General features: G+C 66.0%; 102 protein-coding genes and 1 pseudogene (2 of these 103 only partly in view). 63 read left to right on the top strand and 40 right to left on the bottom strand.

All coding sequences use genetic code 11. The annotated features are described in order from the left end of the window. From fabD to FOC84_RS04785, 15 genes are all read left to right on the top strand, one after another. Nucleotides 1-9: the end of an ACP S-malonyltransferase gene (fabD, locus tag FOC84_RS04855; protein ID WP_173143420.1), read on the top strand. The gene continues 927 nt to the left of window position 1, outside the view; 9 of the gene's 936 nt are visible here — the last part of the coding sequence; its start codon lies beyond the left edge, outside the window; it ends in the stop codon at nt 7-9. Nucleotides 10-13: 4 nt separating this feature from the next. Next, the gene (fabG, locus tag FOC84_RS04850; RefSeq protein ID WP_173143419.1) at nt 14-766 is read left to right on the top strand and encodes a 3-oxoacyl-ACP reductase FabG; all 753 of its coding nucleotides are present in this window, start codon (nt 14-16) and stop codon (nt 764-766) included. Between the two features lie 213 nt (nt 767-979). Then, the gene (gene acpP / locus FOC84_RS04845) at nt 980-1,219 is read left to right on the top strand and encodes an acyl carrier protein (protein WP_003813816.1); all 240 of its coding nucleotides are present in this window, start codon (nt 980-982) and stop codon (nt 1,217-1,219) included. Nucleotides 1,220-1,411: 192 nt separating this feature from the next. Next, complete coding sequence (gene fabF / locus FOC84_RS04840; protein ID WP_173143418.1) at nt 1,412-2,641, top strand: beta-ketoacyl-ACP synthase II; 1,230 nt, start codon at nt 1,412-1,414, stop codon at nt 2,639-2,641. A 1-nt stretch (nt 2,642) separates the two neighbouring features. Beyond that, the gene (locus tag FOC84_RS04835) at nt 2,643-3,137 is read left to right on the top strand and encodes a hypothetical protein (protein ID WP_254241909.1); all 495 of its coding nucleotides are present in this window, start codon (nt 2,643-2,645) and stop codon (nt 3,135-3,137) included. After that, nucleotides 3,134-3,733, top strand: coding sequence for an RNA polymerase sigma factor RpoE (rpoE, locus tag FOC84_RS04830; protein WP_173143417.1), 600 nt, complete (start codon nt 3,134-3,136; stop codon nt 3,731-3,733). Before FOC84_RS04835 ends, rpoE begins: the two co-directional genes overlap by 4 nt. 12 nt (nt 3,734-3,745) lie before the next feature. Beyond that, nucleotides 3,746-4,255: a sigma-E factor negative regulatory protein gene (locus FOC84_RS04825; protein WP_173143416.1), complete on the top strand. Its 510-nt coding sequence runs from the start codon at nt 3,746-3,748 to the stop codon at nt 4,253-4,255. Next, nucleotides 4,255-5,337, top strand: a complete 1,083-nt coding sequence (locus FOC84_RS04820; protein ID WP_173143415.1) for a MucB/RseB C-terminal domain-containing protein — start codon at nt 4,255-4,257, stop codon at nt 5,335-5,337. Before FOC84_RS04825 ends, FOC84_RS04820 begins: the two co-directional genes overlap by 1 nt. A gap of 40 nt (nt 5,338-5,377) precedes the next feature. Next, the gene (locus FOC84_RS04815) at nt 5,378-6,862 is read left to right on the top strand and encodes a DegQ family serine endoprotease (RefSeq protein ID WP_173143414.1); all 1,485 of its coding nucleotides are present in this window, start codon (nt 5,378-5,380) and stop codon (nt 6,860-6,862) included. Between the two features lie 199 nt (nt 6,863-7,061). Next, nucleotides 7,062-8,855, top strand: coding sequence for a translation elongation factor 4 (gene lepA / locus FOC84_RS04810; protein WP_173143413.1), 1,794 nt, complete (start codon nt 7,062-7,064; stop codon nt 8,853-8,855). Between the two features lie 23 nt (nt 8,856-8,878). After that, nucleotides 8,879-9,763: a signal peptidase I gene (gene lepB / locus FOC84_RS04805; protein WP_173143412.1), complete on the top strand. Its 885-nt coding sequence runs from the start codon at nt 8,879-8,881 to the stop codon at nt 9,761-9,763. A 2-nt stretch (nt 9,764-9,765) separates the two neighbouring features. Next, nucleotides 9,766-10,527, top strand: coding sequence for a ribonuclease III (gene rnc / locus FOC84_RS04800; RefSeq protein WP_042792396.1), 762 nt, complete (start codon nt 9,766-9,768; stop codon nt 10,525-10,527). Then, nucleotides 10,524-11,414, top strand: a complete 891-nt coding sequence (gene era / locus FOC84_RS04795; RefSeq protein ID WP_173143411.1) for a GTPase Era — start codon at nt 10,524-10,526, stop codon at nt 11,412-11,414. The genes rnc and era overlap by 4 nt, the downstream gene beginning before the upstream one ends. Continuing rightward, nucleotides 11,407-11,994, top strand: coding sequence for a DNA repair protein RecO (gene recO / locus FOC84_RS04790; protein WP_173143410.1), 588 nt, complete (start codon nt 11,407-11,409; stop codon nt 11,992-11,994). The genes era and recO overlap by 8 nt, the downstream gene beginning before the upstream one ends. A gap of 18 nt (nt 11,995-12,012) precedes the next feature. Further along, a complete protein-coding gene (locus FOC84_RS04785; RefSeq protein ID WP_173143409.1) occupies nt 12,013-12,921 on the top strand; it encodes a LysR family transcriptional regulator in 909 nt (302 codons plus the stop codon). 18 nt (nt 12,922-12,939) lie between these two features. Here the strand turns inward: FOC84_RS04785 and FOC84_RS04780 are convergent, their stop codons facing one another. The 9 genes from FOC84_RS04780 to FOC84_RS04740 form a co-directional block, all read right to left on the bottom strand. Then, nucleotides 12,940-14,037, bottom strand: coding sequence for a pyridoxal-phosphate dependent enzyme (locus tag FOC84_RS04780; protein ID WP_173143408.1), 1,098 nt, complete (start codon nt 14,035-14,037; stop codon nt 12,940-12,942). 3 nt (nt 14,038-14,040) lie between these two features. Next, nucleotides 14,041-15,021 carry a succinylglutamate desuccinylase/aspartoacylase domain-containing protein gene (locus FOC84_RS04775; protein ID WP_173143407.1) on the bottom strand — a complete coding sequence of 327 codons (981 nt, stop codon included), beginning with the start codon at nt 15,019-15,021 and terminating at the stop codon, nt 14,041-14,043. Between the two features lie 31 nt (nt 15,022-15,052). Further along, on the bottom strand, nt 15,053-16,015 hold the full coding sequence (locus FOC84_RS04770; RefSeq protein WP_173143406.1) for a Bug family tripartite tricarboxylate transporter substrate binding protein: 963 nt from the start codon (nt 16,013-16,015) through the stop codon (nt 15,053-15,055). 90 nt (nt 16,016-16,105) lie between these two features. Continuing rightward, entirely contained in the window at nt 16,106-17,395 is a 1,290-nt protein-coding gene (locus FOC84_RS04765) for an NTP/NDP exchange transporter (RefSeq protein ID WP_173143405.1), read from the bottom strand. Nucleotides 17,396-17,399: 4 nt separating this feature from the next. Next, nucleotides 17,400-18,317 carry an aldo/keto reductase gene (locus FOC84_RS04760; RefSeq protein WP_173143404.1) on the bottom strand — a complete coding sequence of 306 codons (918 nt, stop codon included), beginning with the start codon at nt 18,315-18,317 and terminating at the stop codon, nt 17,400-17,402. A gap of 94 nt (nt 18,318-18,411) precedes the next feature. Next, a complete protein-coding gene (locus FOC84_RS04755) occupies nt 18,412-19,122 on the bottom strand; it encodes a Bax inhibitor-1/YccA family protein (protein WP_013392245.1) in 711 nt (236 codons plus the stop codon). Between the two features lie 130 nt (nt 19,123-19,252). Then, a complete protein-coding gene (locus FOC84_RS04750; RefSeq protein WP_173143403.1) occupies nt 19,253-19,651 on the bottom strand; it encodes a hypothetical protein in 399 nt (132 codons plus the stop codon). Nucleotides 19,652-19,697: 46 nt separating this feature from the next. Then, complete coding sequence (locus FOC84_RS04745) at nt 19,698-20,162, bottom strand: DNA polymerase III subunit chi (RefSeq protein WP_173143402.1); 465 nt, start codon at nt 20,160-20,162, stop codon at nt 19,698-19,700. A 22-nt stretch (nt 20,163-20,184) separates the two neighbouring features. Beyond that, nucleotides 20,185-21,693 (bottom strand): leucyl aminopeptidase, encoded by a 1,509-nt coding sequence (locus FOC84_RS04740; RefSeq protein WP_173143401.1) that lies wholly within the window; start codon nt 21,691-21,693, stop codon nt 20,185-20,187. 57 nt (nt 21,694-21,750) lie between these two features. Between FOC84_RS04740 and lptF the strand changes: the two genes are divergently transcribed. After that, a complete protein-coding gene (lptF, locus tag FOC84_RS04735) occupies nt 21,751-22,854 on the top strand; it encodes an LPS export ABC transporter permease LptF (protein WP_173143400.1) in 1,104 nt (367 codons plus the stop codon). A gap of 51 nt (nt 22,855-22,905) precedes the next feature. Here lptF and FOC84_RS04730 read toward each other — a convergent pair whose 3' ends face one another. Then, the gene (locus FOC84_RS04730; RefSeq protein ID WP_088139061.1) at nt 22,906-23,826 is read right to left on the bottom strand and encodes a LysR family transcriptional regulator; all 921 of its coding nucleotides are present in this window, start codon (nt 23,824-23,826) and stop codon (nt 22,906-22,908) included. A 223-nt stretch (nt 23,827-24,049) separates the two neighbouring features. On the opposite strand from FOC84_RS04730, the gene FOC84_RS04725 reads away from it, so the two are divergent. The 4 genes from FOC84_RS04725 (at nt 24,050) to FOC84_RS04710 (ending at nt 28,423) form a co-directional block, all read left to right on the top strand. Further along, the gene (locus FOC84_RS04725) at nt 24,050-25,267 is read left to right on the top strand and encodes an ABC transporter substrate-binding protein (protein ID WP_088139062.1); all 1,218 of its coding nucleotides are present in this window, start codon (nt 24,050-24,052) and stop codon (nt 25,265-25,267) included. A gap of 93 nt (nt 25,268-25,360) precedes the next feature. Continuing rightward, complete coding sequence (locus tag FOC84_RS04720; RefSeq protein WP_173143399.1) at nt 25,361-26,854, top strand: CoA-acylating methylmalonate-semialdehyde dehydrogenase; 1,494 nt, start codon at nt 25,361-25,363, stop codon at nt 26,852-26,854. Nucleotides 26,855-26,948: 94 nt separating this feature from the next. Then, complete coding sequence (locus FOC84_RS04715) at nt 26,949-27,893, top strand: CysB family HTH-type transcriptional regulator (RefSeq protein ID WP_173143398.1); 945 nt, start codon at nt 26,949-26,951, stop codon at nt 27,891-27,893. 206 nt (nt 27,894-28,099) lie between these two features. Continuing rightward, nucleotides 28,100-28,423: a DUF2325 domain-containing protein gene (locus tag FOC84_RS04710; RefSeq protein ID WP_042796837.1), complete on the top strand. Its 324-nt coding sequence runs from the start codon at nt 28,100-28,102 to the stop codon at nt 28,421-28,423. A gap of 158 nt (nt 28,424-28,581) precedes the next feature. Here FOC84_RS04710 and FOC84_RS04705 read toward each other — a convergent pair whose 3' ends face one another. Beyond that, nucleotides 28,582-29,241: a C40 family peptidase gene (locus tag FOC84_RS04705; RefSeq protein WP_059374739.1), complete on the bottom strand. Its 660-nt coding sequence runs from the start codon at nt 29,239-29,241 to the stop codon at nt 28,582-28,584. 287 nt (nt 29,242-29,528) lie between these two features. Here FOC84_RS04705 and FOC84_RS04700 point away from each other — a divergent pair, with 287 nt between their 5' ends. From FOC84_RS04700 to ltaE, 6 genes are all read left to right on the top strand, one after another. Next, nucleotides 29,529-31,418 carry a propionate--CoA ligase gene (locus FOC84_RS04700; protein WP_173143397.1) on the top strand — a complete coding sequence of 630 codons (1,890 nt, stop codon included), beginning with the start codon at nt 29,529-29,531 and terminating at the stop codon, nt 31,416-31,418. Further along, nucleotides 31,415-31,822, top strand: a complete 408-nt coding sequence (locus FOC84_RS04695) for a GlcG/HbpS family heme-binding protein (RefSeq protein ID WP_173143396.1) — start codon at nt 31,415-31,417, stop codon at nt 31,820-31,822. Before FOC84_RS04700 ends, FOC84_RS04695 begins: the two co-directional genes overlap by 4 nt. Further along, complete coding sequence (locus FOC84_RS04690) at nt 31,819-33,159, top strand: MFS transporter (RefSeq protein ID WP_173143395.1); 1,341 nt, start codon at nt 31,819-31,821, stop codon at nt 33,157-33,159. Before FOC84_RS04695 ends, FOC84_RS04690 begins: the two co-directional genes overlap by 4 nt. Before the next feature lie 226 nt (nt 33,160-33,385). After that, nucleotides 33,386-35,365 (top strand): acetate--CoA ligase, encoded by a 1,980-nt coding sequence (acs, locus tag FOC84_RS04685; RefSeq protein WP_173143394.1) that lies wholly within the window; start codon nt 33,386-33,388, stop codon nt 35,363-35,365. Between the two features lie 153 nt (nt 35,366-35,518). Continuing rightward, complete coding sequence (locus tag FOC84_RS04680; RefSeq protein ID WP_173143393.1) at nt 35,519-36,406, top strand: DMT family transporter; 888 nt, start codon at nt 35,519-35,521, stop codon at nt 36,404-36,406. Nucleotides 36,407-36,444: 38 nt separating this feature from the next. Continuing rightward, on the top strand, nt 36,445-37,455 hold the full coding sequence (gene ltaE / locus FOC84_RS04675; RefSeq protein ID WP_173143392.1) for a low-specificity L-threonine aldolase: 1,011 nt from the start codon (nt 36,445-36,447) through the stop codon (nt 37,453-37,455). A 13-nt stretch (nt 37,456-37,468) separates the two neighbouring features. On the opposite strand, the gene FOC84_RS04670 is transcribed toward ltaE, so the two are convergent. Both FOC84_RS04670 and FOC84_RS04665 read right to left on the bottom strand, forming a co-directional pair. Continuing rightward, nucleotides 37,469-38,803 (bottom strand): aspartate aminotransferase family protein, encoded by a 1,335-nt coding sequence (locus FOC84_RS04670; RefSeq protein ID WP_173143391.1) that lies wholly within the window; start codon nt 38,801-38,803, stop codon nt 37,469-37,471. Nucleotides 38,804-39,080: 277 nt separating this feature from the next. After that, the gene (locus tag FOC84_RS04665) at nt 39,081-39,962 is read right to left on the bottom strand and encodes a GntR family transcriptional regulator (protein WP_173143390.1); all 882 of its coding nucleotides are present in this window, start codon (nt 39,960-39,962) and stop codon (nt 39,081-39,083) included. 158 nt (nt 39,963-40,120) lie between these two features. Here FOC84_RS04665 and FOC84_RS04660 point away from each other — a divergent pair, with 158 nt between their 5' ends. From FOC84_RS04660 to FOC84_RS04640, 5 genes are read left to right on the top strand one after another with little or no spacing between them, the layout of a single operon-like run. Next, a complete protein-coding gene (locus FOC84_RS04660) occupies nt 40,121-41,227 on the top strand; it encodes a C45 family autoproteolytic acyltransferase/hydolase (protein ID WP_173143389.1) in 1,107 nt (368 codons plus the stop codon). 50 nt (nt 41,228-41,277) lie between these two features. Next, nucleotides 41,278-42,849: an ABC transporter substrate-binding protein gene (locus tag FOC84_RS04655; protein ID WP_173143388.1), complete on the top strand. Its 1,572-nt coding sequence runs from the start codon at nt 41,278-41,280 to the stop codon at nt 42,847-42,849. Between the two features lie 6 nt (nt 42,850-42,855). After that, the gene (locus FOC84_RS04650) at nt 42,856-43,800 is read left to right on the top strand and encodes an ABC transporter permease (protein ID WP_088139075.1); all 945 of its coding nucleotides are present in this window, start codon (nt 42,856-42,858) and stop codon (nt 43,798-43,800) included. 7 nt (nt 43,801-43,807) lie between these two features. Further along, the gene (locus FOC84_RS04645) at nt 43,808-44,629 is read left to right on the top strand and encodes an ABC transporter permease (RefSeq protein ID WP_173143387.1); all 822 of its coding nucleotides are present in this window, start codon (nt 43,808-43,810) and stop codon (nt 44,627-44,629) included. Next, a complete protein-coding gene (locus FOC84_RS04640) occupies nt 44,626-46,401 on the top strand; it encodes a dipeptide ABC transporter ATP-binding protein (protein WP_173143386.1) in 1,776 nt (591 codons plus the stop codon). Before FOC84_RS04645 ends, FOC84_RS04640 begins: the two co-directional genes overlap by 4 nt. Nucleotides 46,402-46,411: 10 nt before the next feature. Here FOC84_RS04640 and FOC84_RS04635 read toward each other — a convergent pair whose 3' ends face one another. The 4 genes from FOC84_RS04635 to FOC84_RS04620 form a co-directional block, all read right to left on the bottom strand. Continuing rightward, the gene (locus tag FOC84_RS04635; RefSeq protein ID WP_173143385.1) at nt 46,412-46,756 is read right to left on the bottom strand and encodes an antibiotic biosynthesis monooxygenase family protein; all 345 of its coding nucleotides are present in this window, start codon (nt 46,754-46,756) and stop codon (nt 46,412-46,414) included. Continuing rightward, a complete protein-coding gene (locus FOC84_RS04630; RefSeq protein WP_173143384.1) occupies nt 46,753-47,856 on the bottom strand; it encodes a cytochrome in 1,104 nt (367 codons plus the stop codon). Before FOC84_RS04630 ends, FOC84_RS04635 begins: the two co-directional genes overlap by 4 nt. A gap of 72 nt (nt 47,857-47,928) precedes the next feature. Beyond that, nucleotides 47,929-48,792 carry an NAD-dependent epimerase/dehydratase family protein gene (locus FOC84_RS04625; protein WP_173143383.1) on the bottom strand — a complete coding sequence of 288 codons (864 nt, stop codon included), beginning with the start codon at nt 48,790-48,792 and terminating at the stop codon, nt 47,929-47,931. Between the two features lie 74 nt (nt 48,793-48,866). Further along, a complete protein-coding gene (locus FOC84_RS04620) occupies nt 48,867-50,513 on the bottom strand; it encodes an electron transfer flavoprotein-ubiquinone oxidoreductase (protein WP_173143382.1) in 1,647 nt (548 codons plus the stop codon). A 112-nt stretch (nt 50,514-50,625) separates the two neighbouring features. Here FOC84_RS04620 and FOC84_RS04615 point away from each other — a divergent pair, with 112 nt between their 5' ends. From FOC84_RS04615 to FOC84_RS04605, 3 genes are all read left to right on the top strand, one after another. Then, nucleotides 50,626-51,075, top strand: a complete 450-nt coding sequence (locus FOC84_RS04615) for an acyl-CoA thioesterase (RefSeq protein WP_173143381.1) — start codon at nt 50,626-50,628, stop codon at nt 51,073-51,075. Between the two features lie 186 nt (nt 51,076-51,261). After that, nucleotides 51,262-51,960, top strand: a complete 699-nt coding sequence (locus FOC84_RS04610) for a CoA transferase subunit A (protein ID WP_088139081.1) — start codon at nt 51,262-51,264, stop codon at nt 51,958-51,960. Nucleotides 51,961-51,971: 11 nt separating this feature from the next. Continuing rightward, nucleotides 51,972-52,625 (top strand): CoA transferase subunit B, encoded by a 654-nt coding sequence (locus FOC84_RS04605; RefSeq protein WP_173143380.1) that lies wholly within the window; start codon nt 51,972-51,974, stop codon nt 52,623-52,625. Nucleotides 52,626-52,669: 44 nt separating this feature from the next. On the opposite strand, the gene FOC84_RS04600 is transcribed toward FOC84_RS04605, so the two are convergent. Further along, nucleotides 52,670-53,128 (bottom strand): GNAT family N-acetyltransferase, encoded by a 459-nt coding sequence (locus FOC84_RS04600; RefSeq protein ID WP_173143379.1) that lies wholly within the window; start codon nt 53,126-53,128, stop codon nt 52,670-52,672. Nucleotides 53,129-53,353: 225 nt separating this feature from the next. On the opposite strand from FOC84_RS04600, the gene FOC84_RS04595 reads away from it, so the two are divergent. From FOC84_RS04595 to FOC84_RS04555, 9 genes are all read left to right on the top strand, one after another. Then, on the top strand, nt 53,354-54,229 hold the full coding sequence (locus FOC84_RS04595; RefSeq protein ID WP_088139083.1) for a MurR/RpiR family transcriptional regulator: 876 nt from the start codon (nt 53,354-53,356) through the stop codon (nt 54,227-54,229). Then, the gene (locus tag FOC84_RS04590; protein WP_173143378.1) at nt 54,226-55,113 is read left to right on the top strand and encodes an isoaspartyl peptidase/L-asparaginase family protein; all 888 of its coding nucleotides are present in this window, start codon (nt 54,226-54,228) and stop codon (nt 55,111-55,113) included. The genes FOC84_RS04595 and FOC84_RS04590 overlap by 4 nt, the downstream gene beginning before the upstream one ends. Before the next feature lie 43 nt (nt 55,114-55,156). Beyond that, complete coding sequence (locus FOC84_RS04585; RefSeq protein WP_173143377.1) at nt 55,157-57,037, top strand: dipeptide ABC transporter ATP-binding protein; 1,881 nt, start codon at nt 55,157-55,159, stop codon at nt 57,035-57,037. 65 nt (nt 57,038-57,102) lie between these two features. Beyond that, entirely contained in the window at nt 57,103-58,656 is a 1,554-nt protein-coding gene (gene gsiB / locus FOC84_RS04580) for a glutathione ABC transporter substrate-binding protein GsiB (RefSeq protein WP_173143376.1), read from the top strand. Nucleotides 58,657-58,745: 89 nt separating this feature from the next. After that, nucleotides 58,746-59,666: a glutathione ABC transporter permease GsiC gene (gene gsiC / locus FOC84_RS04575; RefSeq protein WP_057284822.1), complete on the top strand. Its 921-nt coding sequence runs from the start codon at nt 58,746-58,748 to the stop codon at nt 59,664-59,666. A 7-nt stretch (nt 59,667-59,673) separates the two neighbouring features. Continuing rightward, the gene (gene gsiD / locus FOC84_RS04570; protein WP_173143375.1) at nt 59,674-60,573 is read left to right on the top strand and encodes a glutathione ABC transporter permease GsiD; all 900 of its coding nucleotides are present in this window, start codon (nt 59,674-59,676) and stop codon (nt 60,571-60,573) included. Between the two features lie 108 nt (nt 60,574-60,681). Next, nucleotides 60,682-61,776, top strand: coding sequence for a DmpA family aminopeptidase (locus FOC84_RS04565; RefSeq protein WP_173143374.1), 1,095 nt, complete (start codon nt 60,682-60,684; stop codon nt 61,774-61,776). Between the two features lie 20 nt (nt 61,777-61,796). After that, nucleotides 61,797-62,621: a M55 family metallopeptidase gene (locus FOC84_RS04560; protein ID WP_173143373.1), complete on the top strand. Its 825-nt coding sequence runs from the start codon at nt 61,797-61,799 to the stop codon at nt 62,619-62,621. A gap of 14 nt (nt 62,622-62,635) precedes the next feature. Next, nucleotides 62,636-64,426, top strand: coding sequence for an aminopeptidase P family protein (locus FOC84_RS04555; RefSeq protein ID WP_173143372.1), 1,791 nt, complete (start codon nt 62,636-62,638; stop codon nt 64,424-64,426). A 70-nt stretch (nt 64,427-64,496) separates the two neighbouring features. On the opposite strand, the gene FOC84_RS04550 is transcribed toward FOC84_RS04555, so the two are convergent. After that, nucleotides 64,497-65,498 (bottom strand): hypothetical protein, encoded by a 1,002-nt coding sequence (locus tag FOC84_RS04550; protein WP_173143371.1) that lies wholly within the window; start codon nt 65,496-65,498, stop codon nt 64,497-64,499. A 220-nt stretch (nt 65,499-65,718) separates the two neighbouring features. On the opposite strand from FOC84_RS04550, the gene FOC84_RS04545 reads away from it, so the two are divergent. The 4 genes from FOC84_RS04545 (at nt 65,719) to ftsB (ending at nt 69,632) form a co-directional block, all read left to right on the top strand. Beyond that, complete coding sequence (locus tag FOC84_RS04545) at nt 65,719-67,371, top strand: CTP synthase (protein ID WP_088139092.1); 1,653 nt, start codon at nt 65,719-65,721, stop codon at nt 67,369-67,371. Between the two features lie 203 nt (nt 67,372-67,574). Further along, on the top strand, nt 67,575-67,859 hold the full coding sequence (locus FOC84_RS04540; RefSeq protein WP_013392289.1) for a DUF1330 domain-containing protein: 285 nt from the start codon (nt 67,575-67,577) through the stop codon (nt 67,857-67,859). Between the two features lie 4 nt (nt 67,860-67,863). After that, nucleotides 67,864-69,150, top strand: a complete 1,287-nt coding sequence (gene eno, locus FOC84_RS04535) for a phosphopyruvate hydratase (protein ID WP_173143370.1) — start codon at nt 67,864-67,866, stop codon at nt 69,148-69,150. Nucleotides 69,151-69,218: 68 nt separating this feature from the next. Further along, a complete protein-coding gene (gene ftsB / locus FOC84_RS04530; RefSeq protein ID WP_173149954.1) occupies nt 69,219-69,632 on the top strand; it encodes a cell division protein FtsB in 414 nt (137 codons plus the stop codon). A 663-nt stretch (nt 69,633-70,295) separates the two neighbouring features. Here the strand turns inward: ftsB and FOC84_RS33520 are convergent. The 14 genes and pseudogenes from FOC84_RS33520 to FOC84_RS04460 form a co-directional block, all read right to left on the bottom strand. After that, a pseudogene (locus FOC84_RS33520) lies at nt 70,296-70,403 on the bottom strand (TadE/TadG family type IV pilus assembly protein); the annotation flags it as partial. A 91-nt stretch (nt 70,404-70,494) separates the two neighbouring features. Continuing rightward, nucleotides 70,495-71,424, bottom strand: a complete 930-nt coding sequence (gene hslO, locus FOC84_RS04520) for an Hsp33 family molecular chaperone HslO (RefSeq protein ID WP_173143369.1) — start codon at nt 71,422-71,424, stop codon at nt 70,495-70,497. 73 nt (nt 71,425-71,497) lie between these two features. Then, the gene (locus tag FOC84_RS04515; protein WP_173143368.1) at nt 71,498-72,019 is read right to left on the bottom strand and encodes a gamma carbonic anhydrase family protein; all 522 of its coding nucleotides are present in this window, start codon (nt 72,017-72,019) and stop codon (nt 71,498-71,500) included. A gap of 2 nt (nt 72,020-72,021) precedes the next feature. Continuing rightward, on the bottom strand, nt 72,022-73,737 hold the full coding sequence (locus FOC84_RS04510; RefSeq protein WP_173143367.1) for an acyl-CoA synthetase: 1,716 nt from the start codon (nt 73,735-73,737) through the stop codon (nt 72,022-72,024). Nucleotides 73,738-73,864: 127 nt separating this feature from the next. Continuing rightward, nucleotides 73,865-74,737 (bottom strand): UDP-2,3-diacylglucosamine diphosphatase, encoded by an 873-nt coding sequence (locus FOC84_RS04505; RefSeq protein WP_173143366.1) that lies wholly within the window; start codon nt 74,735-74,737, stop codon nt 73,865-73,867. A gap of 94 nt (nt 74,738-74,831) precedes the next feature. Continuing rightward, nucleotides 74,832-75,740, bottom strand: coding sequence for a DUF2167 domain-containing protein (locus tag FOC84_RS04500; protein WP_173143365.1), 909 nt, complete (start codon nt 75,738-75,740; stop codon nt 74,832-74,834). A gap of 148 nt (nt 75,741-75,888) precedes the next feature. Then, the gene (locus tag FOC84_RS04495) at nt 75,889-76,407 is read right to left on the bottom strand and encodes an RDD family protein (RefSeq protein ID WP_173143364.1); all 519 of its coding nucleotides are present in this window, start codon (nt 76,405-76,407) and stop codon (nt 75,889-75,891) included. A gap of 132 nt (nt 76,408-76,539) precedes the next feature. After that, nucleotides 76,540-76,728, bottom strand: a complete 189-nt coding sequence (locus FOC84_RS04490; RefSeq protein WP_006389355.1) for a hypothetical protein — start codon at nt 76,726-76,728, stop codon at nt 76,540-76,542. Nucleotides 76,729-76,979: 251 nt separating this feature from the next. Further along, nucleotides 76,980-78,731, bottom strand: coding sequence for a THUMP domain-containing protein (locus tag FOC84_RS04485; RefSeq protein ID WP_173143363.1), 1,752 nt, complete (start codon nt 78,729-78,731; stop codon nt 76,980-76,982). Nucleotides 78,732-78,765: 34 nt separating this feature from the next. Continuing rightward, the gene (locus tag FOC84_RS04480) at nt 78,766-79,194 is read right to left on the bottom strand and encodes a CopD family protein (RefSeq protein WP_173143362.1); all 429 of its coding nucleotides are present in this window, start codon (nt 79,192-79,194) and stop codon (nt 78,766-78,768) included. A gap of 99 nt (nt 79,195-79,293) precedes the next feature. Next, the gene (locus FOC84_RS04475) at nt 79,294-80,745 is read right to left on the bottom strand and encodes a bifunctional 2-methylcitrate dehydratase/aconitate hydratase (RefSeq protein WP_173143361.1); all 1,452 of its coding nucleotides are present in this window, start codon (nt 80,743-80,745) and stop codon (nt 79,294-79,296) included. A 64-nt stretch (nt 80,746-80,809) separates the two neighbouring features. Next, nucleotides 80,810-82,003 (bottom strand): bifunctional 2-methylcitrate synthase/citrate synthase, encoded by a 1,194-nt coding sequence (gene prpC, locus FOC84_RS04470; RefSeq protein WP_173143360.1) that lies wholly within the window; start codon nt 82,001-82,003, stop codon nt 80,810-80,812. A 93-nt stretch (nt 82,004-82,096) separates the two neighbouring features. After that, entirely contained in the window at nt 82,097-82,987 is an 891-nt protein-coding gene (prpB, locus tag FOC84_RS04465; protein ID WP_173143359.1) for a methylisocitrate lyase, read from the bottom strand. Between the two features lie 252 nt (nt 82,988-83,239). Next, complete coding sequence (locus tag FOC84_RS04460; RefSeq protein WP_173143358.1) at nt 83,240-84,229, bottom strand: malate dehydrogenase; 990 nt, start codon at nt 84,227-84,229, stop codon at nt 83,240-83,242. Between the two features lie 379 nt (nt 84,230-84,608). Here FOC84_RS04460 and FOC84_RS04455 point away from each other — a divergent pair, with 379 nt between their 5' ends. The 8 genes from FOC84_RS04455 (at nt 84,609) to FOC84_RS04420 (ending at nt 91,657) form a co-directional block, all read left to right on the top strand. Continuing rightward, nucleotides 84,609-85,388 carry a GntR family transcriptional regulator gene (locus FOC84_RS04455; protein ID WP_088139106.1) on the top strand — a complete coding sequence of 260 codons (780 nt, stop codon included), beginning with the start codon at nt 84,609-84,611 and terminating at the stop codon, nt 85,386-85,388. 121 nt (nt 85,389-85,509) lie between these two features. Beyond that, entirely contained in the window at nt 85,510-85,923 is a 414-nt protein-coding gene (sdhC, locus tag FOC84_RS04450; protein WP_013392307.1) for a succinate dehydrogenase, cytochrome b556 subunit, read from the top strand. Beyond that, the gene (gene sdhD / locus FOC84_RS04445) at nt 85,923-86,306 is read left to right on the top strand and encodes a succinate dehydrogenase, hydrophobic membrane anchor protein (protein ID WP_013392308.1); all 384 of its coding nucleotides are present in this window, start codon (nt 85,923-85,925) and stop codon (nt 86,304-86,306) included. Before sdhC ends, sdhD begins: the two co-directional genes overlap by 1 nt. Before the next feature lie 15 nt (nt 86,307-86,321). Then, entirely contained in the window at nt 86,322-88,088 is a 1,767-nt protein-coding gene (gene sdhA / locus FOC84_RS04440; protein ID WP_438800862.1) for a succinate dehydrogenase flavoprotein subunit, read from the top strand. Between the two features lie 18 nt (nt 88,089-88,106). Next, nucleotides 88,107-88,823, top strand: a complete 717-nt coding sequence (locus FOC84_RS04435; RefSeq protein ID WP_013392310.1) for a succinate dehydrogenase iron-sulfur subunit — start codon at nt 88,107-88,109, stop codon at nt 88,821-88,823. A gap of 32 nt (nt 88,824-88,855) precedes the next feature. Beyond that, nucleotides 88,856-89,116, top strand: coding sequence for a succinate dehydrogenase assembly factor 2 (locus FOC84_RS04430; protein WP_013392311.1), 261 nt, complete (start codon nt 88,856-88,858; stop codon nt 89,114-89,116). Nucleotides 89,117-89,135: 19 nt separating this feature from the next. Next, nucleotides 89,136-90,446, top strand: a complete 1,311-nt coding sequence (locus FOC84_RS04425; RefSeq protein WP_173143356.1) for a citrate synthase — start codon at nt 89,136-89,138, stop codon at nt 90,444-90,446. A gap of 80 nt (nt 90,447-90,526) precedes the next feature. Next, a complete protein-coding gene (locus FOC84_RS04420) occupies nt 90,527-91,657 on the top strand; it encodes a hypothetical protein (protein ID WP_254241907.1) in 1,131 nt (376 codons plus the stop codon). Nucleotides 91,658-91,684: 27 nt separating this feature from the next. Here FOC84_RS04420 and FOC84_RS04415 read toward each other — a convergent pair whose 3' ends face one another. The 3 genes from FOC84_RS04415 to mdeB all read right to left on the bottom strand — a co-directional run bounded on the left by FOC84_RS04415 (nt 91,685) and on the right by mdeB (nt 97,440). Next, the gene (locus FOC84_RS04415; RefSeq protein WP_173143355.1) at nt 91,685-92,137 is read right to left on the bottom strand and encodes a DUF2214 family protein; all 453 of its coding nucleotides are present in this window, start codon (nt 92,135-92,137) and stop codon (nt 91,685-91,687) included. Between the two features lie 133 nt (nt 92,138-92,270). Next, nucleotides 92,271-94,568: an NADP-dependent malic enzyme gene (locus FOC84_RS04410; RefSeq protein WP_173143354.1), complete on the bottom strand. Its 2,298-nt coding sequence runs from the start codon at nt 94,566-94,568 to the stop codon at nt 92,271-92,273. Between the two features lie 190 nt (nt 94,569-94,758). Then, on the bottom strand, nt 94,759-97,440 hold the full coding sequence (gene mdeB, locus FOC84_RS04405; RefSeq protein WP_173149950.1) for an alpha-ketoglutarate dehydrogenase: 2,682 nt from the start codon (nt 97,438-97,440) through the stop codon (nt 94,759-94,761). A gap of 224 nt (nt 97,441-97,664) precedes the next feature. Here mdeB and FOC84_RS04400 point away from each other — a divergent pair, with 224 nt between their 5' ends. Beyond that, a complete protein-coding gene (locus FOC84_RS04400) occupies nt 97,665-99,713 on the top strand; it encodes an OPT family oligopeptide transporter (RefSeq protein WP_173143353.1) in 2,049 nt (682 codons plus the stop codon). 31 nt (nt 99,714-99,744) lie between these two features. On the opposite strand, the gene FOC84_RS04395 is transcribed toward FOC84_RS04400, so the two are convergent. The 4 genes from FOC84_RS04395 to FOC84_RS04380 form a co-directional block, all read right to left on the bottom strand. Further along, complete coding sequence (locus FOC84_RS04395) at nt 99,745-100,977, bottom strand: M20 family metallopeptidase (protein WP_173143352.1); 1,233 nt, start codon at nt 100,975-100,977, stop codon at nt 99,745-99,747. A gap of 5 nt (nt 100,978-100,982) precedes the next feature. Next, a complete protein-coding gene (gene uraD / locus FOC84_RS04390; protein WP_173143351.1) occupies nt 100,983-102,752 on the bottom strand; it encodes a 2-oxo-4-hydroxy-4-carboxy-5-ureidoimidazoline decarboxylase in 1,770 nt (589 codons plus the stop codon). 11 nt (nt 102,753-102,763) lie between these two features. Then, the gene (puuE, locus tag FOC84_RS04385; RefSeq protein WP_173143350.1) at nt 102,764-103,708 is read right to left on the bottom strand and encodes an allantoinase PuuE; all 945 of its coding nucleotides are present in this window, start codon (nt 103,706-103,708) and stop codon (nt 102,764-102,766) included. A gap of 300 nt (nt 103,709-104,008) precedes the next feature. Then, entirely contained in the window at nt 104,009-105,025 is a 1,017-nt protein-coding gene (locus tag FOC84_RS04380; RefSeq protein ID WP_173143349.1) for a 1-aminocyclopropane-1-carboxylate deaminase, read from the bottom strand. A 181-nt stretch (nt 105,026-105,206) separates the two neighbouring features. On the opposite strand from FOC84_RS04380, the gene FOC84_RS04375 reads away from it, so the two are divergent. The 7 genes from FOC84_RS04375 to FOC84_RS04345 form a co-directional block, all read left to right on the top strand. Then, complete coding sequence (locus FOC84_RS04375) at nt 105,207-105,677, top strand: Lrp/AsnC family transcriptional regulator (protein ID WP_173143348.1); 471 nt, start codon at nt 105,207-105,209, stop codon at nt 105,675-105,677. A 328-nt stretch (nt 105,678-106,005) separates the two neighbouring features. Further along, nucleotides 106,006-108,873, top strand: a complete 2,868-nt coding sequence (locus FOC84_RS04370) for a 2-oxoglutarate dehydrogenase E1 component (protein ID WP_173143347.1) — start codon at nt 106,006-106,008, stop codon at nt 108,871-108,873. Between the two features lie 101 nt (nt 108,874-108,974). Next, nucleotides 108,975-110,201, top strand: a complete 1,227-nt coding sequence (odhB, locus tag FOC84_RS04365) for a 2-oxoglutarate dehydrogenase complex dihydrolipoyllysine-residue succinyltransferase (protein ID WP_173143346.1) — start codon at nt 108,975-108,977, stop codon at nt 110,199-110,201. Between the two features lie 117 nt (nt 110,202-110,318). After that, complete coding sequence (gene lpdA / locus FOC84_RS04360) at nt 110,319-111,746, top strand: dihydrolipoyl dehydrogenase (RefSeq protein ID WP_173143345.1); 1,428 nt, start codon at nt 110,319-110,321, stop codon at nt 111,744-111,746. A gap of 76 nt (nt 111,747-111,822) precedes the next feature. Further along, a complete protein-coding gene (gene zapE, locus FOC84_RS04355; RefSeq protein WP_173143344.1) occupies nt 111,823-112,914 on the top strand; it encodes a cell division protein ZapE in 1,092 nt (363 codons plus the stop codon). A gap of 110 nt (nt 112,915-113,024) precedes the next feature. Next, nucleotides 113,025-113,558, top strand: a complete 534-nt coding sequence (locus FOC84_RS04350; RefSeq protein ID WP_173143343.1) for a sigma-70 family RNA polymerase sigma factor — start codon at nt 113,025-113,027, stop codon at nt 113,556-113,558. After that, on the top strand, nt 113,551-113,764 hold the start of the coding sequence (locus tag FOC84_RS04345) for a FecR domain-containing protein (protein WP_173143342.1). 731 nt of this gene lie beyond the right edge of the window; only the first 214 of its 945 coding nucleotides appear in the window; the start codon lies at nt 113,551-113,553; its stop codon lies off the right edge, out of view. Before FOC84_RS04350 ends, FOC84_RS04345 begins: the two co-directional genes overlap by 8 nt.

Raw genomic sequence — 113,764 nt, 5'->3', positions numbered from 1 at the left:
GGAAATTAAGAATATGGACAACACCTCGATCGAACTGCAGGGCAAGCTCGCGCTGGTGACCGGCGCCACGCGCGGCATCGGCCGCGCCATCGCCCAGGAACTGGCCGCGCGCGGCGCCACGGTCGTCGGCACCGCCACCTCCGAATCGGGCGCGGCCGCCATCACCGAAGCGCTGGCGCCCTTGGGCGGCCGCGGCGTGGTGCTGGACGTGACCGACGCCGCTGCCTGCGATGCGCTGATCGACGCGCTGGGCAAGGAAGGTGGCGGCCCCCACATCCTCGTCAATAACGCCGGTATCACCCGTGATACGCTGGCAATGCGTATGAAGGACGATGATTGGTCGGCTGTCATCGACACCAACCTGGCCTCGGTCTTCCGCTTGTCGCGCGCCGTGCTGCGCAACATGATGAAGGCTCGCTGGGGACGTATCATCAACGTCACCTCCGTGGTGGGTTCCAGCGGCAACCCCGGCCAAGCCAACTACGCGGCCGCCAAGGCTGGCGTGGCTGGCATGTCGCGCGCCCTGGCGCGTGAGCTGGGCAGCCGCAACATCACCGTGAACTGCGTCGCGCCTGGTTTCATCGATACCGACATGACGCGCGCCCTGGGCGAAAATCAGACTGCTGCCTTGCTGCAGCAGATTCCGCTCGGCCGCCTGGGTTCGCCCGCGGATATCGCCCACGCCGTGGCGTTTTTGTCCGGGCCGCAAGCGGGTTACATTACCGGCACCACCCTGCACGTCAACGGCGGGATGTACATGCAATAAATCAAGAATCGCGCGTGGGCGGCTCAGGCCGCCGCGCCGCCGCCGGACAACCGGCGGGGCCACGCGAGATTCAACCGGAAACGCCGCACACCGGTTTCCTGCGCCATTCCCGGCGACAGATCAAGTGCGCGGTGTTATTTTTGTCACGGCCAGGCGTCGCAAAACTCCGCGCTTGGCTATAATTCGCGGGATTTTTCCCAATTGGAGATCTGCATGGAAAGCATCGAACAGCGCGTCAAGAAGATCGTCGCTGAACAACTTGGCGTCAACGAAGCCGAGATCAAGAACGAATCCTCCTTCCTTGACGACCTCGGTGCCGATTCGCTCGACATGGTCGAACTGGTCATGGCGCTCGAAGACGAATTCGAGACCGAGATCCCCGACGAAGAGGCCGAAAAGATCACGACCGTGCAACAAGCGATTGACTACATCAATTCGCACGGCAAGCAGTAAGCTGGGCTTTTACCCTTCTGGTTGCCTTGCGGCGTCCGTCGCAGCCAACCGGGAAATCGGGGCGGTTTCAGGAATTTGCCGTGCGGTCCGCATGCGGGAAGGGCGTTGTAATGCCCGACCCGCTTTCGTGTGGGCCGCACGTGCAGCGCATCCCGAAAACCGCCTTTCTTTTGTCTGTTTGAGGAGTCATCCGTGAAGCGACGTGTCGTCATCACTGGCCTGGGTATCGTTTCTCCCGTCGGGAACGACGTGACCACCGCTTGGGACAATATCGTCAACGGACGTTCTGGCATCAGCCGCATCACCCGTTTCGATCCCTCGGCCATCACCACGCATATTGCCGGCGAAGTCAAAGACTTCGACATCAGCACCTATATCACGGCCAAGGAAGCCCGCCAGATGGATACCTTCATCCATTACGGCCTGGCCGCCGGGATGCAGGCATGGCGCGATTGCGGCCTGGAAGTCACCGAAGCCAATGCGGACCGCATCGGCGTGATCGTGGGTTCCGGCATCGGCGGCCTGCCGCGCATCGAAGAAACCCAGATCGAATACCTGGCCAAGGGTCCGCGCCGCATTTCGCCGTTCTTCGTGCCGGGTTCGTTGATCAACCTGATCTCCGGCCATCTGTCCATTACGTATGGCATGAAGGGTCCGAGCTACGCGGTCGTGTCGGCTTGCACGACCGGCCTGCATTGCATCGGCGATGCCGCGCGCCTGATCGAGTACGGCGATGCCGACGTCATGGTGGCCGGCGGAGCCGAGGCTACCGTGTCGCCGCTGGGCGTCGGTGGTTTTGCTGCCATGCGCGCCTTGTCGACTCGCAATGACGACCCTCAGACGGCCTCGCGCCCCTGGGACCGCGACCGCGACGGCTTCGTGCTGGGCGAGGGTGCGGGCGTACTGGTGCTGGAAGAGTACGAGCATGCCAAGAAGCGCGGCGCGCGCATCTACGGCGAGCTCGCAGGCTACGGCATGAGCTCGGACGCGCACCACATCACGGCCCCCGACAAGGACGGTCCGCGCCGCGGCGTCCTGAATGCGCTGCGCAACGGCGGCCTGAATGCCGAAGACATCCAGTACGTCAACGCGCACGGTACCTCGACGCCCCTGGGCGACAAGAACGAAACCGACGCGCTGAAGCTGGCTTTCGGCGACCACGCCAAGAAGCTGGTGGTCAATTCGACCAAGTCCATGACCGGGCACCTGCTTGGCGCGGCCGGCGGCATAGAGGCGGTGTTCACGACCTTGGCGGTCTACAACCAGGTCTCGCCGCCCACGATCAACATCTTCAATCAAGATCCGGAATGCGATCTGGATTACTGCGCCAACGAGGCGCGGCAGATGAAGATCGACGTCGGCCTGTCCAACTCGTTCGGCTTCGGCGGCACCAACGGCTCGATGGCCGTTCGCCGGGTCTGATTTGGAAGAGCCGCTCGGGGGACGCTGGGCGTTTCGCGTGCCTGTCCGGCGGCCAGGAAGCGCGACCGCGCTTGCTGGCCTGGCGCTGGCCTCGGCTGGGGCCAGCGTGCTGATGGCGGCGTCCTGGCACGGCATGGCATGGGCAGCGGGTGCGGCGATCGCGCTCCTGCTTGTGCTGGCCGGGCTGTTACACTCGGCACGGAGCAGCCTGTCCCCCGTATCCGCCTTGCGCGCGGTAGCCGGGGCAGGGAGCTGGCAGGTCCGCCTGCCGCAAGGCTGGCAGGACGCGACGCTGTTGCAAGGACAGCGCGGACCGCGCTGGCTGACGCTCACTTTGCAGCCCTTGCCCACCGGGAGTACGGCCTTTACCAACAGCAAAATCACCCTCACCGTCTGGCAGCGGACGTTGCGACCCGAGTCCTGGCGGCGCCTGTGCCTGCTGGCCGGCGCGGCGCGGCCCGTCCGTCCGGCGGACAGCCTGCGGGAGGCGTCATGAGCGAGCGCGAAGTCGACGCCGAGCTTGTCGCGCGCGTCCAGCGGGGCGACAAAAAGGCTTTCGACCTGCTGGTGCTCAAGTACCAGCGCAAGATTCTCCGTCTGCTGGCCCGGATGATCCGCGATCCCTCGGAAATCGAGGACGTGGCCCAGGAGGCCTTCATCAAGGCCTACCGCGCCTTGCCCCAATTCCGTGGGGAGAGCGCCTTTTACACCTGGTTGTACCGGATCGCCATCAACACGGCGCGCAACTGGCTGGCCTCGCAGGGCCGGCGCCCCAGTGCGCCCAATGCGATAGAAACGGAAGACGGTGAAACTTTTAACGAAACCGACAACCTAACCGATATAAGCACGCCGGAATCCATGGTCGCCAGCCGCGAAATCGCCGAGACGGTGAACGCGGCTATTGAGCAATTGCCGGAAGAATTGCGTACCGCAATTGTCCTGCGTGAAATCGAAGGTATGAGTTACGAAGACATCGCCCAAAGCATGGATTGCCCGATCGGTACGGTGCGCTCCCGCATTTTTCGTGCGCGTGAAGCCATCGCCACCAAGTTGCGTCCGTTGCTAGGCACCGATGCCGAGCGTCGCTGGTAAGGAGTGGCAGTCATGCAAACAGCAGCCAAATCCGTTGTGATCGCCGAGTCCTCCTGGGAGGAGTCGGTTTCCGCCTGGATGGACGGAGAAGAATCCGACGACATATTTCCCGGCTTGTTGTCCCGCGAGGGGCGCGAGACCTGGGACACCTATCATCTGATCGGTGATTCCCTGCGCAACGCCGATCTGGCGCTGACCCCCAGCGCGGCCTTCCAGGCCCGCCTGGCACGGGCGTTGGACGCGGAATTGCCTATTGTTGCGGCGCCTCGGCGCCGCTCGCCATTGCGGGTCGGCCTGTCCGGCCTGGCGGTGGCCGCTGCCGTGGCGACCGTCGCCTGGGTGGCGCAGCCTTACCTGACCGGCGAGCCGGCCTCCGAGGTGCGCGTGCTGGCCGATGCCAGTACCACGCCGGCCGCGGCTGCCGACGATTCGGGCCTGCGCGACTACCTGGAGGCGCATCGCCAGATGGCCGGCCCCAGCGCCGTCCGCCAGGTGTCCTTCGATACCGGAGTGGGGCGCTGATGGCGTTGTTGGTGCTCCCATCGCGCTGGCCGGTGCTGGGCCGGGCCGCCACGCTGCAGGCTCACCGCGCCGGCTGGTTTGCCGTAACGCTTCTGACCGCTTTCCTGGCCGCGCACGAACCCGCGCGCGCCGCCGATGCCGCTCCTGCCGCCACCGATGACGTGGTGCAGCTGCTGACCCGCATCCAACAAGCCGCCCGCAAGCAGGACTATGCGGGCGTCTTCATGTATCAGCAGGGCGAGACAATCCAGTCCTCGCGCCTGGTGCACGTGGTGGACGGCACTGGCGAACGCGAACGCCTGGAAATTCTCGACGGGCAACCCCGCGAGTACCTGCGCCACAACGAAGACGTGCAGTGCCTCCTCCCCGAGCGCAAGACCGTGCTGCTGGAGCGCCGCCGCGGCGACCGCTTCCCCGGCCTGCTACTGGGAGACGCCGCGAACCTGTCCGAACACTACAAGATCCGCGCCGAGTCCGCCCTGCACCGCGTGGCCGGGCGGGAGTGCCGCCTGATCACGATCGAACCGCTGGACAAGCTGCGCTACGGCTACCGGCTGTGCGCGGACGTCGAAACCAATCTGCTGCTCAAGGCCCAGACGCTGAACGCCGCCCGCGGCGTGGTCGAGCAGGTGTCGTTCACCTCGCTGCGGTTGGGCTCCGAAGTCGATCCCCAATTGCTGACCTCGCGCTGGAGCACGCGCGACTGGAAGGTGCTGGAACCCTCGATGAAGCCGGTGGACCTGGCCGCCCTGGGCTGGCGCATTCCTGCGCCCAAGGGGTTCAAGCCGGTCATGCAGGTGGCTCGGTCCATGGGGAAGGGCGTCACGGTCAACCAGATGGTATTGTCCGATGGACTGGCGGCCATTTCCGTGTTCATCGAACCCTACGACAGCCAGCGTGGCCACCGTCCTCCCCACGGCGCCGCGCAGCGCGGGGCGATCACGGTCTATGGCACGCGCATTGCTGATTTCTGGCTGACCGCCGTGGGCGAAGTGCCCGTCGCGACGCTGGAACAGCTGGCGCAGGCCACTGAATATGTGCCCGCCGCGCCTGCGGCAGCAGCGCCGGCCGAATCCAAGTGATCGGCCGGGCGCGGCAAGCAGCAATTTCGGAGTAACACTTATGAAAGCAATGACAGTGTCGAATGCATTTTTCCGGCGCTTTCTGGTGGCGGCCGCGGCCAGCGTCATGATGTCCGCCGCCTACGTGCCGGCGGCGCTGGCGCAGGCGCCGGCGGTGACGCTGCCTGATTTCACCAGCATTGTGGAAAAAGCCGACCCTGCGGTCGTCAATATCCGCACCACGGCCACCGTGCCGGTGCGCGGCATGGGCCCTGGCGGCGGCAACGATCCCTACGAACTGTTCCGTTGGTTCTTCGGACCCGAATTCCAGCCGCCCGGCGGCGGCCAGCCCGGCCCGTCGCCGCGCCAGCGTCCCCAGCCTTCCCAGCCGGAAGAGCGCACCGTGCCGCGCGGCGTGGGTTCGGGCTTCTTCATTTCGGACGACGGCTACATCCTGACCAACAACCACGTGGTGGTGGACGCGACGGACATCTACGTCACGCTGACCGACGGCCGCGAGTTCAAGGCCAAGGTCATCGGCACGGACGAGCGCACCGACGTGGCGCTGATCAAGATCGAAGCCAAGGACATGACCCCGCTGGTCATCGGCGATCCCAAGAAGCTGAAGAAGGGGCAGTGGGTGCTGGCCATCGGTTCGCCGTTCGGCCTGGATTCCACCGTGACCTCGGGCATCGTCAGCGCCATCGGCCGCGATACCGGCGAATACCTGCCTTTCATCCAGACCGATGTGGCGGTCAACCCGGGTAACTCGGGTGGCCCGCTGATCAACCTGCAAGGCGAGGTGGTGGGCATCAACTCCCAGATCATTTCTCGCAGCGGCGGATTCATGGGTATTTCGCTGGCGATCCCGATCGACGAAGCCATGCGCGTCGTGGACCAGTTGCGGGCCACCGGCAAGGTCACGCGCGGCCGCGTCGGCGTGCAGATCGGCGAAGTGGGCAAGGACGTGGCCGAAGCCATCGGCCTGCCCAAGGCCGAGGGCGCGCTGGTCAGCAGCGTGGAAGCCGAAGGTCCCGCCGAGCAGGCGGGCGTGCAGCCGGGCGATGTGATCCTCAAGTTCAACGGCGAACCCATCAAGCGCTGGTCCGATCTGCCGCGCATCGTGGGCGAAACCAAGCCGGGCACGCGTGCCGACATGGAAGTGTGGCGCAAGGGCAAGAACCTGACGCTGTCGGTCAAGGTCGGCGAGATCCCGACCGAGAAGGCCGCCGCCGCCAACAAGAAGGGCGCGGCGCCGGTGCCGGAAGTCACCAATGCGCTGGGCCTGGGCGTGATCGACGTGCCGGCCGACGTGCAGAAGAAGCTGCGCATCAAGGGCGGCGTGCAGGTCAAGGTCGCCGAAGGCGCGGCCGGCAAGGCCGGCCTGCAGGAAGGCGACATCGTGTTGGCCCTGAACGACACCGACGTCACGGGCGCCAAGCAGTTCGGCGAACTCGTGGCCAAGCTGGACAAGGGCCGCGCGGCCGGGCTGCTGGTGCGCCGCGGCGACCAGACGCAGTGGGTGGCGGTGCCGGCATCCAAGTAATGCCGGGCCCGTCCGCCGAGTTCGCAGAAAAAAGACGCAAGACCGGCTAAAATGGCTGGTTGCCGCAAGAGGGGGCGCATGGCGCCCCCTTGTTTTGCCCGGGCTCGGCCCGTTGGCGCCCCCCTCGTCAGCCGTGCGTACTCCGGCGGCGGTGTCTTCCGGCCCAGTGCCGAGTGTTCTGTCCCTTATAATTTCAAGCATGCAGCATATTCGCAACTTCTCCATCATTGCCCACATCGATCACGGCAAATCGACCCTGGCCGATCGCCTGATCCAGCGCTGCGGCGGATTGGCGGATCGCGAGATGTCTGCCCAGGTTCTCGATTCCATGGAAATCGAGCGCGAGCGCGGCATCACCATCAAGGCCCAGACCGCGGCGCTGCACTACAAGGCGCAGGACGGCAAGGTCTACAACCTGAACCTGATCGATACCCCGGGGCACGTGGACTTCTCGTATGAAGTCAGCCGCTCCCTGTCGGCCTGCGAAGGCGCGCTGCTGGTCGTGGACGCCTCGCAAGGGGTGGAAGCGCAGACCGTGGCCAACTGCTACACCGCCATCGAGCTGGGCGTGGAAGTGCTGCCCGTGCTGAACAAGATGGACCTGCCGCAGGCCGATCCCGAAGGCGCCCGCCAGGAAGTCGAGGACGTGATCGGCATCGATGCCTCGCAGGCGGTGCTGGCCAGCGCCAAGACCGGCATGGGCATCGACGAGATCCTGGAAATGGTCGTGGCCCGCGTGCCGCCGCCCAAGGGCGATCCGGATGCGCCGCTGCAGGCGCTGATCATCGACTCGTGGTTCGACAACTACGTGGGCGTGGTGATGCTGGTGCGCATCATTAACGGCGTGCTCAAGCCCAAGGACAAGATCCTGCTGATGGCCTCCGGCGCCACCCACCTGTGCGAGCAGACCGGCGTGTTCACGCCGAAGTCGCAACAGCGTCCGCACTTGTCGGCGGGCGAGGTGGGCTTCATCATCGCCGGCATCAAGCAGCTGGAAGACGCCAAGGTGGGAGATACCGTCACCCTGGCGAACAAACCCGCCGCCGGACCTCTGCCGGGCTTCAAGGAAGTGAAGCCGCAGGTGTTCGCCGGCCTGTATCCGGTTGAAAGCTCCGAATACGACCAGCTGCGCGATTCGCTCGACAAGCTCAAGCTGAACGACGCTGCCCTGATGTTCGAGCCGGAAGTGTCGCAGGCGCTGGGCTTTGGCTTCCGTTGCGGCTTCCTCGGTCTCTTGCACATGGAAATCGTGCAGGAGCGCCTGGAACGCGAATTCGACATGGACATCATCACCACCGCGCCGTCGGTGGTGTACGAGGTCGAACAGCGCGACGGTTCCGTGATCACCGTGGAAAGCCCGTCGCGCATGCCTGAAGTGGGCAAGATCGCCGACATCCGCGAACCCATCGTGAAGGTCACGCTGTTCATGCCGCAGGACTACGTGGGTCCTGTCATGACGCTGTGCAATAACAAGCGCGGCTCGCAGGTCAACATGAGCTACCACGGCCGCCAGGTGCACCTGGTGTACGAGATCCCGCTGGCCGAGATCGTGCTGGACTTCTTCGACAAGCTGAAGTCGGTGTCGCGCGGCTACGCTTCGATGGACTACGAGTTCCTGGAGTACCGCTCGGCCGACGTGGTACGCGTGGACCTGCTGATCAATAACGACCGCGTCGATGCGCTGGCCGTGATCGTCCACCGCAGCAACGCGCGCCACCGCGCCCGCGACGTGGTCACCCGCATGCGCGGCCTGATTCCGCGCCAGATGTTCGACGTGGTGATCCAGGCTGCCATCGGCGCCGAAATCATCGCGCGCGAAAACGTCAAGGCGCTGCGCAAGAACGTGCTGGCCAAGTGCTATGGCGGCGACATCTCGCGCAAGAAAAAGCTGCTGGAAAAGCAGAAGGCCGGCAAGAAGCGCATGAAGCAGGTGGGTAGTGTGGAAATTCCGCAGGAGGCGTTCCTGGCCATCCTGCAAGTGGAAGATAAATAGAACCCAAAGAAGGCGGTTAGCTGATGAGTTGGAACTTTGCCCTGATTCTTTTTGTTTTGCTGGTGTTGACCGGCATTATCTGGGTGCTTGATCTGGCAGTGCTGCGCAAGGGCCGCGAACGCCGGGCCCAGGCGGCAATGGCGCAATACGATACGGCCTTGGTGGGCGATGCCCAGGAAGCCGAGCGCCTGCGCCGCGAAGCCGGCGACGCCGCGCGCCGCATGCCGTGGTGGATCGAATACGCCGTTAGCTTCTTCCCCGTCATTCTGTTCGTGTTCATGCTGCGCTCGTTCGTGGTCGAACCGTTCCGCATCCCGTCGGGTTCCATGCTGCCGACCCTGCAGTCGGGCGACCTGATCCTGGTGAACAAGTTCAGCTATGGCCTGCGCCTGCCGGTCATCGACAAGAAGATCATCGAAGTGGGCAAGCCCCAGCGCGGCGACGTGTTCGTGTTCCGCTATCCCGTGGATCCGGACGTCGACTACATCAAGCGCGTGGTCGGCCTGCCGGGCGACGAGGTCGCCTACCTGGACAAAAAGCTCTACATCAACGGCGAATTGGTGCCGCATGTGCGCGATGGCGACTACTTTGAACCGGATCGAGTCTCGTATATTGCGCAATATAAAGAGAAGTTAGGCGAAGTTGAGCACAAAATCCTGCTGGATGAGGGTAAGCCGCAGGAGTATGGGGCGATGTGGCAATTTCCCAACCGCCAGAACTGCCAATACAGCCGTAATGGGGTACGCTGCAAAGTACCCGAGGGGCAGTTTTTCGCCATGGGCGATAATCGGGATAACAGCGCGGACAGTCGATACTGGGGCTTCGTTCCGGAATCCAATATCGTCGGGCGCGCGTTCTTCATCTGGATGAATTTCAGCGATCTCAGCCGCATCGGCCGGTTCAACTGATTATGTCGCTAGCCACGCTAGAAAACCGCCTGGATCACCACTTCAGTGATCCGGCATTGCTCGAACAGGCGCTGACGCATCGCAGCCACGGTGCGCGCCACAACGAGCGCTTGGAATTCCTCGGGGATTCCGTGCTGAACTTCGTCGTCGCGGCGATGCTGTTCGAGCGTTATTCCAAAATCGACGAAGGCGACCTGTCGCGCCTGCGCGCCAACCTGGTCAAGCAGGCCTCGCTGGCGGACATTGCCCAGCGGCTGGAACTATCGCAGTACCTGCGCCTGGGCGAAGGCGAATTGAAGAGCGGCGGTTTCCGCCGGCCCTCCATCCTGGCGGACACGGTCGAGGCCCTGTTTGGCGCCGTCTTCCTGGACGCGGGTTTCGATGCCGCCCGCCGCGTGATCGTGCGCCAGTACCAGCCGGTGCTGGCCTCGGTCGACCCCAAAACCCTGGGCAAGGACGCCAAGACCTTGCTGCAGGAATTCCTGCAGGGCCGCAAGCTGGCGCTGCCGGTGTACACGGTGGTGGCCACGCATGGCGCGGCCCACAGCCAGCAGTTCGAAGTCGAGTGCGCCATTCCGGCGCTCGAGATCAAGGTGATGGCGCCTGGCGCCAGCCGCCGCGCCGCCGAGCAATCGGCGGCCAAGCTGGCGCTGGAGGCCGCATTGGCCGTCAGCCCGGCGACCAAGGCCGCCCGCAAGTCGGGCAAGGCGCGCAAAACCGCGCAATTGTCGCTGCCGGTGGCAGTGGCTCAAGAGACTAAATGAGCGATACCCCTTTTCGTACCGGCTTCGTCGCCATCGTGGGCCGCCCCAATGTGGGCAAGTCCACCCTGACGAACGCCCTGATCGGTTCCAAGATTTCCATCGTGTCGCGCAAGGCGCAGACCACGCGCCACCGCATCCACGGTGTGCTGACGCGCGAGCACGAGCAGTTCGTGTTCGTCGATACGCCGGGTTTCCAGACGCGGCATGGCGGCGCCATGAACCGCATGATGAACCGCGTGGTCACGCAGGCCCTGGCCGACGTGGACGTGGTGGTGCATGTGGTGGAAGCCGGCAAGTGGTCCGAAGGCGACGCCAAGCTGCTGCCGCTCTTGCCCGCGCCCGAACGCACCATCCTGGTCGTGTCCAAGATCGACGCGCTGAAGAACCGCGACGACCTGTTCGCCTTCGTGTCCAAGATCATGGCGCTGCATCCCTACGGTGCGGTGGTGCCGGTCAGCGCCACCAAGAAGCAGCAGCTGGACCAGTTGCTGGAAGAAATCGCGTCGCGCCTGCCGGAAGGCGAGGCGATGTTCGAGGAAGATACGCTGACCGACCGTCCCATGCGCTTCATCGCCGCCGAACTGGTGCGCGAGAAGATCTTCCGCCTGGTGGGCGACGAGCTGCCCTACGGCTGTACCGTCGTCATCGAGCAATGGGAAGAGACCAACAAGGGCGCCAGCATCAATGCCTGCGTGGTGGTCGAACGCGATAGCCACAAGCCCATTCTGTTGGGCACGGGCGGCATGCACATGAAGCGCATCGCCACGGAGGCGCGGCAGGACATCGCCAAGCTGCTGGACAAACCGGTGCACCTGGAGGTCTACATCAAGGTGCGCAAGGGCTGGTCCGACCGCGAGGGTGCGCTCCGCGATCTGGGCTATGAGTAGAAGGGCGCCTCGCGTCCAGGATCGCCCCGGATACATGTTGCACGCCACTGCGTGGCGTGAAACCTCCCTTATCGTTCAGACTTTCTCCCGCGATCATGGCTGTGTGGCCATGGTCGCCAAGGGCGCCAAGCGCCCGTATTCCGTGCTGCGTCCGGTGCTGTCCGCGTTCCAGCCGCTGCTGCTGTCGTGGACCGGCAACGGCGAGGTCAAGACCCTGACCCGCGCCGAGATCGCCGGCATCCGCGCGCTGACCGGCACCGCGCTGATGTCGGCCTGGTACATGAACGAACTGCTGCTGCGGCTGCTGCCGCGCGAAGACGCCCACCCCTTGCTGTACGACGCCTACGATTTCGCCTTGCAGCAGCTGTCCGGCGGCACCCGCGCGGCGGGTGCGCTGCGCCGTTTCGAATGGACGCTGCTGCGCGAAACCGGCTACGGCGTGGATGAAGCGCCGCCCGATTTCGACGACCCGGTGATCGAACCGGCGTTGCGTCGCGACTTGCGCGAACGGCTGGCCGAAATTCTGGCCGGCCGGCCCTTGTCGACCCGGCGCGTGTTGCTGGACTTACAGCGCATCTGAGCGCACCGCGTTCCGACCATGACCTTCACGCTCAAGCAGGTCGAAACCTTCCGCACCGTCTATGAAACGGAAAGCGTGACCGCCGCCGCCAGGCGGCTGGACGTGTCGCCCGCCACCGTCAGCGCGACCCTGGCCGCGCTGGAAGCCAGCATCGAGCTGCGCCTGTTCGAGCGCGTGCGCCAGCGCATGCAGCGCACGCCCGAGGCAACCCTGCTGTACGAGGAAATCCGCCGCTTGAACGTCGGGCTGGAAAGCCTGGGCCGCAAGATCCGGGCGATCCGCGGCGCCGCGCAGCCGCGGCTGCGTATCGGCTGTATCCATGCCTACAGTGGCGCCATCATCAGCGACACCATCGCGCGCTTTCGCGAGCGCTATCCCGACACCGGCCTATATCTGCAGATCCGGGATTCCAACACCTTGCGTGACATGGTGGTGTCCGGCGAACTGGATCTGGCCGCGGTGGCCGACGAGTCCGAACTGGAAGGCTTGCGCGGCCACCGGCTGGCCAGCCTGCGCGCCGTGGCGGTCTTTCCCAAGGGTCATCCGCTGGCGCGGCTGGAACAGGTGGAGTTCTCGCATCTGGCCGACGCCGACGTGATCGCGCTGAACGCCGAGGATGGGTCGCGCAAGCGCCTGGACGCGCTGCTGGTGCAAGCGGGGCAGAGCCTGAAGGTGGCCATCGAGACGCCATACTCCAGCACCGTTTGCCAACTGGCGCTGGCAGGGCATGGCGTGGGCATCGCGAACCCGGCCACGGCGGTCGGCATGGCGGCGGCGGGCTTGTGTTATCGCCCGCTGGCCGCGCCGGTGCATTTCGAATGCCACATGATTCTGCACGGCAGCCGCCCCTTGTCCGAAGCGGGCAAGTTCTGGGCGACCTGCCTGCGCGGCGCGCTGGCGCCGCTGGTGGACAGCTTTGGCGTCTAGCGCGCGCAAGCCAGGGCCTTAGCCGCGGCGGCCGTCCGACGTCACGATCAGCACCACGGAAGATTCCGCGTCCAGCAGGCCCGAGCGGCGCAGCCGCGACACGGCTGCCAGCGCCGCGGCCGACGACAGCTCGGTGGCCATCCCCATGCGTTCCAGCCGCTGCTGTGCTTGCGCGGCCGCCGCGTCTGATATCTCCACGGGCGTGCCGCCCGAGCGCGACAAGGCTTCCAGCGATTGCAGCGTGCTGGTGCTGCCCGCGATCGAATACTGGTCCGTCATGCCGTCCCACTGCTTGCGCGCGTCGCCTGTCGCGCGGGCGCGCGACAGGCGGGCATACGGTTCCACCGCGTGCAGGCGGGGCAGGCGCGCGATGCGGCCGGTTTGCAGCAGATGCTGCCAGCCCAGGAAGATGCCCCACAGCAGATCGCCGCGCGCGGTGGGCACCACGATGTCGCTGGGCACGCCGCAGGTTTCCAGGATTTCCAGGGCGATGGGTTTGTAGCCTTCCACGCCATAGGGGTGGGTGCCCACGGGCGGATTCAGATAGTTGGTGCCCGCGAAGGCGCCGTGGTTGCGGCACAGGTCTTCGACGTGCGGCCAGCGGCTCAGGCTGTCCTCGAAGGCGGTCAGCCGGGCGCCGAAGCGTTGCATGGCCTCGCGCTGCAAGGGCGGGCAGTTGCTGGTGATGGCGATGTCGGCCTCCAGCCGCGCGGCAGCGCAATAGGCGGCCAGCGAGACGCCGGCATTGCCGCTGGAGGCGGCCGCCACGCGGGTGGCGCCGGCCAGGCGCGCGCGCGACACCAGTTGGGCCGCCATGCGGTCCTTGTGGCTGCCGGTGGGATTGGCGTTTTCGCATTTCAGCCAGAGCTGGCCCACCCCCTCGGTCTGCGCCAGCGCGGGCGCGGCGAGGCAGGGGGTGGCGCCTTCGCCCAGCGTGACGGCGTCCAGCACCGGCAGGGGCATGGCGCTGTCGGCCGAGGGCTGGTACAGGCATTCCAGGCTGGCGGGGTGGCCGGCTTCCAGGCAGCTGGGGCAGCCTTCAGGGTAATCGGCCGGCGGCCACAGGCTGGCGCAACGGATGCAGCGCAGGCCGGACAAGCTAGGGTTCATCTGCATGTGTCAGTACATCGAAGCAAGGGAATCGAGGGGAAGGGCGGGCGCGATCTGGATCAGACAATCGCCATCGTCGCTGCGGGCGATGGAGCGCAGGCAGACGACGGTGCCGGCCTGCGGGCTGGTCAGGGCGCGCGGCGCGGTGTCGGGGCGGGCGGGCTCCATCAGTTGGCCGATGCGCTGGCGCGCGTTGATCACTTGTCCCAGCTCGACCGCGGGCACGAACACGCCGGCCTCGCTGGCGCGCACGGTGGCGGCAGGAGCGTCCAGGTCGTAGAGGCGGACTTCGGGGCGGCGCGCGGGCGGTCGGTCGGGCAGGAGGTCGAGTTCGCCCAGGCAGCCCAGTAGGCCGTCGCGGCAGCGGTCGACCAGCGTCTGGCTGGTTTCGCGTCCCCCGCCGATCTCGGCGCTCAGGCGCAGCACGCCGTGGCGGCTGGCGGCCGCCGGCATGGAGCCGGATTCCGTGCCGCGGAAGAACATGCAATCGGGCAGCCCGAAGGCGCGCGCCAGGGCGGGCAGGCGTTCGTCATAGGCATCATCGCCGTAGCGCGTGATGACCGACGAGGGCAGGTAGCGCAGCGACGCGCCGCCGCTGTGCACGTCCACCAGCGCCTGTATGCGCGGTAGCAGCCGGGCTTCCAGCGCGGCCGCCACGCTTTCCGTGTAGCCGCGCGCCGGGGCGCCCAGGAAGGCGCGGTTGAGGTTGCCGTCGTCGGACGGCGACAGGCGCGTGCCCGCCAGCGAGGCCTCGGCGTTGGCCGCGGGCAGCAGGTAGACCGTGCCGCGCCGCAGGATGCCGGGCAGCAGGCGCCACAGCTCCAGAATGGCGGCCTGGCCTTCCCATTCGTCGCCATGCACGCCCGCCATCAAGGCGACGGCGGGGCCAGGCCCCGCCTCGATCCGCAGCATCGGTATGGTGACGCGGCGGTAGGCCGACGCGTTGGTCGCGGCGGCGCAGGAAAAGTCCTCGCGGCTTACCGTGGCCATGCGGCGGCTCCTGCGGACTTGGATATCCGGCTCAATCCAGCGTGGTGCCGGCGGCCTTGATGATGCCTTCCCATTTGGGCAGCTCCTTGCGTATCTGGTTCTGTACGTCCTGCGGCGTGCCGCCCAGCGGTTCCTGGGAGCGGCTGCGCAGTTCCTTGCTGACGCTGTCCGAGCGCAGCGCCGCGTTCATCGCCGCGTTCAGCCGCGCGATGACCTCGGGCGGGGTGCCGGCGGGCGCGACCAGCGCGCTCCAGGCCGACTGCTCGTAGTCGGGATAGCCTTGTTCCGCCACCGTCGGCACGTCCGGATTGGACACGGCGCGGGTCTTGGTGGTGACCGCCAGCGCGCGCAGGCGGCCATCCTTCAGGTTGCCGATCAGCGGCGGCAGGTTCTCCATCATGGAATCGACGTGGCCGCCCAGCAGGTCGGACAGTTGCGCGGCCGTGGCCTTGTAGGGAATCTGGCGCACGGCGGCGCCGGTCTGGGCGATGAAGAGCTTGACGCCGACCTCGCTGGTGGTGCCCGGGTCGGCCGAGGTCATCGTCAGGCGCTCGGGTTGGGCGCGGCTGGCTTCGATGAAACCCTTCAGGTCGCGATAGGGCGAAGACGCGTTCACCACGATGACGTTGGGCGTTTCGGCAACCAGCCCGATGGCGGCGATGTCGCGGTCCAGGTCATAGAGCTGCTGCTTGAACAGGAAGCGGTGCAGCACCAGCGTGCCGACGTGCGCATAGCCGATGGTGTAGCCATCGGCTGCCGCGCGCGCCACCGCCTGGGTGCCGATGCGCCCGCCCGCTCCGACGCGGTTTTCCACCACCACCGGCTGACCCAGCTGGCGGCTCATTTCCTGGCCCACCAGGCGCGCGGTGATGTCGGCGTTGCCGCCGGCCGCGGCCGGTACGATCAGGGTGATGGCGCGTTCCGGGTAGGCGGCCAGCGCGGCGGGCGCGGTCAGGCTGAGCAACAGGGCGGCAAGACAGGCAGTGCGTTTCATGACGTTTCCCCAGGCATTGAGAGCTGCGCCATTGTGCGGTCGCGGCCCAGGGAATATGTTTGTCTTAATGAGATGGATGTTCAATAAAACCTAAGGCTCATCGACATTGCGTCGGTCCGCCGTCCGGCCCAGGCCGTTGCCCACTGCGGCGGCGGCCAGCGCGCATACCGCGCCCAGCACGGCGATCAGGGCCGCGCCGTAGCCCAGCATGTCCACGCCCGCCTTGACCCAGCCGCTGGCCGCGTCGCCCGCGCGGTAGACCACGGTGTCGATGACGTTCTTGGTCTTGTACTTGTCCTCGGGCGAGACCGCCGTGAACAGCATTTCGCGCCCCGGCCGGATCAGGGCGTATTCGCCGACCCGGCGCACGATCATGGCCGCGGCCAGCACGCCGAACACGGGAAAGGCCGCCAGCGCCAGGAAGGCGGCCGTCATCGTCAGTGGCACGGCGGTCAGCAGGAAGCGCAGTCCCAGGCGGGTGGCCACGCGGCCGGTGATGAAGATCTGCGACAGCAGCGACAGCGCCTGCACCGTGAAGTCCAGCGTGCTGAAGACCCGGATGCGCTGGGCCGTGTCGGCAAAGGCATGCGCCACCAGCCGCGCCTGCTCCATGTAGAGAAAGGTATTCAGCGTGGCCAGCAGGACCACCAGCAGCGAAATCCCCAGCAAATAGGGGGACTGGAAGATGCGGGAGAGCCCCGCCAGGATCGAACCTTCCAGCGGCCTGCGCATGTCGTCCGCGGCCGCGTCTTCGCGGTGGGCCGCGCGCCAGCGCAGCAGCCAGCGCTTGAGGGGCAGGGTGGCGGTCAACAGCAGCGCCGACAGCAGCAGCAGGCCGGCGGGCCCCAGCGCGCTGGCCAGCAAGCCGCCCGCGAGCGGGCCGGCCAGTCCGCCGGCGCTTGCGCCCGCGGCAATCAGGGCGAACAGGCGCTTGGCGGACTCCATGCGGAACACGTCGGCCATCAGGCTCCAGGCGATGGAGACCACGAACAGGTTGAAGACCGACAGCCAGACGTAGAAGCTGCGCGCCGCCCAGACGCTGTCGGGCCGCAGATGGAGCAGGGCGGCGAAGCCCGCCATGCTGAGGGCGAAGACGGCGTAGACCCAGGTCACCAGCATGGCGCGCGGCACGCGCGCCGACAGCCAGCCGAACAACGGCACCACGGCCAGCATGGCGACGAAGGTCGCGGTGAAGAGCCATTGCAGCTGGTCGACGCCCGCCTGGATACCCATGGTCTCGCGTATCGGCCGCAGCATGAAATAGCCGCAGAACAGAAAGAAGAAGAACGCGAAGCCGCAGGCCGCCGGCGCCAGTTCCTCCCGCGGGATGCCCAGCGCCTGCGCGGCGCGGCCTGGCAAGCTGCCGGAGGCGGACGCCATGGCGTCAGGCCAGCAGCGCGGCGATGCGTTCCCGCATGGCGGCATCCGGCTGCGGCCCGAAGCCGGCCTGCGCGTTGTCCGCCATGTTGGCCGGCTTGGAGGTGGCGGGGATGACGGCGGTGACCGCCGGATGGCCGATGATGAACTTCAGGAAGATCTGCGCCCAGGATCCGCAATCGATCTCGGCGGCCAGCTCGGGCAGCGCCTTGCCCTTGACCCGGCGGAACAGCGCGCCGTCCTGGAACGGGCGGTTGATCAGCACCGCGACGCCGTGGGCCTGGCAGGCGGGCAGCAGGCGCTTTTCCGCGTTGCGGTCGCCCACGGACAGGTTGACCTGCAGGAAATCCGGCTTTTCACGTTCGACCAGCTCGGTCAGTTCGTCGTGGGCGTGGTCGGTGTAGTGCGTGATGCCCAGGTAGCGGATCACGCCTTGCTGCTTCAGCTCGCGCAGCAGCGCCAGCTGGTTGGCGGTGTCGATCAGGTTGTGCACCTGGACCAGGTCGAGCTTGTCGCTGCCCAGCGCCTTTTGCGATTGGCGCACTTGGCGCATGGCGGATTCGTGGCCTTGCGTGCTGATCTTGGTCGCCAGGAAAGTCCTGGCGCGCAGGCCGCTGTCGCGGGCCAGCAGCGCGCCGGTCACCGCTTCCGCCTGTCCATAGCTGGGCGCCGTGTCGATCAGCTTGCCGCCCTTCTGCAGCAGCGTGTCCAGCACCTGAGCCAGCGGCGCCATCGCGGCCTTGTCCGTGGGGGACACGTTGAAGGTGTCGGCGGTGCCCAGGCCGATGACAGGCAGCGCCACGCCGGATGCGGGTATGCGGCGGGCCAGCATGGGCGTCACCACGCTAAGGGCGCGAGCCGACCAGGCGGGACTGGCCATGGCGGCGGCGGCAGCGGTCTGGAGGAAGCGGCGGCGGTCGGGCATGGCGAGGCTCCTGCGGGAAAGGCGGCCCCGGGCGGGACAAAGAAAAAGGGCCTACACGTGAATGTAGGCCCTTTGCATCGGTTTGGCTGCGCGATTATTCGCGGTTGCCGCCGAAGATGCCCAGCAGCATCAGCAGGTTCGAGAAGACGTTGTAGACGTCCAGGTAGATGGCCAGCGTGGCGGACACGTAGTTGGTTTCGCCGCCGTTGACCACGCGCTGCAGGTCGACCAGCATGAAGGCCGAGAAGATGACGATGGCCAGGACCGAGATCGTCAGCATCAGCGCCGGCAGCTGCAGGAAGATGTTGGCCAGGGCCGCCACCAGGATCACCACCGCGCCGATGAACAGGAATTTCTGCAATCCCGACAGGTCGCGCTTGATGGTGGTGGCCAACGTGGCCATCGTGCCAAACACGATCGCGGTGCCGCCGAAGGCCGTCATGACCAGCTGCGAGCCGTTGCTCATGCCCATGACGAAGCCCAGCAGGCGCGACAGCATCACGCCCATGAAGAACGTGAAGGCCAGCAGCAGGACCACGCCCAGCGAGCTGTTCTTGTTCTTTTCGATCGCGAACATCAGGCCGAACGCGCCCACCAGGAACACGATGGCGGACAGGCCGGGGCTTGCGCCCATGACGCGGTTGATGCCGGTGTACATGCCCACGGCCGCGCCCAGCACGGTCGGGATCAGCGAGAGCGCCAGGAGCCAATAGGTGTTGCGCAGAACCTGGTTGCGCGCGACCTCGCCCGGCGCGCCGGCCACGGCGCCGGAACGGTTAAAAGGGGACGGACGATATTCGTTCATGGAGAACTCCTGTGTGCGGCAGAGTAATGGTTGCCTAGAAGGCTTAGACGGGAAGGATACCTTACAGTTCCCTGAAGAATCCACTTCTGACTAGGATTAGACCAGAGGCGGGGAATAGGTTCCAGGCGGGTCAACCCGGCCTGACGTCCAGCAGCACCCGGGCCACGATGCGCGGCAATTCCGCGTCCATGCGGGCCTGGATCTGCTCGATGGCTTCGGCCAGGGCCTCGCGCATCAGTTGCTCGACCTCGGCTTGCAGGCGCGCGCTCAGGACCGTCGCGTCCGGCGTTGCGGGGGGAGCCGCCGGGATGGCCGCTACGGGCTGAATGATATCAGGGGACGCATCGACGCCGTCCGCCACTTCCGTCAGGAGCGGAAAGGCGTCGGTGTCTTGGGCTTGCGCGCCGTCGTCGGCCAGTTCGGTCAACACGGGCGCGTCAGCGTCGTGCGGGGCCGATGGCTGGTAGAGCGAGGGTTCGGCCCGCTGGGTCAGGGTAGGAATGCCGGGGTCGGCGTGGCGAGAGGGCATGGTGGCTCCCGGATGTCGAGATGGCGCGCCGGTACGGTCGGCGCGGTCAGCCGTCAGGCTGCTGGCGGCTGAGGTCGTGGCTTTGCGGCGTGTGGCCCGCGGCCAGGTAGGTCCGCCAGCGCTGGCGGGCGGCCTGCTTGTCCTCGGGGTCGTCGGAGACGATTTCAAGCAGGCGCTCGAACGCTTCGAAACCAGGAGGGCAGTCGACATCCAGGTTCAGCAGCCAGGACGGCTGGGGCTGTCCGCCCTGGCCCGCCGCGGCGGCCGCCTGTTGCGGATCGCCGGTGGTCAGGATCACCGGGGTGTCGGCCGCCAGCGGATCGTTGGCCAGCACGTGCGGCACGAAAGACGTGTCGTCGAATGCCCAGAGCATGCGGTCGAACGCAGCCAGGCGGGAGCCATCCCTACAGTACACCACCAGCCGCTGCCCTGCCAGGTAGCGCTTGCGCACCACCTGGCAGGCGGTGCGCAAGCGGTCGGGCGCGCCGAAGGCGAAGTCGATGCGCGTCATGCGGGGTTCCGTTGCTGCCGTTTCAAGCCTGGTCCAGCAGGTACTGCATCAGCAGCGGCACGGGGCGGCCAGTGGCGCCCTTGTCCTTGCCGCCGCGCCAGGCGGTGCCGGCGATGTCCAGGTGGGCCCAGCGGTACGAGGTGGCGAAGCGCGACAGGAAGCAGGCCGCCGTGACCGCGCCCGCCGGAGGACCGCCGATGTTGGCCAGGTCGGCGAAGTTGGACTTGAGCTGTTCCTGGTAGGCGTCGTCCATCGGCATGCGCCATGCCGTGTCCAGCGACTGGCGGCCGGCCGCGGCCAGCGCGTCGGCCAGGGCGTCGTCCTTGGAGAACAGGCCGCTGTTGACGTTGCCCAGGGCCACCACGCAGGCGCCGGTCAGGGTGGCGATGTCGATGACGGCGGACGGCTTGAAGCGTTCCGCGTAGGTCAGCGCGTCGCACAGCACCAGGCGGCCTTCGGCGTCGGTGTTCAGGATTTCGATGGTCAGGCCGGCCATGCTGGTGACCACGTCGCCGGGCTTGTTGGCCTTGCCGCTGGGCAGGTTTTCGCAAGCGGGGATCAGACCCACCACGTCCAGCGGCAGCTCCAGTTCGGCCAGGGCGCGGAACGAACCCAGCACGCTGGCGGCGCCGCACATGTCGTATTTCATTTCGTCCATGGTGGCGGCGGGCTTGAGCGAAATGCCGCCAGCATCGAAGGTGATGCCCTTGCCGACCAGCACGATGGGGCCTTGCGCGCCCTTGGCGGCTTTCTTGGCCGCCTTGTTGCCGGCGTGGCGCAGGACGATGAAGCGCAGCGCTTCCTCGGAGCCGCGCGCGACCGACAGGAACGAACCCATGCCCAGCGCTTCGACCTGCTTGCGGTCCAGCACTTCGACCTTCAGCGACTTGAACTCGCGGGCCAGGCGCTTGGCCGTTTCGCCCAGGTAGGTGGGCGTGCAGATATTGCCGGGCAGGTTGCCCAGCGTGCGGGTCAGGTCCATGCCGTTGGCAATGGCGCCGCCTTCGCGCAGGCCCTTCTGGGCCTGGGCCGCGTCGGCGCGCTCGACGACCTGCACGATCTTCTTGAGCTTGGGACGGGCGTCGCGGTCGGGCTTGCCGAAGCTGGCGTCGTAATGATAGGTGGCGTTGCCGGCCGCGATGGCGGCGCTGCGGGCGCGCGCGAGGACGGCCACGTCCGTGATCGGGTTGGCGACCAGCGTGGACACGCCTTCGGCCAGCTGGGCCGCCACGCAGGCCGCGGCGAAGGCCTGCTCGGCCGAGGCGTGGGCGCGGGCCGAATATTCTTCCTGCTTGCCCAGGCCGACCAGCACCACGCGCTGCGCGGACACGCCGGGCAGATTGCGCAGGGTCAGCGTGGAACCGGCGCGGCCGCGGAACTCGGCCTTGACCACCGAACGCACCGCGCCATTGGAAGCGCGGTCGATGAGATCGGCGGCGGGGCTCAACACGCCTTCCGCGTAGACCCCGACGGCCAGGGCCGCGGTCTTGACTTGGTGCAGGGAAGCAGTGGTCTGTGTGCTAAATTCCATGAGGGTTTCCCGTGTACGTCTGTGTAGAATGCGGTCGATTATCCCGCATATTCTCCCATGTCTCTATTCAAACGCTCTGTCGTCAGCGAGATCACCAGTCACGCTGGCGTTGTCTTTTCCACGTTGCTCATCGTATGGCTCAGCGTGTTGCTCGTGCGCCTGCTCGGTGAAGCCGCAGGCGGCAACATCGGGGCGGACGTCGTGGTGGTGCTGGCCGCGCTGTCGACCATCACTGCATTGCCGACCATCCTCGCGGTCTCCGTCTTCATCGCGGTCCTCACCACTGTCACGCGCAACTACCGCGAATCCGAAATGGTGGTGTGGTTCGCCAGCGGCCTGTCGCTGGCCGATTGGCTCAGGCCGGTGCTGCGCGTCGCCGTCCCCGTGGCGCTGGCGGTGGCGGGGTTGACGCTGGTGGCGGCGCCCTGGGCGTACCGTCAGATCGGCGAATACCACGAACGCTTCGAGCAGCGGTCCGACCTGTCCAAGGTCACGGCCGGCCAGTTCGCGGAATCGTCCGGCGGCAATCGCGTGTTCTTCGCCGAGGATCCCCTGGAACCCAGCGACGAACTGGGCAACGTGTTCGCACGCGAAATCGGCCCCGAATGGCTCAGCGTGCTGACCGCCAGCAAGGCGCACAGCGAAACCTTGCCCAACGGCGACCGCTTCCTGGTGCTGGGCGAAGGCCATCGCTATGACCTGAAGCCCGGCACGCCGGAGATCCGCCTGGTGCATTTCGACAAGTACGGCCTGCGCCTGGAAAGCAAGTCGGGCAGCGATCCCGTGGCCGAAGCGCGCGCCAACGCCGAGCGTTCCTCCAAGGCGCGCACCACGTCGCAGCTGATCGCCGACAACACCAACAACAGCTGGTCGCAAGTGATGTGGCGCATCTCGCTGCCGCTGGCCGCGCTGAACCTGGCGCTGCTGGCCATTCCCCTGGGCGCGGTCAACCCGCGTCTGGGCCGTTCGGGCGACTTGCTCATCGCCGGCCTGGTGGGCCTGCTGTACATGAACCTGATCAACCTGTCGCGCGCCTGGATCTCCAACGGCAAGCTCAGCTTCGGCTTGGGCGTATGGGCGATCCACGCCGCGGTGGCGGCGCTGACGGTCTTCCTGCTGATGCGGCGTTTGCGCGTGAAGGCGCCCAAGAACAGCGCCTGACGCCAGCAGACCGAACACCACGCGGCCCGCCCAGAGCGGGCCGCGGCGTTTTCAGGGCAGATACTTCATCGTGCCGCCCTTGCCGGCCAGCAGGTCGGCGTTCCGCAGCACCGACTTGCGGATGAATTCCCACAAGACCGTTACGCGCTTGAGCTTGCGCAGGTCTTCGTGGCAGTACATCCAGAACGAGCGCGTGATCTCGACCTCATCCGCCAGCACCGGCGTGAGCCGCGGATCCTGCGCGGCGATGAAGCAGGGCAGGATCGCCAGCGACTGGCCCTGCAGCGCGGCGTGGTACTGCGCCACCACGCTGGTGCTGCGCAACACCACCTTGCTGGCAGGCAGCAGGTCTTCCAGATAGCGCAGCCGCTCGCTGAACAGCAGCTCGTCGACGTAGCCGATGAAGGTGTGGTCGGCCAGGTCCGCGCGCTCCCGGATCGGCGGATGGCTGGCCAGATAGCCGGGGGTGCCGTACAGGCGCAACGTGTAGTCGCACAGCTTGCTGCACACATACGGGCCGCGCTGGGGGCGCTCGATGGTGATGGCCAGGTCGGCTTCGCGCTTGGACAGGCTGACAAAGCGGGGCACCGGCAGGATGTCCAGCGTGATGTGCGGATAGCGCCGCTGGAAGTCCGCCGCCAACGGCGTCAGCACATAGCTGCCGAAGCCCTCGGTGGCGCCGATGCGCAAATGGCCCGATAGCGCCTGGCCGATGCCCGACAGGTTTTCGCGGGCGGAGTGCACGGTGCTCTCCATCTGTTCGGCATGGACGAACAGGCGTTGGCCGTCTTCGGTCAGCACGAAGCCCGCGCCGCGCGACTTCTCGAACAGCAGGGTGTCAAGCTCGGCTTCCAGCGCGCGGATGCGCCGCGACACCGTCGTGTGCTCGACCCCGAGCTTGCGCGCCGCGGCGCTCACCCGCTGGGTGCGGGCCACTTCCAGGAAATATCTCAGGCTGTCCCAATCAAGCACTTTCCGGTTCTCCAGGCCCGGCTGCGCGCCGCGCCGCCGGCCAAATTCTGCTTGTGCATGAATGCACAAGGAATGTGCATTTCTAGTGTTGCTTGTTGATTTTCACACATCTACACTGGATCGGCGGACTTGGGGCCTGTAGCCAGGCTCTTCGGGGCCTAAGCCCTGGGACCGCAGGCCGCGTAGACGGCGCCATAACGCATAAAACTCAGGAGACAAATCCATGAAATTGCACGCACGCGGGCTGGCCGTAGGCTTGTGTCTGGGCGCCGCTCTGGTTGGCCAGGCGCAGGCGGCGGATAAGCCGCCAGTGAAGATCGGCATTCTGACGGACATGTCTGGCACCTATGCCGGCATGGGGGGACCGGGTTCGGTGGCGGCGGCGCAATTGGCGATCGACGACTGCCTGGCCGCGGAATGCAAGGGCATGAAGATCGAGCTGGTGTCCGCGGACAACCAGAACAAGGCCGACGTGGGCGCGGCCAAGGCGCGCGAATGGTTCGACCGCGACGGCGTCACCGCCATCGCCGACCTGACCAACTCCGCGGTGGCGCTGGCGGTGCAAGGCATTGCGCGCGAAAAGAACAAGGTGGTGATGTTTTCGGGTCCCGCCACCACGGCGCTGACCAACAAAGAATGCTCGCCGGTGGGTTTCCACTGGATGTTCGACACCTATTCGCAGTCCGCGGGCGGCGCCAAGGCCACCGTGCGGGCGGGCGGCAAGTCCTGGTATTTCATCACCGTGGACTACGCCTTCGGCCACTCGCTGGAAGCCGACACGGCCAAGGCCGTGCAGGCGCTGGGCGGCACCGTGGCCGGCAGCGTGCGCCACCCCCTGAACGCGCCGGACTTCGCGTCCTATCTGCTGCAGGCGCAGGCCTCCAAGGCCCAGGTCGTGGCCCTGGCCAACGGCGGCCAGGACACGGTCAACGCGGTCAAGCAGGCGCGCGAATTCGGCATCGTGGCCGGCGGCCAGCGCCTGGTGTCGCTGCTGATCTTCCTGTCGGACCTGCGTGCGCTCGGCCTGGAAAGCGCCCAGGGCCTGTCCTACGTGGACGGCTTCTACTGGGACTACGACGACGCCACGCGCCAATGGTCCGGGCGCTTCGAGAAGGCCTTCCGCGGCCTGAAGCCCACCATGACGCAGGCCGGCGTGTACTCCAGCGTGCGGCACTACCTGCGTTCGGTCGCGGCTTCCGGCAGCACCGACGGCAAGGTGGTGGCCGACAAGATGCGCGCGCTGCCCATCGAGGATCCGATCATGCGCAACGCTTCCATCCGTCCCGATGGCCGCGTGATCCACGACATGTACCTGTATGAAGTGAAAAAGCCGGCCGAGTCCAAGGGCGGCTGGGACTATTCCAAGCTGGTGGCCACCATCCCGGCCGCCGAGGCCTTCCAGCCCCTGGCGGATTCGAGCTGCCCGTTGGTCAAGAAGTAAACCCGGGGCGCCGGCAGGCCATTGCCGCCGGCGCCTCACGATCCATGTACGCGGATTCCATCCGCATCGACCATGCAGTGTGAGGAGCATCAAATGAGTGAAGTCCCCCGCGTTCCGCTATTGATCGGCGGCAAGCTCGTGCAGTCCAAAACCACCGAATGGCGGGACGTGATCAATCCCGCTACCCAGGAGGTCGTCGCCAAGGTGCCCTTCGCCACGCGCGAGGAACTGGACCTGGCCGTCTCCAACGCCAAGGAGGCTTTCAAGACCTGGCGCAACAGCGGGCAGGGCGCTCGCATGCGCGTCATGCTGAAGTTCCAGGAACTGCTGCGCGCCAATTCCGGCAAGCTGGCCGAAATGATCACCCGCGAGCACGGCAAGACCCTGCCGGACGCCGAGGGCGAAGTCGGCCGCGGCCTGGAAGTGGTGGAGCACGCCTGCTCCATCGCCAACCTGCAATTGGGCGAATACGCCGAGAACGCCGCTTCCGGCATCGACGTCTACACCCTGATCCAGCCGCTGGGCGTGTGCGCGGGCATCACCGCGTTCAATTTCCCGGTCATGTTGCCCTGCTTCATGTTCCCGATCGCCGTGGCCTGCGGCAACACCTTCATCCTCAAGCCTTCCGAGCAGGATCCGACGTCCTCGCTGTTCCTGGCGGAGCTGGCGCTGGAAGCCGGCCTGCCGCCGGGCGTGCTGAACGTGGTGCACGGCGGCCCGGAAACCGCCAACGGCCTGTGCGAACACCCCGACATCAAGGCGGTCTCGTTCATCGGCTCGACCCGCGTCGGCACCGAAATCTACAACCGTGCCTCCGCCGCCGGCAAGCGTTGCCAGTCCATGATGGGCGCCAAGAACCACTGCGTGATCCTGCCGGACGCCGATCCCGAGGTCGCGCTGAACCAGCTGGTGGGCGCCGCCTTCGGCGCGGCCGGCCAACGCTGCATGGCCTCGTCCGTCGCCGTGCTGGTGGGCGAAGCCCGCAACTGGCTGCCTGACTTCGTCGAGCGCTCGAAGAAGCTCAAGGTCAATTCCGGCATGGACCGCGAAGCGGATCTCGGCCCCCTGGTTTCGCCCAACGCCAAGAAGCGTGTCGAAAGCCTGATCCAGAAGGGCGTGGACGAAGGCGCCAAGCTGCTGCTGGACGGCCGCAGCCTGAAGGTCGCCGGCTTCGAGCAGGGCAACTTCGTGGGCCCGACGATTTTCGACGGCGTCACCGAAAACATGACCATCTACACCGAGGAAATCTTCGGGCCGGTCCTGTGCGTGGTGGGCGTGGAAACGCTGGAGGACGCGGTCGCGTTCATCAACCGCAATCCCAACGGCAACGGCGTGGCGTTGTTCACCCAGGACGGCGGCGCGGCGCGCTACTTCCAGAACAACATCGACGTCGGCCAGGTCGGCATCAACGTGCCGATCCCCGTGCCGGTGGCTTGGTTCAGCTTCACGGGTTCGCGCGGCTCCAAGCTGGGCGACCTGGGTCCCAACGGCAAGCAGGCGGTGCAGTTCTGGACGCAGACCAAGACCGTCACCGCGCGCTGGTCGGCCCATGCCAAGAGCGTGAACACCACGATCTCGATGCGCTGAACTGGGGACGCCTTACGTGTAAGCTTATATAAATAAGTTATATAATAAGGCGTCCTTATTACTTATAATTGGCCCGTCTATCAGGGGCCAATTCATGAACCTGCAGCAATTTCGTTTTGTGCGTGAAACCATCCGGCGCGACTTCAATCTGACCGAAGCCGCCCGGATGCTCTATACCTCCCAACCAGGGGTTTCCAAGGCGATCATCGAGTTCGAAGACGAGCTTGGCATCAAGATCTTCGAACGGCATGGCAAGCGCATCAAAGGGCTGACCAAGCCCGGCCTGGCGGTGTCGCAGGTCATCGACCGCATCATGCGCGAAGTGGACAACCTGAAGAAGGTCAGCGACGAGTTCGCGCGCCGCGACGAAGGTGGCCTCGTCATCGCTTGCACCCACACTCAAGCGCGCTACTTGCTGCCGCGCGTCATTCCCGCGTTCCGCAAGCAATTCCCCAAGGTGCACCTGTCGCTGGCCGAAGGCAGCCCCGCGCAACTGGCCGAAATGGTGCTGCACGAGCAGGCCGACCTGGCGCTGGCGACGGAATCCCTGGCGCTGACGCCGGGCCTGGCGACCTTGCCGGTTTATGCCTGGGAACACACCGTGGTGGTGCGCCCGGACCATCCCCTGGCCGAGCTGACCTCCAGCGCCGCCAAGCGCCTGTCGCTGGCGCAACTGGCGGAATACCCCATCGTGACCTATGACCGCGCCTTCACCGGCCGCAGCACGATAGACGAAATTTTTGCCAACCAGGGCATACACCCGGACATCGTGCTGGAAGCCATCGACGCCGACGTCATCAAGACCTACGTCGACGTGGGCCTGGGCATCGGCATCATCGCCGGCGTGGCCTACGATCCGCGCCGCGACGGCAATCTGGTGGGTATGCCCGTGGGCCATCTGTTCGGCACGCATACGACTCGCGTGGGCGTGAAGGCCGGGGTGTTTCTGCGCGACTACGTCTACACCTTCCTGGAAATGCTGGCGCCTTCGCTGACTCGTGCGGTGGTGACCGAGGCGGTGCAGGGCGCGCCCAAGTAGCGGACCGGGACGGCCGGTTCCACGAGGGCAGGAGAGGCGCGGCGCCATAGGGCGGCGCGCCTTTTTTCTGGGTGCATCGCGGTCCGCGCTATCCCCTTTCATATGCTCATAAAAATAATTAAATAAGAACTGATCTCATTTGAGTTGACTAAAAAATAGGAATCATTATCATTACATCCAGTCTCAACGACCCAGTGAGGTTCATCATGACGGCAGGATTAAGTGCAGTGGTAGTGGGCGCCGACCGCCTTGGCAACATCCCGGATCTGCTCAAAGGACACAATATTTCGATCACGCATCACATCAGCGGACGTGATCCCTCGCATCAAAAGAAGACGTTGCAACTGCCCTCGGGCACTCAGCTGGTCATCCTGCTGACCGACTTCCTGGGCCACAACGTCATGAAAACCTTCCGCAACGCCGCGCAACGTGGCGGCATCCGCGTCGTTGCTTGTCGGCGTTCGGTATGCAGCATGCAGCAGGCCCTGCAGCAATGCGGCCTGTGCCCGCGGGCTGGATCGGTGCACTGAAGGCGCAGTCTGCCGCCGCCAAACAAAAAACTGGGGAGGCCGAAATGGCCTGCGGCCCCAAGGGCCGCGAAGAGATATGAAAAACGCCGCCGGACTGGAAAGTCTGGCGGCGTTTTGCTTGTTGGGAGCAGGGCCTCGCGGCTATCCTGGCAGGGTGCTTAGTTGGAGGCGCGGGCGGACGCCATCAGGCTGTTGTCCAGCCGGCGCGCGCCGTTGTAGCGCTTGGACCAGTAGGCCATGGTCATGTTTTCGACGCGGACCACGCCGCCAGCGCTGGGCGAGTGCACGAAGCGGTCGTCGCCCAGGTAGATGCCCACGTGCGAGTAGCGGCGGCCCAGCGTATTGAAGAAGACCAGGTCGCCGGCCTTCAGCTCGTTCTTGGCGATCGAGACGCCTTGCTGCGCCATTTCGGCGGCGTTGCGGGGCAGCTTCAGGCCCAGCGAACGTTCGGCCGTGTACGTGACCAGGCCGCTGCAGTCGAATCCGGTGTCGGGGGAATTGCCGCCGAAGCGGTAGCGGATGCCTAGGTGGTTCAGGGCTTCGCTGACCAGGGCGTTGTCGCTGTTGACGCCCGAATGGGTCTTCTGGCGTTCGCGCTTGAATTTTTGGCTTACCAGCACGCCGATGGGATCATCGGAGGTGGCGACCCATTCCGTCTCGTAGGGATCAATCTCGGACGTATGGGCGGTTGACTTTTGATTTGTAGCGGCACAACCTGCCAGACCCACCACGCATGCAACCAACGCCAGCAAGCGCAGACCGCGAGTTGCTTGGCCGGAGGAAGGATTCAGTCTCGCGTGGTTGGAATGTCGATGCATGCGCCTGGGGGTGATTCGCAGATAACGGCAAAAAACACGGAATTCGCCGTGAATGTGGCCGAGATGTCAGCAAAATCAACATTGTTCTACAACTTCGAGGGGATTCTACCAAACTTTTAAGTCCAGTTCGTTACGAAACCGGCGTTAATGTCCATGCAGCGTGGACATTTGGCAGAACATTTTGACTTGCGGCAAGCCTCGTGCAAGGTTTGCCTACCAGAATGACCAAAAGATTCGAGAAGAAATCAATCAGCCTTAAGGCCCAGGAAAGATAACAGGAGACATAAATGCAAAAAACCCGGGATTTCCATTACCGCTCGACACATGACCGCGACGCGTTCTGGCGGGAAGAGGCTGGCCGCATCCACTGGGAGACGCCTTTCGAGTCCGTGCTGGACTATTCCCGGCCGCCGTTCGCCAAATGGTTCACGGGCGGGCGCACCAATCTCTGCTACAACGCCGTCGACCGCTGGCTGCCGACCCAGGCAGACGCGCCGGCCCTGATCTGGGTGTCCACCGAGGTGGAGCGCGAGCGTACCTACACCCGCCAGGAAGTCTACGAAGAGGTCAACGCCGCCGCCGCCATGCTCAAGGAGCTTGGGGTGGGGCGCGGCGACCGGGTGCTGCTCTACATGCCCATGGTGCCGGAAGCCGTGTTCACCATGCTGGCGTGCGCGCGGATCGGCGCGGTGCACTCAGTGGTGTTCGGCGGCTTCGCCTCGGTCAACCTGGCCCAGCGCATCGACGACGCGGCGCCCAAAGTGGTGGTCTGCACCGACGGCGGTTCGCGCGGCGGCAAGGTCGTGCCCTACAAACCCCTGCTGGACCGCGCATTGGCGCTGGCCAAGACGCCGCCAGCCTCGGTGGTGGTGTTCGACCGCGGCCTGGCGCCGTTCGAGCCCGTGGCAGGACGTGACCTGGATTACGCGGCCTTGCGCCAGCGCCATCGCGGCGCGCGGGTGCCGGTGGAGTGGCTGGAGTCCTCGGAGCCCAGCTACATCCTCTATACCTCCGGCACCACCGGCAAGCCCAAGGGCGTGCAGCGAGATACCGGCGGCTACGCCGTGGCGCTGGCCTCGTCCATGGAATACCTGTTCGACGGGCGCGCCGGCGACACCTTCTTCTGCACCAGCGACATCGGCTGGGTGGTGGGCCATTCCTACATCATCTACGGCCCGCTGATCGGCGGGCAGGCGACGGTGCTGTACGAAGGCACGCCAGTGCGCCCGGACGGCGCCATCCTGTGGAAGCTGGTGGAGCAGTTCGGCGTGAATACCCTGTTCTCGGCGCCGACCGCCGTGCGCGTGCTCAAGCGCCAGGACCCGGAGCTGCTCAAGCGCCACGACCTGTCTACGCTGCGCGCGGTCTACCTGGCGGGCGAACCGCTGGACGAACCCACGGCGCAATGGATCTCCAGCGGCCTGGGCAAGCCCATCATCGACAACTACTGGCAGACGGAGTCGGGCTGGCCGATCCTGTCGGCCCAGCCCGGCGTGGAAAAAGTCCCGACGCGCTTCGGCAGTCCGTCGTTCCCGGTGTATGGTTTTGATGCGCGCATCGTCAGCGAGTCCACCGGCGAGGACCTGGGCCCCGACCAGAAGGGCGTGGTGGCCATCGTGCCGCCGCTGCCGCCTGGCGCCATGTCCACCATCTGGGGCGACGACGAGCGTTTCGTGCAGACCTACTTCACTTCCATTCCCGGTCGCCAGGTGTATTCGACCTTCGATTGGGGGTTGGTGGACGCCGACGGCTACTGGTTCATCCTGGGCCGCACGGACGATGTGATCAATGTGGCGGGCCACCGGCTGGGTACGCGTGAGATCGAGGAATCCGTGAACAGCCACAACGCGATTGCCGAGTGCGCGGTGGTGGGCGTGGCGGACTCGCTCAAGGGCCAGGTCGCGATGGCGTTCGCCGTACTCAAGAATCCCGCCGGGGCCGAGACCGAAGAAGGGGCAAAGCGCCTGGAAGGCGATATCATGCGGCTGGTGGAAGAGCAGTTGGGAGCTGTGGCGAGGCCCGCCAGGATCCGGTTCGTGGGCGCATTGCCCAAGACCCGTTCCGGCAAGGTCCTGCGCCGCGCGATCGTCGCGGTATGCGAAGGACGCGATCCCGGCGATCTGACCACCATAGAAGATCCCACCGCCCTGGAACAGATAAAGGAGTCGCTGCAATGAATACCAAACCCGTGCTGACCGCCGAAGACGTCAAGAAGATCTTGGCCGCGGCCGAAGCACACGCCCTGCAGAACAAATGGGCGGTCGCCATCGCCGTTGTCGACGACGGCGGGCATCTGATGGGCATGCTGCGCCTGGATGGCGTGGCGCCGATTTCTTCCCATATCGCGCCGGCCAAGGCCAAGACCGCCGCCCTGGGCTGCCGCGAATCGCGGATCTACGAAGAGATCATCAATAACGGGCGTTATTCGTTCCTGTCGGCGCCGCTCCTCGAAGGCATGCTGGAAGGCGGCGTGCCCATCGTGGCGAATGGCCATGTCGTCGGCGCCGTCGGCGTGTCGGGCGTGAAGTCGACCGAAGACGCGCTGATCGCGCAGGCTGGCATCGCCGCCCTGGGCCTATGAGCCACGGCGAGCCGTCGGAAGCGCCTGCCGGCGTTTCCGCGCAGAACGCTGGAGCGGGGGGCGACGGCCCCCTGAATCCCGGCGTGGCCAAACGCGAAGTCTGGGCCTGGGCCATGTATGACTTCGCCAATTCCGGCTACACCACCGTGATCCTCACGGCGGTGTTCAGCACTTATTTCGTCGGCGTGGTTGGCGGGCGCGCCCCGTGGGCCACGCTGGCCTGGACCGCGGCGCTGTCGCTGTCCTACCTGCTCATCATGCTGACCATGCCCACGCTGGGCGCGCGCGCGGACGCACACGCCAGCAAGCGCCGCCTGCTCTTTACGAGCACGGTGGGCTGCGTGGCCGCCACGCTGGTGCTGACGCAGGCAGGGCCCGGCGACGTGTGGCTGGCCTTGGCCGCCATCGTCATTTCCAACTACTGCTATTGCGTCGGCGAGTCCGTGGTCGCGGCCTTCCTGCCGGAACTCGCGCGGCCCTCCGCGCTGGGGCGCGTGTCGGGCTGGGGCTGGAGCTTTGGCTATTGCGGCGGCATGCTCACGCTGGGCCTGTCGCTGGTCGTGGTGACGCTGGCCGAGGCGCGCGGCGAAACCGCCGAGCATTTCGTGCCCTGGGTCATCGTCGTGACGTGCGTGGTGTTCGCGCTGGCGGCGCTGCCGTCCTTTTTCCTGCTGCGTGAACGCGCCAGGCCGCAGGCCGGCAAGCAACAGGCGCTGCACATGCTCAAGCGCCTGGCCTATGCCTGGCGCGAAACCGGTCAGCACTTTCCGGAATTTCGCCGGCTGCTGATGTGCATCGCCTGCTACCAGGCGGGGATCTCGGTGGTGATCACGCTGGCCGCGGTCTATGCCTCGGAGGTCATGGGCTTCACCACGCCGCAGATCATGCTGCTGGTGTTCACCGTGAACATCGGCGCGGCGGCCGGCGCGTTCTCCTTCGGCTACGTGCAGGACCGCATCGGCCACAAGCCGGCGCTGGCCCTGACGCTGTGCGGCTGGATCGTGATGGTGCTGGTGGCCTACGCCGCCGTGACCGCGCCCGTGTTCTGGGTCGCCGCCACGCTGGCCGGACTGTGCATGGGCACCACGCAGAGCGCGGGGCGCGCCATGACCGGCGCGCTGGCTCCCGCCGGCCGGCTGGCCGAGTTCTACTCGCTGTGGACCTTCGCGGTGCAGCTGGCCGCGGTGATCGGTCCGCTCACCTACGGCCTGGTGACCTGGGTCACGCACGGCAACCACCGGCTGGCGATCCTGGTGACAGGCCTGTTCTTCGTGGGCGGCCTCATCCTTTTGTCGCGCGTGGACGTGAAGCGCGGGCTGGCGCGGCGCGCCGCTTGAGGCGCGCGATTCGCGCAGGCCGCGCCGGCTGCTATCCTTATGGACTGTCCGGTGACGCCGTTTTGCGACAAGCGGCGGCACGCCTTGATTGCCCGGCGCCGGCCTTGCGCCGCGGGCTCCGGCCCGCATTTTGCGTAAGGTGCCCGTAAGAGCGTGGCGATACGGTTGCGGTTGGGTAATGAACAAGCGGCACTAACAACAGAATTACCGATTGGAGACAAAAATCATGTCGAACGCTATTGAGTCCGTACTGGTGGAAACCCGGGTGTTCCCGCCGCCCGAGCGCGCAGCAGAAGGCGCCGCGATTCCCAGCATGGAGGCCTACAACGCGCTGTGCGCGCAGGTCGAGAACGATTTCGACGGATTCTGGGCCGGGCAGGCGCGCGACAATCTGCAGTGGACCAAGCCGTTCACGCAGGTCCTGGACGAATCGGACGCGCCGTTCTACCGCTGGTTCGGCGACGGCGAACTCAACGTGTCGGCCAACTGTCTGGACGTGCACCTGACCAACGGCAACGCCGACAAGACCGCCATCATCTTTGAAACCGACGACGGCAAGGTCAACAAGGTCAGCTACCGTGAACTGCTGGCGCGCGTCTGCCGCTTCGCCAACGGCCTGACCGCATTGGGCTACAAGAAGGGCGACCGCGCCATCATCTACATGCCCATGTCGATCGAAGCCGTGGTGGCCATGCAGGCCTGCGCGCGCCTGGGCGTGACGCACTCGGTGGTGTTCGGCGGCTTCTCGGCCAAGAGCCTGCAGGAGCGCATCATGGACGTGGGCGCGTCCCTGGTCATCACGGCCGACGAGCAAGTGCGCGGCGGCAAGACCATTCCGCTCAAGCCCGCCGTGGAAGAAGCCTTCACCATGGGCGGCTGCGAGGCCGTGACCAAGGTCATCGTGTACCGCCGCACCGGTGGCAAGGTGCAATGGAACGAAGGCCGCGACCTCTGGATGCACGACGTCGAAGCCGGCCAGCCCGACACCTGCGAGCCCGTGCCGGTCAACGCCGAACATCCGCTCTTCATCCTCTACACCTCCGGTTCCACCGGCAAGCCCAAGGGCGTGCAGCATTCCTCGGCGGGCTATCTGCTGTGGGCGCTGCTGACGGTGAAGTGGACCTTCGACGCGCGCAAGGACGACGTGTACTGGTGCACGGCCGACGTGGGCTGGGTCACCGGCCACACCTACATCACCTATGGCCCGCTGGCCGCCGGCCTGACGCAGATCGTGTTCGAAGGCGTGCCGACCTATCCTAACGCCGGCCGCTTCTGGGACATGATCGCGCGCCACAAGGTCACCACCTTCTACACCGCGCCCACCGCAATCCGTTCGCTGATCAAGGCCGCCGAAGCCGCGCCCGAAGCGCATCCGAAGAACTACGACCTGGATAGCCTGCGCATCATCGGCACGGTGGGCGAGCCCATCAATCCCGAAGCCTGGATGTGGTACCACAAGAATATCGGCCGCGAGCGCTGCCCCATCGTGGACACCTGGTGGCAGACCGAGACCGGCGGCCACATGATCACGCCGCTGCCGGGCGCCACGCCGACCAAGCCGGGCTCTTGCACCTTGCCGCTGCCGGGCATCGCCGCCGCCATCGTCGATGAGACCGGTGGCGATGTGGAGCAGGGCAATGGCGGCTTCCTGGTCATCAAGCGTCCGTGGCCCGCCATGATCCGCAACATCTGGGGCGACCCGGAGCGTTTCAAGAAGAGCTACTTCCCGCCCGAACTGCGCGGCTACTACCTGGCCGGCGACGGCGCGCAGCGCGATGCGGACGGCTATTTCTGGATCATGGGCCGCATCGACGACGTGCTGAACGTGTCGGGCCACCGCCTGGGCACGATGGAGGTCGAGTCGGCCCTGGTGGCGCACGAGCTGGTGGCGGAAGCCGCCGTGGTGGGCCGTCCGGACGACACCACCGGCGAAGCCGTGGTCGCTTTCGTGGTGCTCAAGCGCTCGCGTCCCGAAGGCGACGAGGCGCAAGCCATCGCCAAGGTGCTGCGTGACTGGGTGGCCAAGGAAATCGGCCCCATCGCCAAGCCCAAGGACATCCGCTTCGGCGACAACCTGCCCAAGACGCGCTCGGGCAAGATCATGCGCCGCCTGTTGCGCGTGGTCGCCAAGGGCGACGAAATCACGCAGGACGTTTCCACGCTGGAGAACCCGGCCATCCTGGAGCAGCTGGCCAAGCCGCTGTAATCGGTCTTGTCCATTTGATGGACGGGAACGGCCTGCCTGTGACCGCCAGCGGCGGCCAGGCAGGCGCATAATGTCATACGCCCGTATCGGAACCGCCGGTACGGGCGTATTTGCTTTTTCGCGTCCAGAATTCTTTCCTACGGAGCCGTGCCAGTGAGCCGCAGCAGTTTCGATCGTGCAGGGCTAGTCCTGATGCTCAGCACCATCCTGGTCTGGGCGGGCAGCTGGATCGCGATGAAACTGATCGTCCCCTACATCGGCCCGTTCGACTTCGTGGCGCTGCGCTACGTTTCCGGCGGCCTGGTGCTGTTCGCGCTGGCCATCGCGATGCGGCGTCCGCTGGCGATGCCGCCCTGGAAGCTGACCTTGCTGATCGGCCTGACGCAGACGGCCGGATTCCAGGGTTTCGTGCAGACGGCGCTGGTGTCGGGCGGCGTGGGCAAGGTCTCGCTCATGGCCTACACGATGCCGTTCTGGGTAATCCTGTTCGCGTGGGGGCTGCTGGGCGAGCGCCCCACCGCGCGCCATGGGTTGGGCATCGGGCTGGCCGCCATCGGCCTGGTCTGCTTCGTCGAACCCTGGAACGGCCTGGGCGATATCCGTCCCGTGCTGCTGGGGTTGGGCAGCGGCCTGTGCTGGGGCGTGGGTACCGTGCTGTCCAAGCGCATGTTTGAGCGCCACGCGCCCGATGTGATGACTTTCACGGCCTGGCAGATGCTGCTGGGCGGGCTGGTCATGACGCCGGTCGCCTTTCTGGTGCCGCAGATGCCTGCAATTTGGGGCTGGCAGCTCTGGGCCGGCATGACCTACATCGTGCTGATCGCGACGGCCGCGGGCTGGCTGCTGTGGTTGCTGGTGGTGCGCCTGGTGCCGGCGTCGATCGCGGGCCTGTCCAGCCTGGGCGTGCCGGTCGTGGCGATGCTGTTCGCCTGGGCGCTGTTGTCCGAGCAGCCTACCGCGGCCGAGCTGGGCGGCATGGTGCTGATCCTGGCCGGCATCTGGGTGGTGAGCCGCGCGGCGCCGGCGGCGCGCGCGGAATAAGCGCTTTCCGAATTCCTTTTCCTATCCTGGGACTTTCCATGATCGATCTGCGTAGCGACACAGTCACCCGGCCATCCGCAGCCATGCTGCAGGCCATGGTATCCGCGCCCCTGGGCGATGACGTGATGGGCGACGACCCGACCGTGATCCGTCTGCAGGAGGCGGTTGCCGAGCGCGCGGGCAAGGCGGCCGGCCTGTTCTTTCCGTCCGGTACGCAAAGCAACCTGGGCGCGCTGATGGCCCACTGCGATCGCGGCGATGAATATCTGGTGGGCCAGCTCGCGCATACCTACAAGTACGAAGGGGGCGGCGCGGCCGTGCTGGGCAGCATCCAGCCGCAGCCCGTCGAGCACGCGGCGGACGGCTCGCTGCCGCTGGAAAAGCTGGCTGCGGCGCTCAAGCCCGAAGGCGATCCCCACTTTGCCCGCACCCGCCTGCTGGCGCTGGAGAACACCTTCCACGGCAAGCTGATTCCCGCCGCTTACATGCAGGCCGCCACCGCCTGGGCGCGCCAGCACGGGCTGGCCACGCATCTGGACGGCGCCCGCGTGTTCAATGCGGCCGTGGCCAGCGGCAAGCCCGTGGCGGACCTGTGCCAGCCCTTCGATTCGGTGTCCATCTGCTTTTCGAAAGGCCTGGGCGCGCCGGTGGGTTCGGTGCTGGTGGGCAGCGCCGAGCTGATCGCCCGCGCCCGCCGCTGGCGCAAGATGCTGGGCGGCGGCCTGCGCCAGGCCGGCGTGCTGGCCGCGGCCTGCCTGTATGCGCTGGAGCACAACGTGGAGCGCCTGGCCGAAGACCACGAAAACGCCCGGCTGCTGGCCGAGGGGCTGCACGGCATTGTGGGCGTAAAGGTGTTGAGCCAGGACACCAACATGGTGTTCGCCGAGTTCGAGCCCGCGTGTTGCGAGGATCTCACCGCCCGGCTGGCCGGCGACGGCATCCAGATGCGGGCCGTCTATGGCGGCCCGACGCGCCTGGTCACGCACCTGGACGTGTCCGCCGCGGACGTGCGGCAGGTGGTCCAGGCGGTGGCGCGGCACCTGGCATAAGCAGGGCTGGCGCTCAGGCGTCGGCGCGCAGCACGTCCGACAATACCGAGAACAATTCGTCGATCTGCGCGCGCTCGATGATGAGCGGGGGCGACAACAGCATGGTGTCGCCCGCTGAACGTATCAGGCAGCCGCGTTCCAGGCAGGCCTGATGGACGGCATAGGCCCGCTGGCCGGGCTTGCCGTCCAGGGGCTCCAGCTCGATGGCGGCCAGCAGGCCGATGTTGCGGATGTCCACCACGTGCGGCAGTCCTTTCAGGCTGTGCGCCGCGTCCTCCCAATAGCGCCACAGCTCGCGGCTGCGCTGGAACAGGCCCTCGCGGCGGCAGATGTCCAAGGTCGCCAGGCCGGCGGCGCAGGCCACCGGATGGCCGGAATAGGTGTAGCCGTGGGACAGTTCGATGGCGCTGTCCGGTCCCTGCATGAAGGCGTCGTAGACGTGCTGCTGCACCAGCGTGGCGCCCATGGGGATGGCGCCGTTGGTCAGTCCCTTGGCGCTGGTGATGATGTCAGGCGTGACGCCGAAGTGCGATGACGCGAAGGCGCCGTCGATGCGGCCGAAGGCGCAGATCACTTCGTCGAAGATCAGCAGGATGCCATGCGCGTCGCAGATCTGGCGCAGCTTCTGCAGGTAGCCCTTGGGCGGCACCAGCACGCCGGTGGAGCCCGCCACGGGTTCGACGATGACGGCCGCGATGGTGGAGGCGTCATGCAGCGCGATGATGCGCTCCAGCGTGTCGGCCAGGTGGGCGCCCCAATCCGGCTGGCCCCGCGTGTAGGCCATCTGGCTGCGGTCATAGGTGTGCGGCAGGTGGTCCACGTAGGGCAGCAGATTGCCGAAAGGCTTGCGGTGGCCGGCGATGCCCGACACCGACAGGCCACCGAACCCCACTCCGTGGTACGAGCGCTCGCGTCCGATCAGGCGCACCCGCTGGCCCTGTCCACGCGCGCGGTGATAGCCCAGCGCGATCTTCAGCGCGGTATCCACCGCTTCGGATCCGGAGTTCGAGAAAAACACATTGGAGAACCCGGCGGGCGCTTCCTGGCGCAAGGACTCGGCCAGCTCGAAGGCCAGGGGGTGGCTCATCTGGAACGACGGCGCGTAGTCCAGTTCGTGGGCGGTGCGGGCGATGGCATCGACGATTTCAGGGCGGCGGTGCCCGGCGTTCACGCACCACAAGCCTGCAATGCCGTCCAGCACGCGGCGCCCGTCCGGCCGGATGTAGTGCATGCCCTCGGCCGCGCTGAACAGCACGGGCGCGCGCTTGTAGCGGCGGTTCGCGGTGAAGGGCATCCAATAGGCTTCGGCGTTGATGGCGGGGGTGGGGGGAGGCGCTGAGGAGGGCATGGGATATCCGGCTGTGTAGGGATTCGGGCCCTCTATTTTGTATTAATCAAATAATAAATACAATATAGCCGAGCCGGCTACTTCCGGAGCAGCCGATCGCTGGAACGTAGTCTGTTCGGCCCGGAACGCTCCGGCATGCTGGCCGGCCAATGAAAGAGCGGCGGAGTATCAGGCGCCGGTCGCGGCACCTGCTGCGACGAAGAGAGGCGTCGTTCACACAAACAGGTCGCCCCCTTGAGGGGGGGGGGGGCGCAGCGGGTAGGGAGTGGGTCTTTCCCTAGGACACCTGCAGCGACGTCTTCAAGTGGCGCCGCATGAGCTGCGAAGCCCATTCCTGGTCGCCGGCCTCGAGGGCGTCGATGATCTGCAGGTGTTCGCTGCTGGAGTTGATGAAGCGCGCGTCGCGGTAGAACGCGGCATGCTCTTCCAGCCGGCGCAGCTGGTTCTGCTGCTGCACCGCCTGCAGGATGTAGCGGTTGCCGGAGAAGCGGGCCAGCATCTCGTGGAACGAGGCATTGAGGTTGAAGAACTCGGTGGCCGAAATGTCGGCGTCGCTGCGCGCGGCCAGCGCTTCATGCGCGGCGCGCATGTGGGCCAGTGCCTCGCGGTCCAGGTGGAACGTGGGTTCCAGCAGGCCGGCGCACTCGATGGTCATGCGGAACCGGTAGCTCTCGTTGAGCGCGTCGCGGTTCTCCAGCGACGGCGCAAATTGCCAGCCATGTCCCTTGCGCTTCTCGATCAGGCCGTCCGCGGACAGCTGCAACAAGGTCTTGGCCAGCACGCTGCGCGGCGCCGGATAGCGCTGCTGCAGGTCGCGTTCGGTGAAGGTTTCCGGCAGCTCGCGCGCGGCGCGGTCATCGATCAGGCGCCGGTACAGCTCGTCCTGCGTGGGGCCGGCGCCCTCGATGGCGGGAGGCGCCGCGGCGGCGTGGGCCGCCACCGTGTAGCCGCTGTTGGGGCGGTGCGTGATGAGGCCCTGCGCGGCCAGCAGCCTGAGCGCGCCGCGCACGGGCGTGCGCGATACCTCGTAGCTCGCCGCCAGCGCTTCCTCCGACAGGTGGTCGCCGGGCGCATGGCGCCGGGCCACGATGTCTTCCGCGATGTGGCGCGCCAGGTCGACTTGCAGCGGAGTGGGGCGGACGGGGGCGGCGTTGGACATGAGGGATGGGCGCGAAGGGCGACGGAGTCGGAATGGTACCGGAGAGCCTCGGGCACGGACGCCTCAGGCATGGCTCCGGGGAAACCCTTGTATTGAACTTTTTTATATATTAGTACAAAATTTGCTCGTCCATGAATCTCGCTCTGGAGTCTTGAGCCGTGACTTTGCCTACCCCTTTCCCCCTGGTCGACGTACAGGGCAGCCCTTATGAACGCGGCCGCCAGCATGGCGCCGCCGTCCCCGAGCGCGTGGCGCGCAGCGTGGCCCTCTACCGCGGGCAGCTGGAGCGGCGCGGCGTCGCCGCGGACCGCCTGAGGGCGCTGGCTGCCGCCATGGTGCCGGTGGTGGGCGACTATGACGCGGCCTACCTGGAAGAGCTGCGCGGCATCGCCGATGGATCGGGCCAGGCGCTGGAGGACGTGGTGGTCATCAACTGCCGCACCGAAATGATGTTCGGCCATGCCGAGCTGGGCCGTGCCCGCAAGGGCCTGGACGATGGTTGCACCGGCCTGGTCGTGCTGCCCGAGGCCGCGGCCGGCGGCAAGCTCATGCATGCTCACAACTGGGATTGGCGCGAGGAGTGCGCCGACACCGGCATCGTGCTGCGCATGCGCCGCGAAGACGGCCCCGACCTGCTGGTGTTCACGGAGGCGGGCAGCCTGGCGCGCCACGGCTTCAACAGCGCGGGCGTGTCGCTGTCCGGCAATTTCCTGTCCTGCGAGCACGACTACCAGCGTCCCGCCGAAGTGCCGCTGGTGCTGGTGCGCCGCAAGATGCTGGAAGCCTCCAACATCTGCAACGCCATGAAAGTGCTGTGGGCGTCACGGCGCTTCTGCTCCAACAACCTGATGCTGGCGCAGGCGCAGGGCGAGGCGGTCGACCTGGAATGCTCGCCCGACGAGATCTTCTGGATCACGCCCGAGGACGGCCTGCTGGTCCATGCCAATCACTGGATCAGCCCGCCCGCGCGCGCCAAGCTGTTCGATAAAGGCCTGGCAGCCAATCCGGATTCGATCTACCGCCAGCGCCGCGTGCAGGACATGCTGGCGCGCGCGGCCGGCGGCATCGATTGGGATGCGGTCAAGCGCATCCTGGCCGACGACTTCGCCGCGCCGGACGGCGTGCTGCGTTCACCCAAGCCGGCCAGCTTCGACAGCATCTCCGCCACGGTGGCCACCACCTTGATGGAGCCTGCCAGCGGCGTGATGTGGATCGCACGCAAGCCCTACGAAGGACGCAACTTCGCGGAGTACCGGCTCTTCTGAGCTGGCCCTCAGACCCCTATGCGGCAAGCGCCGCACCTGGAGTGATCCCTATGAATTCGCATGGTTCGCGCGTCAAGAGCGCGCTGCTGTTGTCCGCCGCGCTGGCCGGTGCCCTGGCCGGCCTGCCCGGCACGGCCTGGGCGCAGGCCGCCATTCCGGAAATCCGCTACGCCGAAGGGTCGGGCACGCCGACCACGCTGCCCGGCGGACGGTCGCGCAATACCTCCACCGACAATGTGCTGGCGCACGTGGTGGAGTCCCTGGTGGCGCTGCGCGCCGACATGAGCGTGGCCCCCATGCTGGCGGACAGTTGGACGCTGTCCGACGACAAGCGCGCCTACACCTTCAAGCTGCGCCAGGGCGTGACCTTCCACGACGGCACGCCCATGAGTTCGGCCGACGTCAAATGGACCTACGACTATCTCAATGGCGCCCAGTCGGAGTATTCCTGCAAGAACCTCTACGACGGCAGCAAGGGCGCCAAGGTCGTGGCGGTGGAGACGCCAGATCCGGCCACCGTGGTGTTCAGGCTGGAGCAGCCCTATGCGCTGTTCCTGGACCAGATGGCCAGCGTCCAGTGCCCGATGCCGGTCCTGAGCGCCAAGAGCGTCGACGCCGAAGGCAAGTGGGCCAAGCCCATAGGCACCGGTCCCTACACCCTTGCGGAATGGAAGAAGGAACAGTACCTGCTGCTGACGCCGTACGCTGGCTATAAGCCGCGCGAGGAAGCGCCCAGCGGCATGGCCGGCAGGAAGGTTGCGCAGGCCAATGTGCGCTTTGTCGTGATTCCGGACGCGGCCGCGCAGAAGGCGGCGCTCATGGCGGGACAGGTCGATGCCTACAACGCCGACGAAGACAATCTGCCGGCCAAGGACCCGCGCTGGAACATCGTCACCGAGCAGGGCCTGGACACCGTCAACCTGCTGATGCAGACGCGCGCGCCCTTGCTGTCGGACGTGAACATGCGCCGCGCCATCGCGCTGGCGCTGGATTTTCCTGGCATCGCCCGGGCCCTGAACAACGGCCAGGCGGGCTATAACCCGTCCCTGGTGCCGGCGGCCAGCGTCTATTACTCCGAAGCCGACCGCGCCGGTTACGAGAAGAACCTGAAAGAGGTCAAGCGCCTGCTCGATGCCGCCGGCTACCGCGGCGAGCCCCTGAAGCTGCAGGCCAACAAGCGCTACCCCTACCTGTACCGCGTCGCGGTGGTGACGCAGCAGCTGCTGGGCAAGGCCGGCATCAAGGCCGAGCTGGACATGCTGGAATGGGGCACCCAGGTGACCAACTTCCGCGAAGGCAAGTTCCAGCTGATGGCATTTGCCTATTCCGCGCGCACCGAGCCGGCGCTGATGTTCCGCGACGTGATCGGCGACAAGTCCAGGACCCCCATGGCCCAGTGGGAAAGCCCCGAGGCCGCGGCCATCCTGGAAGGCATAGAAGCCGAGTCCGATCCTGCCGTGCGCAAGCAGGCATTCGACAAGCTGCACGCCCTGATGCTGCGCGACACGCCGCTGCTGATGTACTACAACAAGCCCGGCTATGTGGTCGTCTCCAGCAAGCTGCAAGGCTTTACCGGCTGGCCGCTGCGCAAGCCGCGTTTCTTCAACGTGACCAAGAACTGAGGCGCCGTGCTGGGCTATCTACTCAAGCGCATCGCGGCGTCGGTGCCCACCGTGATCGTAGTCACGGTGCTCGTGTTCGCGCTGATACGCGCGATCCCAGGGGATCCGGCTTCGCTGATGCTGGGCGACATCGACAACCCGGCGCTGCTGGCGGAAATGCGCCATGCGCTGGGACTGGACCGCCCGGTCGGCGAACAGTTCCTGATCTGGGTGGGGAATGCGCTGCAGGGCGACCTCGGTATGTCCATCGCGCGGCGCGAGCCCGTGATGCACCTGGTGCTGACGCATTTCGCGGTAACGGCCCAGGTGGTGCTGACCGCCACGCTGCTGGCCTGCCTGGTGGCGGTGCCTGCCGGCATGGTGGCCGCCTGGCGCCAGAACCGCCGCGCCGACACCGCCATCGTATCGACGGCTATCCTGTTCGTGTCCATGCCCAGCTTCTGGGTCGGCATTCTCCTGATCTGGTTGTTCGGCGTGAAGCTGAACTGGCTGCCCGTGTATGGCTTTGAATCCATCGCCCAGGGCGGATTGGGCGCGGCGCGCTACCTGGTGCTGCCGGTATGCGCCATCGTGCTGACGGAGATCGCCGCGATCACGCGCATGATGCGGGCCAGCACCATCGAGACGCTGCGGCTGGAATACGTGGCGCATGCGCGCGCCAAGGGCCTGCCGGAAAAACGCGTCATGCTGCGCCACGTGCTGCCCAACTCGTTCGGTCCCACCCTGACGGTGATCGGCCTGATGCTGGGCCATCTGCTGTCGGGCGCCGCGGTGATCGAGACCGTGTTCACGCTGCCGGGCATCGGCCGCCTGCTGGTGGAAAGCATCTATGCGCGGGACTACCCGGTGGTGCAGGGCTGCCTGCTGTTCATTGCGCTCCTGTACGTGGCGGTCAACCTGGTGGTGGACCTGCTGTATCCGCTGTTCGACCCGCGCGTGAAGCTTCAATAGGATCATCATGGGCTTGAAACATACCAATGCCGTCCTGGGCGGCGCACTGGTCGGGGGCGTCGTGCTGCTGGCCCTGGTCGGGCTGGTGTACACGCCGCACGACCCGCTGGAAGGCGACCTGCTGGCGCGCTTTGCGCCGCCGTCCGCGGAGTATTGGCTGGGCACCGACGAGTTCGGCCGCGACGTGCTGTCGCGGCTGATGGCGGGGGCGGGAGTCAGCGTGGCGGTGAGCGTTTTCTCCGTGCTGTTGGCGTTGCTCCTGGGCACCACGATAGGCGTCACGGCGGGCTATGCGGGCGGCTGGGTCGACCGCGGCATCATGGTGCTGGTGGAATCGCTGATGGCGTTTCCCGGCCTCTTGCTCGCGCTGGGCATCATGACCGTGCTGGGCCCGTCCAAATGGGGCGTGGTGTTGGCGCTGGGCCTGGCGTATTCGCCGTCGGTGTCGCGCATCGCGCGCGGCGCCGCGCTGTCCCTGCGCCAGCGCGATTTCGTCATCGCCTCGCGCGCCACCGGGCATGGCGGCCTGTGGACGGTATGCCGCCATGTGCTGCCCAATTGCCTGCCGCCGTTGCTCATCTTCGCGACCTCGATCTTCGGTTCCGCCCTGCTGGCGGAAAGCGCGCTGAGCTTTCTTGGCCTGGGCGTGCCGCCGCCGCTGGCCACCTGGGGCGGCATGCTGTCCGAGAGCCGCAACGCCATGGACCAGGCCATCTGGTTGGCGGTATTCCCGGGCGCCATGATTTCGTTGAGCCTGCTGGGCATCAATCTGCTGGGCGATGCGGTGCGCGATCTGCTGGATCCGCGCATGCGGGGGGTGATGGCATGAGCGCAGCGCAACCCTTGCTGTCCGTACGCGATCTGGAAATCCGCTTTCCCGGCAAGCGCGACGCCGCGCCGGTGGTGAACCGGGTGTCGTTCGATCTGCACGCCGGCGAATCCCTGTCCATCGTTGGGGAGTCCGGCAGCGGCAAGACGCTGATCGGCAAGACTCTGCTGGGCCTGTTGCCCGATTCGGCCCGCATCAGCGGTGGACAGGCGCTGTTCGAAGGCCAGGACCTGCTGCGGCAGGCGCCGCGCGAGTGGCTGGCGATGCGCGGCACCGGCCTCGGCATGGTGTTCCAGGAGCCGATGGTGTCGTTGAACCCGGCGTTCCGCGTGGGCGAGCAACTGATCGAGGCGCTGGTGCTGCGCCGTGGCATGGCGCGCCGCGATGCCTGGGACGAGGCCGTCCGGATGCTGGAGCGGGTGCGCGTGCGCGACGCGCAGGATTGCATGAAGCGCTACCCGCATGAATTCTCCGGCGGCATGCGGCAACGCATCCTGCTGGCGGGGGTGATGCTGCTCAAGCCGCGCCTCCTGATCGCGGACGAACCCACCACCGCGCTGGACTGCGTGGTGCAGAAGGAAGTGCTGGACCTGATGTGCGAGCTGACGCGCGAGCAGGGCACGGCGCTGATCTTCATCAGCCACAACCTGGCCCTGGTGGCCGCGTACACGCAGCGCGTGCTGGTCATGTGCCGCGGCCGGGCGGTCGAGACCGGCCCGGTGGCCGAGGTCCTGTCGCGGCCGGCGGATCCGTACACGCTCAGCCTGCTGGACGCGCTGCCCAAGCGCGGCCCGGCCCGCCCGGCCGCGGAAGGGCCGCCCATCCTGCGGGTGGATGGGCTGGCGATCGATTATTCGGTCCGAGACGGCTGGTTCCGCAAGCGCGCGGTGCGCGCCGTGCACCGCGCGACGTTCGCGCTGGCACCGGGGGAAACGCTGGCCATCGTGGGCGAATCGGGCAGCGGCAAGACCACGGTCATGATGTCTATTCTGGGGCTGGTACCGCAGGCTCGGGGGCGCATCGAACTGGACGGCCAGGCCTTGCCCGCGGGCGGCTCGGGACTGTCCTGGCAGGCGGCGCGCCGGCGGGTGCAGATGGTGTTCCAGGATCCCTATTCATCGCTGGATCCGCGCATGACCATCGGCGACCTGGTGGGTGAGGGCCTGCGGCTGGAAGCCGGCATGACGGCGGAACTCCGCCGCCAGCGCGTGGCCGAGGCCTTGCGGGACGTGGGCCTGGGCGAGGGCTACGCGGAGCGCTATGCGCACGAGCTGTCCGGCGGCCAGCGCCAGCGCGTCGCCATCGCGCGGGCGCTGGTGCTGCGGCCCGAGGTCATCATCGCGGACGAGCCGGTGTCGGCGCTGGATGTCACCGTGCAGAAGCAGGTGCTGGAGACCTTGATGTCGCTGCAGCGCTCGCATGGCTTTGCCTGCCTGCTGATTTCGCATGACCTGGGCGTGGTCGAACAGATCGCCGACCGCGTGGTGGTGATGCTGCGCGGCCATATCGTCGAAGAGGGCACGCGCGACGAAGTGTTCGACCGGCCCACGCATCCCTACACGCGCCGCCTGTTGCAGGCGGTGCCGGAGCTGCGCGGCAACCGGGCCGAGGGCTTTCGCGTGGAAGTGCGGGACCTGCCGGCGGGCCAGTGGCGCGACGAGGCCGACTACTTCGATCCCTCGTCCGCGCCGGGCCTGCCCGCGATGGCGGCGGTGCGGGAGTCCGGCGCCACCCACCGGGTGGCGCTGGCGGCAGCCGCGGCCGGGGCTTGAGGCGCGGGCCTCAGCCGTGCCGCGCGCGGCTGTCGGCCGGCGCCGCGTCGCGTTGGTCCATGCCGTAGTCGCGCAGCACCTGCGCCACGCGCAGGCGGTAGTTGGCGAAGACGCCGCCGCGCCCGGCGTCCTGGGCCCGGCGGTGCGACTCCAGTGTGCGCCAGCGCTGGACCGCCTCTTCGTCGCGCCAGAACGACAGCGACAGCAGCTTGCCCGGATCGGTCAGGCTCTGGAAGCGCTCGACCGAGATGAAGCCGTCGATGGCTTTCAGTTCATCGATCAGGCCGGCGGCGATGTGCAGATAGGGATTGGGGTCGCCGTGGGCGGGTTCGACTTCGAATATCACTGCGATCATGGTGCTTGTTCCTCGGAAAAATCAAACTGCGGCACGCGCGCGTTGGGCAGCGGCCGGTAGCGGAATCGGGTCGCCAGCGCGGCGGCGTCCAGGCCCGCGCGCAGCAGCCGGACGAGCGCGCCCGCCGCGTGCTGGCGGGCGGGCAGGCGGCCGGGGCAGGCGTGCCCGAATGCGCCGAAAGTCCAATGCGCCTCGGGCTGCGCCGTGGCGGCCGCGGCCAGCACCAGCAGCACGGTCTGGCCGGCTTCGATGCGTTGGCCGCCGACGTCGATGCCAGCGGCGAGAAAGCGGCGCGTGTTGTGCAGCGGCGGGTCGCTGCGTTCGACTTCATCCACCAGTGCCAGCGCCGCATCGTCGCTGAGGTCCGCGCGCAGGCCGCGCCGTCCGGCCAGGATGATTGCGTTGCCCAGCAGGCCCGCGCCCGCCTCGCAGGACTGGAACAGCAAGCCGGCCAGATTGGCGGCCAGCAGCGCGGGCGCGATGCCCGCCCGCGCGCCGTCTTCGCGCAGCCTGCGCAAGGCCGGCGCGGCGTCGGCGGTTTGCAGATGGGACTCCAGGCGTGCCTGCAGGCGCATCGCGGCGGTGTGTCCCGCTTTGACGCGCTCCGCCGTGGCCGTGGCGGGCAGCGCCGACAGAAACGCCGCGATGTCGGCGGCGCAATCCGCGTACAGGTCCGGCGGCAGTCCCAGGAAGGCGGCTTGCGCATGCACCGGCGCGGCGCTCAGGTAGCGGTCGACGGCCGCGGCGTCCAGCGGCCCGGGATCCGGCCACACGGCCGTACAGGACTGTGCCGCTTGTTCGTGGATGTAGGCGCCCAGCAGGGTCTTCATCTGCGTGTGCGTTGCGCTGTCGTTCATGCGCACGAAGCGGCCGAACAACTCGCCCGCCGGACCTGGGCACAGGCCGTTGGGCACGGGCTCCGCCACGGGGCGCACGCGCGCGGCGGGGTGCTGCATGATGGCCGCTATCGTGTCCGGATGGCTGGCGACCCACAGGTCCAGCGTCGGCTCGCGATAGAGCGGCCGCTCGCGCGCCAGCGCGGCGTAATACGGGTAGGGGTCGGGGTGAGTGACCGCCTGCAGGGGATGGGCAGGATGCATGGCGATGGCCGGTAGTGGATCCGGCCGCCAGTATCCGCCAGTCCTGGCGGCCACGATTCGATGCGCGCCGAACTATGCCTGCGGCGTATTCGGGCCGTTGCCGGACGCCGCCAGCAGCGCGGCATAGCCCTGCCGCGAGTCCGGCCATTGCAGCCTGAGACCGCTGGCGCGCAGGCGGGCGTTGCTGAGCTTCTTGCTGCCGACGTTGGCCGGCGCCGGCGCCTCGCGCGGCGCAGGCGCGCCGATCAGCCTGGCCAGGTCGGCATACAGCTCATGCAGGGGCAGGGGCGTGTCGTCGCAGCCTATGTAGACGGGCGCGGCATCGGGCAGCAGCGCCAAGTGAACCACGGCCGCCGCGGCGTCGTCGATATGGATACGGTTGGCCCAGTGTTCGGGAGAGCTCGGCGCGCCTGCCGCGCCTTGGCGCAGGCGTTCGATCAACTGCAGGCGTCCGGGGCCGTACAGCCCCGCCAGCCGCAAGGCGGTCGAAGGCAAGCCGCGCGCCGCCAGCGCGGCTTCGGCCTCGAGCAGGATGCGGCCATTGACGCCCAGCGGCGCGGGCGGCGTGTCTTCGTCGACCCAGCCACCCTCGTGTTCGCCGTAAACCGCGCTGGACGAGATGAACACGATGCGCTTGAGCTGTGTAGTGTCCAGCGCGTCCAGCACGTGCTTCAGGCCGTCGACGAAAACCGCGCGGTAGGCGGCGGCTTCGCGCGCGCCGGGCGCGGGCAGGTGGATGAGCCGCGTGACGCCATCGGGCAGGGGAGGCAACCCGTCAATGTGGGAGATATCGCCCTGCAGCCAGCGGATGCCATCCGCGTTTGCGGCCGGCGGATTGCGGCGCAGCGCGAAGACTTCATCGCCGCGCGCCAGGAAGTGCCGGGCCGCGCGCTGGCCCAGGTCGCCGCAGCCGATGAAGAGTACGCGTTCGGTCATGGGATAGTCCTGCTGTCGAAAAAAAAGCGCCCCGCGGGGCGCCTTTGGTGGCCGGGCGCTGGCGTCCGGTTGTTTTACATGCCGCTGTAGACTGGCCCTTCGCCGCCTTGCGGGGCCACCCAGACGATGTTCTGGGTCGGGTCCTTGATGTCGCAGGTCTTGCAGTGCACGCAGTTCTGGGCATTGATCTGCAGGCGGTCTTCGCCATGGTCGTCCTTGACGAATTCGTACACGCCTGCCGGGCAGTAGCGCGATTCCGGGCCGCCATATTTGGCCAGGTTGACCTGCACCGGTATCGACGGATCCTTCAGCGTCAGGTGGATGGGCTCGTTCTCGTCATGGTTGGTGTTCGAGATGAACACCGAGCTGAGCTTGTCGAAAGTGAGCTTGCCGTCGGGCTTGGGATAGTCGATGCGCGCGCACTGCGATGCGGGTTGCAGACAGGCGTGGTCGGGCTTGTTGTGGCGCAGGCTCCAGGGCATCTTGCCCTTGAGCAGCAGCTGTTCGACGCCGGTCATCACGGTGGCGATGGTGCGGCCCTTCTTGAACCACTGCTTGAAGTTGCGCGCCTTGTTCAGTTCCGCATGCAGCCAGGACGCTTCGAAGGCCGCGGGATAGGCGGCCAGTTCGTCCTGGCGGCGGTCGGCGACCAGCGCGTCGAACGCGGCTTCGGCAGCCAGCTTGCCGGATTTGATGGCGGCGTGGCTGCCCTTGATACGCGAGGCGTTGAGGAAGCCGGCCTCGCAGCCGACCAGTACGCCGCCCGGGAAGGTCAGCTTGGGCAGGGCCAGCAGGCCGCCCGCGGTGATGGCGCGAGCGCCGTAGGCGATGCGCTTGCCGCCTTCGAAAGTGCCGCGGATGGCGGGGTGCGTCTTGTAGCGCTGGAATTCATCGAACGGCGACAGCCAGGGGTTGGCATAGTCCAGGCCCACGACCATGCCCACCGCCACCAGGTTGTTGTCCAGGTGGTAGAGGAACGAGCCGCCGTAGGTATCGGAGTCCAGCGGCCAGCCGCCGGTATGGATGACCAGGCCGGGCTTGGACTGGGCCGGATCGACTTCCCACATTTCCTTGATGCCGATGCCGTAGGACTGCGGATTGCGGCCGTCGTCCAGCTTGTAGCGTTCGATCAGCTGGCGGCCCAGCTGGCCGCGCGCGCCTTCGGCGAACACCGTGTAGCGGGCGTGCAGCTCCATGCCGGGCTGGTAGTGGTCGGTGTGCGAGCCGTCGCGGGCCACGCCCATGTCGCCGGTGGCCACGCCGCGAACGGCGCCGTTTTCGTCGTACAGCAGTTCCACGGCCGCGAAGCCGGGGAAGATGTCCACGCCCAGCGCCTCGGCCTGTTCGCCCATCCATTTGACGACGTCGCCCAGGCGGACGATGTAGTTGCCTTCGTTGTGGAAACAGGGCGGCAGCAGCCAGTTGGGCGTGGTGCGCGAGCCGGTCTCGGACAGGAACATGAACTTGTCATGCGTGACCGGCACGTTCAGCGGGGCGCCTTTTTCCTTCCAGTCGGGGATGAGCTCGGTCAGCGCCAGCGGGTCCATGACGGCGCCGGACAGGATGTGCGCACCCAGTTCCGCGCCCTTTTCAAGTACGCAGACGCCGATTTCCTGATTCTTTTCAGCGGCCAGCTGCTTAAGACGGATAGCAGTGGCCAGGCCAGCGGGTCCACCGCCAACCACGACCACGTCATATTCCATCGACTCGCGTTCAGACATTGCAAAGCTCCCCGTATGTATTCCATATTTGGCTGGAAGTATTATCGGCGATTGTATTGCAGGCGGAGGTCATGTATGCCTTCGTATTTCTTTTAGCCATCTGGAGTAATTGGTGAACGCGGACAAAACCTCAGCGCGGACCTTGGCCGTGGGAGATATCCATCAGGTCGAACTGCCCTTGCGGTGGGGCGATTCGGACCCTCTGAACCATCTGAACAACGCGATGTACTTCCGCCTCATGGAAGAGGCGCGGATACAGATACTCTATGGCGCGGGTTTTGCGCTGCCCGCCGATCAGGGGCTTATCCTGGCGCATGCGTCCTGCGATTTCCTGCGGCCCCTGACCTATCCCGCCAATGTGCTCGTGACGCACAAGCTCATGCGCATCGGCCGCAGCAGCGCGGAATTCGAATTGCTGCTGGAGAAGGCGGGCGACGAGGACGGTCCTTATGCCCGCGCGCGCAACGTGCTAGTCTGGATGGACTATGTGGCCAATGCGTCCGCCCCGTGGCCGCATGAGGTGCTGTCCAAACTGGGCGCCATGTTCAAGCCCGCGGCTTGAATCGGCGCCGGCCAAAATAGCGCGTGCTTTGGCCGGCCATGCCGGTAAAATCTAGCGCAAAATCAAAAAAAGCAATAAGGGCGCGCCACCCTCGGCGCCAGCCGCACAGGGCGCCGGACGGTGTTGCTGGAAGCGGCGCCGGCAGCCGCGCCCTCTTCGGTTAGACCTTAACTAGGAGTTGGAGCGATGGACAAGGTTTTTGCAAGCGCCCAGGAGGCGCTGGCAGGCATCGTCAAGGACGGCCAGATGATCGCCGTGGGCGGTTTCGGCCTTTGCGGCATTCCCGAGGCCCTGATCGCCGCGCTGCGCGATTCGGGCGTCAAGGACCTCACTTGCATCAGCAATAACGCGGGCGTGGACGGCTTCGGCCTGGGCCAGCTGCTCAATACGCGCCAGGTCCGCAAGATGATCGCGTCCTACGTGGGCGAGAACAAGGAATTCGAACGCCAGTTCCTGTCCGGCGAACTCGAGCTCGAGTTCACGCCGCAGGGTACGCTGGCCGAAAAGCTGCGCGCCGGCGGCGCCGGCATTCCGGCCTTCTTCACCCGCACCGGCGTGGGCACCATCGTGGCCGACGGCAAGGAGATCCGCGAGTTCGACGGCCATCAGTACGTGATGGAGCGTTCGCTGGTGCCCGACGTGTCGCTGGTCAAGGCGCACATCGCCGACCGCAGCGGCAACCTGGTATTCCGCAAGACCGCCCGCAACTTCAATCCGAACGTCGCCATGGCGGGCAAGTTCACGGTGGTCGAAGTCGAGGAAATCGTTGATACCGGCAGCCTGGATCCCGATCAGATCCACTTGCCCGGCATCTATGTGCAACGGATCGTGCTGAACGCCACGCCCGAAAAGCGCATCGAACAACGCACCACTCGCCCGGCCTAAGGAGAACAGACATGGCATGGTCCCGCGATGAAATGGCGGCGCGCGCCGCGCGCGAGCTGCAAGACGGCTTTTATGTGAACCTGGGCATCGGCTTGCCGACCCTGGTGGCCAACCACGTGCCCAAGGGCATGGAAGTGTGGCTGCAATCCGAGAACGGCCTGCTGGGCATCGGCCCGTTCCCCACCGATGATGAAGTCGACGCCGACCTCATCAACGCAGGCAAGCAGACGGTCACGACCTTGCCCGGCTCCTCGATCTTCTCGTCGGCGGATTCGTTCGCGATGATCCGCGGCGGCAAGATCAACCTGGCGATTCTTGGCGCCATGCAGGTCTCCGAAAAGGGCGACCTGGCCAACTGGATGATTCCGGGCAAGATGGTCAAGGGCATGGGCGGCGCCATGGACCTGGTGGCGGGCGTGGGCCGCGTCGTGGTCCTGATGGAGCACGTGGCCAAGAAGAAGGACGGCACCGAGGACGTCAAGCTGCTGTCCGAATGCAACCTGCCGCTGACGGGCGTGGGCGTGGTCGACCTGATCATCACCGATCTGGGCGTGATGGAAGTCACCGAAAATGGCCTCAAGCTGCTGGAAACGGCGCCGGGCGTGACGGTCGACGAGATCAAGTCCAAGACGCAAGCCAAGCTGGACGTGTCGGCAGTCAAGTAATCCTTGCGCCGCACTCATGAAAAACGCCCCTCCGGGGCGTTTTTTTATGCCACTTCGTCCAGCCGCATCCCCACGTGCGGGATGCCGTCCTCGATGTATTCCTCGGTGACCTGCACGAAGCCGTGTCCGCCGTAGTAGTTGCGCAGGCGGGCCTGCGCGCCCAGATACATGGCGCGGCCGGGCCAGCGCAGGCGCACTTCCTGCATCGCGTGGCGGATCAGCTCGTGGCCCAGGCCCTGGCCGCGCGTCCATGGCGCCGTGACGACGCGTCCGATCTCGATCTGGCCGTCCTTCAGCGACGGATCCAGGATGCGGCAATAGGCGGCGAGCTTGCCGTCCTGCCAGGCCATCAGGTGCGAGGTCTGGCCGATCAGATCCTTGCCGTCCATGTCCTGGAAGATGCAATTCTGTTCAATGACAAAGACTTCCGTGCGCAGCCGCAGGATCGCGTAGAACTCGGTCACGGTCAGTTCCTGGTGCGGCTTGCAGATCCAATCGGGCATAGCGTCAATCCGGTGTGGCGTGGGAGCAGGGCGTCCCGTCGTCGGCGCCCGGTGTGAGGACGTCCATGCGGGCGGGCCTTAGCGTAACGCAAACCGGCCCCGTTTTATTTGATGCACTGTTACATATATTCACGGGTATACCCTTAGTATGAAAATCTATTTTCTTATCTAAAATTTGCCTGTAAACAGATTTACATAAACCTCCGCTACACCGCCCCCAAATCGATGACCAAGGCCGCACTCACGATTGCTGACCGGATCGCCCGGGCCCAGCCCGCGCTGAGCCGTACCCAGCACAAGATGGCCGAGTACGTGCTGGCGCACCAGTTCCGCGTCGCCACCATGACCATCGACGAGTTCGCCGCGGCGGTGGGGGTGTCGGTGGCGACTGCCAACCGTTTCGCGCGCGCCCTGGACCTGCCGGGCTATCCGCAGTTCCGCGCCGAGTTGGCGCGCGGTTTCGAGGCCGCGCTGGAACCGGTGGAAAAGCTGCGTACCGAGTTGGCGCATTCCGCCAGCGCCGTGCAGATCTTCGCCGCCACGCTGGAAGAAGACATCCGCAACGCCCAGCGCAATCTGCAGTCCTTGGACGCTGGCGCCTGCGAGCGGGCGGTGGAGGCCATTCTGGCCGCCGAGCGCGTTTTCATCATCGGCTTCGGCGCCAGCGGCTTCCTGGCCGGCCTCTTGCAGCGCGGCCTGTGCATGCACCTGCATTCCGTTGAATCGCTGGCCGGTCCCGGCGGGGTGTCGAATGCGGCGCGCCAGATGGCGCGCATGACCGCCAAGGACCTGGTGATCGCCATCGCTTTTCCGCGCTACCTGGCCGACACGGTGACGCTGGCCGGCGCGGCCAAGCAGGCCGGCGTGCCGGTGCTGGTGCTGACCGACAAGCCCACGTCCCCGCTGGCGCCCACGGCTTCCGTGGTGCTGTACGCGTATTCCGCGCGCCAGCTGATTCCCAATTCCGAAACCGCCGCGCTGGGGCTGATAGAAGCCCTGTCGTCGGCGGTGGCCTATCGGGCCAAGAATTCCGTCGCGGCGGCCGCTGGGGTGACCCAGTCCGTCATGCCGTGGCTCATCCATGGAGTAGGTAAACGATGATTCAACCCGTGATCGCGATTCACGGTGGCGCCGGCGCGATGTCCCGCGCGGCCATGTCGCCCGAAAAAGAACTGGAGTACCTGAGCGCGCTGGAATCCATCCTGACCGCCGGCCAGGCCGTGTTCACCAGCGCCGCCACCCATGAGCTGGACGCCGCCATCATGGACGGCGCCACGCTGCGCTCGGGCGCGATCGCCGGCGTGCACCGCGTGCGCAATCCGGTGTTCGCCGCGCGCAAGGTCATGGAAAACAGCAAGCACGTGTTCTTCGTGGGCGAGGGCGCCGAAGCCTATGCCAAGGAGCAGGGCGTGGAGCTGGTCGATCCTTCCTACTTCTCCACCGAAGCCCGCCGCGAACAGCTGCTGCGCGTGCAGCGTGAAACGCCGGAAGCGGCGGTGCTGGACCACGACGGCCAGGCGCTGGTCGCGCGCGGCCAGCCGGCGCCGGCCGATCCGCTGGACGCCGACAAGAAATTCGGCACGGTGGGCGCGGTGGCGGTGGACGCCCAGGGCAACCTGGCCGCGGCCACCTCGACCGGCGGCATTACCAACAAGCAGGTCGGCCGCGTGGGCGACGCGCCGCTGATCGGCGCCGGCACCTATGCCAGCAACAAGACCTGCGCGGTGTCCACCACGGGCACCGGCGAAATGTTCATCCGCATGGTCGCCGCCTATGACGTGGCGGCCCAGATGGAATATTGCGGCGCGTCGCTGGAAGCGGCCGCCGACCGTGTCGTGCATGAAAAGCTGCCCACCATCGACGGCAAGGGCGGCCTGGTGGCCGTCGACGCCCAGGGCAATGTGGCCTTGCCGTTCAACACGGAAGGCATGTATCGGGGTTACGCCCGAGTCGGCGAGAAGCCTGTCACCGCTATCTACCGATAAGCGTCGGCGGGTTCGTTTTTTCAGTATTTGGGGAATCAAAGAGATGGTTGATCGCGCAAACAGCCTGGCGCTGCCGGAAAACCGCGTGGTCCAGGTCGACGACCTGACGGTGCGCTTCGTGGGATCGGAGCGCACGGTCGAAGCCGTGCGCAATCTGTCGTTCCATGTGGACCGGGGCGAGACCCTGGCCATCGTGGGCGAATCGGGTTCGGGCAAATCGGTGACGTCCCTGGCGCTCATGCGTCTGGTGGAGCATGGCGGCGGGCGCATCGCCCAGGGCAGCATGGCCCTGCGGCGGCGCAACGGCTCCGTGATCGACCTGGCGGGATCCAGCCAACGCGTCATGCGCAATGTGCGCGGCGCCGACATGGCCATGATCTTCCAGGAGCCGATGACCTCCTTGAACCCGGTCTTCACGGCCGGCGACCAGATCGCCGAATCGATCCGCCAGCACCAGGGCAAGGACGCCGCGGCCGCTCGCGCCGAGGCGCTGCGCATGCTGGAGCAGGTGCGCATTCCGGAAGCCAAGTCGGTGCTGGACCGCTATCCGCACCAATTGTCGGGCGGCATGCGCCAGCGCGTGATGATCGCCATGGCGCTGGCCTGCAAGCCGGCGCTGCTGATCGCCGACGAACCCACCACCGCGCTGGACGTCACCATCCAGGCGCAGATCCTGCAACTGATCCGTCAGCTGCAGGAAGAAATGCACATGGGCGTGGTGTTCATCACCCACGACATGGGCGTGGTCGCGGAAGTGGCCGACCGCGTGCTGGTCATGTACCGCGGCGACAAGGTCGAGGAAGGCCCGTCCGAGCAGGTATTCGCTACGCCGCAGCACCGCTATACCAAGGCGCTTCTGTCCGCTGTGCCGAAGCTGGGCGCCATGCAGGGCACCGACCTGCCCGCGCGCTTTCCGCTGCTGCAGGCCGAAGGCCAGGCCCAGCCCGCGGCCGCCGTCGTCAGCGCGCAGCCCGCGCCGGACGCCAAGCGCGAACCCATCCTGAGCGTGCGCAAGCTGGTCACCCGCTTCGACCTGCGCGGCGGCATCATGAGCCGCGTGCAGCGCCGCGTGCACGCGGTGGAGCAGGTCAGCTTCGACCTGTTCCCCGGCGAAACGCTGTCGCTGGTGGGCGAATCCGGTTGCGGCAAGTCCACCACCGGCCGTTCGCTGCTGCGCCTGGTCGATAGCCAGGGCGGCGAGATCCGCTTCGGCGGCCGCGACATCGTGCGTCTGAAGAACACCGAACTGCAGTCCCTGCGCCGCGACATCCAGTTCGTGTTCCAGGACCCGTTCGCTTCGCTGGATCCGCGCGTGACGGTCGGCTTCTCCATCATGGAGCCGCTGCTGGTGCACGGCGTGGCCCGTGGCCGCGACGCCGAGCGCCGCGTGGCCGAACTGCTGGAGCGCGTGGGCCTGCCGGCGGAAATGGCGCAGCGCTACCCACACGAATTCTCGGGCGGCCAACGCCAGCGCATCTGCATTGCGCGCGCCCTGGCCCTGAACCCCAAGGTCGTGATCGCGGACGAATCGGTGTCGGCGCTGGACGTGTCGATCCAGGCGCAGATCGTGAACCTGCTGATCGACCTGCAGCGCGACATGGGCATTTCCTTCCTGTTCATTTCGCACGACATGGCCGTGGTCGAACGCGTCAGCCACCGCGTGGCCGTCATGTACCTGGGCCAGATCGTCGAGATCGGCCCGCGCCGCGCCATTTTCGAGAATCCGCAGCACCCTTACACCAAGAAGCTGATGTCCGCCGTGCCGATCGCCGATCCGGCCCGCCGTCACATGAAGCGCACGCTGTTGTCCGACGAAATCCCCAGCCCCATCCGCAAGCTCGGCGACGAGCCGGTGGTGCAGCCGCTGGTGCAGGTCGGAACGGATCACTTCGTCGCCCGCCATCCGGTCGGCGGAGCGTATTGAGTCAGTTGTCGTATTTGTTTTTTTTCCACCAAACCCCCTAATTCCTTACGGAACCAGGAGTTGCAATGATGAAAGTTCTGCGCCCCACCAAACTGATGGCCGCCGCCGCGCTGGCCTTTGGCGTGCTTGCTTCGCCGTTGGCGCATGCCGCCAAGGACGTGACGTTCGCCGTCTCCATCGCGCTGGAAACGCTCGATCCGTACAACACCAACAGCACGCTGAACCAGGCGGCCGGCAAGGCCTACTACGAAGGCCTGTTCGAATTCGACAAGGACCTGAAGGTCCAGAAGGTGCTGGCCACCGACTACACCGTCAGCGAAGACGGCCTGGTCTACACGTTCACGCTGCGTCCCGGCGTCAAGTTCCATGACGGCACCGATTTCAACGCCGAAGCCGTCAAGATCAACTTCGACCGTCCGGCCAATCCGGAAAACCGCCTGTCGCGCTACATCCAGTTCAGCGTCATCGACAAGACCGAAGTGGTCGACCCGATGACCATCAAGATCACGCTGAAGAAGCCGTTCTCGGCCTTCATCAACGCGCTGGCCCACCCGGCCGCCATGATGATCTCGCCCGCCGCGCTGGCCAAGTACGGCAAGGAAATCGGCTTCCACCCCGTGGGCACCGGTCCCTTTGAATTCGTCGAATGGAAGCCGGCTGAATACCTGAAGGTCAAGAAGTTCGACGGCTACTGGAAGAAGGGCTACCCCAAGGTCGACACCCTGACCTTCCGCACCGTGACGGACAACAACACCCGCGCCGCCGTGGTGCAGACGGGCGAGGCGCAGTTCGCCTTCCCGGTGCCGTTCGAGCAAGCCGCCGTGCTGAAGAAGAACGACAAGCTGGACGTGGTCGATCACCAGAACTCGATCATGGCCCGCTACCTGTCGATGAACACGCAGCAAAAGCCGTTCGACAACGTCAAGGTGCGTGAAGCCATCAACTACGCCATCAACAAGGAAGCCCTGGCCAAGGTCGCTTTCTCGGGCTACGCCACCATCGTCGACGGCGTCGTGCCGCAAGGCGTGGACTTCGCGTACAAGACGGGTCCGTGGCCCTACGACATCAAGAAGGCCAAGGCCCTGCTGGCTGAAGCCGGCTACCCCAACGGTTTCGAAAGCCAGCTGTGGTCCGCCTATAACGACGGCACCTCGGTGAAGGTGGTCCAGTTCCTGCAGCAGCAACTGGCGCAAGTCGGCATCAAGGTGTCGGTCGAAGTGCTGGAATCGGGCCAGCGCGTGCAGCGCGTCCAACAGGTGCAAAAGCCTGAAGACGCCAAGGTCCGCATGTACTACGCCGGCTGGTCGTCCTCGACCGGCGAAGCCGACTGGGGCCTGCGTCCGCTGCTGACCACCGCCGCGTTCCCGCCGGTACTGAACAACGTGTCGTACTACTCGAACAAGTCGGTGGACGACGGCATCCAGCTGGCCCTGGCCACGACCGACCGCGCCAAGAAGACGGAAATCTACAAGAACGTTCAGGAAACCATCTGGAAGGACGCCCCGTGGGCCTTCCTGGTGACCCAGAACAACCTGTACGTGAAGTCGAAGAACCTGTCGGGCGTGTACGTTGAACCGGACACCTCGTTCTGGTTCGGCGACATCGATCTGAAGCAGTAAATCTGGCGGTAACTCTCGGGGCCTGCGTGCCCCTGTAAGGCCACATACGGCGGGGGCGCGGTGCCCCCGCCGATGTTGCAGGAATTTCAATGCTGACCTACATCGTCAAACGTCTTCTGGGCATGATCCCCACGCTGCTGCTGGTAGCCGTGGTCGTGTTCCTGTTTGTGCACATGCTTCCGGGCGACCCGGCGCGACTGGCCGCGGGCCAGGAGGCCGACCAGCAAACCGTCGAGCTCGTGCGCAAGGAACTTGGGCTGGATCTGCCTCTGCCGCAGCAGTTCGTGCGCTACTTCAGCCACATGCTGCAAGGCGACCTGGGTACCTCCTTGCGTACCAAGCGCCCCGTCTCGACCGAAATCGCCGACCGTTTCATGCCTACCCTGTGGCTCACGCTCGCCAGCATGGTGTGGTCAGTGAGCTTCGGCATGATCATCGGCATCGTGTCGGCGGTATGGCGCAATCGCTGGCCCGACCGTCTCGGCATGACGCTGGCGGTGTCCGGCATCTCGTTCCCCGCGTTCGCGCTGGGCATGATGCTGATGCAGGTTTTCTCCGTGAATCTGGGTTGGCTGCCTACCGTGGGCGCCTCGACCTGGCAACACTACATACTTCCGTCCATCACGCTGGGCGCCGCCGTGGCCGCCGTGATGGCGCGCTTCACCCGGGCTTCCTTCGTGGAAGTCATCCAGGAAGACTTCGTGCGGACTGCCCGCGCCAAGGGCCTGACCGAGCGCCGCGTCGTGATCAAGCACGCGCTGCGCAACGCGCTGATCCCCGTCGTCACGATGATGGGCCTGCAGTTCGGCTTCCTGCTGGGCGGCTCGATCGTGGTCGAGACCGTGTTCAACTGGCCCGGCCTCGGCCGCCTGCTGGTGGACGCCGTGACCCAGCGCGACTATCCGGTGATCCAGGGCCTGGTGCTGCTGTTCTCGCTGGAATTCATCCTGATCAACCTGATTGTCGACGTGCTCTATGGCGTCATCAATCCCAGCATCCGTTACAAGTGAGGCGGCCATGAGCAATACGACACCCGCCACGACCATCGCCGCCGCTCCCAAGAGCGACGTGCGCACGCCCGCCACCGAGTTCTGGCGCAAATTCAAGAAGCAGAAGCTCGCCGTCGGCGCGGGCCTCTTCGTCCTGCTGCTCGTCGTGGTCGCGATCTTCGCGCCGTGGATCGTGCCGTTCGACGCGGAGAACTTCTTCGACTACGACGCCCTGAACGCCGGGCCTTCCACCACCCACTGGCTGGGCGTGGACTCGTTGGGCCGCGACATCTTCAGCCGCATCATCATGGGCGCGCGCATCTCGCTGGCGGCAGGCTTCCTGTCGGTCGCCATGGGCGCCATCGTCGGCACCTTCATGGGTCTGATGGCGGGCTACTACGAAGGCTGGTGGGAACGCATCACGATGCGCATCTCCGACGTGCTGCTGGCGTTCCCCGGCATGTTGCTGGCCATTGGCGTGGTCGCGATCCTGGGTTCCAGCATGATCAATGTGATCGTGGCCGTGGCCGTGTTCAGCGTGCCGGCGTTTGCCCGCCTGGTGCGCGGCAACACCCTGTCGATCAAGCAGATGACCTACGTCGAGGCGGTCAAGAGCGTGGGCGCGTCCGACTGGACCATCATCATGCGCCACATCCTGCCCGGCACGATCTCGCCCATCGTGGTGTATGGCACGATGCGTATCGGCACCTCGATCATCACCGCGGCCAGCCTGTCCTTCCTGGGCATGGGCGCATCGCCTCCCACGCCGGAGTGGGGCGCGATGCTGAACGAGGCGCGCGCCGACATGGTGATCGCTCCGCACGTGGCCATCTTCCCGGCGCTGGCGATCTTCCTGACGGTGTTGGCCTTCAACCTGTTGGGCGACGGTCTGCGCGACGCGCTCGATCCCAAGATCGACCGCAAGTAATCCTGCCGCCGGACCTCCAGAGAGGGCCGGCGTGGAGGGCGAATTTTTCCGCCGTCGCCCCAGGGCGGCGGCGTTTTGCATTCAGGAGCGTGGCGACACGTAGCGAACATGGACAAACAAGCGCTGGATATCCCCCGCATCGGCGTACTGCCCTCGGGACCGCTGGATTCGATCTGTGACGTGGGCGAGATCGCCGTCGGCCACCGCACGCTGGCCGAAGGCCCGTTGCAGACCGGCGTGACCGTCGTGCGTCCGCATGGCGGCGATCCCTATCTGGACAAGGTGCCGGCTGCCGCCACCGTGCTGAACGGCTTCGGCAAGAGCACCGGCCTGGTCCAGGTGCAGGAGCTGGGCGTCCTGGAAACGCCTATCGCGCTGACCAACACCTTTGGCGTGGGCACGGTGGCCAATGCCCAGATCCGCGCCGCGGTCGCGGCCAACCCCGGCATCGGCCGCGGCATGGCAACCGTCAATCCGCTGGTCTTCGAGTGCAACGATGGCTATCTGAACGACATCCAGGCGCTGGCGGTCCAGGAATCGCACTACGCCGACGCGCTGGCCGCCGCGGACAAGCGGTTCGAGCAGGGCGCCGTCGGCGCCGGCCGGGGCATGTCGTGTTTTTCGTTCAAGGGCGGCATCGGCTCGGCCTCGCGCGTGGCGTCGATCCAGGCAGGACCGCAATACATGGTCGGAGCGCTGGTGCTGGCGAACTTCGGCCGCCTGCCCAACCTGACCGTGGCGGGCAGGCCTTTCGGCCGCCGGCTGGCGGAACAGTTGGATAGCGGCTTGGCGCAGGCGGGCGAGAACGCCTCCATCGTGCCCGAGAAGGGCTCCATCATTCTGCTGCTGGCCACCGACGCGCCGCTGGACTCGCGCCAGTTGCGCCGCCTGTCGCTGCGCGCGGGGGCGGGACTGGCCCGCACCGGCTCGGTGTTCGGCCACGGCAGCGGCGACATCGCGCTGGCGTTTTCCACGGCTTACACGGTCCCGCAACTGCCCGAGCAGCCCATGCCGGCCATGGCGATGCTGCATGAGGCCCGCATCGATTCCTTGTTCGAAGCCGCCGCCGAGGCCTGCGAACAGGCCATCATTTCCGCGCTGTGGCATGCCGATGGCGTGACGGGGCGCGATGGCAACCAGCGCGCCGCGATCCGCGACGCGGCGCCGCAGTGGCGCCAGTGGCTGTCCGATACCGAATTCTGAATTTCTCGAAGGCTGATTCCATGAAGATCCTGATTTCCACCGATATCGAAGGCGTCGCCGGCGTCTTCCATGCTGAACAAGTCCGCGCCGGCAACGGTGAATACGAGCGCGCCCGCGCCTGGATGACCGCCGAGGCCAATGCGGCCGTGCAGGGCGCGATCGCCGGCGGCGCCGAAGAGATCCTGGTCAATGATTCGCACGGCGGCTTTCGCAACCTGCTGCCCGACGGCCTGGACGAGCGCGCCCGCCTGGTGCTGGGCAAGCCGCGCTACCTGGGCATGATGGGCGGCCTGGAAGAGGGCTGCGACGCCGTCTTCATGATCGGCTACCACTCGCGCTCGCAAGGCCGCGGCATCCTGGCCCACACCATCAACAGCTTCGCGTTTGCCCGCGTGCTCATCAACGGCATGGAATTGGGCGAGGCTGGCCTGTACGGCGCGTTGGCGGGCGAGATGGGCGTGCCGGTCATCCTGGGCACCGGTGACGATGCCTTCATCGAGGAAACCCGCGGCACCTTCCCTGGCGCCGAGTGGGTGCAGACCAAGGTGGCCCATGGACAGGGCAGCGGTGTGACCCTGTCGCCGGCCGCTTCGCGCCGCGCGATCGCCGCCGCCGCCGAAACCGCCGTGCGCAATCTGAAGAAGGGCGCAGCAGTTCCTTTCCGCATTCCCGCCCCTATAGAATGCCGGTTGCAGACGCAGAGCTCGGCCCTGGCCGACCTGTTCTGCATGTGGCCCACGCTGGAACGCGTGGACGGCGTGACCTTGCGATTCACCACGGATAGCATGCAGTCCGCCGTCCGCACGCTGAACAGCCTGGCCGCCATGTCTTTCATGTTGCGCTAAGGATCCCATCCCCCATGTCTAGCACCGACGCCCGTATCGCCCAATTGCGGCAGGCCATGAGCCGCCGCGGCCTGTCCGCCTATGTTGTTCCGTCCTCGGACCCGCACCTGTCCGAATACCTGCCCGCGCGCTGGCAGGGGCGGCGCTGGCTGTCCGGCTTCACGGGTTCGGTCGGCACGCTGGTGGTCACGGCCGATTTCGCCGGCCTGTGGGTGGACAGCCGCTACTGGGTGCAGGCCGAAGCGCAATTGGCCGGCACCGGCGTGCAGCTGATGAAGATCGCGCTGGCCACGACGCCGGGCCACGTGGACTGGCTGGCGGCCAATACCAAGGCTGGCGAGGTCATCGGGGTGGACGGGCAGGTGCTGGGCCTGGGCGCCTTCCGCGCCCTGTCGGCGGCCGCGGCCTCGGCCGGCGCCATCCTGGAAATTCGCGAGGATCTGCTGGACGATGTCTGGGCGGACCGCGCCGGACTGCCTGGCGCCGCCATTTATGAACACGTGGCGCCCGAGGCCTGCGTGACCCGCGCCGACAAGCTGGCGCAGGTGCGCCAGGCCATGCGCGCGCAGGGCGCCGACGTGCATTTCATCAGCACGCTGGACGACATCGCCTGGCTCTTCAACCTGCGCGGCGCGGACGTGGACTACAACCCGGTGTTCGTCGGCCATGCGCTGATCGGCCCGGACCACGCCACGCTGTTCGTGGCCGACGGCAAGATCGACGACGCGCTGCGCGCCGTGCTGTCCGCCGACGGCGTGGAAGTGGCCGCCTATGCTCAGGCCGCCGATGCGCTGGCCTCGCTGGAGCTGGACCAGAAGCTGCTGATCGATCCGGCCCGCGTGACCTGCGGCGTGTTCCATGCCATGGATCCGGCCGTGCCGCGCATCGAAGCCATCAACCCGTCCACGCTGCTGAAGTCCCGCAAGACCGATACCGAACTGGCCAATGTGCGACTGGCCATGGCGCAGGACGGCGCCGCGCTCTGTGAATTCTTCGCCTGGTTCGAGGGCGCGCTGGGCAAGGAAACCATCACCGAACTGACCATCGACGAGCAGATCACCGCCGCCCGCGCGCGCCGGCCCGCCTACGTCTGCCCCAGCTTCGCCACTATCGCCGGCTTCAACGCCAATGGCGCGATGCCGCACTACCGCGCCACCCAGGAATCGCACGCCACCATCGAAGGTGACGGGCTGTTGCTGATCGACTCGGGCGGCCAGTATCTGGGCGGCACCACCGATATCACCCGCGTGGTCGCGGTGGGCGCGCCCAGCGCCGACCAGAAGGTGGATTTCACGCTGGTGCTCAAGGGCATGATCGCGCTGTCGCGCGCCTCGTTCCCGCGCGGCACGCCTTCGCCCATGCTGGACGCCATCGCGCGCGCTCCGATCTGGGAGGGCGGCGCGGAATACGGCCATGGCACGGGCCATGGCGTGGGCTACTTCCTGAACGTGCACGAAGGCCCGCAGGTCATTTCCTACCGCGCCGCGCCCGGCCCGCACACCGCGATGGAACCGGGCATGATCACCTCCAACGAACCGGGCATCTACCGGCCGGGCCGCTGGGGCGTGCGTATCGAGAACCTGGTCGCCAACCGCAGCTGGCTGACGTCCGAACTCGGCGAATTCCTGTGCTTTGAAACGCTGACGCTGTGCCCGATCGACACGCGTTGCATCGAACCGTCGCTGATGCGCGCCGACGAGATCGCCTGGCTCAACGACTATCACAAGACGGTGTTCGAACGCCTGTCGCCGCTGGTCGAAGGCGAGGCGTTGGCCTGGCTGGAGCGCCGCACGACGGCGATCTGATTCGCTGCGTGAACGTATGAAAAAAGGCCGCAGGCATTTGCCTGCGGCCTTTTGCTTGGGCGGGGCTTGCTCAGCTTTCCGGCGTGGCGGCCTTGGCGCCGCGATACAGGGCAAGCCTGCCGATCACGCAGCCCAGGGCCAGCAGCGCGCCGTAGGCCAGCAGCGTCATGACGGCGGCCGCGTGGGATTCCGCGGCGCGGATCAACTGGCTCCAGGTCATCGCCCGGACGATCAGGAATCCTATGCCTATGCCCAGCGCCTGCGCCAGCCAGAATGCGAGGGTGCCGTGGGCCACGGCCCGTCCAGACCGCGCGGTGCCGATCGGATGCGGCAGTGTTTTCAGGCAGACCAGGAAGCACAGCGCCAGCAGGGCCGCGGGCAGGACCAGATAGCCCAGCGCAAACTCCGTCCAACCCGCGCCCGGGGCCTGCATCTGCAGGAAGCTGCCTAGCGAGATGGAAACGGTCAGTTGCCAGACCAGCACGGTCAACCCGGTAACCCAGGCCGCATGGCGCCGTTCATAAGCAGGGCCGCCAGCCGGGCCTGCGGGCTGCACGGTCCAGGCGGCAATGCGCACAATGACGCAGATGCCGATGATCTCCAGCACAATGGAGATGAGCTTGGTGATGATGTTCAGGGTCAGGAACTGCCCGATCATGCCGAAGCCGAGCCGCTCCTGCAGCATGTCGCGGTTGTCCATGGCGAAGCGCATCAGCGTGTTCTGCAGGAAGGAAATACCCGCCGCCACGGCCAGGGTGTAGAGCAGAAACAGGGCAATGAAGGTGCCGAACAGCTTGCGGGGTTCGTCCACGGCCCTGGTGTCATGGCGCGCCAGCCAGCCGCGCATGGCTCCCCAGGTGGTCAATCCGGCGATCGCCGCGCCCGCGACGATATGGGCGAGGAGCGGGGCCAGGAACTGGGGCTGGCTATACATCTCCCGCAATTGCTCGAGCTGCGGCAGGGCCAGCAGGCTGTAGGACTGGACCAGCACCGAGTAAGCCAGCCGCAGGAAAACGGCGGTCAGCGCGAGGCGCCAGGCGAGCGAGTAGGGGGATCGGGCGGGATCGGTCATCGGCGGAGGGGGAAGTGTTGAGAAAAAACAGCAAGCAAAAAAATAGGGATCGAACATAGCACGGCGCTACGCCCCGCCACGCAATGCGATCGCCCTTGCGGCAATTCGAGTGCTGCCAAATGTTACGCCCCGGAGCTAGGGGAAAACCCAAATAAGCTCCGCCTCCCGGCTATAATCCAAATTTCCCGCACGCGCCCGCTCGTCCCGGGTGCTCATTACGATGACCAAATACGTATTTGTCACCGGCGGCGTGGTGTCTTCCCTGGGCAAAGGCATCGCCGCTGCGTCGCTCGCCGCCATCCTCGAGTCGCGTGGCCTGCAAGTCACCATGCTGAAGCTCGACCCATACATCAACGTCGATCCGGGCACCATGAGCCCGTTCCAGCATGGCGAGGTGTTCGTCACGGAAGACGGCGCCGAAACCGATCTGGACCTTGGCCACTACGAGCGTTTCATTTCGGCTCGCATGCACAAGGTGAACAACTTCACCACCGGCCAGATCTATGAATCCGTGCTCCGCAAGGAGCGCCGCGGCGACTACCTGGGCAAGACCGTCCAGGTCATTCCGCACATCACCAACGAAATCCAGGACTTCATCGCCCGCGGCGCCGAAGCCGGCTGGAACGGCAACACCGACGTCGCGATCGTCGAGATCGGCGGCACCGTGGGTGACATCGAGTCCCTGCCGTTCCTGGAAGCCGCGCGCCAGATGAGCCTGCGCATGGGCCGCAACAATGCCGCCTTCGTGCACCTGACGCTGGTTCCCTTCATCGCCTCCGCCGGCGAACTGAAGACCAAGCCGACCCAGCACTCGGTGCAGAAGCTGCGCGAAATCGGCATCTACCCGAACGCGCTGCTGTGCCGCGCCGACCGCCGCATCCCGGACGACGAGCGCGCCAAGATCTCGATGTTCTCCAACGTGCCCCTGGACGCGGTCATCTCCGTCTGGGACGCCGACTCGATCTACAAGATCCCGGCCATGCTGCATGCGCAGGGCGTGGACAACATTGTCTGCGAAGCGCTGGGCCTGACCCCGCCGCCGGCCGACCTGTCCATGTGGGACAACCTGGTCGAGGCGCTGGAGCACCCGCAGCACCAGCTCACCATCGGCATGGTCGGCAAGTACGTCGACCTGACCGAGTCGTACAAGTCGCTGACGGAAGCCCTGGTCCACGCCGGCATCCACACGCGCTCGAAGATCAACATCGAGTACATCGACTCCGAAGACATCGAAACCCGCGGCACCGATCAGCTCAAGCACCTGGACGCCATCCTGGTTCCGGGCGGCTTCGGCAAGCGCGGCACCGAAGGCAAGATCGCCGCGATCCGCTACGCCCGTGAAAACGGCGTGCCTTACCTGGGCATCTGCCTGGGCATGCAGCTGGCCGTCATCGAGTTCGCGCGCCATGTCGCCGGCCTGGGCGGCGCCAACAGCACGGAATTCGATCCCTCGGCGCCGCACCCCGTGGTGGCCCTGATCACCGAATGGATGGACCGCGAAGGCAAGGTCGAAAAGCGCGACAACTCGTCCGACCTGGGCGGCACGATGCGCAAGGGCGCACAGCGCGTGCCGATCAAGGCCGGCACCCGCGCGCAGGCCATCTACGGCGACGAAGTGAACGAGCGTCACCGCCATCGCTACGAGGTCAACAACGTCTACGTGCCGCGCCTGGAAGAAGCCGGCATGGTGATCAGCGCCCGCACGCCGACCGAGAACCTGCCGGAAATGATGGAATTGCCCGACCACCCGTGGTTCGTGGGCGTGCAGTTCCACCCCGAGTTCACGTCCACCCCGCGTGACGGCCACCCGTTGTTCAGCAGTTATATCCGCGCCGCCATCGAGCAGAAGGCTCGCCGCGGTCAGGAGGCGTAATGCGCGTCTGCGGTCTGGAGTTCCGTAAGCGGATCTTCGGGACCGCGGGCCGCCGCCCCAGCGCCGCCCTGTACGGCGGCGCTTCTTTCGGATACAACCAATTAGCATCGGATATGCGTCGCCAGGGCGCCTTGCGCGACACTGGCGGCGTCGCCGTATCCGGCGTCAGCCCGAAACCAACGCAACTGCTCTGAAGGAACCCCATGAGTGCCTACCTCATCGCCGACGTCTCAGTGACCAAGCCCGCGCAGTACGAGGATTACAAGCGTCTGTCCACGCTCGCGATGCGCGCGTACGATGCCAAGATCCTGGTGCGCGGCGGCGATTCCAGGCACCTCGAGGGCCGTGAACCTGGCCGCACCGTCGTCATGGAGTTTCCCTCCATGACCGCGGCCCAGGCTTTCTACGACTCCTGGCAGTACCGCCGCGCCCGCAATGCCCGCGAAGGCGCGGCTGTCATGAATATGTTTATCGTTCAGGGAATGTAAAGTCATGAGTGCTATCGTCGATATCATCGGCCGCGAGATTCTGGATTCGCGCGGCAACCCCACCGTCGAATGCGATGTGCTGCTGGAGTCCGGCGCCATGGGCCGCGCGGCCGTGCCGTCGGGCGCGTCCACCGGCGCGCGCGAAGCCATCGAGCTGCGCGACGGCGACAAGAACCGTTATCTGGGCAAGGGCGTGCTGCGCGCCGTCGAGAACCTGAATACGGAAATCTCGGAAGCCCTGATGGGCCTGGACGCCCAGGAACAGACCTTCGTCGATCGCACCCTGATCGAACTGGACGGCACCGAATCCAAGGAACGCCTGGGTGCCAACGCCATTCTGGCCGCCTCCATGGCCGTGGCCCGCGCCGCCGCCGACGAATCGGGCCTGTCCCTGTACCGCTATTTTGGTGGCAGCGGCCCCATGAGCATGCCCGTGCCGATGATGAACGTCATCAACGGCGGCGCGCACGCCAACAACACGCTGGATCTGCAGGAACTGATGATTCTGCCGGTGGGCGCAGGCAGCTTCCGCGAAGCCCTGCGCTGGGGCGCCGAAGTCTTCCACATGCTCAAGAAGCTGATCCACGGCCAGGGCATGTCCACGGCAGTGGGCGACGAGGGCGGTTTCGCGCCCAACGTGCCCAGCCACGAAGCCGCCATCCAACTGATCCTGAAGGCCATCACCGAAGCCGGCTACGAGCCGGGCACGCAGATCGCCCTGGGTCTGGATTGCGCCAGCTCCGAGTTCTACCGCGACGGCAAGTACACCTTGGCCGGCGAAGGCGGCATCTCGCTGTCCTCGCAGGAATTCACCAACCTGCTGGCCACCTGGTGCGACAAGTATCCGATCATCTCGATCGAAGACGGCATGGCCGAAAACGACTGGGAAGGCTGGAAGCTGCTGACCGACCAGTTGGGCAAGAAGGTGCAGTTGGTGGGCGACGACCTGTTCGTCACCAACACCAAGATCCTGCGCGAAGGCATCCAGAAGGGCGTCGCCAACTCGATCCTCATCAAGATCAACCAGATCGGCACCCTGACCGAGACCTTCGCCGCCATCGAAATGGCCAAGCGCGCCGGCTACACCGCCGTCGTGTCGCACCGTTCGGGCGAAACCGAGGACTCCACCATCGCCGACATCGCCGTGGCGACCAACGCCATGCAGATCAAGACGGGTTCGCTGTCCCGTTCGGACCGCATGGCCAAGTACAACCAGCTTCTGCGCATCGAGGAAGAGCTGGCTGAAGTCGCGTCGTATCCGGGCCTGGAAGCTTTTTACAACCTGCGTTGATGAGAAGCGCGGCTCCAGGCGCAAGCCCGGGGCCGCATCCACGCCACGATTGCTGAGGGTTTCCGCGTATGCGCCTGTTGTTCCTGGTGCTGTTCGTGCTGCTAGGCCTGATCCAATACCCGCTGTGGCTGGGTAAGGGCGGGTGGTTCAAGGTCTGGGATCTGCAACGCCAGGTGGCGGAGCAGCGCGAGACCAACGAAGGCCTGCGCGCTCGCAATGCCGCACTGGAAGCGGAAGTGCGCGATCTCGAAGGGGGCTCCGGCGCCATCGAGGAACGCGCCCGCGGCGAACTGGGCATGATGCGCGACGGCGAGGTGTTCGTGCATATCCTGCCGCAGAACACCCCGGCTCCGGCGGGCGGCGCCTCTTTGGCTGCCGATGCCGCGGCCAAGCCGGCCACGCCTGCGCGCGCCAGCGCGCCGGCCTCCCGTCCGCCGGCTACGCCTGCCAAGCCCGCCAATCAGGCCAACACCCGGCACTGAGCGCCGGCCGCCGTTCCTGTTCATTCCCTGTTTCGTTCTGCCGCAGCGCACGCTGCGGCATTCGCCGTAGACGATGCCGGCGGGTTGCGGCGTCCTGCGCGCCCAATCCACCGGGTGCGAGTGCATCTCGGTTTCCAGTTCCATGCGCAAGGGCAACAGGCCCCGGGCCTGTGCGTTGCCGGCATAGCTGCTGCTGTCGGCAGCCAGCGCGGCCAGCAGCGCCCGCAAGGGCGGCAGCAGCGGCTTGTGCAGATAGGTCAGGCGCAACTTCAAGGTGTTGGCCTGGAAAATGCTCTGTTCGCCCGGACGCGGTGGCCGGCGCGCATGCTGCAGGTCCTGGTAGCCGTTGTCGATGGCGCGCAGGCCCGCCGCCGCGGCCACTTTGAGGTCCGCGCGGGCGTGTTCGCGGAACGACTGCTCGTCGGGCAGCAGGACTTCGATTCGCCACGGATGGGTGCCTGAAATGGCCGCCAGCTCGGCCAGCTCGTCATCCTGGCGGCGGCGCGCGCCGGCCTGGCCTCGCGCATCGGCGTGGCGCGGCAGCAGGGCCTGCAGAAAGGCGCTGCGCATGCGCGCCGGATCGCCGTGCGCGGTGGCGCCGGCCCGCGCCGCCTCCATCAGCGCCAGGTGAGCCAGCTGGCGCACGCCTTGCCAGCGGGCCGCTTCGATCGCCAGCAGGCCCAGCAGCAGTATCAGCGCCGCCGCCACCGCGAATTCGATGGCGGCAGCGCCGCGTTGCCGGCAGGAGGGCGCATGAAAAAAGGCGGTCATGGCTGCGCAGTCTGGCGCAGGCATGGCCGCCTGTCGATGAGGATAAGCCGGTGTGATGGAAACGTCCCGGCGGCCAGGCCGCCGGCACGGATCAGTGCACCGTGGGAGGCTCGTCCGCGGTGGACGTCGTACCCGACGAGAACAAGGTCGCGCAGTCGACGGAATCGAACTTGTACGGCTTGCCGCAGAAATCGCAGGACACGTCGACCTGGCCGCGTTCGGCCAGGACGCTGTTGATCTCTTCCTGGCCCAGCGTGCGCAGCATGCTGGCCACCCGTTCGCGGGTGCAGGGGCAGTGCCAGCGCACGGACAGCGGCTCGAACGCCACCAGGGTTTCTTCCCAGAACAGGCGGTGGATCAGGGTGTCGATGTCGGTGGCCAGCAGTTCGTCGTGCTTGATGGTGCCAGCCAGGGCGCAGGCGCGATCCCAGGTTTCGGCGGCGTTCTGCTCGGTGAGCACCGGCGCATCCGAGCCGCCGTGGTACGGCAGGCGCTGGATCAGCATGCCGGCGGCGTGGTCGGCGTCTGCCGCCAGCCACAGGCGGGTGTCCAGCTGTTCGGAGGCCTTCATGTAGTGCTGCAGCGCCTCGGCCACGGTGTCGCCCTGCAGGGGCACGATGCCCTGATAGGCCTGCTGGCCCGGCAGCTTGCGCTGCGGATCCAGCACCACGATGAAACGGCCGTTGCCGCCCGGATTCAGCAGGCTTTGCATATTGCCGTCGCTGGGCACTTCATGTCCTTCGCGCATCTTGACGGTGGCGCGCAGGCTCAGGTCGTTGCGGCATTCCACCACCAGCAGGGCGATGGGGCCGTCGCCCTGGATCTGCAGCACCAGCGAGCCGTCGAACTTGATATTGGCGGCCAGCAAGGTGGACGCTGCCACCAGTTCGCCCAGCAGGTGGGTGATGGCGGGGGGGTAGTCGTGATTGGCCTGAACGGCCTTCCAGGTCGCGTCCAGGCGTACGGCCTGGATGCGGACGCTGCGGTCTTCGGTAAGGTATTTCTTGAGCTGATCGGTCATGGGGGAATGTTAGCCGATCAAGCCCGGCTATTCCCCCTGCCGGCAGCAGGGTCGTAGCGTCACCCCAGGGCGCTTAGCCGACCCGTTTCAGGGCGGTCTTGTAGTGTTGGCCGCGCGCCACGTAATGGGCGGTGTTCTTGTGCAGATTGGCGATTTCCTCGTCCGAGAGCTCACGAACGATCTTGCCGATGCCGATGACCAGGGAGTTGTCGGGAATGACGCGGTCTTCGGGAATGATGGCGCCCGCGCCGATCAGGCAGTTGCGGCCGATGACCGCGTTGTTCAGCACGATGGCCTGCATGCCCACGAGGGCGCCTTCGTGGATGGTACAGCCGTGCAGCATGGCTTGATGGCCCACGGTCACGTTGGGGCCGATGGTCATGGGACAGCCGTCATCCACGTGCAGCACGCTGCCTTCCTGGATATTGGTGCCGCGCTGGATCAGGATGGCGTCGTTGTCGCCGCGGATCGACACGTTGGACCAGATGCTGACGCCTGCTTCCAATGTTACGTTGCCGATGATGTCGGCGCTGTCGGCCACGTAGGCGGCCGGGTCGATGCGGGGAATCAGGTCGTCGAGCTGGTAAATGGGCATGCCTATTTCTCCGGTTGCGGCGTCAGGCCTTGGGGGGGCTGCGGCGCGTCTGTCATGGCTGCGGTCGCCCGCGAGCGTTCTTCTTCGCGCAGGCGCAGGATGCGGCGCTGGATTTTACCGGTGGTGGTCATGGGCAGCTCGTCGACGAATTCGATCTCCTTGGGGTACTCATACGGGGCCAGGCGCTCGCGCACGTGCTCCTGCAGGTTCTCGATGATGTCGTTGCGGTCGCGCTGCGCGAACTCCGGCGTCAGCACCACATAGGCCTTGACCAGGGCGCCGCGCTCGGCGTCCGGCTTGGGCACGACGGCGGCGTTGGCCACGGCCGGATGTCCGATCAGGCAGCTTTCGATTTCGCCGGGGCCGATCCGGTAGCCGGCGGACTTGAACACGTCGTCCGCGCGGCCCGCGTACCAGAGGTAGCCGTCGGCGTCGAGCGTCGCCAGGTCGCCGGTCAGGCACCAGTCGCCCTTGAATTTGGCCTGGGTGGCGGCTTCATTGCGCCAGTAGCCCAGGAACATCACAGGATCCGGAAAGCCATGGATGTCGAGCCGGTTGACGGCGATCTCGCCGGTGGCGCCGGGCGCTACCGGCTTGCCGTCCTCGTCCAGCACCGCGACGTTGTGGCCCGGGTAGGGGCGGCCCATGCTGCCCGGCTTGGCGGGCCAGCGCTTCTGGCTGTTGCCCACCACGTAGTTCATTTCCGTCTGGCCGAACATTTCGTTGGGCGTCACGCCCAACGCCGACTGGCACCATTCGAAGACGGTTTCGCCCACGCTTTCGCCCGCGCTCATGATGGAACGCAGGGCCAGCTGGTAGCGGCCGCGCGGTTCCGGCACCGCTTTCATCATCATCTTGAGTGCGGTGGGGAAGAGGAAGGTGTTGGTGACCTGGTAGCGTTCCAGGAGTTCGAACGCCCGTTCGACCGAGAAGCGGCCACGGGTGCCGACGATGGGATGTCCGAAGTACAGGGTGGGCAGCAGGGCGTCCATCATGCCGCCAGTCCAGGCCCAGTCGGCGGGCGACCAGAACACGTCGGCGGGCTTGGGGAACCAGTCCTGGGAGGCCACGAAGCCCGGCAGGTTGCCGATCAGCACGCTATGCGGCAGCAGCGCGCCCTTGGGGGCGCCGGTGGTGCCGGAGGTATAGAGCAGGATGGCCGGATCCGAAGAACGGGTCTGGACCATCTTGAATTCGCTGGGCTGGCGCGCCAGCAGGCTGCGCCAGGGCAATACGCGCTCGTCGGCGAAGCCGATGCCGATGATCTGTTGCAGGTTGGGGCAGTTGTCGCTCACGGCCAGCAGGTTGGCGCTGGAAGCGTGGTCCACGATGGCGACTCGGGTTTCGGAGTCGCGCAGGCGGCTTTCCAGGGCTTCCGGCCCGAACAGGGCGGACAGCGGCAGCACCACCGCGCCGACGCTGTAGATGGCCATATGGGCCACCACGGTCTCGGGGCGTTGTCCCAGCACCACACCGACGCGGTCGCCGCGTCCCACGCCCATTTTCACCAGGCCGTTGGCTAGCTGATTGGCCGCTTCCGCCAGCCGGGCATAGGTCCAGACCTCGCGGTTGCCAGATTCATCTTCGTAATAGATGGCAATGCGCCGCGCATCCGGACTGCTGGATGCCCAGCGGTGGCAGCACGCTTCCGCGATGTTGAACTGGGTGGGTACCAGCCAGCGGAAGGTTTGGTAGAGCGCCTGATATTGGTCGTTCATGGCCCTATGTTGTCAGCATGTTGCAGCGTGAACGGGTCAAGTTGGCCCGTTGCCCCAGATGCAAGCATGACCTAGAGGGCCGTGAACTGCAACATCCCCGTTGCGTAACGGGGACGCATACGGGTTATCACGGGTGTTTGCCTTGGCGGCGCAGCGCGGAGGGCAGGGCCGGCAGCGTGAGCGAGCGGGGCGGACGGGTGGCGGGGTCGGCCTCGCGTTCCGCCGTGACAGCGGCCCAGTCCAGCAGCTGGAGCTGGCCGTCGTGCGTTTCCGCCAGGGCCGAGAGGCTTTCCACCCAGTCGCCGTCGTTGCAATAGAGGATCTCGCCCACGTAGCGCAGTTCGGCCTTGTGGATATGGCCGCAGACCACCCCGTCCAGGCCCCGGCGCCGGGCTTCGCCCGCCAGCGCCTCCTCGAAGTCCGTGATGAAGGAGACGGCGTTCTTGACCTTGTGCTTCAGGTACTGCGATAGGGACCAGTAATGCAGTCCCAGGCGGTGGCGCAGCCGGTTGAAGTGATGGTTGATCCACAGCGCCAGCTGGTAGAGCCCGTCGCCCAGGTGCGCCAGCCAGCGGCTGTGCTGGATCACGCCGTCGAACTGGTCGCCATGCAGCACCAGCAGGCGCTGCCCCTTGGCGGTGACGTGCACGTCCTCGTCCAGGATTTCGATGTCGCCGAAGGCGTAGCCGGCGAATTCACGCGCGAATTCGTCGTGGTTGCCGGGGATGAACACGACCCGGGTGCCGTTGCGCGCCTTGCGCAGGATGCGCTGGATGACGTCGTTGTGCGCCCGCGGCCAGTGCCAGTGCTTGCGCAACTGCCAGCCGTCGACGATGTCCCCCACCAGGTAAAGGGTGTCGGAATCGTTGTGGTCCAGGAAGTCGAGGAGGAATTCCGCCTTGCACCCGGCGGTGCCCAGGTGAATATCGGAAATCCAGAGGGCGCGCCAGTGCGCGGGGCGGATTTCGTTCACGGTAGTTTTCCCAGGGACTGTGCTCATGCCTGGGAATGAAACCACCCGGCGATGACCGGAACGTGAACGCCGCGTGACGCTGTTGTGACGGCGGGGTAGCAGCCGCTCCCCCGCCGCGTGGTCAGGGCTGCTGCTGGTTGGCCTTCTTGGCCCGCAGGCGCTTCCAGATGCCGCCGCCCAGCGCGGCCGCGGCCAGCAGGCCGACCTTGGCGAACTTGGCCAGGAAAGCGGCGATCACGGCGAACAGGCCCAGCTTCTTGGCTGCCACGCCAGCCACCAGGGCGGCCAGGCCGTACTCGGCGACCTTGTCGGTCGACGAGTCGAAGTCGGCGTAGCGCTTGCCTTCGACGTAGTTGAGGTTGTCCAGCAGCGTCAGCACGGCGGTCTTGTCCTTGGGCACCATGCTCTTCTGCGTGATCAGGTCCAACGTGATGTAGCCGTCGCGGCCCAGCGCGTAGGTGTTGTAGTTGACGGTGGGGTTTTCGGCGGCGCTTTCGCCCTTGTGCTTGACGGCGACCGACCAGACCAGGCGCTGCGAGTGGCTGTCGTACTTCGGCGCCTCGACCCAGCCGTCCATGATCAGCTCAGGGAAGCCGCGCTTCTTGCGTTCTTCGTTGGACTGCTCCGTGCCTTCGCGCAGGCTGTCCAGCAGTTCGTTGACGTTCCAGTTTTTGGCGTCGTCGTCCTTGATGTAGCCGGCCTTGTCGAAATTGACGGTGATGACCCAGTCGTCATCGTCGCTTTTGGGCATCACCACGCCCAGCAGGGAAGGATCCTTGCCGTTGCCGTAGGCTGCCATCAGCCGGTCCGCCTGCAGGCGGGGCACGAAGAACATGGATTCGGGCAGATGCACGACCGCCTGCTCGCCCAGTTTGACGTCGGCCGGCCCTTCCTGGGCGGCGGCAAAGGCGGCTTTCGTGGCCGCTTCGATCTCCTGTTGGGCGGCCGCGTTCTGCGCAAGCGCGCCGGCGGGCATCAGGAACAGGGCGCTGGCGGCGGCCAGCGCGACTCGGGAAAGAAAAGCGCGCATGAAGGTTCTGGGGCGTCTGAAAAAAGGGGCCCCATTGTCTTTGCGGTCGACTTTCAACTTTCTGAAAGCAAACAGGTAATTCGGCGCACGATGTTGCGATTTGTCGCAGGATGTATGCGGCGTCCCGGCCGACGGCGTCTTCCGGGGTCTAGCGGGCCTTCTTGTGCCGCGGCGCGTTGCGCAGGCGCGTGCCCAGGATGCGGTCGTGCAGGAACTGACTGTCGGGATCGAACCAGGACCAGATGAAGATGGTGAAGGGCGCAGCGACGATGAACATGTCCATCGAGGCCCAGCCGGTGGCGCTGGCGGCGCCCCAGACGACGGCCGCGCCGGCCAGCACCAGGGGCCAGACCAGGATGTAACGCAGCATCAGCCGGCCGGTGGACGGGGTATTGCCGTCGCGGTCGACCAGGCGGATGTTCCAGGTCTTCATGGGCAGGGTCTGGCCGCGGCGGCGCCAGCACAGCACGAAGTACGCCCCGATGGCGACGAACAGCCAGGCCTGCCGGGCGCCGCGCAGTTCCAGCGCGTTCTTGCTCTGGGTCAGCGTATCCAGCAGGTAGCCCGCCAGGAACACCACGCCAAACAGCAGCACGGCTTCGTACATCATGCAGGCGAACCGGCGCAGCCGGTTGGGGGTCTGGTCGAGCAGGGCTTCGGTCGTCATGGGTCGCTATTATCCGACAAAGCCGGACTTTGGCGCCCTGGTTAAAAAAAAACCCACCGGTAAGGGTGGGTCTTAAAAGGGGCTGTGCAGCCCCCAAGGGGAAAACTGTTCAGGCCGTGGCCTGGGCCATGCTTAGGCGGCGGAGTGCGCGTTCTTGGCGCTCGTCTTGCCAGCCAGGGCACGGATGCCGTGGGCCAGCTTACGCAGGCCGGCGGCCAACGCCCGCATCGGGTGCGGACGGAATTGTTCTTCAATAGCCTGGAGCATCAGTTGGCGCTCGAGTTCGTCGGTCAGGCGGATAGTGTTGTTCGGGTTGATCACAATAGCCTCCACGGGCTTGCACTGTTTGTTTAGCTACTAGGGATAACCCGAATTATAGGGGTTAACCCTGAACTTGTGCAAGTGGCCAGTGCATATTGGCAACACCTTGGTGCGATGATGCTCCCAAACGATGCGGGGGAACACCATAAGCAAAGATACGCGCACCATGTTGCTGCGCTTTTACAACGCGCAGCTTCCAGGGGGGATTGGGGTGCGCCCGGGGGCCGAAGCCGCCCGGGGCAAGGGGGGGCTCAGGCGTCGCGGTAGCCGGCGGCGACCAGCTCGAAACCGAACAGGCGGCAGTCCAGCGAACCGTTGTGCAGCGGTACGCGGCGCTTGGGTTTCAGGCGCAGCTGGTTGGGCAGCGTCAGGTCGCTGGTGATGACGTGCAACTGCCAGCCGGCGAAATTGCGCTTCAGGCAGGTGGCCCAGTCGCGCCACAGATCCGCGTCCTGTTCCGTTCCCATGCGCTCGCCGTAGGGCGGGTTGGTGACGATCCAGCCATGGTCGGCGGGCGCCGTGACATGGCGGGCGTCGCCGACCTCGAAGCGGATGGAGTCCTCCGTCAGCCAGGCGCGCTCGGCGTTATTGCGGGCGAATTCGATGGCTTGCGGATCCAGGTCGTAGCCGACCAGCGGCGCATCCAGCTGTGGCAGGATGCGCGAGCGGGCATCGTCCTTCAGGTCGCGCCAGCGGTAGGCGTCGTGCCCGCGCAGGCGCTCGAAGCCGAACGGGCGCGAGATGCCGGGCGGCACGCCCAGCGCGATCCAGGCGGCCTCGATCAGGATGGTGCCCGACCCGCAGAACGGATCCAGCAGCGGGGCGGCCGGATCCCAGCCCGCCAGGGCCAGCATGCCGGCGGCCAGGTTCTCGCGCAGGGGCGCTTCGCCCTTGTCCAGGCGCCAGCCGCGCTTGAACAGCGATTCGCCCGAGGTGTCCAGGTACAGCGTGGCGGTGTGCCCGGTCAGGAACAGGTGCACGCGCGCGTCCGGCCGCACCGTGTCGATGCTGGGGCGCTCGCCTTCCAGCTCGCGCAGGCGGTCGCAGATGCCGTCCTTGGCGCGCAGATTGCAGTACTGCAGGCTTTGCACCGGGCTCTTGATGGCCGAGGTGTCCACGCGCAGGGTCTGCTCCGCGCCGAACCAGCGTTCCCAGGGGGTGTCGCGGGCCAGGTCCAGGATGTCGTCTTCGTGCGAAATCTCGGCATGGGCGACTTGCACCAGGATGCGAGTCGCCAGTCGTGAATACAGGTTGGCGCGCTGCACGCCCGCCCAGTCGGCGGTAAAGGAGCAGCCGGCGCGGCCGGCTTGGGCGTCCTCGAAGCCTAGGGCCTGCATTTCCGCCGTCAGCGCCTCTTCCAGCCCTTGGGGGCAGGGGGCGAAGATGGGAAACACTTCCGCCTGGCGGGTTTCGCGGGGGCGGCGGTTGCGGACTTCCGCGGCAGGCTCGCGCCTGCCGCGGCCTTCGTCGCGTCCGTGATCGTGATCATGGTCTCGAGCCTCGGCGGAATCCGCTTCCTGCGCATGGTCGGGCTCAGCCAGGTACTCAGGCGCGGGGCCGTCGTCCTCGAACGGGTCGTAGAAGCGACCCGCCGGGGTGGCCGGCGCGATGTACTGGTCGTCGCGCAGGCGCGGCGCGCGCTGCGGGGCGCGGCCGGAGCGGCCGCCGGACTCGGCCTCGCGGCGCGGGCTATCGGCGCGCTTGCGGTCCGGCGCGGGCCGGTCCGAGGCGCCGCGGGCTGGCGCGGCCCGATCCGACGAGGCGCGCGCGGACTGGCCGCGCCCGGCGCCGCGCGGACCGCGGGCTTCCTCGTCCTTGCGCCGCTGGTAGGCGACGGGATCTTTCTGGCGTTCGATGCCTTCCTTGGTGCGCTCCTGTTGCGCCACCAGGCGGGCGCGGGCGCCCGTGCGGGTGCGCTTGGGGGCGTCTTCGGCGTAGGCGTCGCGCGCCGTTTTCTTGATCGTCAGCGTCTTGCGCGGACGGTCCTGTTCATCAGAGGACATACGAATCCTGGCGAATGTGCAGAGGTAGGGGGTATCAGAAGGGTTTGACGACGACCAGCGCCACCACCACCAAGAGCAGCAAGACGGGAACTTCGTTGAACCAGCGATAGAACTTGTGCGAACGGGTGTTTTTGCCCAGTTCGAATTTGCGCAGCATCAGGCCACAGGCGTGATGGTAGCCGATGACGAGCAGGACGAAAAAGAGCTTGGCGTGCATCCAGCCGTTGCCGGGGCCCACGCCGATGCCATAGCCCAGGTACAGCCACATGCCGAACACGACCGCGACGATGGCCAGAATGGTGGTGAAGCGGTACAGACGGCGCGCCATGCCCAGCAGGGTGGTCTGGACGGCGGGGTCCGATTGCTGCGCCAGGTTCACGAAGATGCGCGGCAGGTAGAACAGGCCGGCGAACCAGGAAGCGATAAAGACAATATGAAAGGTCTTGACCCAAAGCATGGCCATGGCGCGATCCAGTCGAGGAAAGCCGCATTGTAAGCTGCGCCACCCCGCGTTCAGGCCACGAGGCAAAGCCCCGCGGACGGGGCTTTGCGGGGCGGCGGCTCAGATCACGTACAGGTCGACGTACTCGTGGACCGGCATGGCTTCGAGCCGTTTCTGGTCCAGCGAGGCCTGCAGGATGCGGTCCTGCTGGCGAGCGGGAAACATGCGCCCCAGGTTGGTGCGAAACTTGGTTTCCAGCAGCGGTATGCCTTCGGCGCGGCGGCGCTTGTGGCCGATGGGGTACTCGCAGACGATTTCGTCCAGCCGCGTGCCGTCCTTGAACTCCACCGTCAGCGCATTGGCGATCGAACGCTTGTCGGGGTCGTGATAGTCGCGGGTGTAGGCCGGATCCTCGACGCAGACGATCTTGTCGCGCAGCGCGTCGATGCGCGGATCCCGCGCCACTGCGTCCTCGTAGTCGGCCGCGGTCAGGCGGCCGAACAGCGCCGGCACGGCCACCATGTACTGGATGCAATGGTCCCGGTCGGCCGGGTTGGCCAGCGGCCCCTTCTTGTCGATGATGCGGATGCAGGCTTCGTGCGTCCGTATGGTGATTTTCGCGATGTCTTCGGCGCTCTTGCCGGCGGCCTGCAACCGGCCGTGGAGTTCCATCGCGCATTCGACAGCGGTCTGCGCATGGAATTCGGCCGGAAACGAAATCTTGAACAGCACGTTTTCCATCACGTAGCTGCCGTAGGGGCGCTGGAACCTGAACGGCTGGCCCTTGAACAGTACGTCGTAAAAGCCCCAGGTCTTGGCCGTCAGCACGGACGGATAGCCCATTTCGCCGGTCCGGGCGATCAGCGCCAGGCGCACGGCGCGGCTGGTGGCATCACCGGCGGCCCAGCTCTTCCTGCTGCCGGTGTTGGGGGTGTGGCGGTAGGTGCGCAGGCTCTGGCCGTCGACCCAGGCCAGCGACACCGCGTTGATCACTTCCTCGCGGCTCAGCCCCAGCATTTGCGCCACCACGGCGGTGGACGCCACCTTGACCAGCACGACGTGGTCCAGGCCGACCTTGTTGAAGGAGTTTTCCAGTGCGATGCAGCCCTGGATCTCGTGCGCCTTGATCATGCCGGTCAGCACGTCGCGCATCAGCAGGGGCGGTTTGCCGGCCGCGACCGCGGTGCGGGACAGCCAGTCGGCGGTGGCCAGGATGCCGCCCAGATTGTCGGACGGGTGGCCCCATTCGGCGGCCAGCCAGGTGTCGTTGAAGTCCAGCCAGCGGATCATCGTGCCGATGTTGAACGCGGCCTGGACTGGATCGAGCTGGAATTGCGTGCCCGGCACCTTGGCGCCGTGGGGCACTGTCGTGCCGGGCACGATGGGCCCCAGCAGTTTCCTGCACGCCGGATATTCCAGCGCTTCCAGGCCGCAGCCCAGCGTGTCGATCAGGCAGTTGCGTGCCGTTTCGTACGCCAGGCCGCTCTGGATTTCATACTTCAGGACGTAGTCGGCGATGTCGACCAGGACCAGGTCGGGATCGGGACGGACGTTGGAGATCGGGGCAGACATAGCGGTACCTCTCCATGGAATGAATACAGGTGGCCATGCCGTGCCCTCGTCCGTGTCCCGGGTCTTACTTGCGCTTGTCCAGCGGCACGAACTTCTGGTCTTCCGGGCCCACGTAGTTGGCGGTGGGGCGGATGATCTTGTTGTCGATGCGCTGTTCGATGACGTGGGCCGACCAGCCCGCCGTGCGCGCGATGACGAACAGCGGCGTGAACATGGCGGTGGGGACTCCCATCATGTGATAGCTGACGGCCGAGAACCAGTCCAGGTTGGGGAACATCTTCTTGATGTCCCACATGACCGTTTCCAAGCGTTCGGCGATGTCGAACATCTTGGTGCTGCCGGCCTTCTTGGACAGCTTCTTGGCCACTTCCTTGATGACCTTGTTGCGCGGGTCGGACACGGTGTAGACGGGGTGGCCAAAGCCGATGATAACTTCCTTGGCTTCGACGCGGCGGCGGATGTCGGCTTCGGCCTCTTCCGGCGTTTCATAGCGCTTCTGCACGTCGAAGGCCACTTCGTTGGCGCCGCCATGCTTGGGGCCGCGCAGCGCGCCGATGGCGCCCGAGATGGCGGAGAACATGTCCGAGCCGGTGCCGGCGATGACGCGGGCCGTGAACGTGGACGCGTTGAACTCGTGTTCGGCGTACAGGTTCAGCGAGATGTGCATGGCCTTGACCCACTCGTCGCTGGGCTTTTCGCCGTGCAGCAGGTGCAGGAAGTGGCCGCCGATGCTGTCGTCGTCGGTCTGCACGTCGATGATGCGGCCGTTGTGGCTGTAGTGGTACCAGTACAGCAGCGCCGAGCCCAGATTGGCCATCAGGCGGTCGGCGATGTCGCGCGCGCCCGGGGTGTTGTGGTCGTCCTTTTCAGGCAGCACGCAGCCCAGCACCGACACGGCGGTGCGCATCACGTCCATGGGATGGCTGGCGGCGGGCAGGGCTTCCAGCGCGGCTTGCAGCTGGGCGGGCAGGCCGCGCAGGCTGCGCAGCTTTTCCTTGTAGGCCTTCAGTTCGGCCTTGTTCGGCAGCTTGCCGTGGACGAGCAAGTGGGCGATTTCCTCGAATTCGCTGGTGTGAGCGATGTCCAGGATGTCGTAGCCGCGGTAGTGCAGGTCGTTGCCGCTGCGGCCGACCGTGCACAGCGCGGTGTTGCCGGCGACGACGCCGGACAGCGCTACCGACTTCTTGGGCTTGAAGCCGGCTTTTTCTTCCGGCTTGGCATCCGTTTTGGCCTCTTGCTTCTTGGGAGCCGTACTCATGTCTCTACTCCTTCCTTTCGGGATGGTGTTGCTATGGGGGTGGGCATGCAAGGCGCCGGGCGGCTGCCGCGGCGCCGGAAACCGAGGACTTGCTTACGCTTTGCCCTTCTGGAAAAGCGCGTCCAGCTTGGATTCGAACTCGTGGTAGCCGATGCGGTCGTACAGCTCCTCGCGCGTCTGCATCAGGTCCACCACGTTCTTCTGGTGGCCGTCGCGGCGGATGGCGGTGTAGACCGCTTCGGCGGCCTTGTTCATGGCGCGGAAGGCCGACAGCGGGTAGAGCACCATGCCCACGCCCACGCTCTTCAGTTCTTCCACCGAGAACAGCGGCGTCTTGCCGAATTCGGTGATGTTGGCCAGCACCGGCACCTTGACCGCCTTGACGAAGCGGTCATAGGTGGGCAGGTCGTAGGCGGCTTCGGCGAAGATCGCGTCGGCGCCCGCTTCCACGCAGGCCAGCGCGCGCTCGATGGCGGCGTCCACGCCGTGCGAGGCGATCGCGTCGGTGCGGGCGATCAGGTAGAAATCGCTGTCGGTGCGGGCATCGGCCGCGGCCTTGACGCGGTCGGCCATTTCCTCGGTCGAGACGATTTCCTTGCCCGGGCGGTGGCCGCAGCGCTTGGCCCCGACCTGGTCTTCAATGTGGCAGGCGGCGGCGCCGAACTTGATCAGGCTCTTGACGCTGCGGGCGATGTTGAACGCCGACGGGCCGAAGCCGGTGTCGATGTCCACGACCAGCGGCACGTCGCAGACGTCGGTGATGCGGCGCACGTCGGTCAGGACGTCGTCCATGGTGTTGATGCCGAGGTCGGGCAAACCCAGCGAACCGGCCGCGACGCCGCCGCCGGACAGGTAGATGGCGCGGTAGCCGGCGCGCTTGGCCAGCAGCGCGTGGTTGGCGTTGATGGCGCCGATGATCTGCAGGGGGCTTTCTTCGGCAAGCGCGCGGCGGAAGAGGGCGCCGGCGGATTCGGGTCTGGACATGGGTGGTCTCCGTATTTGGACCGGGTGTTTTCAGAATGCCCCGGATGGAACGACTGGACTGCGGGCTTGTGGCCTGCAGGCCAGGGCGGGAGATGCCCCGTCCTGGTGCATGACCTTACTGCGGGCCCGAAACATAAATCTGTCCCCTTCGCGACAATCCCTTGTGCAGGGGCAAAGAGACAGGTTTATGTTGCGGTCTTGCCTAGGAATTGGGCCCGCGCAAACGGGCCCAATTCTTTACACATGCGCTGCTTACTTCAGCAGGTCCTTGACGCCGTCGCGCTCTTCGAGGAGCTCTTTCAGCGTGAAGTCCAGGCGCTCGCGCGAGAAGGCGTCGATTTCCAGGCCTTCGATGCGCTTGTATTCGCCGTTTTCGGTCGTGACCGGCACGCCGTAGATGATGCCTTCGGGGATGCCGTAGGAGCCGTCCGACGGGATGCCCATCGTGACCCACTTGCCGTTGCTGCCCAGGACCCAGTCACGGACGTGGTCGATGGCGGCGTTGGCGGCCGAAGCGGCCGAGGACAGGCCGCGGGCTTCGATAATGGCGGCGCCGCGCTTGCCCACGGTGGGGATGAACGTGTCGCGGTTCCAGGCGTCGTCGTTGATCAGCTTGGACAGCGATTCGCCGCCGACGGTGGCGAAGCGGAAGTCGGGGTACATCGTGGGCGAGTGGTTGCCCCACACGACCAGCTTTTCAATCGCCGCGACCGGCTTGCCCGACTTGGCGGACAGTTGCGACAGGGCACGGTTGTGGTCCAGGCGCAGCATGGCGGTGAAGTTCTTGGCGGGCAGGTCCGGCGCCGACTTCATGGCGATGTAGGCGTTGGTGTTGGCCGGGTTGCCCACGACCAGAACCTTGACGTTGCGGCTGGCGACGTCGTTCAGGGCCTTGCCCTGAGCCGTGAAGATCTGGGCGTTGACCGACAGCAGGTCCTTGCGTTCCATGCCGGGGCCGCGCGGGCGGGCGCCAACCAGCAGGGCCACGTCGGCGTCCTTGAAGGCGGTGCGCGGGTCGCTGTGGGCGGTGACTTCTTGCAGCAGCGGGAAGGCGCAGTCATCCAATTCCATGATGACGCCCTTCAGGGCCTTTTGCGCTTTCTCGTCGGGAATTTCCAGCAGTTGCAGGATGACGGGTTGATCTTTACCCAGCATTTCGCCCGAGGCGATGCGGAATAGCAGTGCGTAACCGATTTGGCCGGCGGCGCCGGTGACGGCGACACGCAAGGCAGGCTTGGACATGGACGTTCTCCGTAATGGTTTGGCGAGAAAAAATCTCACCAATCAGTGTAATCGTTGGGCGTGAAAATCAACGCGTGCGCGGCGGCGTGCGTAGCGGCGCACATAGTGGCAGGCGCAGGGGCCGGGCAGCGTTGAATCCTAGATCGAATTTACGTGTCCGTCAATTGCTCTTCTATCTTATATAAGACATAAGACGTTGGACAGTGCCCCGGCCGGTATGCCACAATAGAGCGTTTATTCGAATGCGCCGCAACCCGGTTTTGGTTGCGCGCCTGTATCAAGCCAGAACATTGGCGGCAGCAGCGCATTGCGGATGGGTTCGCTGCCTTGCGCCGCCCTCCCATTTCCCCGGATAAACATGACTCAATCAAAAAGATCCATGGCAGAGCCCCGGCCCGAAACCTCCTTACGCATTCGCGCCGCCCGCACGGCGGGCGAGGGGGCCGCTTTCAGTCCGCTCTACCGGCAAATCAAGGATCTGCTTGTCCAGAGCCTGGAACGCGGCGAATGGAAGCCCGGCGAGCTCATCCCCAGCGAAATCGATCTGGCCGCCCGTTTCCAGGTGAGCCAGGGCACGGTGCGCAAGGCGGTCGACGAGCTGGCCGCCGAGCACATGCTGCTGCGCCGCCAGGGCAAGGGCACGTTTGTCGCCACCCATCACGAAGCGCGCGTGCGCTACCGCTTCCTGCGCCTGGCCGCCGATGAAGAAGGCGAGGCCGGCCGGGCCGAAAGCCGCATTCTGGAATGCCGTCGCCTGCGGGCGCCCGCCGAGATCGCGCGCGCCCTGGACCTGCGGGCCGGCGAAACCGTCGTCATGATCCGCCGCCTGCTGTCCATGGGGCAGACGCCCACCGTCGTGGACGACATCTGGCTGCCTGGTTCCATCTTCCGTGGACTGACCCTGGAATTGCTGAGCGCCAACAAGGCGCCGCTCTATGGTCTGTTCGAATCCGAATTCGGCGTGAGCATGGTGCGCGCGGACGAAAAGCTGCGCGCGGTGATCGCGCCGGCCGAGGTCTGTCCGCTGCTTAATGTTCCCGCCGGGACGCCGTTGTTGCAGGTGGATAGGGTGTCTTATACGTATGGTGACCGCCCCATGGAAATTCGCCGGGGGTTGTACTTGACCGATCGATACCACTACCGCAATAGTCTGAATTGATGAGCTTTTTACCTACGATTTGATACCAACCCTATCTCTGGGCGAAAATACCGTGTTTGCCCGCAAGGGCGACGGCATTCCCGCCGTAACGATTCCCTAGTTCCGAAACACCGAGGCCGTCATGTCCGACACCGCTGCCAAGCCACGTCCGCAGTTTCGCAATATTGGTATTGCGCAACTCGCCAGCTACCGCCTGCCCCTGGCCGGCAAGCTGTCCATTCTGCACCGCGTCAGCGGCGCGCTGCTGTTCCTCTGTCTTCCCTTGGTCATTCTGCCGCTGTTCGCGGCCAGCGTGGCCGCGCCGCAGACGTTCGCCGCCGTGGCTGCGTACGCCGGCAACCCGATCGTCAAACTTGTGTTCCTGGTCCTGATCTGGGGCTATCTGCACCACTTCTGTGCCGGCATCCGCTACCTGCTGCTGGATCTGCACATCGGCATCGACAAGCTGTCGGCCAAGAAGAGCGCTGGCGTGGTTTTCGGGGTGAGCCTGGCCCTGACCCTGGTGTTCGCCCTCAAACTGTTCGGAGTGCTGTAATGGCCGACGTCAAGAACTACGGACCCAAGCGTCTGGTCGTGGGCGCCCATTACGGCGTCATGGATTTCATCATCCAGCGCATCACCGCCGTCATCATGGCCGTGTACACGCTGGTGCTGCTCATCGGCATCCTGATGATGCCGGCCTTCACGTACGAACACTGGACCGCGCTGTTCAACTTCTACGTGGGCGTTCTTCCGGTTGGCCAGATCCTGGCCACCCTTGCATTCATTGCGCTGGCCTGGCATGCCTGGATTGGTGTGCGCGACATCTGGATGGACTACGTCAAGTCGGTGGGCGTGCGCCTGCTGCTGCAAGTGCTGACGATCCTCTGGCTGGTCGGTTCGGTCGTTTACTTCGCGCAAATCCTCTGGAGCATTTAAGCCGTGGTCTCTGTCATGAAATCCCTGCCGCGCCGCCAGTTTGATGTGGTGGTCGTTGGCGCCGGCGGAGCCGGCATGCGTTGTTCGCTGCAACTGGCCCAAGCGGGCCTGTCCGTTGCAGTGCTGTCCAAGGTGTTCCCCACGCGTTCGCACACCGTTGCCGCACAGGGCGGCGTGAGCGCCTCGCTGGGCAACATGAGCGAAGACAACTGGTACTGGCACATGTACGACACCGTCAAGGGTTCGGACTGGCTGGGCGACCAGGACGCCATCGAATTCATGTGCCGCGAAGCGCCGAACGCCGTGTACGAGCTCGAGCACTTCGGCATGCCGTTCGACCGCAACCCCGACGGCACCATCTACCAGCGTCCGTTCGGCGGCCACACCGCCAACTTCGGTGAAAAGCCGGTCCAGCGCGCCTGTGCCGCTGCCGACCGCACCGGCCACGCGCTGCTGCACACCCTCTACCAGCGCAACGTCGCCGCGCGCACCCAGTTCTTCGTCGAATGGATGGCGCTGGACCTGCTGCGCAACGAAGCGGGCGACGTCGTGGGCGTGACCGCCCTGGAAATGGAAACGGGCGAAATCTACATCCTGGAAGCCAAGACCACGGTGCTGGCCACCGGCGGCGCCGGCCGCATCTGGGCCGCTTCCACCAACGCCTTCATCAACACCGGTGACGGCCTGGGCATGGCCGCCCGCGCGGGCATCCCGCTGCAGGACATGGAATTCTGGCAATTCCACCCGACCGGCGTGGCCGGCGCCGGCGTGCTGATCACCGAAGGCGTGCGCGGCGAAGGCGGCATCCTGCTGAACAAGGATGGCGAACGCTTCATGGAGCGCTATGCGCCCACGCTGAAGGACCTGGCCCCGCGCGACTTCGTGTCCCGCTCGATGGACCAGGAAATCAAGGAAGGCCGCGGCTGCGGTCCGGACGGCAGCTACGTGGTTCTCAAGCTGGACCACCTGGGCGCCGACGTCATCAACAAGCGCCTGCCCTCGATCCGCGAAATCGCCATCAAGTTCGGCAACGTCGATCCGATCAAGGAACCGATCCCCGTCGTTCCGACCATCCACTACCAGATGGGCGGCATTCCGGCCAACTACCACGGCCAGGTGCTGTCGCGCGTAAACGGCGAAAACAAGGTCATCAACGGCCTGTACGCCATCGGCGAATGCGCCGCGGTGTCGGTGCACGGCGCCAACCGCCTGGGCACCAACTCGCTGCTGGACCTGATCGTGTTCGGCCGCGCCACCGGCAACCACATCGTCAATTCGCATCCGGAACGCCAGCACGCGCACCAGCCCGTGCCGCAGCAAGCCGTCGAATTCTCGTTGGACCGCGTCAACAAGCTGGAATCGCGCACCTCGGGCGAGAAGACCCAGGACATCGGCAACGCCATCCGCTTCTCGATGCAGCGCCACTGCGGCGTGTTCCGCACGCTGGAGCTGCTGAACGAAGGCGTGACCCAGATCGAAGATCTGGCCAAGCAGGCCGACCACATCTACTTCAAGGACAAGTCCAAGGTGTTCAACACCGCGCGCGTCGAGGCGCTGGAAATGGCGAACATGACGGAAGTGGCCCGCGCCACCATCAAGTCGGCCGCCGCCCGCAACGAAAGCCGCGGCGCCCACGCGCTGGACGACCACCCGACGCGCGACGACGAAAACTGGCTGAAGCACACGCTGTGGTACTCCGAAGGCAGCCGCCTGGATTACAAGCCCGTGCAGATGAAGCCGCTGACGGTCGAGTCCTTCCCGCCCAAGGCGCGTACCTTCTAAGTCCGGATTGAGCCCACTATGAGCAACAAGAGAATCGTCAAGTTCGAAATCTACCGCTACGATCCGGACAAGGACGAGCGCCCGTACATGCAGAAGCTGGAAGTCGAACTCCAGCCGACCGACAAGATGCTGCTCGATGCGCTGGTGCGCATCAAGAACGACGTCGATGACAGCCTGGCCCTGCGCCGCTCGTGCCGTGAAGGCGTGTGCGGTTCGGACGCCATGAACATCAACGGCAAGAACGGCCTGGCGTGCACGACCAACCTGCGCGAACTGAAGGAACCCATCGTTCTGCGTCCGCTGCCGGGCTTGCCCGTCATCCGCGACCTGATCGTGGACATGACGCACTTCTTCAACCAGTACCACTCGATTCGCCCGTACCTCATCAACGACACGCCGCCGCCCGAAAAGGAACGCCTGCAGTCGCCCGAGGCGCGCGAAGAACTGGATGGCCTGTACGAGTGCATTCTGTGCGCGTGCTGTTCCACTTCCTGCCCGTCCTTCTGGTGGAATCCGGACAAGTTCGTCGGCCCGGCCGGCCTGCTGCAAGCCTACCGCTTCATCGCCGACAGCCGTGACGAAGCCACGGGCAGCCGTCTGGACAACCTGGAAGATCCGTACCGCCTGTTCCGTTGCCACACCATCATGAATTGCGTCGACGTCTGTCCCAAGGGACTGAACCCGACCAAGGCGATCGGCAAGATCAAGGAACTGATGGTTCGCCGTACGGTCTAGTTTTAAACCAGCATTTTTAGGTGTAAAGAAGGATGAGCAAGCTAACTGAATTGGAGCGGGCGCGTTTGCGTTGGCGGGCGCGCCGCGGCTTGCTCGAAAACGACTTGATCATCACCCGGTATCTGGATGCCCACGAGGCTGAGCTTACCGATGATGACGTGGCCGCATTGACGCAGCTCTTCGAGATGGGAGACAACGACCTTCTCGATCTGCTGCTGGCCCGCAAAGAGCTTGAGGGCGCGCTGGACACGCCCAGGCTTCGGAGCATCATTGGCCAGATGCGCGCGCTCTGATTAATTGAGAGGAATGAACATGAACCTGTCTGACAAAAAAGCCACTCTATCCTTCTCGGATGGCAGCGCCCCCATTGAGTTCCCTGTTTACAAGGGTACGGTTGGTCCGGATGTGATCGACATCCGCAAGCTGTACGGCCAGACGGGCATGTTCACGTTTGACCCCGGCTTCATGTCCACCGCGGCCTGCGAATCGGCCATCACGTACATCGACGGCGACAAGGGCGAACTGCTGTACCGCGGCTTCCCCATCGAGCAATTGGCCGTCAATTGCGACTTCATGGACATCTGCTACCTGATCCTGAACGGCGAACTGCCCAACAAGGACCAGAAGGCCGACTTCGATTCGCAAGTGACCCATCACACGATGGTGAACGAGCAGCTGCACTTCTTCCTGCGCGGTTTCCGCCGCGACGCGCACCCGATGGCCGTGCTGACCGGCCTGGTCGGCGCGTTGTCGGCGTTCTACCACGACTCCACCGACATCACGAACCCGCAGCATCGCCACATCTCGGCCATCCGCCTGATCGCCAAGATGCCGACGCTGGTCGCGATGGCCTATAAGTACTCGCAAGGCCAGCCCTTCATCTACCCGCAGAACGACCTGTCCTACACGGGCAACTTCCTGCGCATGATGTTCGCCACGCCGTGCGAAGACTACAAGGTCAACGAAGTCGTCGAGCGCGCGCTGGACCGCATCTTCATCCTGCACGCCGACCACGAGCAGAACGCGTCGACCTCGACCGTCCGCCTGTGCGGCTCGTCGGGCACCAACCCGTTCGCCGCCATCTCGGCTGGCGTGGCCTGCCTGTGGGGCCCGGCTCACGGCGGCGCCAACGAAGCTTGCCTGCAGATGCTGGAAGAACTGCAAGCCAACGGCGGCATCGCCAAGGTCGGCGAGTTCATGGAGAAGGTCAAGGACAAGAACTCGGGCGTGCGCCTGATGGGCTTTGGCCACCGCGTCTACAAGAACTACGACCCGCGCGCCAAGCTGATGCAGGAAACCTGCAAGGAAGTGCTCTCGGCCCTGGGCCTGGAAAACGACCCGCTGTTCAAGCTGGCCATGGAACTGGAACGCATCGCCCTGTCGGATCCGTACTTCGTCCAGCGCAAGCTGTACCCGAACGTGGACTTCTACTCGGGTATCGTCCAACGCGCCATCGGCATCCCGACCTCGCTGTTCACGGCCATCTTCGCGCTGGCCCGCACGGTGGGCTGGATCGCCCAGTGGAACGAAATGCTGTCGGATCCCGATTACAAGATCGGCCGTCCGCGCCAGCTGTTCACCGGTTCGGTCACGCGCGACGTGCCGCCGATGGACAAGCGTTGATACGCAGCCTGGCTTGAACAAGAAACCGCCTTCCGGCGGTTTTTTGTTGCCCGCGCGGGGAGCCGCGGCGGCGGGGCGTTTTGGCGTTTATCATCCTGGCCATGATTCCAATAGCGCTGCCTTCCGCCGGCTTCTACCTCTTCGTTTCCCTTGGCTTTCTTGCGGGCCTGGTGCTGCTCGGCTGGGCCGTGGTCATGGTCGCCAGCGCGGGTGCGCGCCGCACCGTGCGCAAGTACTGGAAGACCTCATCATTGTTGCTGGTGGTGCTGGCCGTTCCGTTTGCTTTCTATGCCTGGGTTCAGGCGGTGGTCTGGCAAGTGGAGCGGGAAAGCGATCGCGCCGAGGCTGCCCGCAATGTCACGTTGCAGGCAGCCACGACGGTGGGAGGCGTCGCCATGCCCGCCGGGACGCGCCTGAAGCTGCAGGACGAAGGGCTGCTGGAAACCTATCTTGAAGCGGAGTTTCCGCAGCCGGTGGCCATGTACGGCGTACTGGCGTCGAGCGCGCGGCGTTATCTCAACACCGACTACGACAGCGAAACCTATGCCTTGCGAGGCCGCTACCCGCGCAACGTCATCGTGCGCGGCGCGGGTAGCCAGACGGTGCTGGGCTGGCAGTGCGACGCCACGCAGGACATCGAATTCGAGGTGGCGCGCGACGGCGCCATGACGGCGCTCGACAAGTGCGTGCTGGGCCCGGGTAACCGGGCCGAGACGCTGGACCTCGCGCCCGGCTCCATCGTCTACGGGTCCGGCGGCACGGTCTACACCGATGGTTCGCGCGATCCGGACCGCTGGCGCATCGAGGTGAAGAATCCGGTGGCGGTCCGCATATTCGGGTTGCCCTTGAGCGAACCCAGGCTATACCTGGACGAGGCGCGGCGCCTGTTGCGGGTCAGCGATGCGGAACTGGCCTGCGCAACGCAGTTCGGCGGCGTGAGCTATGCCGCAGGCACCCAGGTCAAGTCGGCGCGGCGCGGCCGCGGCGATGAGCGCGAGCCGTATCCCGGCGTGCTGGTGCTGAGTCCCTGGGACGGCCAGGTCGCCCGGCGCGATGGCCAGGCCGACGTGCCCGAGGGCATGTCGGTGATGCAGACGCTGGCCGGCGAGGTCGTCGGCGTGGTCAAGAACGATACGGTGGGCGTTTTTCACTTCGCCACCATCACCGTTGGCGACGAGCAGCCCCAGGCGAGCCGCGCGTCCTGCCCGTGAGCCGCGCGCGGACCTGTGCCGCGAGCCTTATGCGCCGATGCCGCGCGCCATCAGCACGGCGAACAGCGGCAGGAAGATGAACAGGTGCGATTCGATCATGACCCAGCGGCGGGCCCGCTTGATGTCGGCCGCGGCGGGCAAGAAGCCCGGCTGCTGGCGCGACTGTTTGGCCCAGCGCAGGAAGGTCATCGTGGGCGGGATCGAACAGAGGCCGATGACGACGAAGAGCGTGATCTTCGCGTGGAACCAGGGATTGCTCATGTAGAACGCGGCGCCCTTGACGCCCAACGTCAGGCGCAGCACGCCAGTGATGAGCACCACCACGGCGCTCAGCGCATAGAGGCGGTCATAGATGACCAGGCGCTTGAGGCCGGCGGCCGTGAGGTCGGGCCGCAGCAGCACGGCTTCGGCGGTCAGGACCACCACGAGCAGGAAAATGGCCAGGTAGTGAAACCAGGCATACAAAGCGTCGGCAAGCATGTTGACTCCAGAAACAAGGTCAAACCTGGTTTTTACCATCAGGGCAGGTAGCCGGGCTATCGCCGCGGCTTGATAAGCTGCAACGAAAAAGGGCGCCCCGCGGGGCGCCCTCGTCTTACCGTCCGTCAGAGCATCAACGGCGCTTCTTGGCGGCCTCGGCGGCTTCCTGCTGCGCGTCCACCACGGCCAGCGCCGTCATGTTGACGATGCGGCGCACGGTGGCGCTGGTGGTCAGGATGTGCACGGGGCGAGCCGCGCCCAGCAGGATCGGACCCATCGCGACGCCATTGCTGCCGGTCATCTTCAGCATGTTGTACGTGATGTTGCCGGTGTCCAGCGTGGGCATGACGAGCAGGTTGGCGCGGCCCTTGAGCGTGCTGTCCGGGTAGGCCAGGACGCGGATCTTTTCCGACAGGGCGGCGTCGGCATGCATTTCGCCGTCGACTTCCAGGTCGGGAGCGCGGTCCTGCACCATCTGGCGCGCGGCGGCCATCTTGCGCGACGATTCCGTCACGCGGCTGCCGAAGTTGGAGTGCGACAGCAGGGCGATCTTCGGCACCACGCCAAAGCGCAGCATTTCGTCCGCGGCCTGGATGGTGATGCTGGCGACTTCCTCGGCCGTCGGGTTCTCGTTGACGTGGGTGTCGGTGACGAACAGCGTCTGGTCGGGCAGCATCAGCACGTTCAGGGCGGCGTAGGTCTGGCCTTCCTTCTTGCCGATGATTTCGTCGATGTACTTGAGCTGGTTGTCGTACTTGCTGGCCACGCCGCAGAGCAGGGCGTCGGCGTCGCCGCGACGCAGCAGCATCGCGCCGATCAGCGTGTTGTGCTTGCGGATCATCGCCTTGGCGATGGCCGGCGTCACGCCTTCGCGGCCCTTCAACTGGTAGTACGCGTTCCAGGTTTCGTTGAAGCGGCTGTCGTCTTCCGGATCCACGATCTCGAAGTCCCGGCCGGCGACCAGGCGCAGGCCGAACTTGTTGATGCGCATTTCGATGACCGCCGGGCGGCCGATCAGGATCGGGAATGCCAGCTTTTCATCGGCCACGGTCTGCACCGCGCGCAGCACGCGCTCGTCTTCGCCGTCGGCGTAGATGACGCGCTTGGGCGCCTTCTTGGCCTGGGCGAACAGCGGACGCATCAGCTGGCCAGAGTGGTACACGAAGCCCATCAGCTTCTGGCGGTAGGCTTCGATGTCCTCGATGGGGCGGGCGGCCACGCCGGAGTCGGCGGCGGCCTGGGCCACGGCCGGCGCGATCTGGACGATCAGGCGCGGGTCGAAGGGCTTGGGAATGATGTAGTCCGGACCGAACGACAGTTCCTGGCCAGCGTAGGCGCGGGCCACTTCGTCGTTCTGTTCGGCCTGCGCCAGTTCGGCGATGGCCTTGACGCAAGCCAGCTTCATCTCTTCCGTGATGCGCGAGGCGCCGGCGTCCATGGCGCCGCGGAAGATGAACGGGAAGCACAGCACGTTGTTGACCTGGTTCGGGTAGTCCGAACGGCCGGTGGCGATGATGCAGTCCGGGCGGGCAGCCTTGGCCACTTCAGGACGGATTTCCGGTTCCGGATTGGCCAGCGCCAGGATCAGCGGGCTGGCGGCCATGGTCTTGACCATGTCGGCGGTCAGCACGCCGGCGGTCGAGCAGCCCAGGAACACGTCGGCGCCGTTGACCACGTCGGCCAGCGTGCGCGCGTCGGTCTTCTGCGCGTAGCGCTTCTTGTTGGCTTCCATGTTTTCATCGCGGCCGTCCCAGATCACGCCGCGCGAGTCCACCACGTAGATGTGCTCGCGCTTGACGCCCAGGTGGACCAGCAGGTCCAGGCAGGCGATGGCGGCGGCGCCGGCGCCGGAGCAGGCCAGCTTGACCTTGCCGATGTCCTTGCCCACGACCTTCAGGCCGTTCAGGATGGCGGCCGACGAAATGATGGCGGTGCCGTGCTGGTCGTCGTGGAAGACGGGGATCTTCATGCGCTCGCGCAGCTTCTTCTCGATGTAGAAGCACTCGGGCGCCTTGATGTCTTCAAGGTTGACGCCGCCCAGCGTGGGCTCCAGCGCCGCGATGATGTCGACCAGCTTGTCCGGGTCGTTCTCGGCCAGTTCGATGTCGAACACGTCGATGCCGGCGAACTTCTTGAACAGGCAGCCCTTGCCTTCCATCACGGGCTTGGCGGCCAGCGGGCCGATGTTGCCCAGGCCCAGCACGGCGGTGCCGTTGGTGATCACGCCCACCAGGTTGCCGCGCGAGGTGTACTTCGAGGCGGCGTCATCGCCCTGCTCGAAGATGGCCATGCAGGCGGCCGCCACGCCGGGGGAGTAGGCCAGGGACAGGTCGTCCTGGTTGGCCAGCGTCTTGGTCGGGGTGACCGAGATTTTGCCGGGCGTGGGGTAGGCGTGGTAGTCCAACGCCATTTTGGTGAGAGTTTCGTCCATGGGATACCGGCCTTGAGGGCGCTAAATGGAAAGGAAATCGGATTGCAAAAAGCGGGCTCGCGGCCCGCCGTATTTTCTTGGAAATGCTTGGGAACACCCGTATTTCAACAGAAAGCGCGGGTGCTTGGTTGTTGCGGTGCAGCGAATGGACGATTTAGCTCAAACCCGCGCCGCATGGCGGATTGCAATCCTACAAATCCCAAGGCGGTGTCTGGCGGGCGCCAGCGTTCAAGCGGGCGCGCAGCGCCTTGGCGTCTTCCTGGCGGTCCAGGCTGTCCAGCGCGTGCAGCACGATCCAGTCCGCGCTGACTTCGAAGAAGTCGCGCAACTGGGCGCGGGTGTCGCTGCGGCCGAAGCCGTCGGTGCCCAGCGTGCGGTAGGGGGCGGGCACCCAGGCGCGGATCTGCTCGGGCACGGCGCGCACGTAGTCGCTGGCGGCGACTACCGGAGCGCCGCTTGCGCCCAGGCAGGTCCGGACCCAGTCGACGCCGGCATCCAGCCCCAGCACGCGCGCGCGTTCGGCCTCGCGGCCGGCGCGGGCCAGCTCGGAGTAGCTGGTGACGCTCCAGACTTCGGCGTCCACGCCGTAGTCGGCCTGCAGCCGTTCTGCCGCCAGCTCGGACTCGCGCAGCATCGGGCCGGCGCCCAGCAGGCGCACCTGGGCCTGCCCGCGGGCGGGCCGCAGGCGGTACATGCCGCGCAGGATGCCCTCGCGCACGTCCGCGCCGGCCGGCATGTCCGGCTGCGCCAGGTTCTCGTTGGTGACGGTCAGGTAATAGAACTCGTCGCGCTGTTCGTCCAGCATGCGGCGCATGCCGTGCTCGACGATGACGGCGACCTCGAACGCGTAGGCCGGGTCATAGGCGCGGCAGTTCGGCACGGCCGCGGCCATGATGTGGCTGGAGCCGTCCTGGTGCTGCAGCCCTTCGCCGCCCAGGGTGGTGCGGCCGGAGGTCGCGCCGACGAGAAAGCCGCGCGTGCGCTGGTCGGCGGCGGCCCAGATCAGGTCGCCGATGCGCTGGAAGCCGAACATCGAGTAATAGATATAGAAGGGCAGCATCGGCAGGCCATTGACCGAGTAGCTGGTGCCGGCGGCCGTCCACGAGGAAATCGCGCCGGCCTCGGTGATGCCTTCTTCCAGGATCTGGCCGTCGCGGGCCTCGCGGTAGTACAGCACCGAACCGATGTCCTCGGGCTCGTAGAGCTGGCCTTGCGCGGAATAGATGCCGATCTGGCGGAACAGGTTGGCCATGCCGAAGGTGCGCGCCTCGTCCGCCACGATGGGCACGATGCGCGGACCCACCGTGGCGTCCTTGAGCAGTGCGGTCAGCATGCGCACGATGGCCATGGTGGAGGACATCTCCTTGCCATCGGCGGCCAGCGCGAAGCGCGCCCAGTGTTCCGCGTCCGGCGGCGCCAGGCGCGGCGCTTCGGTGTTGCGGCGGGGAATATGGCCGCCCAGCGCAGCGCGGCGCGCCTGCAGGTGGCGCAGCTCGGCGCTGTCCTCGGCCGGACGGTAGAACTTCAGCGCCAGGCAGTCGGCGTCCGAGATGGGCAGCGCGAAGCGGTCGCGGAAGGCCAGCAGCGCTTCGTCGTCGAGCTTCTTCTGCTGGTGCGTGGTCATCTTGCCCTGGCCGGCCGAGCCCATGCCGAAACCCTTCTTGGTCTGCGCCAGGATCACGGTGGGTTGGCCGCGATGGTTGGCCGCGCGGTGGTAGGCGGCATGGATCTTCACCATGTCATGGCCGCCGCGGTGCAGCCGGTCGATGGCCTCGTCGCTCCAGTCGGCCACCAGGGCGGCCAGCTCGGGATTCTGGTTGAAGAAGTGGGCGCGGTTGAAGGCGCCGTCATTGGCCGCGAAGGTCTGGAACTGTCCGTCCACGGTATTGGCGAACGCGCGCGCCAGCGCGCCATTGGTGTCGCGCCGCAGGAGCGCATCCCAGTCGCTGCCCCAGACCAGCTTGATGACATTCCAGCCGGCGCCCGCGTACAGCGTTTCGAGTTCGTCGATGATGCGGCCGTTGCCGCGCACCGGGCCGTCCAGCCGCTGCAGGTTGCAGTTGACCACGAACACCAGGTTGTCGAGTTTTTCGCGCGCGGCCAAGGTCAGCGCGGCGATCGATTCGGGTTCGTCCATTTCGCCGTCGCCGAAGATGCCCCAGACCTTGCGGTCGCCGCCGGGCATGAGCGAACGGTGCTCGAGGTAGCGCATGAAGCGCGCCTGGTAGATGGCGTTGATGGGGCCGATGCCCATCGAGCCCGTGGGGAACTGCCAGAAGTCCGGCATCAGCCACGGATGCGGGTACGACGACAAGCCGCGCAGGCCGCGCGCGCTGGCCGTGATCTCCTGGCGGAAATGCGCCAGGTCCTCTTCGCCGAGGAAACCTTCCAGGTAGGCGCGGGCATAGACGCCGGGCGCCGAGTGCGGCTGCATGTAGACCAGGTCGCCTGGCCCGTCCTGGCTCTGCGCACGGAAGAAGTGGTTGAAGCCCACCTCGAACAGGTCGGCGGCCGAGGCGTAGCTGGCGATGTGGCCGCCCAGTTCGCCGTGTGCCTGGTTGGCGCGCACCACCATGGCCAGCGCGTTCCAGCGGTTGATGCGGGCGATGCGTTCCTCGACCGCCAGGTTGCCGGGGAAGGGCGGCTCCTGGTCGGCGGGGATGGTGTTGAGGTAGGCGGTGCGGGTCTGGCTGTTGGCGCGCAGGCCCAGCGACGCGGCATGGCCCAGCAGGTTGTCCAGCACATAGCCCGCCCGCTCAGAACCTTCCGCCTCTACCAGCGATTCCAGCGCGTCGCGCCATTCGGCGGTTTCGGCGGGGTCGGCGTCGTGCTGGATATCGTGCCCGGGGCGGGCGGAACTGGCGTCGCGCATGGTCTGGTCGTCTCCTGTTGTGACGTCCATGCTAGACCCTAGCCCCTGGCATGGGTAATCAAAATTTTGGGGGAATTCCCGAAAATTCAGCATAATCTGTTGCAGGTTTTGCGACCGGCGGCAGCTTCTGCCGAGGATGCGCCCAGCGACCGCCCCAGGGGTGTGGCCGCTGGGTGGACGCGAAGGCGCTAGAATTCGCGGCTGGCATGATAGGAAATACTGCAATGACCCAACCCATCAGCGTCCCGGCAGAGGTCACCTTGCCCGAACTTACGTTCCGCGGCATCCTCCTGGGCGCAATCATCACCGTCATCTTCACGGCCTCCAACGTCTTTCTCGGACTGAAGGTAGGCCTGACGTTCTCATCCGCCATTCCGGCGGCGGTGATCTCGATGTCCGTCCTGCGCCTGTTCAAGGACGCGAACATCCTCGAAAACAATATGGTGCAGACCCAGGCTTCCGCGGCCGGGACGCTGTCGTCCATCATCTTCATCCTGCCGGCCCTGGTCATGATGGGGCACTGGCAGGGCTTCCCGTTCTGGCAGACGCTGGGCATCTGCGCGGCGGGCGGCATGCTCGGCGTGATGTTCACCATTCCGCTGCGCCACGTGATGGTGGTGCAGAGCGACCTGCCGTATCCGGAAGGCGTGGCCGCCGCTGAAATCCTGCGGGTGGGCAGCGCCGAGCGCGCCCAGGACGAGGCTGCTGAGGACGGACGCGCGCCGGCCAAGGCCGAGACCGGCATGGGCGACATCGTGGCGGGCGGCCTGGTCGCCGCCGCGGTCAGCTTCGCGGCCAGCGGACTGCGCGTGCTGGGCGACAGTTTCAGCCGCTGGTTCGAACTGGGCGGGGCGGTGTTCCGGCTGCCCATGGGCTTCTCGCTGGCGCTGCTGGGCGCGGGCTACCTGATCGGCATCGTCGCCGGCCTGGCCATGCTGACCGGACTGATCATTTCCTGGGGCATCGCCGTGCCCATCCTGACCGCCATGGGGGACATGCCTGCGGGCATGTCGCTGGCAAAGTACGCCACCGGCCTGTGGGCGTCGCAGGTGCGCTTCATCGGCGCCGGCGTGATCGGCGTGGGCGCCATCTGGACGCTGGCCACGCTGTTCATGCCGATGGCGCGCGGCGTCAAGGCCTCGTTCTCGGCCCTGACCAAGGCGGGCGCGGCCCGCGCCGGACGCGCGCCGCGCACCGAGCGCGACTTGTCGGCCGGCTGGATCTCGGCCGTGACGCTGGTGCTGGTGGCGGTGCTGGTGGTGACCTTCCAGGTGTTCCTGTCGGGTGCGCCGCTGTCGCCCGCCGCGATCTGGAAGCTGGTGGCCTACGCCGTGCTGTTCGCCTTCGTGTTCGGCTTCCTGGTGGCCGCGGCCTGCGGCTACATGGCCGGCCTGGTGGGGTCGTCGACCAGCCCGATCTCGGGCGTGGGCATCGTGGCCATCGTGCTGGTGTCGCTGCTGATGCTGGCGCTGGGCGGTGAATTGCTGGGCGCGCAGAACGGCGTGCAGATGGCGATCGCGCTGTCCATCTTCAGCACCTCGGCGGTGGTGGCGGTGGCCTCCATTTCCAACGACAACCTGCAGGACCTGAAGACTGGCTGGCTGGTGGGCGCAACCCCCTGGCGTCAGCAGGTGGCGCTGCTGATCGGCTGCGTGGCCGGCGCGGCGGTGATTTCGCCGGTGCTGGAGCTGCTCTACAACGCCTACGGTTTTGCCGACGCCATGCCGCGCGAGGGCATGGACCCGGCGCAGGCGCTGTCGGCGCCGCAGGCGACGCTGATGCTGGCGATCGCGCGCGGCATCTTCACGCACCAGCTCAACTGGACCATGATCCTGATCGGCATGGCGGTCGGCGTGGGCCTGATCGTGGTGGACGAGATCATGAAGCGCACCTGCCGCGTGGCCCGCATCCCGGTGCTGGCGGTGGGCATAGGCATTTATCTGCCGCCCACGGTCGCCTCGCCCATCGTGGTCGGCGCCGTCCTGGCATGGCTGCTGGAACGTGCCTTGCGCCGCCGCGCGGCCGCCGCCGGCAAGCCCTACGAACAGTTTGCCGAGGCGGCCAACCGCCGCGGCGTGCTGATCGCTTCCGGCCTGATCGTGGGCGAAAGCCTGGTCGGCGTGCTGATGGCCGGCATCATCGGCGCGGCCGGCACCGAAGCGCCACTGGCGATCGCCGGCGCAGGCTTCGAGCACACGGCCTCGTTCCTGGGGCTGGCCGTCTTCGTGGCGGTGGCGATCCTGTTCTGGCGCCGGGTGATGAAACTGGCGTGAGGCGCCCGGCCGGTCCTGCCGGGCGGCCGCTTCAGGCGGCGTCCAGCAGGTCGGCCAGCGTGCGGGCGATGACCTTGGTGGCGCGCCGCAGGTCTTCCAGCACCACCCGTTCATCGTTGCGCTTGGCGTGCGATTCCAGCACGGTGCGCGGTCCGGCGCCGTAGATCACGCCAGGGATGCCCGCTTCGGCGTACAGGCGCACGTCGGTATAGAGCGGCGTGCCCATGGCGGGGATGGGCTCGCCGAACAATTCCTCTCCATGTTTCTGTATGGCCTGCACCAGCGGCTGGCTGCCCGGCAGCGGGCGCATGGAATTGGCCAGCAGCAGGCGCTTGATGTCCACGCTGATGCCGGGCACGGAGTCGGCGGTTTCCTGGATGATGCAGCGGATGTCGGCTTCGACCTCGGCCGCGTTTTCTTCGGGAATCATGCGCCTGTCCAGCTTGAACGCCACCTTGCCCGGCACCACGTTGGTATTGGTGCCGCCTTCGATGCGGCCGACGTTCAGGTAGGGGTGGCTGATGCCCGGCACCTCGGAGCGGATCTCCCGATACCGCGCGTTCTGCGCGTACAGTGTGTTCAGGATCGCGACGGCGCCTTGCAGCGCGTCCACGCCGCTGCTGGGGATGGCGGCATGGGCCATCTTGCCGTGTACGGTCACTTCCATCTGCAGGCAGCCGTTGTGCGCGGTGACGACCTCGTAGCTGAAACCGGCGGCGATCAGCAGGTCGGGCTTGGTCAGCCCTTGCGACAGCAGCCAGCCGGGGCCGAGCAGGCCGCCGAATTCCTCGTCGTAGGTGAAGTGCAATTCGACCGCGCCGCGGCGGGGGCGGGCGACGGCTTCCAGCGCGCGCAAGGCGAACGTGAAGCTGGCGAAATCGCTCTTGCTGACGGCGGCGGCGCGGCCGTAGAGGCTGCCGTTGTCGATTTCGCCGCCATACGGGTCATGTGCCCAGCCTTCGCCCGGCGGCACCACGTCGCCGTGGGCATTGAGCGCCACGCGCAGGCCGCCGGCGCCGTACTCGCGGCGCACGATCAGGTTGGTGATCGATTGCAGGCCGTAGTCCCGCACGTCCTGCGCCGGCACCGGATGAGCCTCGGCGTCCAGGCCGAAGCCTTGCAGCAATTCGGCCGTGCGTTCGGCGTGCGGCGCATTGTTGCCGGGGGGCGTGTCGGTCGGCACGCGCACCAGCTCCTGCAGGAAGCGGACTTCTTCGTCAAAGTGGGCGTCAACCCAGGCGTCGAGTCGGGCGTAGTCGGTCATGGTCTCTATTGGGTGTCGTGGGCAAGGTCGTCGAGCAGGCTCAGCAGCGCCAGCACGGCAAGCTGGATGTCGTCGCTGGAGGTGGATTCGCGCGGGTTGTGGCTGATGCCGGAGTTCTGGCCGCGCACGAACAGCATGGCCTGGGGCATGACCTCGTGCAGCTTCATGGCATCGTGGCCTGCGCCGCTGGGCATGCGGTGGACAGGCAGTCCCAGCGCGTCCACGGCGCGTTCCCAGCGCTGCTGCCAGGCGGGGGCGCTGGGGGCGGCGGCGGCGCGCATGGTTTCTTCCAGCATGTAGCGCAGGCCGCGGCGCTGGCAGATGGCTTCCAGTTCGGCCAGCACGTCGCGCGCCAGCGCATCGCGCTGCGCGTCGCTGGGCGCGCGCAGGTCCAGGCTGAAGCGGCATTCTCCCGGCACCACGTTGATCGAGCCGCCGGGGACTTCCAGCATGCCCATGGTGCCTACCGAGTCGCCGTCGCGGGCGGCGCGCTGTTCCACGTACAGGGCCAGCTCGGCGGTGGCGGTGGCGGCGTCGCGGCGGCGGTTCATGGGCGTGGTGCCGGCATGGCAGGCCAGGCCGTTGATCCGCACCTGGTAGCGCACGCAGCCGTTGATGGACGTGACCACGGCCAGCGGCAGCCCCATTTCGTACAGCACCGGACCTTGTTCGATATGGACTTCGACAAAGCCCAGATAGCGGGCGGGGTCGCGCTTGAGCTTGGGGATGTCCTCGCTGCGCAGGCCCGCATGCGCCATCGCATCGCGCATGCTGACGCCGTCGGCGTCCTGCTGGTCCAGCCACTGCGGCTTGAAGTCGCCGATCAACGCGCCCGAGCCCAGGAAGGTGGCGCGGTAGCGTTGGCCTTCCTCTTCCGCGAAGCCGATGACTTCCAGGTGGTAGGGCAGGCGCCTGCCCTGGCGGTGGAGTTCGCGCACGCAGGCCATCGGTACGAAGATGCCCAGCCGGCCGTCGTACTTGCCGGCGTTGCGCACCGTGTCGTAATGGCTGCCAGTCATGAGGGTGGGGGCGTCGGGGTTGGCGGCCAGGTACCGGCCGACCACGTTGCCCACGGCGTCGATCCCGACCTCGTCGAAGCCGCAATCGCGCATCCACTGCGTCAGCAGTCCGGCGCAGGCGCGGTGGGCGTCGGTCAGGTAGGTGACGGTCAACTGGCCTTTTTCGGCATAGCCCGGGTCGCTATGGACGGCCAGTTGCTCACCCCAGTCCCAGATGTCGTTGCCGATGGCGGGCTCGGAGTCGAAACGTTCGCTCAAGCGGATTTCGGCGATGCGGTGCTGCTGCTGCTGGGCCTCTTCGAATTCCAGGTCCGGCGGGTTGTCCAGGCGACGGGTGAATTCGTCGATCACTTGCGGGCGCGTCATGCCGGCGCCGCGAGCGCCACGCACGGCAAGGACGAAGGGAAAACCGAACCGGGTCTTGTAGGCGGCATTCAACTCCTGCAGACGCGCCAGTTCGCCGGGCGTGCAGCCGGCCAGGCCAGCCAGCTCTTGCTCGCGAGCCGAATCCGCATTCAGACGCGTGCCCTGCGCGGCCCCCAGTTCGGGATGGGCGCGCAGCAGCGCCGTCCGGGCTTCGGCATCCGCGTCGTTCACGGCGCGGCGCAGGCGCTGCGCCAGATCGGCCAGCGAACGGAACGGCCGGTGGCCAAGCGCGCGCTCGGCGATCCAGGGCGCTTGCCCGTACAGGCCGTCGAGCATGGCGGCGGCGTCCGCGGGCGCCGCCGCATTGAGTTGGGCTAGGGTGTGGGCCATGGCCGTCCTGTTCAGGCGTTGGGGGTATGGGGATGCGCCGCCTTCCAGTGGCGCGCGATGTCCAGGCGCCGGCAGACCCAGACGCGGTCATGGCGGGCGATGTGGTCCAGGAAGCGCTGCAGCGCGGCGATGCGGCCGGGCCGACCCAGCAGGCGGCAGTGCATGCCGATGCTCATCATCTTGGGCGCTTCATCGCCCTCGGCGTAGAGCGCGTCGAAGCTGTCCTTCAGGTACTGGAAGAAGGGATCGGCGTGCGAATAGCCTTGCGGCAGCGCGAAGCGCATGTCGTTGCAGTCCAGCGTATAAGGCACGATCAGTTGCGGCACCACGCTGCCGTCCGTTTTCTGCACGCGCATCCAGAAGGGCAGGTCGTCGCCGTAGTAGTCGCTGTCGTACTCGAAGCCGCCGTAGTCGGCCACCAGGCGTCGGGTGCGCGGACTGTCGCGGCCGGTGTACCAGCCCAGCGGACGGCTGCCGGTCATTTGCGTGATCGCGTCCATGGCCAGGCGCATGTGCTCGCGTTCGGTGGCTTCGTCGATGTGCTGGTAGTGGATCCAGCGCCAGCCGTGGCAGGCGATCTCGTGTCCCAGCTCGGTGAGGGCGGCGGTCAGTTCAGGGTGGCGTTGCAAGGCCATGCCGACGCCGAACACGGTCAGCGGCAGTCCGCGCTTTTCGAACTCCCGCAGGATGCGCCATACGCCGGCTCGCGAGCCGTACTCGTAGACGCTCTCCATGCTCAGATGGCGTTCGGGATAGCTGGCGGGGTTGAACATTTCCGACAGGAACTGTTCGGATCCGGCGTCGCCATGCAGCACGCTGTTCTCGCCGCCTTCCTCGTAATTCAGCACGAACTGCACCGCGATGCGCGCCTGGCCCGGCCATCGGGCATGCGGCGGATTGCGGCCGTAGCCGGCCAGGTCGCGGGGGTAGGGGAGCGTGGAATCGTAGGCGGTCATGAACAGGCGGGCAGAGTGCAACGGCGCGCGATGGCCGGGCGTGGGTGGGCGGACGACTTCCTGATGCTCAGCACCTTAGCTGGAAATCGTAGTTTTGTATACAAACTATGTACATAATTTTGCGGGAGGACGCGTGGGAAAGCTCAGCCCACGCGAAAAGCCCAGCCGGCGGATACGCCGGCTGGGCTGCGCTTCCTGCGCTCATCATGGGCGCTGGCGGCCAGGACTGGCAAGCCCTGGGCCTGGCCGGCCTTTCAGCGCAGGTCGCCGCAAGGCCAGCCAAAGGCGCCGTAGGCGCCCTTATCCGTTGCGGTAGAGAAAGCTGTAGGCGTTGATCGCCGGCACCCCTCCCAGGTGCGCATACAGAACCCGCGAACCTGCCGGAATCTCGCCGCGGCGGATGATGTCCATCATGCCCTGCATGGATTTCCCTTCGTAGACCGGGTCGGTCATCATGCCTTCGAGGCGGGCGCAAACACGGATGGCCTCGTTGGTTTCGGCCGACGGCAGGCCGTAGGCCGGGTACGCATAGCGGGTGTCCAGCACCACGTCGCGCTCCTCGATGGCGGTCTCGAGTCCGACCATGTCGGCCGTGCGCCGCGCGATGCGCAGGATCTGCGCCCGGGTCTGCTCGGGCGTGCCCGAGGCGTCGATGCCGATGACGCGGTCGGCGCGGCCGTCGGCTGCAAAGCCCACCACCATGCCGGCCTGCGTGCTGCCCGTGACCGCACACACCACGATGTAGTCGAACTTGAAGCCCAGCTCGGCTTCCTGGCGCCGCACTTCCTCGGCGAAGCCGACGTAGCCCAGGCCGCCAAGCTCGTGGTCGGACGCGCCGGCCGGAATCGCGTAGGGCTTGCCGCCGCGCTTGCGGACGTCTTCCAGCGCCTCTTCCCAGCTACGTCGGAATCCGATGTCGAACCCCTGGTCCACCAGGCGCACGTCGGCGCCCATCAGGCGGCTCATCATGATGTTGCCGACCCGGTCGTAGACCGCGTCCGAATAGTCCACCCAGTTTTCCTGCACCAGCACGCAGGCCAGTCCCAGCTTCGCGGCGACCGCGGCCACCATGCGGGTGTGGTTGGACTGGATGCCGCCGATGGTGACCAGCGTGTCGCAACCCTGTTCCAGCGCCTGCGGGATCAGGTATTCCAGCTTGCGCAGCTTGTTGCCGCCGAACGCAAGGCCGCTGTTGCAGTCTTCGCGCTTGGCGTAGATCTCGACCTTGCCGCCCAGATGCGCGGACAGGCGCTCGAGCTTTTCGATGGGGGTGTCGCCGAAGGTCAGGCGGTGGCGCGGAAATCGTTGCAGATCCATATGGGTTCTCCTGTGCCGGCCGGGTGGCGCGGATGGAAAAATCATAGGAATTTCAATGATTTATCGTCAATTGCGTATTTTTATTGTTTAAATGGAAAATAATTAAATAAATATCGGAATTTCTATTTAATATTTCTAGATTAGTTCTTTTGTCGCAATTTAATTTTTGGGGACGTATTAAATGCCAGCCATTTCCAGCCTGGACCGCATCGATCGGCAGATCCTGCGCGTGCTGCAGCAGGATGCCCAGATCACCAACCTGGAATTGAGCGCGCGCGTCCACCTGAGTCCGGCCGCCTGCCTGCGCCGGGTGGAAAAGCTCAAGAGCGAGGGCATCATCCGCAAGACCGTCGCCCTGCTCGAACCGGCGGCAGTGGACATGGGCACCCTCGTCATCGTGGGCGTGGTGCTGGACCGCTCCACGCCGGAGTCCTTCACGGATTTCGAAGCCGCGGCGCGCGGCATCAGCGGCTGCCTGGAATGCCACCTGGTGGCGGGCGAGTTCGACTATTTCCTGATGCTGCGCATCCGCGACCTGGAACGCTTCAACAAGCTGCATGCCGGGGAGATCATCAAGCTGCCCGGCGTACGCCAGATCCGCACCTTTTTCGTCCTGAAAGAGATCCTGTCGACCACCGAATTGCCCGTATGAACGAGGCTAATGCGCAACACTGGCATTTCCGTTAGTGAAAATGATGCGACGCGGCATTTTGGGTTGCCAGAAATTGATGGCGCGTAGACGGCGCAATGGACGGGGTTCGCTGGACATTCCAATGCTGCATGACGGCATTCCGAATGCGCTTTTGCGTCACGCAAACGCAAGAAGACGTCCTTAAACTCAAAGGGCTATACTCTTATCCCATACGGCTTTTAAGGCTTGTACGCGCCTTCTGCCCCTGCTATCCGCTTAACGGGAAGCCCGTGTCGCGGAAGGTTTTCCTGCATCGTGTCGAGTGAAGCACTCGTAAAGGTGAAGCGATATGTCTTCGGAAATAGAATCTCTATCCACGTCTTATCTCTTTGGGGGTAACGCCCCTTATGTTGAGGAGCTTTACGAAGCCTACCTCGACAATCCCGGTTCGGTACCTGACAACTGGCGCGAATACTTCGACCAGCTGCAACACGCTCCCGCCACCGACGGCCAGGAATCCACCCGCGACCAGGCCCACGCTCCCATCGTCGAATCGTTCGCCCAGCGCGCCAAGGCCAATGCCTTCGTGCAACGCGCCGCCGAACCCGACCTGACCGTGGCCAGCAAGCAGGTTTCGGTGCAGTCGCTGATCGCGGCCTACCGCTCCCTGGGTTCGCGCTGGGCCGATCTGGATCCGCTCAAGCGCCAGGAACGTCCGCCGATCCCCGAACTCGATCCGGCCTTCTACGGCCTGACCGAAGCCGATCTGGACCAGACCTACTCGGCCACCAACACCTACTTCACGACCGCCAGCACCATGACGCTGCGCGACATCCTGAAGGCGCTGCGCGACACTTACTGCCGCAGCATCGGTGCCGAATTCACGCATATCTCCGACCCCGCCGCCAAGCGCTGGATCCAGGAACGCCTGGAAACCACCCTGGGCGCGCCCGCCTATTCGGTCGAAGAAAAGCGCCACATCCTGCAGCAGCTGACCGAGTCCGAAGGCCTCGAGCGCTTCCTGCACACCAAGTACGTCGGCCAGAAGCGCTTCTCGCTGGAAGGCGGCGAAAGCTTCATCGCCTCGATGGACGAAGTGGTGAACCACGCCGGTGAAAACGGCGTCCAGGAAATCGTGGTCGGCATGGCCCACCGCGGCCGCCTGAACCTGCTCGTGAACATCATGGGCAAGATGCCCGGCGACCTGTTCGCCGAGTTCGAAGGCAAGCACGCCGAAGGCCTGACCGACGGCGACGTGAAGTACCACAACGGCTTCTCCAGCGACCTGTCCACCCGTGGCGGCCCGGTCCACCTGTCGCTCGCGTTCAACCCGTCCCACCTGGAAATCGTCAACCCCGTGGTCGAAGGCAGCGTGCGCGCTCGCCAGGAACGCCGCGGCGACGCCGAAGGCAAGCAAGTGCTGCCCGTGCTGGTGCACGGCGACGCGGCCTTCGCCGGCCAGGGCGTGGTCATGGAAACGCTGAACTTGGCGCAAACCCGCGGCTACGGCACGGGCGGCACGCTGCACATCGTCATCAACAACCAAATCGGTTTCACCACGTCCGACCCGCGTGACTCGCGCTCGACGCTGTATTGCACCGACGTGGTCAAGATGATCGAAGCGCCGGTGTTCCACGTCAACGGCGACGATCCCGAAGCCGTGGTGTTCGTCACCAAGCTGGCGCTGGACTACCGCTTGCAGTTCCGCCACGACATCGTCGTGGACATCGTCTGCTTCCGCAAGCTGGGCCACAACGAGCAAGACACCCCGTCGCTGACGCAGCCCCTGATGTACAAGCGCATCGGCCATCACCCTGGCACGCGCAAGCTGTACGCCGACAAGCTGACCACGCAAGGCGTGCTGGCCGACGGCGAAGCCGATCAGCTCGTGAAGGACTACCGCCAGCTGATGGAAGACGGCCAGCGCACCATCGAACCGGTGCTGACCGACTACAAGAGCAAGTACGCCATCGATTGGTCGCCGTTCCTGGGCGCCAAGTGGACCGACCAGGCCGACACCGCCGTGCCGCTGGCCGAGCTCAAGCGCATCGGCGAACGCATCACCACCGTGCCGGAAGGCTTCACGGTGCACCCGCTGGTCGCCAAGCTGCTGAACGACCGCCGCACCATGGCCAAGGGCGAACTGAACCTGGACTGGGGCATGGGCGAACACCTCGCCTTCGCCACCCTGGTGTCCTCGGGCTACGCCATCCGCATCACCGGCCAGGACTCGGGCCGCGGCACGTTCACGCACCGCCACGCCGTGCTGCACGACCAGAACCGCGAACGCTGGAACGACGGCACCTACATTCCGCTGCAGAACGTCTCGGAAGGCCAGGCTCCGTTCACCGTGATCGACTCCGTGCTGTCCGAAGAGGCGGTGCTGGCGTTTGAATACGGCTACTCCAGCGCCGAACCCAACACGCTGACCATCTGGGAAGGCCAGTTCGGCGACTTCGTCAACGGCGCCCAGGTCGTGATCGACCAGTTCATCAGCTCCGGCGAAGCCAAGTGGGGCCGCCAGTCGGGCCTGACCCTGATGCTGCCGCACGGCTACGAAGGTCAAGGCCCCGAGCACTCCTCGGGCCGCATCGAGCGCTTCCTGCAACTGTGCGCCGACAACAACATGCAAGTGGTCCAGCCGACCTCCGCGTCGCAGATCTTCCATGTGTTGCGCCGCCAGATGATCCGCCCGTTCCGCAAGCCGCTGGTGCTGTTCACGCCGAAGTCGCTGCTGCGCAACAAGGACGCCGGCTCCCCCCTGACCGATCTGGCAGGCGGCAGCTTCCGCCCCGTCATCGGCGAAGTCGACGAGGCCATCGACGCCAGCAAGGTCAAGCGCGTGCTGGCTTGCTCGGGCAAGGTCTACTACGATCTGGTCAATGCCCGCCGCGAGCGTGGCGCCGACAACGTGGCGATCGTTCGCGTCGAACAGCTGTATCCGTTCGCGCACAAGTCGTTCGAAACGGAACTGCGCAAGTACCCGAAGGCAACCGAAGTGATCTGGGTTCAGGACGAACCGCAGAACCAGGGCGCCTGGTTCTACGTTCAGCATCATGTGTACGAAAACATGGTCGAAGGCCAGAAGCTGGGCTATGCCGGCCGCGCCGCGTCGGCATCGCCGGCCGTGGGCTACCTGGCCAAGCACCAGGAGCAGCAGAAGGCCCTGATCGAAACGGCCTTCGCGCCCAAGTTCAAGGTCATGTTGACGAAGTAACACTCGCTTGATGCACGCGCCGCGCGCGCAGGTTTCTGGAATTCCGATTCGAAGCTTGCCGCGCAGCGCGACCAGAACACAAACTTTACGGAACAAACAAAATGGCTATTACCGACGTCGTCGTCCCCCAACTCTCCGAATCCGTCTCCGAAGCGACGCTGCTGACCTGGAAGAAGCAGCCGGGCGCTGCCGTTGAAGCGGACGAAATCCTGATCGAAGTCGAAACCGACAAGGTCGTGCTGGAAGTGCCGGCCCCCGCCTCGGGCGTGCTGGCTGAAATCGTCAAGGGCGATGGCAGCACCGTTACCTCCGGCGAAGTGCTGGCCCGCATCGACACCGCAGGCAAGGCCGCCGTCGCCGCCACCGCGCCCGCCGCCGAGGCCCCCAAGGCCGCCGAGCAAGCCGCCGCCGCACCCGCCGCTGCCGCTTCGTCGGCTGCCGCCGGCGTGGCTTCGCCCGCCGCCTCCAAGATCCTGGCCGAGAAGGGCGTCGACGCCGCTTCCGTGGCCGGCACCGGCCGTGACGGCCGCGTGACCAAGGGCGACGCCCTGGCCGCCAGCGCTCCCGCCAAGGCCGCTCCGGCCAAGGCCGCCGCGCCGGTCGCTCCCCCGACGATGTCGCTGGACGGCCGTCCGGAACAGCGCGTGCCGATGAGCCGCCTGCGCGCCCGCATCGCCGAGCGCCTGCTGCAATCGCAGCAGGAAAACGCGATCCTGACCACGTTCAACGAAGTCAACATGCAGGCCGTCATCGACCTGCGCAGCAAGTACAAGGACAAGTTCGAGAAAGAGCACGGCATCAAGCTGGGCTTCATGTCGTTCTTCGTCAAGGCTGCCGTGGCCGCGCTGAAGAAGTACCCGCTGATCAACGCCTCGATCGACGGCAAGGACATCATCTACCACGGCTACTTCGACATCGGCATCGCTGTCGGCAGCCCGCGCGGCCTGGTTGTGCCGATCCTGCGCAACGCTGACCAGCTGTCGATCGCCGACATCGAAAAGACCATCGCCGACTTCGGCCGCCGCGCCGCTGACGGCAAGCTGGGCATTGAAGAAATGACCGGCGGTACCTTCTCGATCTCCAACGGCGGCGTGTTCGGCTCGATGCTGTCGACCCCGATCATCAACCCGCCGCAATCGGCCATCCTGGGCGTGCACGCCACCAAGGATCGCGCCGTGGTGGAAAACGGCCAGATCGTCATCCGCCCGATGAACTACCTGGCGCTGTCCTACGACCACCGCATCATCGACGGCCGCGAAGCCGTGCTGGGCCTGGTCGCCATGAAGGACGCCCTGGAAGATCCGCAGCGCCTGTTGCTGGACCTGTAATCTCGACGCCCCGGCCCGGCGCCCAAGCGACCCCAGGGTCTTGCGGCGCCCTGGCCGGCTTCTTGCCGGCCCGCAGGGCGGGGCGTGCTCCACTCAATACCTCATCGCGAGAACACTATGTCCAAACAATTTGACGTCGTCGTCATCGGCGCGGGCCCCGGCGGCTACATCGCCGCCATCCGCGCCGCGCAGCTCGGCATGTCGGTGGCTTGCATCGACGCCTGGCAAAACGGCCAAGGCGGCCCGGCTCCCGGCGGCACCTGCACCAACGTCGGCTGCATTCCGTCCAAGGCGCTGCTGCAATCGTCCGAACACTTTGAGCAGGTCAATCACCACTTCGCCGACCACGGCATCGAAGTCAAGGGCGTCAGCCTGAAGCTCGACACGCTGATCGGCCGCAAGAACACGGTGGTCAAGCAGAACAACGACGGCATCCTGTACCTGTTCAAGAAGAACAAGGTCACCTTCTTCCACGGCAAGGGCGCGTTCGTCGGCCAGGTGGAAGGCGGCTGGGCCATCAAGGTCACCGGCACCGCCGAGGAAGACCTGGTTGCCAAGCACGTGGTGGTCGCCACCGGTTCGTCGGCGCGCGAGCTGCCCGGCCTGCCGTTCGACGAAAAGGTCGTGCTGTCCAACGACGGCGCGTTGAACATCGGCGCCGTGCCGAAGACGCTGGGCGTGATCGGCGCCGGCGTGATCGGCCTGGAAATGGGCAGCGTGTGGCGCCGCCTGGGTTCCGAAGTGACCATCCTGGAAGCCATGCCGGAATTCCTGGCCGCGGCTGACGGCCAAGTGGCCAAGGAAGCCCTGAAGGCCTTCACCAAGCAAGGCCTGAACATCCAGATGGGCGTCAAGATCGGCGAGATCAAGGCGACCGCCAAGTCCGTCACCGTGCCCTATGTCGACGCCAAGGGCGCCGAGCAGAAGCTGGTGGTCGACAAGCTGATCGTCTCGATCGGCCGCGTGCCCTACACCGGCGGCCTGAACGCCGACGCCGTGGGCCTGAAGCTCGACGAGCGCGGTTTCATCGCCGTGGACGGCGACTGCAAGACCAACCTGCCGAACGTCTGGGCGGTGGGCGACGTGGTGCGCGGCCCGATGCTGGCGCACAAGGCCGAGGAAGAAGGCGTGGCGGTTGCCGAACGCATCTCCGGCCAGCACGGCCACGTCAACTTCGACACCGTGCCGTGGGTGATCTACACCTCGCCGGAAATCGCCTGGGTCGGCAAGACCGAGCAACAGCTCAAGGCCGAAGGCCGCGAGTACAAGGCCGGCAGCTTCCCGTTCCTGGCCAACGGCCGCGCCCGCGCGCTGGGCGACACCACCGGCTTTGCCAAGGTGATCGCCGATGCCAAGACCGACGAGGTCCTGGGCGTGCACATCGTGGGTCCGATGGCCTCGGAACTGATCTCGGAAGCCGTGACCATCATGGAATTCCGCGGTGCGGCCGAAGACATCGCCCGCATCTGCCACGCGCACCCGACGCTGTCGGAAGCCGTGAAGGAAGCCGCATTGGCCGTGGACAAGCGCGCGTTGAATTTCTGATACGCGCATAGCCGATGCAAGACGGGGGCGGGTTCACGGATCCGCCCTTTTTTCATTCTGCTTTACCTGCTCCCACATGAACGTCAGCGAATACTACGAACACGCCCTGGCCGAGCGCGGCTACAAGCCCGATGAAGCCCAGAAGGTGGCGATCGACCGGCTGCAGCGCTACTACGACGAATGGGTCAAGTTCAAGTCGATGCGCTCGAACGCGCTGAAGAAGCTGCTGAACCGCCCCGACGTGCCCCGCGGCGTGTACCTGTGGGGCGGAGTGGGGCGTGGCAAGAGCTTCCTGATGGACGCCTTCTACGCCACCGTGCCCGTGGTGCGCAAGACGCGCCTGCACTTTCACGAATTCATGCGCGGCGTGCACCGCGAACTCGAAGAAGTGAAGGGCATGCAGGACCCGCTGGACGAAGTGGCCAGGCGCGTGGCCAAGCGCTACCGCCTGATCTGCTTCGATGAGTTCCACGTGTCCGACGTGGCCGACGCGATGATCCTGCACCGGCTGCTGTTCAAGCTGTTCGAGTACGGCACGTCCTTCGTGATGACGTCCAACTACGAACCTTCGACCCTGTATCCGGACGGCCTGCACCGCGACCGCATCCTGCCCGCCATCCAGCTGATCCAGGCGCGCATGGACATCATGAACGTGGATGCCGGCGTGGACTACCGCCGCCGTTCGCTGGAACAGGTGCAGTGTTATCACACGCCGCTGGACGAGCATGCCCAGCAGGCGTTGCAAAAAGCGTTCGACAGCCTGGCCGATACGCCGCCCCAGGACCCGGTGTTGCATATCGAGCACCGCGAGATCCGCGCGCTGGCGCTGGGCGGGTCGGTGGTGTGGTTCGACTTCGCCACGCTTTGCGGCGGGCCGCGTTCGCAGAACGACTATCTGGAATTGGCCAACCGCTTCCACGCGGTGATCCTGTCGGGCGTGCCTCGCATGGGACCGCGTCAGGCCTCCGAGGCGCGCCGCTTTACCTGGCTGATCGACGTGTTCTACGACCACCGCGTCAAGCTCATCATGTCCGCCGAGTGCGAGCCCGAGGAAATCTACACCGAGGGCGCACTGGCCAATGAATTCCACCGCACCGTCTCGCGCATCCTGGAAATGCAGTCGCGCGAATACCTGGAATCGGAACGCCGCCACACCGTGTCGTTGTAGTCGCGCCGCATCTGTCCGGATTTTCCGGGCAGATCGCGGTTGAAATTGGTAATACAAGTCATTATCAATTAAGATTTGGAGACTTCTGGTCCAGCACCGCAGTTTCCAACGTGTCTTCCACCCTCCTGTCTGCATCGGCCGCGCGCAGCGACGCTCCTGCCGCGCCCGTCGATGGCCTGTACCGCGATCACCGCCCCTGGCTATTCGGTTGGCTGCGCCGCAGGCTGGGTTGCGAACATCGCGCCGAAGACCTGGCGCAGGACGTTTTCCTGCGGCTGATCCAGGGCCGCAAGGCGGTGCGGGCCGGCGAAGCCCGCGCGCTGCTGACCACCATTGCCCGCGGGCTGGTGGTGGACCATCAGCGGCATGCGGCGCTAGAGCGCGCGTATCTTGCCTATCTGGCCGCCATCCCCGAGGTCTACGCGCCGTCTCCCGAACAACAGGCCGAGCAGTTGCAATCGCTGGCACGGCTCGACCATTTGCTGGACGGATTGCCACCGAAGGCGCGTTCCGCCTTCCTGCTGTCGCAGCTCGATGGGCTGACCTATCCCGAGATCGCGCAGCGGCTTGAAGTCTCCTTGAGCTCCGTGCAGCAATACATGGTGCGCGCCATGACCGCGTGCTATGCGGCGTTCGATGACTAGCGCCGCGGATCCGGTGGCGGACCAGGCGATCGCTTGGTGGGTGCGGCTGCAATCCGGAATGGCCGGCGTGGGGGAACGGCAATCGTGCGAGGCGTGGCTGGCGCAGGATCCGGCGCACCGTCAGGCTTGGGACCGCTTGCAGCGCATCAGCCAGGATGCGCGCCGCGTGCCGGCGGCGTTGGCGCATACCGCATTGTCTGCGCCGC

Origin of the sequence: Achromobacter pestifer, assembly GCF_013267355.1 — a bacterium.
GTDB classification, from domain to species: domain Bacteria; phylum Pseudomonadota; class Gammaproteobacteria; order Burkholderiales; family Burkholderiaceae_B; genus Achromobacter; species Achromobacter pestifer_A.
The sequence above is the reverse complement of the archived record's forward strand: the minus strand, read 5'-3'. Positions and strand labels throughout refer to the sequence as shown.

What these genes read in the sequence shown, in the direction of transcription:
- fabG (WP_173143419.1), top strand. Translation starts at nt 14, where the DNA reads ATGGACAACACCTCGATCGAACTGCAGGGCAAGCTCGCGCTGGTGACC.
- acpP (WP_003813816.1), top strand. Translation starts at nt 980, where the DNA reads ATGGAAAGCATCGAACAGCGCGTCAAGAAGATCGTCGCTGAACAACTT.
- rpoE (WP_173143417.1), top strand. Translation starts at nt 3,134, where the DNA reads ATGAGCGAGCGCGAAGTCGACGCCGAGCTTGTCGCGCGCGTCCAGCGG.
- FOC84_RS04825 (WP_173143416.1), top strand. Translation starts at nt 3,746, where the DNA reads ATGCAAACAGCAGCCAAATCCGTTGTGATCGCCGAGTCCTCCTGGGAG.
- FOC84_RS04820 (WP_173143415.1), top strand. Translation starts at nt 4,255, where the DNA reads ATGGCGTTGTTGGTGCTCCCATCGCGCTGGCCGGTGCTGGGCCGGGCC.
- FOC84_RS04815 (WP_173143414.1), top strand. Translation starts at nt 5,378, where the DNA reads ATGAAAGCAATGACAGTGTCGAATGCATTTTTCCGGCGCTTTCTGGTG.
- lepA (WP_173143413.1), top strand. Translation starts at nt 7,062, where the DNA reads ATGCAGCATATTCGCAACTTCTCCATCATTGCCCACATCGATCACGGC.
- lepB (WP_173143412.1), top strand. Translation starts at nt 8,879, where the DNA reads ATGAGTTGGAACTTTGCCCTGATTCTTTTTGTTTTGCTGGTGTTGACC.
- rnc (WP_042792396.1), top strand. Translation starts at nt 9,766, where the DNA reads ATGTCGCTAGCCACGCTAGAAAACCGCCTGGATCACCACTTCAGTGAT.
- era (WP_173143411.1), top strand. Translation starts at nt 10,524, where the DNA reads ATGAGCGATACCCCTTTTCGTACCGGCTTCGTCGCCATCGTGGGCCGC.
- recO (WP_173143410.1), top strand. Translation starts at nt 11,407, where the DNA reads ATGAGTAGAAGGGCGCCTCGCGTCCAGGATCGCCCCGGATACATGTTG.
- FOC84_RS04785 (WP_173143409.1), top strand. Translation starts at nt 12,013, where the DNA reads ATGACCTTCACGCTCAAGCAGGTCGAAACCTTCCGCACCGTCTATGAA.
- FOC84_RS04780 (WP_173143408.1), bottom strand. Translation starts at nt 14,037, where the DNA reads ATGCAGATGAACCCTAGCTTGTCCGGCCTGCGCTGCATCCGTTGCGCC.
- FOC84_RS04775 (WP_173143407.1), bottom strand. Translation starts at nt 15,021, where the DNA reads ATGGCCACGGTAAGCCGCGAGGACTTTTCCTGCGCCGCCGCGACCAAC.
- FOC84_RS04770 (WP_173143406.1), bottom strand. Translation starts at nt 16,015, where the DNA reads ATGAAACGCACTGCCTGTCTTGCCGCCCTGTTGCTCAGCCTGACCGCG.
- FOC84_RS04765 (WP_173143405.1), bottom strand. Translation starts at nt 17,395, where the DNA reads ATGGCGTCCGCCTCCGGCAGCTTGCCAGGCCGCGCCGCGCAGGCGCTG.
- FOC84_RS04760 (WP_173143404.1), bottom strand. Translation starts at nt 18,317, where the DNA reads ATGCCCGACCGCCGCCGCTTCCTCCAGACCGCTGCCGCCGCCGCCATG.
- FOC84_RS04755 (WP_013392245.1), bottom strand. Translation starts at nt 19,122, where the DNA reads ATGAACGAATATCGTCCGTCCCCTTTTAACCGTTCCGGCGCCGTGGCC.
- FOC84_RS04750 (WP_173143403.1), bottom strand. Translation starts at nt 19,651, where the DNA reads ATGCCCTCTCGCCACGCCGACCCCGGCATTCCTACCCTGACCCAGCGG.
- FOC84_RS04745 (WP_173143402.1), bottom strand. Translation starts at nt 20,162, where the DNA reads ATGACGCGCATCGACTTCGCCTTCGGCGCGCCCGACCGCTTGCGCACC.
- FOC84_RS04740 (WP_173143401.1), bottom strand. Translation starts at nt 21,693, where the DNA reads ATGGAATTTAGCACACAGACCACTGCTTCCCTGCACCAAGTCAAGACC.
- lptF (WP_173143400.1), top strand. Translation starts at nt 21,751, where the DNA reads ATGTCTCTATTCAAACGCTCTGTCGTCAGCGAGATCACCAGTCACGCT.
- FOC84_RS04725 (WP_088139062.1), top strand. Translation starts at nt 24,050, where the DNA reads ATGAAATTGCACGCACGCGGGCTGGCCGTAGGCTTGTGTCTGGGCGCC.
- FOC84_RS04720 (WP_173143399.1), top strand. Translation starts at nt 25,361, where the DNA reads ATGAGTGAAGTCCCCCGCGTTCCGCTATTGATCGGCGGCAAGCTCGTG.
- FOC84_RS04715 (WP_173143398.1), top strand. Translation starts at nt 26,949, where the DNA reads ATGAACCTGCAGCAATTTCGTTTTGTGCGTGAAACCATCCGGCGCGAC.
- FOC84_RS04710 (WP_042796837.1), top strand. Translation starts at nt 28,100, where the DNA reads ATGACGGCAGGATTAAGTGCAGTGGTAGTGGGCGCCGACCGCCTTGGC.
- FOC84_RS04705 (WP_059374739.1), bottom strand. Translation starts at nt 29,241, where the DNA reads ATGCATCGACATTCCAACCACGCGAGACTGAATCCTTCCTCCGGCCAA.
- FOC84_RS04700 (WP_173143397.1), top strand. Translation starts at nt 29,529, where the DNA reads ATGCAAAAAACCCGGGATTTCCATTACCGCTCGACACATGACCGCGAC.
- FOC84_RS04695 (WP_173143396.1), top strand. Translation starts at nt 31,415, where the DNA reads ATGAATACCAAACCCGTGCTGACCGCCGAAGACGTCAAGAAGATCTTG.
- FOC84_RS04690 (WP_173143395.1), top strand. Translation starts at nt 31,819, where the DNA reads ATGAGCCACGGCGAGCCGTCGGAAGCGCCTGCCGGCGTTTCCGCGCAG.
- acs (WP_173143394.1), top strand. Translation starts at nt 33,386, where the DNA reads ATGTCGAACGCTATTGAGTCCGTACTGGTGGAAACCCGGGTGTTCCCG.
- ltaE (WP_173143392.1), top strand. Translation starts at nt 36,445, where the DNA reads ATGATCGATCTGCGTAGCGACACAGTCACCCGGCCATCCGCAGCCATG.
- FOC84_RS04670 (WP_173143391.1), bottom strand. Translation starts at nt 38,803, where the DNA reads ATGCCCTCCTCAGCGCCTCCCCCCACCCCCGCCATCAACGCCGAAGCC.
- FOC84_RS04665 (WP_173143390.1), bottom strand. Translation starts at nt 39,962, where the DNA reads ATGTCCAACGCCGCCCCCGTCCGCCCCACTCCGCTGCAAGTCGACCTG.
- FOC84_RS04655 (WP_173143388.1), top strand. Translation starts at nt 41,278, where the DNA reads ATGAATTCGCATGGTTCGCGCGTCAAGAGCGCGCTGCTGTTGTCCGCC.
- FOC84_RS04645 (WP_173143387.1), top strand. Translation starts at nt 43,808, where the DNA reads ATGGGCTTGAAACATACCAATGCCGTCCTGGGCGGCGCACTGGTCGGG.
- FOC84_RS04640 (WP_173143386.1), top strand. Translation starts at nt 44,626, where the DNA reads ATGAGCGCAGCGCAACCCTTGCTGTCCGTACGCGATCTGGAAATCCGC.
- FOC84_RS04635 (WP_173143385.1), bottom strand. Translation starts at nt 46,756, where the DNA reads ATGATCGCAGTGATATTCGAAGTCGAACCCGCCCACGGCGACCCCAAT.
- FOC84_RS04630 (WP_173143384.1), bottom strand. Translation starts at nt 47,856, where the DNA reads ATGCATCCTGCCCATCCCCTGCAGGCGGTCACTCACCCCGACCCCTAC.
- FOC84_RS04625 (WP_173143383.1), bottom strand. Translation starts at nt 48,792, where the DNA reads ATGACCGAACGCGTACTCTTCATCGGCTGCGGCGACCTGGGCCAGCGC.
- FOC84_RS04620 (WP_173143382.1), bottom strand. Translation starts at nt 50,513, where the DNA reads ATGTCTGAACGCGAGTCGATGGAATATGACGTGGTCGTGGTTGGCGGT.
- FOC84_RS04610 (WP_088139081.1), top strand. Translation starts at nt 51,262, where the DNA reads ATGGACAAGGTTTTTGCAAGCGCCCAGGAGGCGCTGGCAGGCATCGTC.
- FOC84_RS04605 (WP_173143380.1), top strand. Translation starts at nt 51,972, where the DNA reads ATGGCATGGTCCCGCGATGAAATGGCGGCGCGCGCCGCGCGCGAGCTG.
- FOC84_RS04600 (WP_173143379.1), bottom strand. Translation starts at nt 53,128, where the DNA reads ATGCCCGATTGGATCTGCAAGCCGCACCAGGAACTGACCGTGACCGAG.
- FOC84_RS04595 (WP_088139083.1), top strand. Translation starts at nt 53,354, where the DNA reads ATGACCAAGGCCGCACTCACGATTGCTGACCGGATCGCCCGGGCCCAG.
- FOC84_RS04590 (WP_173143378.1), top strand. Translation starts at nt 54,226, where the DNA reads ATGATTCAACCCGTGATCGCGATTCACGGTGGCGCCGGCGCGATGTCC.
- FOC84_RS04585 (WP_173143377.1), top strand. Translation starts at nt 55,157, where the DNA reads ATGGTTGATCGCGCAAACAGCCTGGCGCTGCCGGAAAACCGCGTGGTC.
- gsiB (WP_173143376.1), top strand. Translation starts at nt 57,103, where the DNA reads ATGATGAAAGTTCTGCGCCCCACCAAACTGATGGCCGCCGCCGCGCTG.
- gsiC (WP_057284822.1), top strand. Translation starts at nt 58,746, where the DNA reads ATGCTGACCTACATCGTCAAACGTCTTCTGGGCATGATCCCCACGCTG.
- gsiD (WP_173143375.1), top strand. Translation starts at nt 59,674, where the DNA reads ATGAGCAATACGACACCCGCCACGACCATCGCCGCCGCTCCCAAGAGC.
- FOC84_RS04565 (WP_173143374.1), top strand. Translation starts at nt 60,682, where the DNA reads ATGGACAAACAAGCGCTGGATATCCCCCGCATCGGCGTACTGCCCTCG.
- FOC84_RS04560 (WP_173143373.1), top strand. Translation starts at nt 61,797, where the DNA reads ATGAAGATCCTGATTTCCACCGATATCGAAGGCGTCGCCGGCGTCTTC.
- FOC84_RS04555 (WP_173143372.1), top strand. Translation starts at nt 62,636, where the DNA reads ATGTCTAGCACCGACGCCCGTATCGCCCAATTGCGGCAGGCCATGAGC.
- FOC84_RS04550 (WP_173143371.1), bottom strand. Translation starts at nt 65,498, where the DNA reads ATGACCGATCCCGCCCGATCCCCCTACTCGCTCGCCTGGCGCCTCGCG.
- FOC84_RS04545 (WP_088139092.1), top strand. Translation starts at nt 65,719, where the DNA reads ATGACCAAATACGTATTTGTCACCGGCGGCGTGGTGTCTTCCCTGGGC.
- FOC84_RS04540 (WP_013392289.1), top strand. Translation starts at nt 67,575, where the DNA reads ATGAGTGCCTACCTCATCGCCGACGTCTCAGTGACCAAGCCCGCGCAG.
- eno (WP_173143370.1), top strand. Translation starts at nt 67,864, where the DNA reads ATGAGTGCTATCGTCGATATCATCGGCCGCGAGATTCTGGATTCGCGC.
- ftsB (WP_173149954.1), top strand. Translation starts at nt 69,219, where the DNA reads ATGCGCCTGTTGTTCCTGGTGCTGTTCGTGCTGCTAGGCCTGATCCAA.
- hslO (WP_173143369.1), bottom strand. Translation starts at nt 71,424, where the DNA reads ATGACCGATCAGCTCAAGAAATACCTTACCGAAGACCGCAGCGTCCGC.
- FOC84_RS04515 (WP_173143368.1), bottom strand. Translation starts at nt 72,019, where the DNA reads ATGCCCATTTACCAGCTCGACGACCTGATTCCCCGCATCGACCCGGCC.
- FOC84_RS04510 (WP_173143367.1), bottom strand. Translation starts at nt 73,737, where the DNA reads ATGAACGACCAATATCAGGCGCTCTACCAAACCTTCCGCTGGCTGGTA.
- FOC84_RS04505 (WP_173143366.1), bottom strand. Translation starts at nt 74,737, where the DNA reads ATGAGCACAGTCCCTGGGAAAACTACCGTGAACGAAATCCGCCCCGCG.
- FOC84_RS04500 (WP_173143365.1), bottom strand. Translation starts at nt 75,740, where the DNA reads ATGCGCGCTTTTCTTTCCCGAGTCGCGCTGGCCGCCGCCAGCGCCCTG.
- FOC84_RS04495 (WP_173143364.1), bottom strand. Translation starts at nt 76,407, where the DNA reads ATGACGACCGAAGCCCTGCTCGACCAGACCCCCAACCGGCTGCGCCGG.
- FOC84_RS04485 (WP_173143363.1), bottom strand. Translation starts at nt 78,731, where the DNA reads ATGTCCTCTGATGAACAGGACCGTCCGCGCAAGACGCTGACGATCAAG.
- FOC84_RS04480 (WP_173143362.1), bottom strand. Translation starts at nt 79,194, where the DNA reads ATGGCCATGCTTTGGGTCAAGACCTTTCATATTGTCTTTATCGCTTCC.
- FOC84_RS04475 (WP_173143361.1), bottom strand. Translation starts at nt 80,745, where the DNA reads ATGTCTGCCCCGATCTCCAACGTCCGTCCCGATCCCGACCTGGTCCTG.
- prpC (WP_173143360.1), bottom strand. Translation starts at nt 82,003, where the DNA reads ATGAGTACGGCTCCCAAGAAGCAAGAGGCCAAAACGGATGCCAAGCCG.
- prpB (WP_173143359.1), bottom strand. Translation starts at nt 82,987, where the DNA reads ATGTCCAGACCCGAATCCGCCGGCGCCCTCTTCCGCCGCGCGCTTGCC.
- FOC84_RS04460 (WP_173143358.1), bottom strand. Translation starts at nt 84,229, where the DNA reads ATGTCCAAGCCTGCCTTGCGTGTCGCCGTCACCGGCGCCGCCGGCCAA.
- FOC84_RS04455 (WP_088139106.1), top strand. Translation starts at nt 84,609, where the DNA reads ATGGCAGAGCCCCGGCCCGAAACCTCCTTACGCATTCGCGCCGCCCGC.
- sdhC (WP_013392307.1), top strand. Translation starts at nt 85,510, where the DNA reads ATGTCCGACACCGCTGCCAAGCCACGTCCGCAGTTTCGCAATATTGGT.
- sdhD (WP_013392308.1), top strand. Translation starts at nt 85,923, where the DNA reads ATGGCCGACGTCAAGAACTACGGACCCAAGCGTCTGGTCGTGGGCGCC.
- sdhA (WP_438800862.1), top strand. Translation starts at nt 86,322, where the DNA reads ATGAAATCCCTGCCGCGCCGCCAGTTTGATGTGGTGGTCGTTGGCGCC.
- FOC84_RS04435 (WP_013392310.1), top strand. Translation starts at nt 88,107, where the DNA reads ATGAGCAACAAGAGAATCGTCAAGTTCGAAATCTACCGCTACGATCCG.
- FOC84_RS04430 (WP_013392311.1), top strand. Translation starts at nt 88,856, where the DNA reads ATGAGCAAGCTAACTGAATTGGAGCGGGCGCGTTTGCGTTGGCGGGCG.
- FOC84_RS04425 (WP_173143356.1), top strand. Translation starts at nt 89,136, where the DNA reads ATGAACCTGTCTGACAAAAAAGCCACTCTATCCTTCTCGGATGGCAGC.
- FOC84_RS04415 (WP_173143355.1), bottom strand. Translation starts at nt 92,137, where the DNA reads ATGCTTGCCGACGCTTTGTATGCCTGGTTTCACTACCTGGCCATTTTC.
- FOC84_RS04410 (WP_173143354.1), bottom strand. Translation starts at nt 94,568, where the DNA reads ATGGACGAAACTCTCACCAAAATGGCGTTGGACTACCACGCCTACCCC.
- mdeB (WP_173149950.1), bottom strand. Translation starts at nt 97,440, where the DNA reads ATGCGCGACGCCAGTTCCGCCCGCCCCGGGCACGATATCCAGCACGAC.
- FOC84_RS04400 (WP_173143353.1), top strand. Translation starts at nt 97,665, where the DNA reads ATGACCCAACCCATCAGCGTCCCGGCAGAGGTCACCTTGCCCGAACTT.
- FOC84_RS04395 (WP_173143352.1), bottom strand. Translation starts at nt 100,977, where the DNA reads ATGACCGACTACGCCCGACTCGACGCCTGGGTTGACGCCCACTTTGAC.
- uraD (WP_173143351.1), bottom strand. Translation starts at nt 102,752, where the DNA reads ATGGCCCACACCCTAGCCCAACTCAATGCGGCGGCGCCCGCGGACGCC.
- puuE (WP_173143350.1), bottom strand. Translation starts at nt 103,708, where the DNA reads ATGACCGCCTACGATTCCACGCTCCCCTACCCCCGCGACCTGGCCGGC.
- FOC84_RS04380 (WP_173143349.1), bottom strand. Translation starts at nt 105,025, where the DNA reads ATGGATCTGCAACGATTTCCGCGCCACCGCCTGACCTTCGGCGACACC.
- FOC84_RS04375 (WP_173143348.1), top strand. Translation starts at nt 105,207, where the DNA reads ATGCCAGCCATTTCCAGCCTGGACCGCATCGATCGGCAGATCCTGCGC.
- FOC84_RS04370 (WP_173143347.1), top strand. Translation starts at nt 106,006, where the DNA reads ATGTCTTCGGAAATAGAATCTCTATCCACGTCTTATCTCTTTGGGGGT.
- odhB (WP_173143346.1), top strand. Translation starts at nt 108,975, where the DNA reads ATGGCTATTACCGACGTCGTCGTCCCCCAACTCTCCGAATCCGTCTCC.
- lpdA (WP_173143345.1), top strand. Translation starts at nt 110,319, where the DNA reads ATGTCCAAACAATTTGACGTCGTCGTCATCGGCGCGGGCCCCGGCGGC.
- zapE (WP_173143344.1), top strand. Translation starts at nt 111,823, where the DNA reads ATGAACGTCAGCGAATACTACGAACACGCCCTGGCCGAGCGCGGCTAC.